This is a genomic window from Micrococcales bacterium (assembly GCA_016703125.1).
In the GTDB taxonomy this organism is placed as follows: Bacteria; Actinomycetota; Actinomycetes; order S36-B12; family UBA10799; genus JADKAV01.
The window spans coordinates 1-114,431 of record JADJCR010000015.1 but is presented as its reverse complement, the minus strand read 5'-3'; the positions used below and the strand labels follow the sequence as shown (position 1 = coordinate 114,431).

Here is a 114,431-nt window from a genome sequence, read left to right as displayed (position 1 = left end):
CTGCCACCTGGGCGGGGATCACCGCCGCCCGGTACATCTCCGCCCCGAAGGAGGCGTCATGAAACTGCAAGGCCCCGCGATGCGGCTGTCGATATACCTCGGCGAGAGCGACCAGTGGCACCACCGACCGGTCTACACCGAGATCGTGCACCGGGCGCACGCTGCCGGCCTCGCCGGCGCCAGTGTGCTGCGCGGAATCGAGGGCTACGGCGCCTCGTCCCGCATCCACACCAACCGCCTGCTGAGCCTCAGTGAGGACCTGCCGGTGGTGATCGTGATCGTGGACAGCCACGACAAGATCGACGCCTTCCTGCCCGAACTGGACGAACTCATCACCGAGGGCCTGGTCATCATGGACCCGGTGGAGGTCATCACCTACGTGGGCCGCCCGTGAGCCTGGTGCTGGTCATGCTGGGGGCGGCGATCGGGGCGCCGAGCCGCTGGGCGCTGGACCGGTTCGTGCAGTCCCGCCACGACAGCGTGTTCCCCTGGGGGACCTTCACGATCAATGTCGCGGGGTCACTGCTGCTGGGCTTCATCCTCGGCGCCCGGGTGCCGTCCGAAGTGGCGCTGCTGGTCGGCACCGGGTTCTGCGGTGGGTTCACCACCTTCAGCACCTTCGGTTTCGAGACCGTGCGCCTGGCCGAGGAGGGGTCCCGCGCGGAGTCCCTGCTCAACGTCGGCGCCAGTCTTGCCGCGGGGATGGCGGCCGCCATCGCCGGCTGGTACCTCGGTGCCGCCGTTGCGCGGTGAGCGTCAGCCCCGCCGGCCGATGATCAGGTCGGCGACCAGTCCGGTCCACCCGGTCTGGTGGCTGGCCCCGAGCCCCGCGCCGTTGTCGCCGTGGAAGTACTCGTAGAAGTACGGCGCGAAGTTCCACCGCGGATCGCTTTGGAACTTGCTGGTATCGCCGAACACCGGCCGCCGGCCGTTCTCGTCGGGCACGAAGATGCTGATCAGCCGCCTGCGCAGTTCGTCGGCCACCTGCCGCATGTCGGCCATGTCGCCGCTGCCTGTGGGGCACTCGACCTGGAACGAGTCCCCGAGGTACATGTAGTACCGCTCGAGGGCCTCGATGACCAGGTGGTTGATGGGGAACCAGACGGGACCGCGCCAGTTGGAGTTCCCCCCGTACATGGAGGTGGTGGACTCTGCGGGCTCGTAGTCCACCTTGAACGACTCGTCGTCGATGGCCACGCTGAACGGAGCGGCCTGGTGGCGCTTGGACAGGCTGCGCAGCCCGTGGGGGGACAGGAAGGAGTCCTCACTGAGGACCTCCAGCATGACCCGGCGCAGGCGTTCGGGGTCCAGCACGGTGAGCAACAACTTGTGCTGCTCCGGGGAGCGGTAGACGAAGCCGGCACGGCCGGAATCGATGCTGTCCAGCCCGCGGCGGCGCAAGAAGTCGGCGAACCGTTCGTAGAGCCGGGTGTTGCGCTGCAGGGCGCGGTCGGTCTCGATCCAGGCGGCGGCCAGGATCGGGATGAGCCCGACGATGCTGCGCACCCGCAGCGGTTGCTGCGTGCCGTCGGGCCGCATCAGTTGGTCGTAGAAGAAACCTTCCTGCCAGTCCCACATCCCGCTGGCGGCCATCCCGTCGGTGATGGCCGCGAAGTGCTCGGCGAACTTCAGCGCCATGGCGTCGTAGACCGCTTCGTGCTCGGCCAGGCGCAACGCGATGCGCAGCATGGACAGGCAGTAGAAGGCCATCCACGCCGTGCCGTCGGCCTGCTCCAGAGCGCAGCCCTCGGGCAGTTGCGAGCGGTTGATCGGGCCTACGTTGTCCAGTCCCAGGAAGCCGCCCTGGAAGACGTTGTTGCCCTCGACGTCGACCCGGTTGACCCACCACGTGAAGTTCATCAGCAGCTTCTGGAAGACCTCCTGGAGGAAGTCGTAGTCCTGGGTGCCGTCGATCTCGAAGACGCGCAGCGCCGCCCAGGCGTGCACCGGTGGGTTGATGTCACCGAAGTTCCACTCGTAGGCGGGCAGGGCGCCGTTGGGATGCATGTACCACTCCCGGCACATGAGCAGCAGTTGGTACTTCGCGTACGACGGGTCGACGTGGGTGAACACCACGGTGTGGAACGCCAGGTCCCACGCGGCGAACCACGGGTACTCCCAGGCGTCCGGCATCGAGATGACGTCGTAGGCGTCGACCTGCTGCCAGTTGTGGTTGCGCCGCTGGTCCGGTGGCGGCGGGGCCGGCTGCCCGGGGTCGCCCGACAGCCAGCGCTGGATGTCGTAGCGGTAGAACTGCTTGCTCCAGATCAGGCCGGCGAAGGCTGCGCGCATGGCCACCAGTTCGGCCTTCGGGCAGTTCTCAGGGGCCAGGTCGCCGTAGAACTCGTCGGCCTCCGACTCCCGGGTGGCGAACAACTCCTCGAAGGCGCGACCGAGGGCCTGCGGGTCGCGCCTGTTGTCCGGCGACTTCCACAACCGCAGGCGCAACTCCCGGGTCTGGCCGGCGGGCACCGTGACCCGGTACCACCAAGCGCCCTTCGTGCCCCGGTGCTCCGGGTTGACGCTGGGGTCGCCGAGACGGACATGGCGGTCGATGCCGTCCTTCGGGTAGGCGGTGATGTTCTCCGCGCCGAACAGCAACTCGTCGTTGGTCTCGTTCGTGCAGAGCACCGGGGTCGGGGATGTCCCGTCCGGCAGGGGCCCCGGGTCGAGGTGGTAGGTCCCGGAGCGCCAGTGGGTGGCGATCAGCGCACCGGAGTCCACCCGGATCTCGGGTACCGGGTGCCCCCGGCCCCAGCCCCAGGTGTTGCGGAACCACAGGGTCGGCAGCACGTCCAGAGTCGCTTCGTCGGGCCCGGCGTTGGTCACGGTGATGCGGATGCTGATGTCGGTGGGGGTGGCTTTGGCGTAGTCCACGTCGATGACCCAGTAGCGGTCGTCGTCGAAGACCCCGGTGTCGATGAGTTCGTACTCCGGCTCGGTCCGGTCGCGCGCTGCGTTGGTGGCCAGCAGGTCGTCGTAGGGGAACGTGGCCTGCGGGTAGTGGTAGCGCCAGCGCAGAAACGCGTGGGAGGGCAGGGCATCGCGGTACCAGTAGTACTCCTTGACGTCCTCGCCGTGGTTGCCCTGCTGTCCGTCGACACCGAAAAGGCGTTCCTTGAGCACCTTGTCCTTGCCGTTCCAGAAGGCCAGGGCGAAGCAGGTGTCCTGTAGCAGGTCGGACAGCCCGGCCATGCCGTCCTCGTTCCAGCGGTAGGCGCGCGCGTGGGCGTGGTCGAACGGGAAGTACTTCCAGGCGTTGCCGTCCGGGGAGTAGTCCTCGCGCACCGTGCCCCAGGCGCGCTCGGAGAGGTACGGCCCCCACTGGTACCACGGTCCAGCCTGTTCGGGGCCGCCTGCCATGCCGCCGGCCTGCTTCATCCGCTCGTACTCGCTCACGCGGCCCAAGGGTAGCCCCGGCAGCCGGGCCGAGGCCGGACGACGAGTCTGCCGAGGCCCCGCGTACGGGCGTCGAATCTGGGTACTGTGAGGTGCAGTGTGACCGAGGGGTGTGATTCGACGTGGCCACCAGGCGGCGTAAGCAACGGATAGCCATGATCTCCACGCACGGGTACGTGGCTGCCGAACCTCCGCTCGGGGCCCCGGACACCGGCGGTCAGGTGGTGTATGTCCTGGAGTTGTCGCGCAAGCTGGCGCAACTGGGCTTCCGGGTCGACATCTGGACGCGGCGCTTCGAGAAACAGCGGCAGATCGAGGTCGTCGACGACGACGTGCGGATCATCCGGATGCCCTGCGGCGGCGCGGACTTCATCCCCAAGGAGTACCTCTACAAGAAGTTGCCCGAATGGGGCGAGAACGCGCTGCGTTTCATCCGCGCCAAGGGCCTGAACTACGAGTTCATCAACAGCCACTATTGGGACGCCGGGCTGGCCGGGCAGCACCTGTCGGAGGTGCTCGATGTCCCGCACGTCCACACCCCGCACTCCCTCGGGATGTGGAAGCGCGAGCAGATGGCCGCGGACAGCGACAAGAGCGCGGCCGAACAGGAGCAGCAGTACAACTTCAGCCGCCGCATCCACCACGAGTCGACGCTGTACCGGGAGTGCGATCTCGTGGTGGCGACGTCCCCGCAGCAGGCCGACCTGCTGCACAACGGCTACGAGGTCCCGACGTCGCAGTTGCGCATGATCCCGCCGGGCTACGACGACAACCGCTTCTACCCGGTCAGCGAGGCCACCCGCGACAGCATCCGGGACCAGCTCGGGTACGAGGGGCTGGTCATCGCCTCCATCGGAAGGCTGGCCAGGAACAAGGGCTTCGACCTGCTGGTCGACGCGTTCAGCGTCGTGGCCGAGCGGGTGCCCGAGGCGCGGCTGCGGATCGCCTGCGGGGTGGAGTCCTCGGACTACGGCGACAACGAGATCCTCACCGAGATCGAGGACAAGATCCACGGGTACGGCCTGGCCGACCGGGTGTTGTTGACCGGGTCCCTCAGCGACGACGAGATGCCCGATTATTACCGCGCCGCCGACGTCTTCGCGCTGTCCAGCCGCTACGAACCGTTCGGGATGACGGCCGTGGAGGCGATGGCCTGCGGGGCACCGACGGTGATGACCATCCACGGGGGGCTGTGGCGGTCGGTGTACTTCGGCAAGCAGGCCCTGTACGCAGACACCACCGACAAGTACGAGTTCGGCATCGCTCTGCTGCAGGCACTGAAGTATCCGCGGCTGCGCGCACGGCTGCACCGCGAGGGTGCCCACCGTGTGCGTTCCCTGTTCACCTGGACCGGGATCGCCCAGCAACTCGTCAGCGCGGTGGAGTCGCGCGGCGCGCCGGGCTTCGACATCGGCGACGGCTTCGACTGAGCCTGCGGTCGGCGGTACTGTTCCCCCACCGGCTCGCTGAGAGAGAGACCCATGTCCGTGCGGATGTTCTGCTCCGACCTCGACGGCACGCTGCTGGGCAAGCCGGATGCCACCGCGCGCTTCGCCCTCGCGTGGCACACAATTCCTGAAGCGGATCGCCCGCTGCTGACCTATGCCACCGGCAGGCTGCTGGACGACACCCTGGAGGTGATCGCCAGCACCGGCCTGCCCGAGCCGGACTTCGCGATGTGCGGCGTGGGCACGATCCTCTACGACGCCGGCCGCCACGAGCTGATGCACGATTTCACGGACGCGCTGGCCGACGGCTGGGACAGCTCGAAGATCGAGCGCATCGTGCAGGCCACCACCGACGCGCGCCGGCAGCCGCAGGAGTTCCAGCACCAGTACAAGTCGAGCTGGTATCTCGAGGGCGCAGAGGACCACACGATCGACGAGCTCGAGTACGTCCTCGATGCGGCCGGCTTGAACGTCAACGTCGTGTACTCCAGCGACCGCGACCTCGACGTGCTGCCGCGGATGGGCAACAAGGGCAAGGCCCTGACGTGGCTCATCGAGCGGCTTGGGATAGCTGCGGACGAGGTGATTGTCGCCGGCGACACGGGCAACGATGCGGCGATGTTCCTGGTCCCCGGTGTCCGCGGGATCATCGTGGAGAACGCACAACCGGAGTTGTCCGCGCGCACGGTAGATGCGGCGACCTATCAGACCCGCGAGTACTTCGCCGACGGCGTGCTGGAGGGGTTGCAGCACTTCGGCGTGCTCGACCGGGTGCCTCGCTACGACGACCAGATGATCGTGCCGAAGGATCCGGCGATCCGGCGGATGATCGACGCCGAGAATGTCGAAGGCCCCAGCGAGGAGGACCTCGCCCTTATCGAGACGGGTTACGAGAAGGCGCTGGACGCGTTGCGGCGCAACATCACCCCGCTGGGGTTCTCGGCGTGCTCGCTGCACGACAACGCCGCCCACGGCACGGATGTGAACTACCGCAGTGTGTGGGCACGCGACGGATCCATCACGGTGATCGGGTCGATGCATGTCGACGACCCCGCCATCCGGGCCTGTGCCAGGGCCACTCTCGAGACCCTGCTGACGCACATGAACCCGGTCGGTCAGATCCCCACGAACGTCAGCATCGACAGCGAGACGCCCGACTACTCGGGAGTCGGTGGGATCAGCGCCATCGACGCCGGGCTGTGGACCGTCATCGCCATGTACGAGTACGTGCGGACCACCGACGACATCGAGTTCCTGCTGGACAAACTCGGCGCCCTGCAGCGGGCGATGGACTGGCTCAGCGCCCACGACAGCAACAACGATGCCCTGCTCGAGATCCCGGAGGCGGGGGACTGGACCGATCTGTTCGGCCGTAGTTCCAACATCCTCGTCGACGAGGTGCTCTGGTATCGGGCCAACGTGACGTACGGGCGCATGCTCGAAATGGCCGGGGAGTCCGCGCGGGCAGCCGATTACCTGCGCTGGTCGCAGAAGATCCGGGGCGTGGTCCTCGACCGGTTCTGGCCGACCACCAAGCCGGAGGGGGACGAGGCCGCGGGGTTGCGGTTCACCGAGCGCCAACTCGGTGTGGGCGACACCCGGTACCTGCTGGCCCAGGTCACGCCGTTCGACTTCAACTGGCGCTGCGACGTCTACGGGAACATCCTGGCCGTGCTGTTCAACCTCCTCGACGTAGCGCGTGCGCACATCGCCTTCCGGTTCATGTGGGGCGTGGGGATCAACGAACCCTGGCCGGTGAAGAACCTCTACCCGGTGGTGCACTCCGGAGACCCGGACTGGCGGCCTTACTACACGGTGAACCTGCTCAACCTGCCGCACCACTATCACAACGGCGGCGTGTGGCCGTTCATCGGCGGGCAGTGGGTGCGGTTCATCCAGCGGCTCGGCTACCGCGGGATGGCCTACCAGGCGCTCGCCCAACACGCCCGCCTCCACCAGACCGGGTCCCACGGGGACTGGGCGATGAACGCGTGGGCCCATGGTGGGACCGGCCGGCCCATGGGCAAGGCGTACCAGGCGTGGTCAGCGTCGTCGTACCTGCGCGCGTGCCACGACCTGCGGGTGGGGTCGGCGCGCGTCTGAGGGCCCGGGGGGTGTGAAGCCGGCCCGGTGCGCGCTTTCTGTACCCGGGAGAGTTGGGGACGTCGGGGAGCGATTCGACGCGGTTGGATCGCTCCCGGGTTGTGGTTTCGCTCCCGCCTTGGGCTGGGGCGGTCGCGCCGTGCGCGCTTTCTGTACCGGGGAGAGTTGGGGACGTCGGGGAGTGATTCTGCGGGGTTGGATCGTCTCTGACGCCGGCCCGGTGCGCGCTTTCTGTACCCGGGAGAGTTGGGGACGTCGGGGAGCGATTCTGCGGGGTTGGATCGTCTCTGACGCCGGCGGTGCGCGCTTTCTGTACCCGGGAGGGTTGGGGACGTCGGGGAGCGATTCGACGCGGGTGGATCGCTCCCGGGTTTCGGTTTCGCTCCCGCCTTGGGCTGGGGTGGTCGCACGTCGCGTTCACCGAGGGCGAAGCCCGGAAGCCCACAAGGCCGCTCGTGGTTGTCGTGGTACGAGGCTAGAGTGAGAAGTCTTCAGGTGATGGGAGTCATCGGATGTTCGAGAGGTTCACCGACCGTGCCCGCAGGGTGGTCGTCCTCGCCCAGGAAGAGGCGCGGATGCTGAACCACAACTACATCGGCACCGAGCACATCCTGCTCGGCCTGATCCACGAGGGGGAGGGCGTAGCGGCCAAGGCACTGGAGAGCCTCAACATCTCGCTGGATGCCGTCCGGCAGCAGGTCGAGGAGATGATCGGCCAGGGCCAGCAGGCCCCCAGCGGCCACATCCCTTTCACCCCGCGTGCCAAGAAGGTGCTCGAGTTGTCCCTGCGCGAGGCGCTGCAACTCGGCCACAACTACATCGGCACCGAGCACATCCTGCTGGGGCTGATCCGTGAGGGCGAGGGGGTGGCCGCCCAGGTGCTGGTCAAACTCGGCGCCGACCTCAACAAGGTCCGCCAGCAGGTCATCCAGTTGCTGTCCGGCTACCAGGGCAAGGAGCCGGCGACCTCGGGCGGCCCGCAGGAGGGCACCCCGTCCAGTTCGCTGGTGCTCGACCAGTTCGGACGCAACCTCACCCAGGCCGCGCGCGAAGCCAAACTCGACCCCGTGATCGGGCGCGAGAAGGAGATCGAGCGGGTCATGCAGGTCCTGTCCCGCCGGACCAAGAACAACCCTGTGCTGATCGGCGAACCCGGCGTCGGCAAGACCGCGGTCGTCGAGGGTCTCGCGCAGATGATCGTGCGCAACGAGGTCCCGGAGACGCTGAAGGACAAGCAGCTCTACACCCTCGACCTCGGTGCGCTCGTGGCCGGCAGCCGCTACCGCGGTGACTTCGAGGAGCGCCTGAAGAAGGTGCTCAAGGAGATCCGCACCCGCGGCGACATCATCCTGTTCATCGATGAGATGCACACGCTGGTCGGCGCCGGTGCCGCCGAGGGCGCGATCGACGCAGCTAGCATTCTCAAGCCCATGCTGGCGCGCGGCGAGTTGCAGACCATCGGCGCCACGACGCTGGACGAGTACCGCAAGTACGTGGAGAAGGATGCCGCACTGGAGCGTCGCTTCCAGCCGATCCAGGTGCAGGAGCCGACGCTGGCCCACCATCGAGATCCTCAAGGGCCTGCGCGACCGGTACGAGAACCACCACCGCGTGACGATCACCGACAGCGCCTGGTCGCCTCGGCGACCCTGGCCGACCGGTACATCAACGACCGGTTCCTGCCGGACAAGGCCATCGACCTGATCGACGAGGCCGGATCCCGGTTGCGCATCCGCCGGATGACCGCACCGCCGGACCTGCGCGAACTCGACGAGCGGATCGCCGGCGTGCGCCGGGAGAAGGAGTCCGCGATCGACGAGCAGGACTTCGAGAAGGCCGCGTCATTGCGCGACTCCGAGAAGAAACTCATGGTCGAGCGCACCGAGCGGGAGCGGCAGTGGAAGGCCGGCGACATGGACGTCGTGGCGCAGGTCGACGAGGAGCTGATCGCCGAGGTGCTGGCCACGGCGACCGGCATCCCGATCTTCAAACTCACTGAGGAGGAGTCGCAGCGGCTGCTCAAGATGGAGGACGAGCTGCACAAGCGCGTCATCGGCCAGGAGCAGGCGATCCACGCGCTGTCCCAGGCCATCCGGCGCACCCGGGCCGGGTTGAAGGACCCGAAGCGCCCGGGCGGGTCGTTCATCTTCGCCGGGCCCTCCGGCGTCGGGAAGACCGAACTGTCCAAGACGCTCGCGGAGTTCCTCTTCGGCGACGAGGACGCGCTCATCTCCCTCGACATGAGCGAGTACTCCGAGAAGCACACGGTGTCCAGGTTGTTCGGTTCGCCCCCCGGCTACGTCGGGTACGACGAGGGCGGGCAGTTGACCGAGAAGGTGCGCCGCAAGCCCTTCTCAGTGGTGCTGTTCGACGAGGTGGAGAAGGCCCACCCGGACATCTTCAACTCGCTGCTGCAGATCCTCGAGGACGGTCGGCTGACCGACTCGCAGGGCCGAGTGGTGGACTTCAAGAACACCGTCATCATCATGACCACGAACCTGGGCACCCGCGACATCGCCCGCGGCATCAATCTCGGGTTCGCCAACGAGGACGACACGAAGACCACCTACGAGCGGATGAAGGCCAAGGTCAACGAGGAGTTGAAGAACCACTTCCGGCCGGAGTTCCTCAACCGCATCGACGACATCATCGTGTTCCACCAGTTGACCCGTGATGAGATCGTGCTGATCGTCGATCTCATGATCGCCAAGCTCGACGAGCGGCTGCGGGACAAGGACATGGGCATCGAACTCACCCAGTCGGCCAAGGACGCCCTCGCGATCCGCGGATACGACCCGGTGCTGGGTGCCCGGCCGCTGCGCCGGACCATCCAACGCGACATCGAGGATGCGCTCAGCGAGAAGATCCTGTTCGGTGAGATCGGCCCAGGGCAGATCGTCCTGGTCGACGCCGAGGGGGAGGGGACCAACGCGGTCTTCACCTTCACCGGCACGGAGGCGGCGACCGCCCCCGACGTGCCGCCGGTCGAGGCTGCCGAAGGCTGAGCCCGGCAGTCCTCACCCGGGCAGTGACCACTGCTGCCCGTGGACGATGAGCCCGTCGGCGAGCAGGCCGGTCAATGCCCGCTCGAGTTGGGCGGGATCGGGCCAGTCGAAGTTGTCCGTCGGCCCCACACGCAGCACGGCCAGCACCGCGCCGCGAGCCTGCCGGTCGGTCCCCTCATACGTCTGGGTGCGTCCGACCCGCTGACCGGGCACCCAGTCGCACTGCGGGGCCAGCGGGCAGGTGCCGCAGCGCGGGGAACGTGCCGTGCAGACCAGTGCGCCGAACTCCATGGAGGCCGCCGCCCAGGTGGGGGAGGGGACCTCGAGTCCTGCGTGCACCTGTTCGGCCAAGGCCCTCTCCGCGGCGGTGAACGACGGTGCCGGTTCGCGGCCGGTCAGCACCCGGGACAGCAAGCGGCGCACGTTGACGTCCACGACGACCGCCTCCCGCTGGTAGGCGAACGCAGCCACGGCGGCCGCGGTGTACTCGCCGACGCCCGGCAGGGCGCGTAGGTCCGCCTCGGTGTCGGGCACCACGCCGCCGAACCGGTCACGCATCAGCACCGCCGCCTCGTGCAGGCGTTTGGCGCGCCGCGGGTAACCGAGGCGCCCCCAGGCGCGGATCGCCTCGCCCACCGAGTCGTCGGCGAGGGCGGTTGGCTCCGGCCACCGCTGCAGCCACGCGTGCCAGGCGGGCAGGACACGGGAGACGGGGGTCTGCTGCAGCATGATCTCGCTGACGTACACACCCCACGGCGTGCTCGAGCGCCACGGTAGGTCCCGGCGATTGCTCGCGAACCACTGCACGACGGTGCGGTCGAGGTGGGCCATCCCCGCCATTGTCACCCGACCCGGTCGTCACCGCCCGTGCGAGGCTTGCATACCGTGGCTGTCATGAGTTCGTTGCTGCATCCGGTCGGACCGGAACCGGCCAGTGTCTACTGGCGGCGCCGGATCGTGGTGATCCTCGGGGTGGTCATAGTCCTCGGACTACTGTGGTGGCTCATCTCGCCGGGTGGCTCGTCAGCCCCGGTGGCGGCCACGGCCAGCCCCACTCCGCTGCCGACGCTGAGCAGCGCCGCACCGACGACCAGTGGGTCGGCGTCGCCGTCGGCGTCGGTTTCCGGGGCGGCCTGCTCGGACACCGACGTCGTCGTCAGCGTCAGCATGACTCAGCAGACGTACACCGTCGGCGGACCCGTGGAGTTCGTCATGAAGATCACCAACACCGCCAGCGTCCCCTGTGTGCGGGATGTGGGACCGGCGGCGAACACGTTCACCGTGACCTCCGGTGGTTTCGACGTCTGGACCTCGGATGCGTGCTCGCCCGCAGGCGACTCCCAGGAGGAGGAGATCCCGGCTGGTGAGGCGTTCGCCGTCAAGGGCACGTGGGACGGGACCGTGACCGCCAACGGCTGCCAGGACGCCACCCCGGCAGCGGCGGGGGCCTACCAGGTGGAGGCGTCCAACAGCACCGTCACCAGCGACCCGGTGACATTCAGCCTCGGCTGATCACTGGTATCTGTCCAGGATCGAGGACTCCGCCAGCCGCGACAGCGCATCGCGCACGCTGCGCGCCCGCGTCTCGCCGACACCGTCGACGGACTGCAGATCGTCGATGGACGCCGCCAACAGTTTCTGCAGGCTCCCGAACTGACCGATGAGCCGTTCCACCACCGCATCCGGCAGGCGTGGCACGCGGCCGAGCAGACGGTAGCCGCGGGGGCTCAGCGGCTGGTCCAGTCCTTCGAGGTCCCCGGCAAGATCCATTATCTGGCCCAACTGCAGGACGTCCACGAGCGCGGTGTCCTCCGCCTGGTCGAGGACCGTGATCGTGTTCTGGTACGCGTCGGCGTCCAGCAGGTAGTCCCGCAGCAGCAGTATCTGATCCGTGCCGACCCCGCTGACGACCTCCCGCAACTGCAGGTCGAGCAGGCGGCCGTCGACGCCGAGTTCCACGACGTACTCATCGATCTCCGCGGACATGCGGCGCACCATCTCCAGGCGCTGGGTGACCAGCAGGACGTCGCGTACTGTGACCAGATCCTCGACCTCGAGGGCCGACAGCGTCGAGCCGACCTCGTCGAGCCGCTGGCGATAGCGCTCGAGGGTGGCCAGAGCCTGATTGGCCTTGCCCAGGATGGCCGTGGAGTCCTCGAGGACCTTGCGGTGCCCGTCGTAGTACAGCGCGATTGTCTCCATGGACTTGCTCACGCTGATCACGGGGAAGCCGGTCTGCACGGCCACGCGCTCGGCTGTGCGGTGGCGGGTCCCCGTCTCCTGGGTGGGGATGGCGGCGTCGGGCAGCAACTGCACCGCGGCTCGCAGGATGCGGGTGGCATTGCGGTCGAGGATCACTGCGCCGTCCATCTTGGCCAGTTCCCGCAGACCAGTGGAGGAGAACTCCACATCCATCCGGAAACCGCCGCCTGAGATCTGATCGACGACGTCGTCGTTGCCCAGGACGATCAGCCCGCCGGTGCGCCCGCGCAGAATCCGTTCCAGGCCTTCCCGCAGGTCGGTGCCCGGGGCGACCTGCGACAGCGCGGTTCGCATGCGCGCCCCTCGGTCCATCGTTCTCCTCGCCTTTGACGCATTATGACCCGCCATCGCCGGTGGCGGCACGCTGAGGCGGCGGGCTCAGAAGGGCGCCTCGACCGCGTGGAGCTCCGGTCGGCCCCGAAGCCGGGGTCCCGGGGCCCGCCGGATGGCTCCGAGCACGTCACTGAGCCGGTTGATCGGCTGCACCTGCAGACCGTCGGTGGCACGTACCACCTCCGGGTGGCGGCGGGCATCGGCGGGGATGATCACCCGGCTGAAACCGAGCCGGGCCGCCTCCGCCACGCGCTTGGCCAGCCCGGGCACCACCCGCAGATCACCGGACAGCGTCACCTCACCGATCGCGACCGTGTCGCTCCACAGGGCGGTGTCCAGGCGGGCGGAGGCCACCGCCAGGCACAGGGCGAGGTCGCTGCCCGGGTCGTTGACCTTTGCGCCCCCGACCGTGGCGACATACACGTCGCGGTTGCCCAGTTGCAGGCCGCCGGCCTTCTCCGTGACTGTCACCAGCATCGTGCTGCGGTTGAGTTCGAGCCCGGTCGCGGCCCGGCGCGGGGTCTGCGCGGCGGTGCCGGCCACCAGCGCCTGGATCTCGGCCAGCAACGGCCGCCGGCCCTCCATGGTGACCGTGAGACAGGACCCGGGAACCGGCTGTTCACGCACCTTGCGGAACAGGAAGGAGGGGTCGGCGACCTCCTGGAGTCCGTCCTCGTCGTGCTCGAAACAGGCAACCTCGTCGGTGGGGCCGAAGCGGTTCTTCACCGAGCGCAACATCCGCAACGATGAGGTGCGGTCGCCCTCGAACGTGACGACGGTGTCCACCAGATGCTCCAGTGCCCGGGGCCCGGCCACGGAGTTCTCGCGGGTCGACTGCCCCACCAGCAGCGTCGGCAGGTGGTGGCCCTTGGCCCACTGCGTGATCACCTGGGTCACCTCGTGCACCTGCGCCACCCCACCGGCCCGGGAGTCGATCGCCGAAGTGGCGATGGTCTGCACCGAGTCCACGATCAGCAGGGCGGGTCTCACATGCGCCGCGTGGGCCAGCACCTGCTCCAGTTCGGTCTCGTCGGCGATGAGCAGACGGGAATGCAGCGCCCCGATCCGCCGGGCCCGCAGCCCGATCTGTTCGGCAGACTCCTCCCCGGAGATGTACAGCACCGGTCCGTTGTGCTCGGCGAAGCGGTGCCCCACGTCCAGCAGCAGTGTCGACTTGCCCACCCCGGGTTCGCCGGCCACCAGCACCACTTGTCCCGGCACCAGCCCCCCGCCGAGCACCCGGTCGAACTCACCGAGCCCGGTACTGCGCCGTTCATGGGTGTGGGACCGCAGATCGATCACGGGGCGCGCGGCGCGACTCGGTGCTGCGGACGGGCCCTTGGTCTTGGAGCCCGCCTTGGGCCGCTGGGTGGGGGCGACTTCGGTGAGGGTGCCGAACTGGGCGCACCCCGGGCACTTGCCCAGCCACTTGGCCGTGCGGCCGCCACATTCGCTGCACTGGTACTCGGTCCTGGTCGCCACGGTCACCAACCTAGGTGCGGGGTGCGACAAGGACCTGCCTGCCGCGCCGGGGTGTGGACAGCGGTGGCTACGCCGGATCGGCCGGGTGCCGGGCGATGTCCGCACCGCGGCGCCGGTGCTGTTCGCGCACGCGGCACGCCTGCGCCAGCACGTCGTACGCCGCGGCGCCCATCATCTCCACCAGGCCGTCGCGCTCGGTGACGTACACCGGCTCGGCGGCCACGTGTGCCTCGGTGTTCGAGGAGCAGTACCAGTTCAGGTCATGCCCGCCCGGGCCCCAGCCGCGCCGGTCGTACTCCCCGATCCCCACGAGCAGCACAGTGGTGCCGTCCGGGCGATCGACGTGCTCGTAGGTCCGGCGGATCGGCAACTGCCAGCAGACGTCCGGCTTTGTCCGGACCGGGGAGACGCCCTCGCGCACGGCCAGGCTGTGCAGCGCACACCCGGTGGGGCCGTTGAAGTCGCCGCGGTTGAGGAACACGCAGGCGCCGTCCACGACCCGGGTCTGCTTGCTGCCCTCCGCGTCCTTCATGACGATGCCCTTGCGCTCGGCGACGTCGTGGTACTGCCAGTCCGCTGCGGTGAGCCTGCTGGCCCAGCCCTCCACGCGTTTGCGGTCGTCCTTGTCGCTGAAGTGGGCGCCCAGGGTGCAGCACCCACCGTCGGGCATGTGCTCGGAGATCCCGCCGCAGCCACGTCCGAAGATGCACGTCCAGCGGCTGGTCAACCAGGTCAGGTCACACCGGTACACCCGATCCGGATCGTCGGGGTCGGTGAACTCCAGCCAATCACGCGGGAAATCCAAGGGAACTTCGGGCACCGGCCCAGACTACGAGGCATACCCTGGAGCCATGCGACTCGGCGTGCTGGACATCGGATCCAACACCGCTCACCTCCTGGTGGTCGATGCCCATCACGGCGCGGCCCCCCTGCCTGCCCTGTCCCACAAGGAGGAGTTGCGGCTGGCCGAGCATCTCACGCCCGAGGGGACCATCGCCCCAGCCGCGTCGAAGGCGCTGGTGCGCTTCGTGACCGACTCCCTGGAGATCGCGGAGGACGCGGGGGTGACCGAGGTCATGGCCTTCGCCACCAGCGCCATCCGGGAGGCCCCCAATGGCGACGATGTGCTGGCCGAGGTCAAGCAGCGCACGGGCGTCGACGTGGACCTGATGAGCGGGGAGCGGGAGTCGCGGGTCACGTTCCTGGCGGTGCGCCGCTGGTTCGGGTGGTCCAGCGGCCGACTGCTCGTGGTGGACATCGGCGGCGGTTCCCTGGAGTTGGCCACGGGCGCTGACGAGGACCCGGACGTGGCGATGTCGCTGCCGCTGGGGGCCGGCCGGCTGACCCGCGATCATCTGCCCGACGACCCACCCAAGCCGTCGCAGTTGAAAGCCTTACGCAAGAAGGTCCGTGCCGAGGTGGCGGCCGATGTCGGCCGGCTGATCCGGTACGGGCCGCCGGAGTTGGCCGTGGCCACCAGCAAGACGCTCAAGCAACTGGCCCGGATCGCCGGCGCTGCGCCCAGTGCCGAGGGCCAGTATGTGCGCCGCACGCTGCGCCGTGACGACCTGCGCACCTGGCTCCCCAAACTGGCGGAGATGCCTGCGGCGAAGCGGGCCGAGTTGCCCGGGGTGTCGGTGGGCCGGGCCCGGCAACTGGTGGCCGGTGCGATGGTCGCCGAGGCTGTGATGGACATCGGTGGGCTCTCAGAACTGGTGATCTGCCCGTGGGCCCTGCGCGAAGGGGTCATCCTGGAGCGCCTCGACCTGTTCATGACGCCGTCGGATTGAGCCCCGCAGCGCACGGCGGTACCTCGGACGGGTGACACTGGTCCCGTGACGGGTGCGGTTTCCGGCGGGGCGGGCAGATCACGGACCAAGGTGGCGCTGTCCAGCGTCTCGGTGTACCCGGAATCCACCGCGGCGGCCTTCGAGATGGCGTCGCGACTGGGCTACGACGGCGTCGAGGTCATGGTGATGAACGACGCGGTCTCGCAGGATCCCGATGCCCTGCGCCGGCTGTCCGACCATTACGCGATCCCGATCCTCGCCATCCACGCGCCCTGCCTGCTCATCACGCAACGGGTGTGGGGCAGCGACCCCTGGGCCAAACTCGTGCGAGCCCGGGCGGCGGCGGAGACCCTGGGCGCGGACACCGTGGTCGTGCACCCGCCCTTCCGCTGGCAGCGCGAGTATGCCCGCGACTTCCTGCGCGGTCTGCGTCGCATGCAGGACGAGACCGACATCCGCTTCGCGGTGGAGAACATGTACCCATGGCGCGCCGGCGGCCGGGAGGTCGCGGCCTACTCCCCGGGGTGGGACATCCGCGACGAGGACTACCCGCACACCACCCTGGACTTGTCGCACACCGCAGTCAGCGGCACCGATCCGCAGCGCATGGCCGCGGACCTGGGTGGCTCGCTGGCGCACATCCACCTCGCCGACGGCAGTGGCAGCAACCGGGACGAGCACCTGATCCCGGGACAGGGCACGCAGCCGTGCGGACTGGTGCTCGACACCCTGGCCGGCAACGGGTTCGACGGGGTGGTGGTCGTGGAGGTGAGCACCCGCAAGGCACCCAACCGCGCGCAGCGAGAGCGTGATCTGGTCGAGGCGCTGGCTTTCGCCCGGCTCCACCTCGACCTGCCGTGAAGCTAGGAACCGGCAACCGAGTATCCCGGCAACACCCCTGACGCGTTCCGGCACCGGCACGCTGCCCATAGGCTGTGACGCATGGGATCTGACGACGTCCGCGATGCCGTGCTCGACGCAGCCCGGGCGGCTTTCCACGCCCGTGGTTACGTGCGCACCTCGATGAAGGGGGTGGCCGCCGCCGCCGGCGTGGCCCCGGAGGTGGTCAACCGCTACTGGAACTCCAAAGAGTCCTTGTTCGCGGCGGCGATGCGCCTGCCGTTCGACCCCGCCAGTGCGATGCCGCAACTCGTAGCCCCCGGCCTCGACGGGATGGGGGAGCGGCTGACCCGGGCCACCCTGGACCTGCTGGCCGACGAGGGCAGCCGCAACGACTTCATCGCTTTGTTCCAGGCCGGTGCCTCCGCGACGAAAGCGGCGCGCGGGATGCAGGACTTCATCGAGCGTTCCATGGTGGACCGCCTCGTCCGGACCCTGGGCGTGCCCGACGCCCGCCTGCGGGTGAACCTGATCATGTCGTACCTCATGGGCATCGGCACCACGCGCTACATCGTGCGACTGGAGCCGGTCGCGTCGATGCCGGAGGACGAGTTGGTGAAGCTCGTCGCCCCCACCATCCAGAACTGGCTGGACCCCACCAAGCCACTGCAGAAGCCGAAGAAGCCGCCGAGCCGTGGCGCCGGGGGCTCGAAGACCACCGTGCCAAGGGACAGTGCCGGCGGCTAGCCTTGACGGGGAACCGTAGCGAGGAGGTCGTCTGTGATCCGGCGTGCGCTGTTGAGCCTGTCGCGGCAGAAGAGAATCCAGGAGATCTCGGCCAGCGCCCCTGTGACCCGTTCGGTCGTGGCCCGGTTCGTGGCAGGGGAGTCCGAGCCGGACGCAGTACGTGCCGCCGGTGAACTCGCCGGTGAGGGGCTGCTCAGCACGATCGACCACCTCGGCGAGGACATCCTGGAGCGAGGTCAGGCCGATGCCACCCGCGACGCCTACGTGCGACTGCTGGCGGGGTTGGACGAGGCCGGCCTCGCCGCCGCCGCCGAGGTGTCCGTCAAGCTCTCCGCTGTCGGGCAGGCGCTGTCCGGGGAAGGCGAGAAGATCGCCCTGGACAACGCGCGGGTGATCTGCGAGGCGGCGAAGGCCGCGGGCACGACCGTGACGCTGGACATGGAGGACCACACCACTACGGACTCCACATTGGCCATCCTGCGGGAGTTGCGCCAGGACTTCCCGGGCACCGGGGCGGTGCTGCAGGCATACCTGTACCGCACCGAGCAGGACTGCCGGGACCTGGCTTACGAGGGCTCGCGCATCCGGTTGTGCAAGGGGGCCTACAAAGAGCCGGAGTCGGTGGCCTTCCAGGCCAAGGTTGACGTCGACAAGGCGTACGTGCGGTGCATGCGCATCCTGTTCGACTCCCCTTCCTACCCGATGATCGCCTCCCACGACCCACGGCTGGTCGAAATCGCCGGTGCCCTGGCCACGCGGGCCGACCGCGCCAAGGGCACCTACGAGCACCAGATGCTTTACGGCGTGCGCCCTGAGGAGCAGCGGCGGCTGGTCAAGGCCGGGGAACGCATGCGTGTCTACATCCCGTACGGCGCCGAGTGGTACGGCTACATGGTGCGCCGCATGGCTGAGAAGCCGGGGAACATGGCGCTGTTCCTGCGGTCGATGACCTCGAAGTCCTAACGGCGCCGCCGCCGCTCACCCGAGATTGGACCCCGCGACCGCGATCCGCGGGTAGTCTCGTCGTGCACCGGCCGACGCGAGGAGTGGCGATCATGGGCAAGAAGCACAAGAAGGCAAAGAGCCCGGCACCAGTCGATGAACAAGGGCGGGCATCGGGTCCACCGCCGAAGATGAAGAACAAGGAATACGAGCAGCACATGCGTGTGCTGCAGGGCGAACTGGTGGCCATGCAGGAGTGGGTCAAGACTTCAGGGGCGAAGATCTGCATCGTGTTCGAGGGCCTGGACTCGGCGGGCAAGGGCGGCACGATCCGCCGCATCACCGAGCGCACCAGCCCGCGGGTGTTCAAGCACATCGCACTGCCCGCCCCGACCGAGCGCGAGCAGTCCCAGATGTACGTCCAGCGCTACATGGCGCACTTCCCGTCGGCCGGCGAGGTCGCGATCTTCGACCGCAGTTGGTACAACCGGGCCGGCGTCGAGCCGGTGATGGGGTACTGCACACAGGAGCAGACAGACAGGTTCCTGGAGATGACCCCCGCGGTCGAGAAGGCCATGGTCGACAACGGGATCATCTTGCTCAAGTACTGGCTCAACGTGAGCGTTGCCGAGCAGACCCGGCGGCTGGGCAACCGGATCGACGACCCCCGCAAGGTGTGGAAGCTGTCCCCGACGGATCTGAAGTCCTACAGCCGCCACTACCAGTACTGCCGGGCGCGGGACGCAATGCTCGCGGCAACCGACACGGCATGGGCGCCGTGGTTCGTGGTCGACAACGACGACAAGAAGCGCGGCCGGCTGAACATCATCTCGCACCTGCTCAGCCAGATCCCTTACGAGCCGCTGCCGCCGTCGCAGACGACGATGCCCAGGAAGCCCACCCCCCGCGGGTACGTCGAGCCCGACATGCCGCTGCACCGCATCCCGACCCCGTTCTGAGCGCCGAAGCCGACCTTCGGATGGTGGTCGGGATTGATGGACCACCCTGCACAAGGGGCTGGTTGTGCTCCGGCTGGCCCTACTGCCCGCTCATCACGCTGCTCCGCGGCGGGCGGCTGCGACCCGGCCGGCCTCAGCCGCCGGCCAGTTCGATCGACCTGTTGCGGGCGGCCTCCAACGCGGCGAGAAACGCCGCGCGCACCTTGTGGTCCTCCAGGATCCGCAATGCCGCCGCCGTGGTGCCGGCCGGCGAGGTGACGTTCTCCCGCAGCACAACCGGGTGTTCGCCGGTCTCCCGCAGCATGGTGGCCGCGCCGAACACAGTCTGCAGCGTCAACTCCGTGGCCAGGCGCCGCGGCAGGCCAAGGCCCACGCCGGCCTCGATCATGGCCTCGACGGTGAAGAAGATGTACGCCGGACCTGACCCGGAGATCGCGGTGACCGCATCCTGCAGTCGTTCGGGCACCTCGACGACCTTGCCCACGCACGCCATGAGCCGTACTGCCATCGCCACGTGATCCTCGGTGCAGTGAGCCCCCGGCGAGACGGCGGACATGCCCTGGTCGACCAGCGCCGGAGTGTTGGGCATGACCCGCACCACGGGGGTGTCCGCGGGCAGGCGCTGCTCCAGGGAAGCGGTCGTCACGCCAGCCGCCAGCGATACCACCAGTGCGTCGGGTTTGAGTTCTCCGGCGATCTCCTGCGCGACGGTGAAGATGTCCTGGGGTTTGACCACCAGCACCACGACATCTGCTTCGCGGGCCGCTTCGACGTTGGTGGCGGTCTCGACGCCGTACCGGTCCCGCAACTCCACCACCCGGTCCAGTCGCTTGTCGGCGACGACGAACGTGTCGCCCATCCGGTCACCGCGCAGCAACCCCGACAGCAGTGCCTCACCCATCACGCCGGCCCCGACGATCGCAACCACACCCATGGCCGACACCGTACTCCCAGCACCGCCGGAGTTGATTCGAACCCGCCGGAGGGAGCAGGGTCGGTAGCGTGTCTGACATGAGCCACCGGGTCGCCTTCGTCTGGGACGATGAACTTCGGCATTACGACTTCGGCCCCGGACACCCGCTGGCGCCGGTGCGGGTGCAGTTGGCCTACCGGCTGTCGCGGGACTTCGGCCTGATCGAGGACCCAAACCTCGCCCTGGTCTCACCGGCCCCGCTGCCCGACGGCCTGTTGCACCGCGTGCACACCCCCGAGTATGTGGCGGCCGTGCAGGCCGAGACTCACGGCAGTCACGGGCTGGGCACCGACGACGTGCCGATCTTCCCCGACATGCACACCTACGCCGAACTCGTGTGCGCAGCCACTCTCTCCGTGACGCAGGCGGTCTATCGGGGAGAGGCCGATCATGGAGTCAACTTCGCCGGTGGCCTGCACCATTCGATGCCCGACCGCGCGTCCGGATTCTGCGTGTACAACGACCTGGCGGTGAGCATCCAGTGGCTGCTGGACCAAGGGGTCGAGCGGGTCGCGTACGTCGACGTCGACGTACACCACGGCGACGGGGTGCAGCAGCACTTCTGGGACGACCCCCGGGTGCTCACCATCTCGATCCACGAGAGTCCGCGCACCCTCTTCCCGGGCACCGGCTGGCCCAACGAGGTCGGTGGCGAGGGCGCGGAGGGCAGCGCCATCAATGTGGCGTTGCCGCCGGGGACCGCGGACAACCACTGGCTGCGCGCGTTCGACGCCATCGTGCCACCGGCACTGCAGGCCTTCCAGCCGCAGTTCCTGGTCTCCCAGCAGGGGTGCGACAGTCACTTCGCCGACCCGCTGGCGCATCTGTCGTTGAGCCTCGAGGGGCAGCGGATGTCCTACCAGGCGCTGCACCGGCTCGCCCACGCGCACTCGCAGGGCCGCTGGATCGCCACCGGCGGGGGTGGTTATGAGTGGGTGGACGTCGTGCCCCTGGCATGGACGCACCTGCTGGCCGAGGCCCTCGACCGTCCCATCGACCCCACCGCCGCGACCCCGGAGGCGTTCCAGGGGCTGGTCCGCAACGTCCTGGACCTCGATCCGCCGACGGTCATGGGCAATGGCCGGGACCCGTGGATGCGCAGCTGGGAAGTGGGCTACAACCCCGATGACCCGGTCGACGCGGCCGTCCTGGCCACGCGGCGGGCGGCCTTCCCGCACCTGGGGATCGACCCGGACCCGGATCCCATGTTCTGAGCCGACTACCCTGGGTTCTGATTCGACGTCCCTAAGAGGAGGCCCAATGGGTTCGGTGGTCAAGAAGCGTCGCAAGCGCATGGCCAAGAAGAAGCACCGCAAGCTGCTGAAGAAGACGCGCGTGCAGCGCCGTAACAAGAAGTAGCGCACATGGGACAGGTCGTCCTGGTCACCGGCGTCTCCCGCCACCTCGGGGGGCGGATGGCTCAGATCCTGACGCAGGATCCCAGCGTCGACCGGGTGATCGGCGTGGATGTCGTTGCCCCCCGGCAGGAGATCGGGGGTGCGGAGTTCGTGCGCGCGGACATCCGCAATCCCATCATCGCCAAGGTGATCGAGGCCGCCCAGGTCGACACGGTCGTGCACATGGGTGTGATCGCCACGCCGATGCAGGCCGGCGGCCGGATGTCGATGAAGGAGATCAACGTCATCGGCACCATGCAGTTGCTCGCCGCGTGCCAGAAGTCCCCGACTGTGCGCAAGTTGGTGATCAAGTCCACGTCGTCGGTGTACGGCGCCGGGCCGCGGGATCCGGCCATGTTCACCGAAGAGATGGAGCCCAAGCACGCCCCCACCTCAGGCTGGGCGAAGGACAGCGTCGAGGTGGAGGCTTACGTGCGCGGCTTCGCGCGACGGCGCCCCGATGTCTCTGTCACCACACTGCGGTTCGCCAACTTCTTCGGCCCGCGCGTGCAGACGCCGATGACCACCTACTTCTCGCTGCCGGTGATCCCGGTAGTGCTCGGGTTCGACGCGCGCATGCAGTTCATCCACGAGGACGACGGTCTCGACGCCCTGCGCCGGGCCACCATCGAGGAGCACCCCGGGACGTACAACGTCGCGGGCGACGGGGTGATCCTGGTGTCGCAGGCGGCGCGACGGGCGGGACGGCCCGTGTTCCCCATCGCCAGTCCCTTCGCATTCGCGGTGGGTGCTACATTCCGGCGCCTGGGGCTGGCCGACTTCTCCCCGGAGCAAGTCCGGTTCCTCACCTATGGTCGGGGCATCGACACCACGCGGATGCGCACCGAGTTCGGCTTCGTGCCCCAGCACACCACCCCGGAGACGTTCGACGCCTTCGTCGAGGGGCGCAACCTCAACCGCCTGCTGCCGCCGGAGCGCGTGGAGAACATCGAGGACCAACTGCTTTCGCTGCTGACCGGGAAGGGCTGAGCCGGTGCCTGACGCACGCGTGATCCCCATCAAGGGCAAGGACGCCAAGAAGAAGAAGCCGGCGGCGAAGAAGGCCGCCCCCGCTCGGGTGCCCGCGCCAGTCGGGCGAGCACCGCGGCAGTGGAGCAGCCCGACGAGGCGAACCCGTTGCCCGGTACGGAGGAGCATGTCGACTGGGACACCCGGGTCGCCGGCGCCCTGGCCTTTCTGCGCCGCCGGCTGACCGGCGAGTACGAGGTCGACGACTTCGGCTTCGACCCGGAACTCACCGACCGCATTCTGCTGGCGCCGTTCCGGCCGTTGTACAAGAAGTGGTTCCGCATCGAGACCCGCGGCCTGGAGAACATCCCCGACACCGGTGGCGCACTGCTGGTGGGCAACCACTCGGGCACCGTGGCGATCGATTCGATGATGACGCAACTGGCCATCTGGGACCACCACCCGGCCCACCGTCACCTGCGCATGCTCGGCGCCGACCTCGTCTTCCAGTTGCCGGTTGTGGCGGAGCTGTCGCGCAAGGCCGGGCACACGCTGGCCTGCGCCCCCGACGCCGAGCGGTTGCTGTCCGGCGGTGAACTGGTCGGTGTCTGGCCGGAAGGGTTCAAGGGGATCGGCAAGCCCTTCAGCGAGCGGTACAAGTTGCAGCGCTTCGGCCGCGGGGGTTTCGTCGCAGCCGCACTGCGGACGAAGACCCCGATCATTCCCTGTTCGATCGTAGGTGCCGAGGAGATCTACCCGATCATCGGCAACGCCAAGTTGCTGGCCCGGATGGTGGGGTCGCCGTATTTCCCGATCACGCCGACCTTCCCGTGGTTGGGACCGCTGGGGATGGTCCCGCTGCCGAGCAAGTGGATCATCGAGTTCGGTGAGCCGATCCGCACCGACGAGTTCCCCGAGGGTGCCGCCGACGACCCGATGTTGGTCTTCGACCTCACCGACCAGGTCCGCGAGACGATCCAGCAGACCCTGTACCGCTTGCTGGTCGCCCGCCGGTCGGTGTTCTTCTAGGTTTCTGCGACGAAGGTGCCGGGCCCACGGGCCGGTTTGTGAATGAGGTGCTGGTTCGGCTGGCGGCCCGCACCTTCGTAATTCCGAAGGCGCGCGTCAGGTGCGCAGTGCGCGGCGGGCCATGACCGTGCCCACCGCGATCCCCGTCGCCAGGCCCGCGACCCCCACCGCCGGCGCAGTGATCTTGATGACCCGGCGGGCGGTGCGGTAGTCCCGCACGGTCCACTCGTTGCGGCGGGCGTGCAAGCGCAAGGCGCGGTCGGGGTTGACCGCCACCGGGGTGCCGACCAGGGACAGCATGGGGATGTCGTTCGCCGAGTCGGAGTAGGCGGCACACCGGCTCAGGTCCAGCCCCTCCCGGGCGGCGAGTTCGGCGATCGCCTCGGCTTTGGCCTCTCCGTGCAACGGCCGCCCGACCAGCCGACCGGTGTAGATCCCGCCCACCTGCTCGGAGACCGTGCCCAGTGCCCCGGACAGCCCGAGGTGCTCGGCGATCAGTTCTGCGAGTTCGACGGGGGCCGCGGACACCAGCCACACCCGCTGCCCAGCGTCGAGGTGTCCCTGCGCCAGCGCCACTGTGCCCGGCCAGAACCGATCGATCATGTACTCGTTGAAGATCTCCCGGGTCAGTTGCACGAGTTCGGCCTGGTTGCGTCCCGCAACCAGACCCAGCGCCTCCTGCGTCACGTCATGCATGTCGTCGGGATCTTCCTTGCCGACCACGATGAACCGCGTCTGTTTCCACACGAAGTCGAGGATCTGGCCCTTGGTCAGGTACTGGTGCTTGGCCAGCCCGCGCGCCCAGTGGAACATCGAGGCCCCGTGGATGAGGGTGTTGTCGATGTCGAAGAAGGCCGCTGCCCGGGGATCGGCGTGTTCAGGCACCGCGTCGGCGATCTCCGTGGCCTTCCATTCCACCTGGTCAGAGTTGGGCTCCACCTGTGCAGGCTAGCCCAGGCCAAGGTGTGTAAGACTGCGGGCGTGGTGGCCAATCTTGCCGATTTCGTCGGGATTGCGGCGCAATCGCGGCCGCGCCACCCGGCCGTGGTCACTGATGCGCGAACGACCACCTGGAGCGAGGTGGACTGGCAGGTCCGGGCCGTGGCCAGCGGTCTGATCGCCCATGGCCTGGAGCCCGGCTCCCGCATCGGCATCCTGCAGCGCAACACCCTGGAATTCATCACCAGTTACTTCGGCATCCTGCGCGCCGGCATGGTGGCGGTCCCGTTCAACACCGGCTACACCGCGGCCGAATTGTCCACGATGCTCTCTGATGTCGACGTGCAACTCGTGCTGGCCGAGCCGGACCTCGGGGCGGTGCTTGACGGGCTCGACGTGGATGTTGTGCGCACCGGCACGGAGGAATGGCGCCGGTTCACCGTCGGCAGTATGCCCCTGCCCACCGAACCCACCGACCCGGAGTCCCTGGCGGTGCTGCTGTTCACCTCCGGGACCAGCGGACGCCCGAAGGCCGCCATGCTGACCCACCGTGCGTTGTCGGCGAATCTGGATCAACTCAGCGCGCTCAGTGACCCACCTGCCACGACCGGCGACGACGTCGTCCTGTGCGTCCTGCCGCTGTTCCACATCTACGCCCTCAACGCCACGCTGGGTCTGGTCGCCCGGCACGCCGCAACCATCGTGCTGACCGAGCGCTTCGACCCGGCGGCCGCCCTGACTGCCCTGCGCAGACACCACGTCACGAACGTGGCGGGGGCGCCGCCGATGTACGTCGCCTGGTCGGTCCAGGAGGGACTGGCCGACATGCTGGCGGGGGTGCGCCTGCTGGTCTCCGGGGCGGCCCCGCTGCCGCTGAACGTCATGCAGCAGTTCGAGACGCTCACGGGCAAGCCGATCTGGGAGGGCTACGGGATGACCGAGTGTTCCCCCGTGATCACCGCCTCCCTGGTGTCGGGCCGGCCCAAACCGGGGTTCGTCGGGCAGCCGCTGCCGGGCATCGAGGTGGAACTGCGCGACGCCGACGGCGATCCCGTGCGGGAGGGTGATCCCGGCGAGATCTTCGTGCGGGGCGACAACGTGTTCAGCGGGTACTGGCCCGACGGCACCGGCGCTCCCGACGACGACGGGTGGTTCGCGACCGGGGATGTCGCGTTCAGCGATGACGAAGGTGACCTGCGGCTGGTCGACCGCCGCAAGGAGCTGATCATCGTCAGCGGATTCAACGTGTACCCCCGCGAGGTGGAGGACGCACTGCTGCAGATGGACGGGGTCGTAGAGGTCGCCGTCATGGGCGTCACGCACCCCTACACCGGCGAGGCGGTGAAGGCATACGTGGTGACGGATCCCGGTTCCGGGATCACCTCCGAGGACGTGTTGGGCTTCGCCACGTCGCGTCTTGCGCGGTTCAAATGCCCGACGATCGTGGACGTGGTCGACGATCTGCCGCACTCGGTGACCGGCAAGGTGAGCAAGGCCCGGCTGCGTGAGGAATGGCCGGTGACCTCGCTCTGAGCGCGCGGGTGATCCTCGTCGGCAAGCCGGGCTGCCACTTGTGCGATGTGGCGCGCGAGGTGGTGGAGGTGGTCTGTGCGCAGACCGACACCGACTTCGTCGAGATCTCGATCCGTGACGACCCGCGGCTTTCGCAGCTGTACGCCGACCAGGTGCCCGTCGTGCTCGTCGACGGGGCAGTGCACGACGTGTACCGGGTCAACCCGCAGCGGCTGGCGGCCGCGTTGGCGCCGTAGAAACGTACCCGGGAGAGGTCCGTACGTCGGGGAGACGTTCAACCGGGTTGGATCGCTCCCGGATGTCCGTTTCGCTCCCGCCTTGAGCCGTGGGCGTACCGCGCGGTGGTTCGCCTCCGCACTCAGCGGTGGCCGCGTAGAAACGTACCCGGGAGAGGTCCGTACATCGGGGAGAGGTTCAGCGGGGTTGGATCGCTCCCCGGTCAGCGGGTTCTCTCCCACCTTGGTCCCATCTCCGGAAAGCGAACACTGGAGTCCGCATTCCAGTTGGGCGGAGCTTGTGAAATCGGTAGCATGAACGTGTCGCGAGTGCCGTGCTCGCTTCAGACAGGTGACAGGTGTCCATTCCGCGACGACGTCGACGCGAACTCCCGGACGCCACCATCGCCAGACTGCCCACATACATCCGGTGTCTGTCGCAATTGGAGAACGCCGGGCTGCAGACCGTGCACAGTGCGGATCTGGCCGCGCAGGTCGGCGTGAGTGGCGCGGTGGTGCGCCGTGACCTCAGTTACGTGGGCAGTTACGGGACCCGTGGCGTTGGCTACCCGGTGGTCGAGTTGCGCGACCAGGTCAACCGGGCGCTCGGCCTGTCCGACGAGCACCGCGTCATCGTGGTCGGGGTCGGGCACATGGGCCGAGCGCTGGCCGGCTACCGCGGTTTCGCCGAACGTGGCCTGCGGGTGGTGGGGATCTTCGACATCGCCCCCGACCTCATCGGGACCATGGCTGGAAACCCGGAACTCGGATTGCTGGAGATCCAGCCGTTGTCCGACCTGCCGGGGTTCGTCGCCCGTCACCACGTGTCCATCGCCGTGATCGCCACCCCCGCCGACGCGGCCCAGTCCGTGGCCGACCTGGTCGTGCGTGCCGGTGTGACCAGCATCCTCAACCTGTCGGCCGTGCACTTGAGTGTGCCCGGGTCCGTGGTCGTGCGCCCTGTGGATCTTGCCACCGAGATCCAGATCCTCGCGGTGCACGCGGGACAGAAAGGCACACGATGAGCCTGCTCGTGCTCGGGGTGAGCCACCACAGTGCCCCGATGGAGGTCCTGGAGAAGGTCGCTGCGATCGATACCGAGCAGACCCTGTCCCTGGTGGGCGCAGGCGAGGCGGTGGGTGAGGCGTTGCTGCTGTCCACGTGCAACCGCATCGAGGTGTACACCGACGTGTCCCGCTTCCACGCCGCGGTCGAGTCGTTGACGGCCGTCCTGGCCAAGCAGTCGGGCATCCCGGCCGAGTCGCTGTCCGGTCACCTCTATGTGCACTACGAGGACGCAGCCGTTCGGCACGCCTTCCGGGTGGTCAGCGGACTGGACTCCATGGTGCTGGGTGACGAGCAGATCCTCGGCCAGTTCCGGGAGGCCTTCAAGGCGGCTGTCGAACAGGGACAGGCTGGGAGCAGCCTGCACCAGTTGGCCCAGAGCGCACTGCGGGTGGGCAAGCGCGTGCACACCGACACCGGGATCGGAAGGCACGGGGCATCGGTGGTCGAGGTAGCGCTGGCCGAGGCCGCCCGGCACGCCGGGTCGCTTGCGGGATGCGAGGTGGTCGTCATCGGCACGGGCTCGATGTCGTCGCTGGCCGCATCGGTCGCCGCAGCGCAGGGTGCGAAGGTCACCGTCGTGGGCCGTACCGCTGCCGCGGTGCACCGTCTCGCACAGGCCGTGCACGGCCGTGGTGCCCAACTGGTAGACCTCGACGCCCACCTGCGCACTGCCGATGTGGTGGTCAGTGCGACCGGGGCCACTGGCCTCTTGGTCACCAAGGACCACCTCGAGCGGGTCATGGCCGGGGCGCCCGCGCACATGTTCGTCTGCGACCTGGCACTGCCCCACGACACCGACCCGCGGATCGTCGAGATCCCCGGCGTCCAGCGCCTGGACCTGGCAGGTATCGCCGTGTTGCCGCAGGCGAAGGTGGCAGCCGACGGCGTGAGCGGCGCGGAGGACATCGTGATGGGGGCCGCGACGGAGTTCGTCCAACGGCAGATGAGCGCGAAGGTGGAGCCGGTCGTGGTCGCGCTGCGGTCACGTGCCGAGGAGGTCGTGGAGGAGGAACTCAGCCGCCTGCGTCTGCGCAATACGCAGATGAGCACCGAGGAGTTCAACGAGATCGCGCGGTCGATGCGCCGGGTGGTCGCCACCCTCCTGCACACCCCCACCGTGCGGATGAAGGAGTTCGCCGTGGAGTCCGGCGGCGACCGCTATGCCGCGGCACTGCACGCGCTGTTCGACCTCGACCCGGCCGCAGTGGCTGCGCTCACGGACACCTCGGGCGGGAGTCCGCGTGCCTGACTTCCGCGTGGCCACCAGGGCCAGTGCGCTGGCCCGTGCGCAAACCGCATGGGTGCGCGACCGTATCAGCGAGGCGATCGGCGGGCCCGCCGGCGAGGTGCTCGTGACCTCGGAAGGGGATGTCTCACGGGCGGCGCTGACGTCATTCGGGGGACAGGGTGTGTTCGTGGCCCGGGTGCGGGAAGCGGTCGTGGACGGCCGCGCCGACGCCGCGGTCCATTCGATGAAGGACCTGCCGACGGCCGATGACCCGCGCACCGTCATCGCAGCGGTGCCCGCGCGTGAGGACACCCGCGACTACCTGGTCAGCACCCACGGGGGACTGGCCGATCTGCCCGAGGGGGCCACCGTCGCCACGGGTTCGCCGCGGCGGGTCGCCTACCTGCGGGTCCGCCGGCCGGACCTGCGGGTCGTGGGCATCCGGGGCAACGTCGGCACCCGGCTGGCCGCAGTCACCGGCGGCCAGGTCGATGCCGTGGTCCTTGCGTGCGCCGGGCTCAACCGGCTGGGCCTGACGCCGCCGGGTACGCCACTGGATCCCGACGAGATGCTCCCGGCCGTCGGCCAGGGGGCGCTGGCTGTCGAGATGCGCAGTGACGATCCACGTGCCGGGCTGATTGGTGCCCTCGACGATGCCGCTGCCCGCACCCAGGTGCTTGCCGAACGCGCGATGCTGGCCGGACTGCGGGCGGGATGCAGCGCGCCGGTGGGGGCCGCCACCACCAGTGCCGGAGGGACCGTCACCCTGCGTGCCGCGGTCCTTTCACTGGACGGCTCACAGATGTACGAATGCACCACGACTGGATCCGCGGACGACGCCCGCGAGGTCGGTCGCCGTGCCGCAGACGACCTGATCGGCCAGGGTGCCGGTCGACTACTCGGGAGAGATGAAAGATGAAGAACCGCAAACCCGTCCCGGCAGTGGCCCTGATCGCCGGCGGTGCCGGGGATCGCGAACTGCTCAGCGTGCGAGCCGCCGGCCTGCTGGATGCCGCCGACGTCGTCGTTGCTGACCCTGAGGTCGCCGATCTGCTGGTCGGCTCCGAGGCGGAGGTGTTGGACATCCCCACCGCACCCACCGATGCCCCCGCGGTCGCCAAGTCGCTCACCGAGCAGGCCCGGGCGGGGCGCTCGGTGGTGCGCATCTTCGCCGGTGATCCCGTCCTGGACGGCCGGGTGCTCGCTGAGGCGAAGGCTCTGCACCGCTTCCGGGTGCCCTTCGAGATCCTGCCCGGTGCCGCCGGGGTGTCCGGGGTCGCGGCCTACGCGGGTATCGGTCTGGTGGGCACCAAGGCCAAGCAGGTGCGGGTGGTGGATCTGCTCGTCACGGAGGTGGACGAGGCCGCACTGGCCGACGTCACCTGCACCTTGGTGGTGCGCAACGGTGCGGATTCCGCCGCCGGGCTGGCCAAGGCCGCACTGGCGGCCGGCCGGACCCCGGGCACCGGCATGGTTGTCGTGCGCGCGGGTACCACCGTGGAACAGCAGACCGTCGTGACCACATTGGGCGACGCCGCGGGGGACCTGAAGGCGGCCAAGCTGAGTGGCCCCGGTGACGTGTACATCGGCGACGGCGTCGGCTCGGCCGGCCCGCTCGGCTGGTTCGAGAGCCGGCCGCTGTTCGGTTGGCGGGTCCTCGTGCCGCGGACCAAGGACCAGGCCGGCGAACTGTCGGCGCGGCTGCGCGTCTACGGCGCGGTTCCGGTCGAGGTGCCGACGATCAGCGTTGAGCCGCCGCGGACCCCGCAGCAGATGGAACGTGCCATCGAGGGGATGGAGTCCGGCCGCTACCAGTGGATCGCCTTCACCAGCGTTAACGCGGTGCGTGCCATTCGCGAGCGCTTCGAGCAGCGCGGGCTGGACGCCCGACACCTGGCCGGGCTGAAGATCGCCGCCATCGGGGAGGCGACGGCGCAGGCCCTGCGCGACTTCGGGGTGCGCGCCGATCTGGTCCCCCCGCCGGAGAGCCAGTCGTCGGCCGGTCTGCTCGCGGTGTGGCCTGATCGCGATCCCGAACTCGACCCGATCGGCCGGGTGTTCCTGCCGCGCGCCGACATCGCCACCGAGAAGCTCGTGGCCGGGCTCGAGGGCCTCGGCTGGGAGGTGGACGACATCACCGCGTACCGCACCGTGCGGGCCGCGCCGCCGGCCGCCGAGATCCGCGAGGCGATCAAGACCGGTGGCTTCGACGCTGTTGTTTTCACCTCGTCCAGCACCGTGCGCAACCTGGTGGGCATCGCGGGCAAGCCGCACGCCACCACGGTGATCGCGGCGATCGGCCCGGAGACGGCGGCGACCGCCGTCGAGCACGGGCTCAAGGTCGCCGTCCAGCCGGCGCAGTCCAAGATCGAGCCGCTGGTGCTGGCACTTGCCGAGCACGGCGAGCAGCTGCGCCAGGCGGCGCTGGAGAACGGCGAACGCACCTGGCGGCCATCCAAGCGGCGGGGTGCCGGGCGCCGGCGGGCGGCGGCCAGGGCATGATCCGGCCGCGACGGCTGCGCACCACTGCCGCGATGCGCCGGCTGGTGCGGGAGGTGCGGGTGCATCCGTCGCAGTTGGTGCTGCCGGTGTTCGTCGCGGAGGGGCTCGAGCGGCCCCGGGCCATCTCCTCGATGCCAGGGGTGTTCCAGCAGACCCTCGGCACCCTGCCCGGAGTCATCGAGCAGGCCGCGGCGGCCGGGCTCGGCGGCGTCATGCTGTTCGGCGTGCCGGTGCACAAGGATGCCATCGGGTCCGGGGCGACCGACCCCGACGGGATTCTGTCGCGCGCCGTGCTGGTCGCGGTCGAGGCTGCTGCCGGGCGACTGGTGATCCAGGCGGATCTGTGCCTGGACGAATTCACCGACCACGGCCACTGCGGGGTGCTGGACGGCGATCGTGTCGACAACGACGCGACCCTGGTGCGCTACCAGGACATGGCAGTCGTGCTCGCCCGGGCCGGCGCCGACATGCTGGGCACCAGCGGGATGATGGACCGCCAGGTCGGTGCGGTACGCGAGGCCCTGGATGCCGAAGGGCTCATCGACACCGCGATCCTCGGGTATGCGGCCAAGTACACCTCGGCGCTGTACGGGCCGTTCCGGGAAGCCGTCGGCAGTTCCCTGTCCGGTGACCGGCGCACCTATCAGCAGGACCCGGCCAACGGCCGGGAGGCGCTGCGGGAGACGGCCTTGGACCTGGCCGAGGGCGCCGACGTGGTGATGGTCAAGCCGGCATTCCTCGACGTGGTTTCCGCGGTGGCGCAGATGTCTGACATCCCCGTGGCCGTCTACCAGGTCTCCGGGGAGTACTCGATGCTCGAGGCGGCCGCAGCAAACGGCTGGATCGACCGGCGATCCGCGATCGTGGAGTCCCTGAACGGATGCGTGCGCGCTGGCGCGGACATCATCCTTACGTACTGGGCCCTCGAGGCGGCGGCCTGGCTGGACTGAACGCATCGTGTCCGGATCGAAATGATGGGGACCTCGCATAGGGGTCCGGAGCGTGGGTAGGCTCGGTCTGTCAAATCTGGAAAGGTGGAATCCATGCGTAAGCCTGTTGCTGTGGTGTTGACCCTCCCGTTGCTGGCTGCGCCCCTGTTGGCCACCGTCCCGGCAGCTGCGGAGTCTGTGGTCAAAGAGGCCAAGCTCGAGCGCAATATCAAGAAGGGCTTCAAGCAGAAGGCCAACATCAGGGTCACTGTGAACTGCCCCTCGAACGTCAACTGGGTGAACGGCAAGCGTTTCTACTGCACCGCACGTTCGACCAGTGGCACCAAGTACCGCGTGCAGGTCCGGCTGCGCAAGGAGTCCACCGGCTACCTGACTTGGAAGGTCGTCTAGTACTCGAAAGCCCGGCCGGTCCGCACACGTGCGCGGACCGGCCGGGCTTTTGTGCGGGCCGGCTGGTCCGCGACCCGCAGCACTAGCGGCGCTTCACGCGGAACTTCGTCTTCGCCGGACTGCCGTCACGCCCCGTGGAGGTCACGGCCCGCACCAGGAACGTGTACTTGCCCTTGCGGAGTCGGACGGTCTTGGGGGAGGTGCACGTGCGCCACTTCACCGATGCCTGCTTCTTCGGCTTGCGGACGACCTTGCACTGGAACGTGGCCCCATCCGTACCGGTGAAGCGCACCTTCACCTTCGCACGCGCCTTCTTGGTGCGCACCACCTTCTTCGGGGCCTTGGTGATCTTGGTGTCGGGGTTGGTGCCTGGCGTTGGCGTCGGTGTCGGGGTGGGTGGGGACCGGCGCGCTCACGCCGGTGATGCGGGCGATCTTGTCAGTGTTGTCGAGAGTGACCCAGACGGTGTCGTTGGGCCCGGCCGCGATCTGGCGCGGTCCGGAGTTGGCCGGCAGGGCGATGGTGGAGGACTGGGCGTCCGCCGTGACTCGCGCGACGTTGTTCGTGGCGAACCGCGCCACCCAGTACGCACCGTCGGCGCCGTAGGTCACCCCGAAGGGGTCCGCCCCCGGCATGAGCGCGGTCTTCTCCGGGCCGGGGGGTGTGAGGACGCCCACGTAGTAGGGCGCCGCGCCCTGCTGGCTGTAGGCGACCTGGCCAGCTGCTCCGCCGGCGATCCCCTGCAGCCCGCCGAGGGCGGGGAACACGGTCCCCGTGCCGTCGGTGGCGATCCGCACGGCCTGGGGTACCCCGAAGTCCGCCACCCACAGGTATCCGTCGGAACTCGCGGTGATCCACCGTGCGCCGGAGAGTCCGGTGGCGGGGTATGGCGTGAATCCGCCGGGGTTTGCCGGCGGGATCTTGAAGGCCTTGTCCGCTGAGGCTGTCCACAGGTTGCCGTCGGGCCCGGTGGTGATCGCGCGCGGATCGGCGATGGCCGCGATCGCGAACGGGGTCGCCGTCGTCGGATCCGCCGGGGCGAAGCGGGCCACGCCCCCGGCCTGCGTCACCCAGAGGTTGCCGTCCGGTCCGGCGGTGATCCCGATGGGATTGCTCATGTTCGCCGATTCGTACTCGGTGACGGTTCCGTCGGGTGTGATCTTCGCGACGTCCTTCGTGACGGACTCAAGGGTGACCCACATGTTCCCATCGGGCCCGACCGCGATCTGGTTGTTGGTCCCCACCCCGCTCACGGTGAACTCCCCGTTGAGAACCGGATCGGCGGATGCCGGGCCGGCGGAGAGGGGAACGGCGACTGCGGTGGCGGACAGAGCAGCGACAATCCGAAAATCCATGTGCGTAGTCAACCGTCTGGGGACCCGTTTGGGAACCCCATCCGCGGATGAGAATTCTGGTCTTTGCCGCACGCCACGCCCGCGATCCTGGCCTCCGGTGTCGTGACGGGAACGTACGATGGGGACTCAGCGTTTGCGGAAGAGGTTCGGTCAGTGTCAGTTGCGGTGGTTCCCCGGCACGAGACCGACGTGCGCCCGGCCGCCCCACCCATGGGCTACCTGCCGGGGCTCGACGGCATCCGCGCCATCGCCGTGCTGGCAGTCCTGCTCTACCACTCGGGGGTGCCCGGGGTCCCCGGCGGATTCCTGGGGGTGGATGTCTTCTTCGTCCTGTCTGGCTTCCTCATCAGCAGCCTGCTGCTCCAGGAGATCGAACGCACCTCGGCGGTGTCGTTCGGTCAGTTCTATCTTCGCCGGGCGCGCCGGCTGCTGCCCGCGATCTTCGGGACGCTGGCGCTGTCCGCGGTCCTGGTCCTGCTCTTCGCCCACGATGCGGCGGCGCAGTTCCGCCACGACGCGCTGGCCTCGATGTTCTACGTCACCAACTGGTGGTACGTGGTGCAGGACCTGTCCTACTTCGAGGCCATGGGACGCCCCCCGATGTTGCAGCACTTCTGGTCGCTGGCCGTCGAGGAGCAGTTCTACGTGCTGTGGCCGTTGTGCCTGGTGTTCCTGTTCAGGTGGCGGGGCCGGCCCGGCGTGGGCAGGGTGGCGCTGAGCGTCGCGCTGATCTCGACCCTGCTCATGGCCACCGGCTCCTTCGTGTGGAACCTGCCGGCCGCCGGCGATGCCAGCCGGCTCTACTTCGGGACCGACACTCACAGCATGGGTCTGCTGCTGGGCGCGGCGCTGGCGACCGTCTGGCGGCCCGGCGCATTGAACCGCAATGTGGCCGCACCCGCGAAGGCCGTGCTGTGGACCGCTGCTCTCGGCAGCGTCGCCGCTCTGTTCGCGATCTTCCACAATGTCGGTGAGGACAGCGCGTGGCTGTACCGCGGCGGGTTCCTCGTCGTCAGTGCCGTCGCTGCCCTGGTCGTGGCGCTGGCCGGCCACCCCGCGATCGGGTTCGGCCGACTGCTGGCGGTGCAGCCCATGCGCTACATCGGTGAGCGCTCTTACGGGCTCTACCTGTACCACTGGCCCATCTTCGTGGTGACCCGTCCCGGGATCGACCTGCCTTTCGACGGGATCCCGGCCTGGGTCGTGCGGATGGGCCTGACGTTCGCAGTTGCGGAGGCCTCCTACCGTTACCTGGAAGTGCCCATCCGGCACGGCGCGCTCTCCACGACGTGGCACCGCTGGCGCGAACAGGGGCTGACCCATGCCGGTGCCCGCACGACCGGGGTGGTGGCGGCCGCTGCCGGGGTGGTGTTCGTGGCCGGCACTGCCCTCGCGGCGATCCCGGCGCCGAACGCCAACGACTACCTCGGTGGGCTGACCGAGACCGGCCAGGACCTCTCGGCCGAACGACCCGCTGCAGCGACCAAGAAGGCGGCCGATCAATCTCCCCCCGCACCGGCTCCAACGGTCACCGGCGCGGACCTGACCGATCAGCCCATGACCGCCATCGGCGATTCGGTGATGCTCGGGGCCACCGGCGCCCTGGAGAAGGCCTTCGACGTGACCGTGGACGCGGCCGTGTCCCGCCAGTTCCCGCAGTTCGTGGAGCGGGTCAACGCCCGCCTTGCAGCGGGGCAACTGCAGAACGTCGTGATCATCCACCCGGGCACCAACGGGACGGCGTACTGGGACATGTTGAAGAACACCCTCGACGGTCTGCGCGACCGGCAGGTGGTCCTCGTCACCGTCAACACCCCGAATTCGTGGATGGACGACTCCAACCGCAACATCAAGGGCATGGTCAACCAGTTCGACAACGTGCGCATCGCTGACTGGGAAGCGGCCTCCGAAGGACACCGGGAGTACTTCGTCTATGACGGCACCCATTTGAGCACTGAGGGGATCAAGGCCTACGTGCAGACGATCCGGGACGCGCTGCGGGGGGATGGCTCGGCACCGAGCCCACCGGCGCAGTGACGGCTCCTATGGCCCGTGACTACGCTCGACACTGATGGTCAAGATCGCCCTGCGCAGCCTTGGTGCGCACAAACTCCGCCTGTTGCTGACTGCCGCTGCGGTGTTCCTGGGCGTGGCGTTCGTCACTGGCATGCTCATGCTGACCAACGCACTGGACCGAACGTTCACCGACATCTTCGAAAGTTCGGCGCAGGACGTACTGGTCACCCGCACCGCGGCCGTGACCGAGGACATCACGCAGAGCACCGGCGACGACCAAGTGCAGTTGATCGGGCAGAAGACGGTCGATGCCATCCGCGGGGTGCAGGGGGTGCGTGCCGCCGACGGCGCGATATTCCAGAACGGCGCATACCTGCTGGACGCCGACGGCGAAGTGGTGGGCGGTAACGGCCCACCGTCGGCCGGGACGAACTGGCAGTCGGATCCGGCTCTTGCGGTGGCACGCATCACGCAAGGCAAGGCACCGGAAGCGACCGACCAGATCGTGGTCGACGAGGTCACCTTCCCGAAACTCGGGATACCCCTCGATGAGACCGTGATCATGGTCGTGCCGAGCGGGCGCATCAAGGTGCAGTTGGTCGGGGTGTTCCGTTACGGCGAGACAGGGGGCCTGGCCGGGGCCACGATCACGGCCTTCACGCCGGAGCGTGCCCAGGAGTTGTTCACCGCCCCCGGTGAGTGGCAATCGGTGGAGGTCGCGGCCGCCGACGGCTTCAGCGATCAACAGGTCGCGGATGCGATCGCCGACGAACTCGGTGAGGGCTGGACGGTGAAGACCCGTGACCAGCAGGTGGAGGAGTCCTCGGCGGCACTGCGGCAGGGCCTGGGCTTCATCACGTACGCTCTGCTCGGCTTCTCCGGCATCTCGTTGTTCGTCGCGGCATTCCTGATCTACAACACATTCGCAATGCTGGTCGCCCAGCGGGGCAAGGAGATGGCGCTGCTACGCGCTGTGGGCGCCTCCCGCCGACAGGTGCTCACCTCCGTGCTATTCGAGGCCCTGCTGCTGGCGCTGGTGGCCGCCGGCATCGGGGTCGGGCTGGGCTATCTGCTCGCCCGGCTCCTCACTGCCGGCCTGCAGCAGGTCGGGCTCTCGCTCACGGCGGGGGTCGCTCTCACGCCGCAGGCGGTGGTGACCGCCGTGGTCCTGGCGATCGTCGTGACGATCCTGTCGGCGCTGCTGCCTGCATTCAGGGCCGCGCGCACGCCGCCGGTGGCTGCGCTGCGGGAGGCAGAGACGCCGGTCGAGACCGTCGGCCGGGCGCGCAGCATCGTCGGTGGCCTGCTCGCGGTGTCGGCGCTGGCCGGCCTGGCGACCTCGTTCGGCGCCGATCCCAACGTGAGCCTCGTCGCGTTGTTCGCACTGCTCCTGCTTGTCGCCACCGTGCTGCTAGCGCCACTGCTGGCCAAGGGTGCCGCGCAATCAGTCACCGGACTGATGAGGGTCGGCGGCGTCTCGGGGCAACTGGCGGGCCGCAACGCGGAACGTGGGCCGCGGCGGGTGGCGGCCACCGCCTCCGCGCTGCTGATCGGTCTGGCGCTGGTCACCACCGTGGCGGTGGTCGTGGCCAGCGCCCGGGAATCCATCAACCAACTCATCGACCGGGCCTTCGGAGCGGACTTCGTCGTGTCCACCCAGACCGGCAATCCGTTCAGCGCCAGCATCGCCACGGAACTGCGCGACGTCTCCGGTGTGGAGTACGTGCTGTCCCAGTCGCTCGGACCGGCGCGGGTGGACGGCGAGGACCAGCTGATCACCGCCATCGGGGGCGGGCCGATCAGCTCGGTCTTCGACCTCGAGGTGACTGGCGGGGACGTGGGCGAACTGACCCAGGGCACCGCGGTCGCCGACGAGGACTGGGCGACCGAGGCCGGCGTCCAGGTGGGCGATCGCGTGACCGCGCTGTTCCCGTCCGGGCAGAGCCGGGCGTTCACGATCACCGGCATTTTCGTGCCCCCGGAGGCCGGGCTGCTGAGTGGGTTGGTCATCCCGAAAGAGGACTACCGGTCCGTCGGCGGCGCCGCCCAGGACACCCTGCTGTACATCGCCCTCGGCCCGGACGCCGACCCCGCCGCCGTGCTGCCGGAGGTCGAGGAGGTGACAGGGGAGAACCCGCTGTTGCAGGTCCTGGACCAGACCGAGATCAAGGAGCAGAACTCCCAGCAGATCAACAACTTGCTGTACCTCATCTACGGCATGCTCGGGCTGTCGATCATCATCGCCGCTCTGGGGGTGGTGAACACGATGGCGCTGTCCGTGCTGGAGCGCACCCGCGAGATCGGTCTGTTGCGGGCGGTCGGCGCATCCCGTCGACAGGTGCGCCGGATGATCCGCTGGGAGGCGGTGCTGGTGTCCTTCACCGGCGCCCTCGTCGGGGTGCTCATCGGGCTGGTCGCCGGGGTCGCGCTGCGTCAGGCCCTGTCCGGCGACGGCGTCGATGTGCTGGTCATCCCGATCGCCACGGTGCTGGTGATCCTCGGACTGGCCGTCGTCCTCGGCATCCTCGCCGCAGCGCTCCCGGCCCGCCGGGCCGCCCGGCTGGACATCCTGCAGGCGATCGCCACGGAGTAGGTGGTCACCGCTGACCGGCGGGCTCCTCGTGGGCCTTGTCCTCGGCCTCGGGCAGCCAGATGGCGCAGGTCATCTCACCGCGCAGCCGGACCATGAGCGCCCAGGCCAGCAGGCCCAGTCCCGCGACCGCCAAGTAGGGCTGGATCGGGGCGAAGAACTGAATGGCTCCGGACGCCCCGAGCGCCACGAGAACGAGCTTGTTGCACACAGGGCATCCGATCGCGAAGTACGACAGCAACGCGCCAGCCGTGGCGGGCCGGTTGAGGTGTTCCTCACCGCCCGCGCGCACATACGTGGCGGTGAGCAGGCCGGTGAGTACCGCAGTCGCGACGAGCACCTCCATGGCCCAGTCGGTGGGCGCGATGCTGCGGCCGAAAACGGGGTTGGGGATCACGGCTGTGCTGAGGCCGAGCACGAGGAAGGCTGCCAGGGCCGTGATCGCGGCGACGAGCCATCGGCGTACCGGCCAGGTGGCGAACGCCGTCATGGGGCACATGCCGCGACTATACCCCATTAGGGTATATCAGGACTGCTCTGTCGCGTGTTCCCTTCGCCGGCTGCCCTCCACGAAGATGAGCCCCGACGTGACCGTCACCGCGATGACGTTGGTGATGATCATCGGCACGTCCGGCCGGGCGAGGCCATAGGACAGCCAGAGCGCCTGGCCGGCCAGGAGCAGGCCGAGCGTTGCCAACGAGACCTCGGAGACCAGGCCGGCGCGGCGACGTGAGATGGACTCGATCAACTGCGGGACAGTGGTGAGGATGCCGCATATGACACCCAGGCTCGACGGCACCCAGGCGGGCAGTCGGGCGAGCAGCGCGATCCCGGCGAGGGTCGCGACCAGCGGCACGACCACGGCCGCGGACACCGGCCAGTTGTGCAGGCGGCGCAGCAGCAACATGACCACCGGCACGGTGGTGGCCACGAACGTGATGTTGCCGATGATGATCGCGGGCGCCTGCAGGATGAGGCCGTAGGCCAGCCAACTGCTGCCGGACAGCGCGAAGATGCACCACGTGACGAGGCTGACCCCGGCGGCGCTGCGGTCGCGCATGATCCGTGCGATCTGCGGCAGGGACATGCTGGTCATCAGCACGGCCCCGGCGTACCCGAACCACTCGGCGTTCACCGCTCCAACGTAGCGGCTGTGGGTCGGGGTTCCGGCGGTTGCGTGCGCGCTTGGTGGATCGGGGAGTGTTGCGGTCATCGGGGAGCGTTCCAACCGGGTTCGATCTCCCCCGTGGCCGGATCTCTCCTGGTCGGGTTCCGGCGGTTGCGTGCGCGCTTGGTGGATCGGGGAGTGTTGCGGTCATCGGGGAGCGTTCCAACCGGGTTCGATCTCTCCCGGGTGGCCGGATCTCTCCCGGGTTGACCTGGGCGGTGGCCCAGGCCGCCCCAGCGGCCGAGGGGTACGCTGGCACCACCAGGGGAGCTCGGGGCAGCCGGGCTGAGAGGGTCACCGTCGTGCGTGGCCGACCCACCGAACCTGATCTGGGTAATGCCAGCGGAGGAACCGTGAAGTACCTGCTCAGTCTGCCCCTCGCGCTCGTGCTGGCCGCCTGTGGCGCCTCGACCGGCCAGCCGCAGCAGTCACCGCCTGCCGAGGTGGTGGTGCTCACGCACGATTCGTTCGCCGTGTCGAACAACGTCCTGGACGAGTTCACGGCCCGCACCGGCCTGACGGTGAAGATCGTTCAGAACGGCGACGCCGGGCAGCTGGTCAACTCGGCGATCCTGTCCGCGGGGGCACCGCAGGGCGACGTCCTGTTCGGGGTGGACAACACGTTCCTCAGCCGCGCGGAGCAGGCCGGGGTGTTCGAGGACTATCAGGCCTCCGGGGCCCCGGCGGACCTCGCAGCCGCAGCCCCCGGGGTCACCCCCGTCGACACCGGCGCCGTGTGCCTGAACTACGACACCGAGTACTTCGCTGACAAGCGCCCCCCGAGCGGTCCCGCCGATCTGGTGGCACCGGAGTACAAGGACCTGACCGTGGTGCAGAACCCTGCCACCTCATCGCCCGGGCTGGCCTTCCTGCTGTCGACCGTGGCGACGTCCGAGGACTGGCAGCAGTACTGGCGGGATCTGAAGGCCAACGGCGTGAAGGTCGTCGACGGCTGGCAGAACGCCTACTACCAGCAGTTCTCCGGTGGCTCGGGGGAGGGAACCCGCCCGATCGTGGTTTCGTACTCCACGAGCCCGGCCGCCGAAGTGATGTTCAGCGAGGACCCCGGAGCACCGGCCCCGACCGCCAACGTCGGCGCGGACTGCTTCCAGCAAGTGGAGTACGCAGGCGTGCTGGCCGGTGCGGCCAACCCACAAGGCGCCCGGGAGTTCGTGGACTTCATGGTCTCCCCGGCCTTCCAGAACGACCTCGGCAAGCAGATGTTCGTCTACCCGGTGCTGCCCGGCGCCAAGGTACCGCCAGCGTTCGACAAGTACGCCCCACAACCGGCCGACCCGGTGATCATGCCCCCGCAGCAGATCGCCGACGGCCGCGACGAATGGATCGACGAGTGGTCGGCCATCATGGGTCGCTGAGCCGGGCGGCCCTGTTGGCCGTACCGGTGATCTTCCTCGGGGTTCTCTTCGTCGTTCCGCTGGCGGCGGTGGTGCGCGCCGGACTGGCCGATGGGCCACAAGCGGGCCTGGACGTACTCGGCAGCCCCCAGACCTGGGCCGTGGTGGGCTTCACCGTCCTGCAGGCCGCGCTGTCCACGCTGGCCACGCTGCTCGTGGCGCTGCCGGCCGCGGTCGTGATCGCGCTGTACCGGTTCCCCGGCCGGGGTCTGCTGCGTGCCCTCGTGCTGGTCCCCTTCGTGATGCCGACGGTGGTCGTCGCGGCAGCGTTCCTCGCGCTGATCGGCCCCACCGGTGTGCTGGGCGTGGACCTGTCGGGCAGCGTCTGGGGCCTGGTGCTCGCCCACCTGTTCCTCAACCTTGCCGTGGTGATCCGGGTACTGGGCGCATCCCTGGCCACCCTCGACCCCGATCTGGTCAGCGCGGCGCGGGTCCTGGGGGCGTCACCATGGCAGGCCTGGCGCAGGGTCACATGGCCCTTGGTGGCCCCCGCGCTGCGGGCCAGTGCGGTGATCGTGTTCCTGTTCTGCTTCACGTCCTTCGGGGTGGTGCAGGTGCTCGGAGACGGCCAACTGCGCACTCTCGAGGTCGAGATCTACCGCAGGACCGCCTACCTGCTGGACATTCCGGCGGCAGCGGCGCTGTCTGTGCTGCAACTGCTGGCAGTGGTGGCGATGTTGCTCGTCGTCGGCCGCGACCGCCGGGTCCGGCGCGCCACGTCCGTGGATGTGGCCCGGCGTCCCCGGGGCTGGCGCGAGGGGGTGATCGTCTCGGGGGTGGCCGTGTTCACCGCGCTTGTCGTGATGGTCCCCCTCGCGGTGATCGCGGCACGATCGTTGCAGGTGGGTGGGGACTGGTCGACCGCCGGCTGGCACCTGCTCTTCTCGCCGTCGGACGTGTCGAATGCCGTGGACCCCTGGCGGGCGGTGCTGGCGTCGTTGCGGACGTCCATCACAGCCACCGTGCTGGCGCTTGCGGTCGGGGCGGCGGCTGCCGTGGGGCTGGCGCTCGGGGGTCGGGGCGGCTGGCTGCGGGGCGTCGACGCGCTGCTGCTGCTGCCGCTGGGGACGTCCGCGGTGACCGTGGGGCTGGGCATGCTGCTGGCATTCGGCCGGCCACCGATCGACCTGCGCAATACCAGCGCCCTGATCGTGCTGGCCCAGGCCCTGGTCGCGATGCCGTTCGTCGTTCGGGTGCTCACCCCGGCGTTGGAAGGATTCGATCGCCGCTACCTGGAGGCGGCCGCCGTGCTCGGTCGTTCGCCCCGGCAAGCCGTGCGATCCGTGGCCGTGCCGTTGCTGCTGCCCGCCGTGACGGTGGCCGCTGGTTTCGCCTTCGCCGTGACGATCGGCGAGTTCGGTGCCACCGTGTTCCTGGCCACCCCCACCGACCCGACGCTGCCGGTGGCAGTCGCCCGACTGCTGGCCCGGCCGGGCGGGCTGACCGTGGCCGCGGCCTATGCGGCCAGCACAATGCTCATGGTCATCACGGCGGCAGTGGTCATCGGGATGGACCGAGTGCGCTTCAGCCGGGCGGTGGCGTTCTGATGCTGCTGCTCCAAGATGTGCAGGTCAGCTACGACCATCCCGTACTCACAGGTATAGACCTCGAGGTGGCCGCCGGTGAGATCGTGTGCATCCTCGGACCCAGCGGGGGCGGGAAGTCCACGCTGCTGCGTGCGGTTGCGGGGTTGGTGCCCGCCAGCGGCAGGATCGATCTGGACGGCACGCCGTTGTCGGCGGTCCCGACCCACCGGCGCGGGATCGGGATGATGTTCCAGGACAGCCTGCTGTTCCCGCACCTCGATGTGGCCGGCAACGTCGGTTTCGGACTGCACCCAGCCGACCCCGATCGGGTGGCCGACGTCCTGGAACTGGTCGGGCTGGCAGGCTTCGGCCCACGCGCCGCCGACACCCTCAGTGGGGGGCAGGCCCAGCGGGTCGCCCTGGCGCGGGCACTGGCGCCGGGCCCGCGGATGTTGCTGCTCGATGAGCCCTTCGGTGCACTGGACGCCGTGCTCAAGGCGGAGTTGGTCCTCGACGTCCAGCAGGTACTGCGCGATCTCGGGATCACCGTCCTGGCGGTCACCCACGACCGCCAGGAGGCCTTCACCCTCGCCGATCGGGTGGCGGTGCTGCGGGCGGGCCGGATCGTGCAGGTGGGCGCCCCTGCCGAACTGTGGAGCCACCCGGTCGACGTGTACGTCGCGCGCCTGGTGGGGCTCTCGGTGCTCGGTGAGGCGGTGTACCGGCCCGAGCAACTGCGTGAGGACCCGGACGGACCGTGGTCAGGTGTCGTCATCGGCCGGACCTTCCGGGAGGGGCACCACCTGGTGACCGCTCGGGTCGCCGACGAGCCCGTGGTGTACGTGGCCGACCGGGTGCCCATGGTCGGCGAGACGGTGCGGCTGAGCGCGCGGGTCAGCTGACCGGGCTGCGCCGGCGCTCGACGAGGGCTGCGATCGCGCGCCACCCCAGCATCGTCACCGCCAGGAAGCCGGTGGCCACCAGGATGAACGTGAAGGCGGTACCGTCGCCGCCCACCCGGCGCAGGAGCATCCCGCCGACCAGGGTCACCAGCCAGATCACGAATCCGGCGCGCAGCGAGGCGGCGGGTTTCAGCGGGATGGCTATGACCCATCCGATGGCCAGGGCAGCCACGAACGGTGCGGCCACGCGCACCAGGGAGTCCGTTTCGCCGTGGGAGCGGATGCCCAGCGCCACGAAGGCGATGACGCACAGCAGGTCGAAGATTGCGGCGGCCCAGGTCTTCACGATCCGACTGTAGGCGCCCGCAATCGCCCACCGACGGCGGCCGCGCCGCTACCGTTCATCCGTGGACGCCATCCGCCGGACCGAGACCTGGTTCTCTCACAACGGGCTGCCGCAGTTCGTCGACGGCTACAACTCCAGCGAGCACATCTGGACCCGGGCGCTGCCCGCCATGATCGTTGTGGCCAGCGTGCAACTGGTCTCCGCACTGGGTTCCGCACTGACCCGCAGCGAAACCGTCCTGCCCGTCGTGGCCGTGGTGGTGGCCGGGCTGGCGCTGGTGGCCTCCGGCTGGTGGTCGAAAGCACGTCGGGGGTACTGGTTCGCGCCGGCGGACCGCGTCGGCTGGCCGGTCCTGGCGGGCTTCCTGGCCGCCGGAGTGGTGGCGGAGCTGGTCGACGTCGGCCAGCAGGTGGACGGCCAGGTGGTCGGCTGGGGTTCGGTCCTGGGCGCTCTGTTCGTGCAGGCCTTGCTGCTCGCTGTGATCTACCTGTTCACGCGGTTCGCCGTGCTGGCCATGATCGCCTGGGCGGTGCGGCAGACGGTGCGCAGCGCCAGTGACCTGTATGTGGTCGCGACGAAGGCACTGCCGCTTCTGCTCATCGTGCTGATCGTGCTCTTCATCAATACCGAGGTCTGGCAGGTGGCTGGGAGCCTGAACGGACTGTTGTTGTGGGCCAGCAGTGGCCTGTTGCTGGTGTTCGGCGTCCTGGTCACCATGGAGCGCACGCACGACCAGATCGAGACGCTGCAACAGGATGCTCCCGCTGAGCAGGTTCGCCAGGCGTGCACCGGGACGCCCCTGTCCCACGCCGCGGCCGGTGTCAGTAGTTTCGGCGACCCGCGATTGGACCGCCCGCAGCGCCGGAACCTGCTCATCGCCGCCCTGGCCACGCAGGCGATCCAGGCGGCCCTGATCGGACTGCTGGTGTGGTTGTTCTTCATCATCTTCGGCATGGTGGCGATCACCGCCCCGGTACAACAGGTATGGCTCGGCGACCTCGGCAGTGCGGATGTCTTCTGGACCGTGGGCGAGGACCATGTGCTGTCGCGGGCGCTGATCCGGGTGTCGACGTTCCTCGGCGCTTTCGCTGCCTTCTACACGACGATCTACGCGTCCAGCGACCCTGTGTACCGGGCTTCGTTCTCCGACGACATCGGCGCGTCCCTGCAGCAGGCTGTCGACGTGCGGCGGGCCTACTTGACGGTCAAATCCGATGCGTGACCGGGATGCCGCCGGGCGTGCTCGCAACGCCCGGCCCCGCGACGCTCTCGGCAGGCCATTGCCCCACGGCCGGCCCGGCGTCGACCCGGTGCCCGAGGACATCGACGCGTCCCCGCCGGCCGTCGTGGAACTGGCCAGTCGACTGCTGGACGAGGGGCGGCCGTTCCAGGCCCACGAGGTGCTGGAGGCCGCGTGGAAAGCCGCGTCGCCTCCGCAGCGGGCCGCGTGGCAGGGGATGGCCCAACTGGCGGTGGCGCTGACCCACGCCCGGCGCGGCAATGCGGTGGGGGCGCGGCGTCTGCGGGAGCGCGCGGAGGTCAATCTGGCGGATGGTGACCTGCCGCAGGCGGCGCTGGCACTGAGGCAGCGGCTGCGCCAACTGTGTGACGAGGCCGGGGCCGGCTGAGGCCCGCCCCCGAAGGCGGTAGGGACACGGAAAGCGGGGAGAGGTGCGGGCGTCGGGGAGTGATGTAACCGGTCGCTTTGGCTCCCGGTCGGTGGACTTGGGGTGCGCCTTTCTGCAGAGGGGGCGGGGCGGGGAGGGATGTAACCTGTTTCCCCCGGGTGTCCGTTTCGCTCCCGGGTTCGGGTGGACTGGGGTGGGGGTGCGCGCTTTCTGCAGTGGGGAGAGGTGCGGGTGTCGGGGAGTGATGTAACCGGTCGTTTTCGCTCCCGGGTGTCCGTTTCGTTCCCGGGTTCGGGTGGACTGGGGTGGGGGTGCGCGCTTTCTGCAGAGGGGAGAGATGCGAACCGTCCGTTGCGCCAACGCCTTGCCGACGGGACGGCGTTGCCGGGCCTCAGCCGTTCATCCGGCGGTAGAAGCCCTTGACCGTCCCGTAGAGCTTCTTGTACTCGCGCATGTGGTGGGCGTAGACGTCGCGGTCGGCGGGATCCGGGTGGAACGTCTGCGCGATCGGGATCCGGGCCGCGGCCTCGTCGAGACTCAGGTCGCCCTTGCACACCAGTGCCCAGAGCGCCACACCGCGAAGCTGGGCGTTCAGCGGATCGGCGACCTGCTCGATGCGGCGGTCCAGGGTCGAGGCGATGATCGAGCACCATAGATCGGACTGCGCACCCCCGCCCATGATCCGGATGCTGGGAACGCGGCGTTTCAGGAACTTCTCGTAGTAGCCGAACAGCCAGTTGATGTTCAGCGCCACGCCCTCCATGACGGCCCGGACCATCATGGCCCGGTCGGTGCGAAGGGAGAGGTTGAGGAACATGGCACGCAGGTGCTTGTCCTCCACGGGGCTGCGCTCCCCGGCCAGCCAGGGGGTGAAGATGAGGCCCTCGCAGCCGGCCGGTGTGGTGGCGGCGAGGTCGGTGAGAGCGGTGTAGGTGGGCTGCTCGGTCACCGGCGCAGCGCCGGCGGCACCGATGCCGCTGCCGCCCCCGAGCAGGCCGTCGCTGGGCGCGATGATCTGCTCGCGCAGCCATGACAGGGCAGCGCCGCCGGTCTCGATGTTGTTCCCGACGATGTTCATGTCCGGGGTCAGGCCCGGCAGCGTCGCGATCGAGTGCAGGATGTCGGTGCGCTTGAAGGGCACCGGTGCGGACAGCCACGCCGTGGTGGACACCGCCATGTGGGTGTCGTACGGGCCGACCGCCCCACTGCCCACGATGGCGGCATGGATGTCCGGGATCCCGCATGCCACCGGAACCCCCGGCTTGAGCCCGAGTCGTGCGGCCGGTTCGGTCAGCAGGGGGCCCTGGATCGATCCTGTGGGGATCATCCGCGGCAACAGTTCCGGCTTGCGCCCGGAGCGCCGGACGAGGTCGGGGACGTACTCGGGCTTGCTGCCGATGTGGTTGTCGGTGAGCCAGGAGGCGGTCATCGACACCGGTGTGGCGACCGCGCGGCCGGTGAGCAGGAAGGCCAGGTAGTCCACGGGTTCCAGCAGGACGCGGCAGCGCTGCCCGATGTCGGACAGTTCGTTCTGCAGCAACAGCGCGTGACCAGTGGGGTCAGCCCCTGCGGGGTTCGGCGCGCCACCGGTGATCCGCAGCCACGGCAGCACCTTGTGTGGCGCGTATCCGGCGACACTGATCGGGCCGCCCAGGATCCGGGATACGTTGCCGCGCGACCGGGTGTCCTGCCACAGCAGGACGGGCCCGGCCGGGGCGTCGTCCGGGCCCACCGGCACCGTGGATCCCCACTGTCCGGTGATGCCGATCGCGGTCAGTGCGTCGTGGTCGACTTCGCCGATGACCCGGGCCACGGCGCTGCGCAGGGCGACCTCCCATTCGATCGCGTCCTGGGTGGCGGCGCCGTCGCGGCCCACGTGCACGGAGACCGGGGTGAAGGCCGTCGCCAGGATCTGGCCGCTGACGTCCACCGCGGCGACCTTCGGGCCACCGTTGCCGAGGTCGATGGCCAGGACCCAGCTCACTGAGGTGCCACCTCGTGCATGGCGTCGAGCACCCCCGACATGAGCGTGTTGAGGGTCTGGTTGGCCTGGGGAGTGTGGCCGAAGCCGTACATCGCGCCGCTGGCCGCCGGCGTGCCGGCGTTGTCCCGCGCGTACTGCACGGCCCCGCGCAGGTCGGCCAGGAAGGCCTCCGCGATCCCGGGACGGGTGTTCGGCCGGGTCACGCAGAAGTGCAGGGCCGCGGGCAGCTGCAGCGCGTTCATGCGCCAGCCGGCGTTCTTCAGCGCGTCGTTGACCAAGTAGACGTCGATGTCGGGGTCGTCGGACATGAAGGCGATCAGGAAGAGCGGGTCGCCGATCACCTGCAGGCCGTCGATCGCCTCGACCCCCGCCCGGATCGTGGCTGCGGTCTCGAGGATGCCCTGCGCCGCCTGCAGGTAGCCCGAGCGGCCCGTCGTGACCATGCCCGCCCAGGTCGCGGCGATCAGCCCGCCGGACCGGGACCCGGCGAGCCCGGGGGACAGGTACAGGCCACCCGGCCAATCGGGGTAGGTGAAGTACTGGTGGCGGCGCAGGTCCTTGGACCGGTACAGCAGGGTGGACGTCCCCTTGAGCGCGTAACCGTACTTGTGGGTGTCGGCCGAGATGCTCGTGACGCCGGGCACGCGGAAGTCCCACGCCGGGATGTCGTAGCCGAGCTTCTCCGCCCACGGCAGCAGCCAACCGCCGAGGCAGCCGTCGACGTGCATGCCGATGCCGTGCTCCTGCGCCAGAGCCGCGATGTCCTCGATGGGGTCGATGAGGCCGTGGCCGTAGTCGCCGGCCGAACCGACCAGCGCGATCGTCTGGTCGTCGATGAGTTCGGCCATCGCAGCCACGTCGGCGGTGTACTTGTCCGTGAGCGGCGCGTGGCGCACCTCGATGTCCATCCAGTAGGCGCCCTTGTCGAGTGCGACGTGAGCCGTGACCGGTATGACCACGTTGGGTTTGGTGACTCCCCGCTCGCGAGCCGCCTCCCGGTAGGTGAACAGGGCCGTGATGAGACTCTCGGACCCCCCGCTGGTCACTACGCCGCACGCGTTGGCGTCGCCGTGCAGCAGGTCGAGCACCATCGCCACGATCTCGCCCTCGAACTTCGTGGCCGACGGGTACATATCGCGCTGCAGGACGTTGGCGTGGGAGAACTGCGAGAACACCTCGCCGAGGTAGGCGTAATGCTCGTGGTCGCCGCTGTAGAGGCTGCCGGAGACCTTGCCCTCGTCGCCGGTGGCGTCCTCGCTGCGGGCCATCGCGGTGATCGCCTCGAGCACCTCGGTCCGGTCGCGGGGCTCATCCGGGATCGACCGGTAATTGGCGCCCTGCTTGCGGTACGGATAGAAGCCGTCAATGAAGTCGTCGAAGTCGCTCACAGGCCCGAGGGTAGTCGCGCGGACGGGGGGAACACAGTCGTCCGGAAGAATCTCGTGGCCGCGGGACTGTCCTTCGAAGCCCCTGCGATGGCAGGCTGTTGCCATGCGCAAGGTCGTCCCCATCGTGCTGATCCTCGCCGGCGTCGTGATGTTCGGCGTCGGCCTCGCCTTCGCGATCAACAGCGTGGGTTCTACCGTGGGATCGATCACGTCGACGACCATGATCGGTTCGCCGTTCACCGCCCCGGGTTCGGATGCCTCGGACCTGCAGCCAGGCACCTACACGGTGTACGAGAACATCGGCTTCGCCGGTTCCCAGCCGGGCAACCTCACGGTGGACCCGGACTCGATCACGGTCACCGGTCCGGACGGCTCGGACGTGACCACCACGTGCATCTCCTGCGGGACCTCCACCTCCACGCTGACTCTGGGCGCCACGACCTACATCGGGATCGTGTCTTTCACCGCTACCGAGGCCGGCTCCTACACGATCGCCTCCGACGACGACACCGGCGCGAACCTGGTGCTGGGGCCGTCGCTGGCCGAGGCCATCGGAGGCATCGTCAACGATCTCGGCGGCATGTTCGGGTGGGTCGGACTGGCAGTACTCGGAGGCATCGTCGGTGTCATCGGGCTCATCTGGTTGATCGTGGGGGCCGTCACCGGCCGCTCGAAGCCGCAACCGGTGCCCGGCATCCCGTACTACGGCGCCACCGGTATGGCCACCGGCCCGGCCCCAGTGGTCACGCAGGCACCCACGGCGCAGGGCTCCTGGTACCCGGATCCCGAGGATCCCTCCCAGATGCGCTGGTGGGACGGCAGGCAGTGGACCGACCAGCGCCGTCCCCGCTGAGCCGCGCCGGTTCTGGTGCCGGGGCGGTCATTGTCGGTAGAGTCCGCACAACCGGACTGGGAGGACCACATGAAGAAGATCATCGGGCTTGTTGTCGTTGCGCCGCTGCTGTTCGGCGGACTGGCTGCTTGTGGCGGCAGCGACAGCACCACGACCACCGAAACCACCGCCGCCGCCACACCGGCGCAGACCACACAGGCCCCGCCGGAGACCATGGAGGCCACCGAAGGCTCCACCGAAACCACCTCTGCTGTCGACGCGTACTGTCAGGCGGTCGACGAATACGCCGTGGAGGCAAAGCAACTGCTGGAGGACCCGACCTCGGGCAACGCCAGTGATCTGCAGGCGAAGGCGCAGGAGCTGCAGGACACCGCGTCCGAGTTGACGCAGGAACTCATCGACGACCCGTCGAAGGCCGAGCAGGTGCAGGAATGCACCCAGAAGTTGCAGGAGGCCCTGGCCAGCTGACGCACCCACAAGAACCGCGGGGATCCGGAACTCCACCGGGTCCCCGCGGTTTTGTGTGCCAAGGGGGTGGCTGACCTTATTACCTGCCAGTAACATAGGCGGCACCTCGCTCCAGCGCGGAGCGACAGGTCCATTCCAGGAGGTCCCATTTGACCAGCGAAGCGTTCATCTACGAGGCGATCCGCACCCCGCGCGGGCGCGGCAAGGCCAACGGGTCCCTGCACGGGGTCAAGCCCGTGAGCCTGGTGACCGGCCTGATCGACGAATTGCGCGTCCGACACCCCGACCTCGACACCAACGCCATCGACGACATCGTGCTCGGCTGCGTCACCCCCGTGGGCGACCAGGGCGCGGACATCGCGAAGACCGCGGCGATCTTCGCCGGTCTGCCCGACACGGTGGCGGGCACGCAGATCAACCGATTCTGCGCCTCGGCGCTGGAGGCCGTGAACATCGCTGCGCAGAAGGTGCGCGCCGGCTGGGACCAGCTGATCATCGCCGGCGGTGTGGAGTGCCTGAGCCGGGTGCCGATGGGCTCCGACGGCGGCGCCTGGGCGATGGACCCCGAGACCGCCTACGACACCTACTTCGTGCCGCAGGGCATCAGCGCCGACCTGATCGCCACCATCGAGGGCTTCTCCCGCGAGGACGTCGACGCCTACGCCGTGCTGTCGCAGCAGCGCTCGGCCGCCGCGTGGAGCGCCGGCAACTTCGCCAAGTCCGTGGTGCCGGTCAAGGACCGCAACGGGGTCACGCTGCTCGACCACGACGAGCACATGCGTCCCGACACCACCATGGACACCCTGGCCGCGCTCAGACCGTCGTTCGCCGGCATCGGTGAGATGGGCGGGTTCGATGCGGTGGCGCTGCAGAAGTACCACTGGGTCGAGAAGATCAACCACGTCCACACCCCGGGCAACTCCTCGGGCATCGTGGACGGTGCCGCGCTGGTGCTGGTCGGCAGCGAGCAGGTCGGCAAGGACTTCGGGCTGGTCCCGCGGGCGCGCATCGTCGCCACCGCGGTCTCCGGCGCCGACCCCACGATCATGCTGACCGGGCCGACCCCCGCCACGGAGAAGGCCCTGCGCCTTGCCGGCCTGACCAAGGACGACATCGACGTGTGGGAGCTCAACGAGGCGTTCGCCGCCGTCGTGCTCAAGTGGGTCAAGGACCTCGACCTGCCGATGGAGAAGGTCAACATCAACGGCGGTGCGATCTCGATGGGTCATCCGCTCGGGGCGACTGGGGCCATGATCATGGGCACCGTCGTCGACGAGTTGGAGCGCTCCGGCGGCCGGTACGGGTTGGTCACGTTGTGCATCGGTGGCGGCATGGGCCTGGCCACGATCGTCGAGCGGGTCTGAGGGAGAAGAGATGACGAACATGATCGCTTGGGAGACCGACGCCGACGGCATCGTCACTCTGACGATGGACGACCCCGACCAGGGTGCCAACACCATGAACGAGACGTTCCAGACCTCGTTCGCGCAGACCGTGCAGCGGCTCGTCGCGGAGAAGGACGACATCACCGGTGTCGTGCTGACCTCGGGCAAGAAGACCTTCTTCGCCGGTGGCGACCTGACGCTGCTGAGCAAGGCCACCCCGGCCGACGCGCAGGCGCTGACCGGAACAGTGCAGGGCTTCAAGGCACTGACCCGGCAGTTGGAGACGCTGGGCAAGCCGGTCGTCGCGGCCATCAACGGCGCGGCGCTCGGCGGCGGGCTCGAGATCGCGCTCTCGTGTCACCACCGCGTGGCGCTGGACGTCAAAGGCAGCGAGATCGGGCTGCCCGAGGTCACCCTCGGCCTGCTGCCCGGCGGCGGCGGGGTCGCCCGCACGGTGCGGATGTTCGGCCTGCAGAAGGCGCTCATGGAGATCCTGCTGCAGGGCCAGCGGCGCAAGCCGGCGGCGGCTCTGGAGGTGGGGCTGGTCGACGAACTCGTCACCGACCCGGCGGACCTGATCCCCGCGGCCAAGGCCTGGATCAAGGCGAACCCCGGCGCCCAGCAGCCGTGGGACGTCAAGGGCTACAAGATTCCCGGTGGGACGCCGTCCAACCCGAAGTTCGCGGCGATGCTGCCGGCTTACCCGGCGAACCTGCGCAAGCAGACCAAGGGTGCGCCGATGCCCGGGCCGGGGTCGATCATGGCGGCGGCCGTGGAGGGCGCGCAGGTGGACATCGGCAACGCCCTGCTCATCGAGACGCAGTACTTCGTGGAGCTGGCCACCGGCCAGGTCAGCAAGAACATGATCAAGGCGTTCTTCTTCGACCTGCAGGGAATCATGAAGGGCGGCAGCCGGCCTGCGGGCCACGACACCTACCGCGCACAGAAGATCGTGATCCTCGGTGCCGGGATGATGGGTGCCGGGATCGCGTACGTCTGCGCCCGTTCGGGCATGGAGGTCATCCTCAAGGACGTCTCGGCGGAGTCCGCGCAGAAGGGCAAGGCCTACAGCGAGAAGTTGCTGGCCAAGGCCGTCAGCCGCGGCCGGATGACCCAGGAGGCCGCCGACGAGGTGCTCGCCCGGATCACCGCGACCGACAACCCCGCCGACGCCAAGGGTGCCGACCTGCTCATCGAAGCGGTGTTCGAGGACCCGTCGCTGAAGCACAAGGTCTACGCCGAGATCGAGCCGTTCATGGCGGAGGGGTCACTGCTGGCTTCGAACACTTCGACCCTGCCGGTCACCGGGCTCGCTGAGGGGATCAGCCGTCCCGCGGACTTCATCGGCATGCACTTCTTCTCGCCGGTGGACAAGATGCCGCTGCTCGAGATCGTGGTGGGGGAGCAGACCTCGGACGCCGCGATCGCCAAGGCCGTGGATGTCGCGCTGCAGATCAAGAAGACCCCGATCGTGGTCAACGACAGCCGCGGGTTCTTCACCAGCCGGGTCATCGGCACGTTCATGGGTGAGGCGGCCGCGATGCTCGGTGAGGGGATCCCAGCGGCCACCATCGAGCAGGCAGCGCTGCAGGCCGGGTACCCGACCGGGCCGCTGGCACTGTTCGACGAGGTGAGCCTGACCCTGGGCCGCCGGATCCGGGAGGCCTCTCGCGAGGCGGCGGCCGCAGAGGGCTGGGAGTTCCAGGAGCACCCGTCCTTCCCGGTGATCGACAAGATGGTCCAGGAGTTCGACCGTGGTGGCCGGGCCGCCGGGGCGGGCTTCTACGACTACGCCGACGGCAAACGGGTCGGGCTGTGGAGCGGCCTGGTGGTGCAGTGGGGCATGGACCTTGACCCTTCCAGCGTCGACCTGACCGAACTGCAGGAACGGATGCTGTTCGTGGAGGCCATCGACTCGGTGCGGTGCCTCGACGAGGGTGTGCTGCGCAGCGTCCCGGACGCCAACATCGGGTCGATCTTCGGCATCGGGTTCCCCCCGTGGACCGGTGGTGTGCTCCAGTACATCAACGGCTACGGCCTGGCCGAGTTCGTGGCCCGGGCGCAGGAACTCGCCGCTAAGCACGGGGAGCGCTTCGAGCCCCCGGCGTCGCTGGTGGCACGTGCGGAGAACGGCGAGCAGTACGTCTGAGCGCGAAGGGGTCGGGCCGGTCGGTCCGGCCCCTTCCGCGATCGCAGCCCACTAGGGTGCGGGCATGGCCTCGGCGTGGACCCGGACGTTCTTCCCGCGCGGTGATGGCGTGGCGTTCGACCGCGTCGTGTTCTTCTCAGACGCTGTTTTCGCCATTGCGCTGACCCTGGCGGCCGTCGAGATCGGGATGCCCGACCTGACCGGCGACACGAACTCGGTGGCGGGACTGTGGGATGCGGTGCTCGACAAAGGCGCCGCGCTGATCGGCTTCCTCGTGGCGTTCATCTGGGTGGCCATCTACTGGCGCGCCAACCACCGCTTCGTGATGACCCTGCGCGGGATGAACGACCGCTACGTCCTGGCGACCATCGTGTATCTGGCCCTCATCGCTCTGCTGCCCGTCCCCGCGCAGATGCTCGGCGAGTACTGGGGCAACCCACTGGCCGTGTCCCTGTTCGCGGTGTACGCCAGCGCGGTCAGCGGTATGGAGGTGGTGCTGATCCTTGTGGCTCTGCGCGGCAACCTCTTCCTCGCCGCGCCGAGCCGGCCGTTCGCCCGGCAGGCGATACTCGGGTCCCTGTCTCCGCTGGTGGTGTTCCTCACGTCCATCCCCCTGGCTTTCATCTCCACCTCGCTAGCGCTGGGGTGGTGGCTGGTCGGCTCGGTGCTGGGCGGCTGGTTGTTGAGCCGTCGGCCGGCCGCGCCACCGGAGGACCCCGCCTGAGGTGTGCTCTCCAGGGCAAGGCGTTAGTCGAACGGATGACCGGGAGCGATCCAACCGAGCAGAATCACTCCCCGATGTCGGGTTCTCTCCCGGCTTCGACTGGCAGGCCCTCGTCCACAGCCGGCGGTCCTATCCACAGGCCCCCTCGTGTGGAGCGCCGCATGTGGCCAATCTTGACGGGTGATCTTCACCCGCGACCTCCTCAGCCAGGGCGCTTCCGAGCCGGAGCTGCGCCGCGTTCGTAAGACAACCAGCAAAGTGCGCCACGGCGTCTACGCCGCAGAGGTCGAGGACGACTGGCACCTGTTCGACCTGAAGTGCGCGGCGACGCTTCGACTGCTGAAACCCGGCGCTGCCCTGGCCGGTCCGGCGGCCGCGCGCCACTGGGGCCTGCCACTGGTCGGCGAGCCTCCCGGCCAGGTGCACGTGCGGGGGATCACCCGTGGCGGGTACGGCCGCGGTGTGAAGGTCGTCAACGGTGGCCGGCCGGCGCTGATCGAACACCACGGGCTCCAGGTCACGTCGGTCGCCTGGACGGTGGTCGATTGCGCCCGACTGCTGCCGCGCCGGGACGCGCTCATGGTGGCGGATGCCGCGCTGCACCTGCGGATGTGCACCCACGAGGACTTGGTGCAGGCCGCCGCGAGTCTGGGCAAGGCCAAAGGCGTGGGGCGCGTGCGCTGGATCATCGCCAACGCCGACCCTGCGTCCGAATCCGCCGGCGAGACCTGGATGCGCATGATCGTCAAGGACCTGGGGTACGCGGTGACGAGCCAGCATCGGGTCAACGCCGACGGGCACCGGCACCGCATCGACCTGCTGCTGGACGGCACCCTGGTCGGGCTGGAGTTCGACGGCCTCATCAAGTACGACCGCAATGAGACCGAGGATGAGGTGGCCGCGGTCGTCAGGCAGGAGAAGCGCCGGCAGGGGCGGATCGAGGCGATCGGGTACCGGCTGCTGCGGGTCATCTGGGAGCAGTTGTTCGACGTGAACGAGTTGGACCGGCGGATTCGCTACGCACGCGGCGTTCCGCTGACCCGCCGGATCCGGTCGGCGGCTCCGCCGGGCTGGTAGGGCCCAGGGCGGGAGAGGTTCGGTCAGCGGGGAGCGATCCAACCGCGCAGTTTCGCTCCCGGGTTGAGGTAACTCTCCCGCCTTGTGCTGGAGCGCGCGGCCCGGGAGCGCGCGGCCCGGGGGTCAGCCGGCGGGCGCCGGCACTGCCCGGGACCCCCGAACCCACTGGCCGCCGCAAATCGCGTCCCGTGCGAGTATCGATCCATGCAGCGCAGCACGTCGCAGCGGTGGCTCGAGCGCGCCCAGCAAGTCACCCCCGGCGGAGTGAATTCCCCGGTCCGCGCGTTCCGTGCGGTGGGCGGCCATCCCGTCTTCTTCGTCAGCGGCCAGGGTCCGTACGTCACCGACGTGGACGGCAACACCTACGTGGATCTGGTCGGGCAGTGGGGCCCGGCGTTGCTGGGTCATGCACACCCGGCGGTGGTCCAGGCGGTCCAGGCGGCCGCGGCCAGCGGTCTGGGATTCGGGGCGCCGCACCCCAACGAGGTCGAACTCGCCGAACTCATCGTGCAGCGCGTGGACCCCGTCGAGCAGGTGCGGTTGGTCAGCTCGGGGACCGAGGCCACCATGAGCGCGATCCGCGTAGCGAGGGGCTTCACCGGCCGTGATGTGATCATCAAGTTCGCCGGCTGCTACCACGGGCATTCCGACTCCCTGCTGGCCTCGGCGGGCAGCGGCGTGGCCACTCTCGGCCTGCCCGACAGCGCCGGGGTGACCAAGGGCCAGACCGCAACCACCGTCGTCCTGCCCTACAACGACCTCGAAGCAGTCGAGGCTGCGCTACGCCAGCACGACGTCGCCGCCGTCATCACCGAGGCTGTGCCGGCGAACATGGGGGTGGTGCCCCCGGGACCCGGCTTCACGCAAGGCCTGTCCGACCTGTGCGCCAGCGACGGGGCACTGCTGATCAGCGACGAGGTCATGACCGGCTTCCGGGTCTCGCCGAGTGGGTGGTACGGGCTGGAAGGCGTGCCCGCGGACCTGTTCACCTACGGCAAGGTGATCGGCGGGGGGCTGCCGGTGGCGGCCTTCGGCGGCCGTGCCGACGTCATGCAGATGCTCGCCCCGCAAGGCCCCGTGTACCAGGCTGGAACCCTGTCGGGCAATCCCGTGGCCACGGCGGCTGGCCTGGCCATGCTGCGCAACGCCGACTACGCGGCGGTGGATGCGGCCGCCGACGCCGTGGTCGCCATGACCGGCGAGGCGTTGGCCAACGCCGGGGTGACGCACCGCATCCAGCGGGCCGGCAACCTGTTCAGCGTGTTCTTCCGGGAGGACCCGGTGGCCGACTACGAACAGGCCCAAGATCAGCACACCGCGGCGTTCGCGGCCTTCCACGCGACCATGTTGGACGGCGGGGTGAGCCTGCCGCCGTCGGCGTTCGAGGCCTGGTTCGTCAGCAGTGCCCACGACGAGGCCGCACTGGAACAGGTCCGCGGGGCGCTGCCGGCCGCGGCGGAAGCGGCGGCCCGCGTGCAGGAGGAGAGCCCATGAGCCAGCGCACCACCGTTCACCTGCTGCGCCACGGCGAGGTGCACAACCCCGGCAAGATCCTCTACGGGCGGCTCCCGGACTTCCACCTCTCCGACCTCGGACGGCAGATGGCCGACCTCGCAGCCCAGGCGCTGGCCACCCGGGACGTGGCGCAGGTGTGGTCCTCGCCGCTGGACCGGGCCCAGGAGACCGCCGCGCCCCTGGGCGAGCAATTCGGTGTGACCCCGATCCTCGATGAGCGCATCATCGAGGCGGACAACGTCTTCGAGGGGCAGCGAGTGTCCGTGGGCGACGGCGTGCTGCGCCAACCACGGGCGTGGCGCCACCTCTACAACCCCTTCCGACCGTCGTGGGGGGAGCCGTACAAGGACGTCGCCGCACGCATGCGTTCAGCGGTGACCTCAGCCCGGCGCGCCGTACCCGGGCGCGAAGTCGTCATGGTGAGCCACCAGTTGCCCGTGTGGATCGCCCGGCTCGATGCCGAGGGCAGGTCGTTCCTGCACGACCCCCGCAAGCGCCAGTGCAACCTCGCCTCGGTCACGTCCCTGACGTTCGAGGACGACCGGCTGGTGTCGATCGTGTACACCGAACCGGCGGCGTCGCTCTATCCGATATCGACCAAGGGGGTCGGGGCCTAAGTGCGTACGCGGTCTGTGCTCCTCGGTGTGCTGCTGGTGCTGGGCGTTGCGGCCGGCTGCTCGCAGGAGACCGGTGAAGTGGGTCAGACCCAGGGGTTCGTCGCCGGCGACGGCTCGTCGGTGATCCTGCCGGTCGAGCAGCGCCAGCCCGCGCCGGTGCTCACCGGGACCGACCTCAACGGCGACCCGGTGGACACCGCCACGTGGAAGGGGCAGCCGGGCGTCATCAACGTGTGGGCCTCGTGGTGCGCCCCGTGCCGCGCGGAGGCGCCCGAGTTGGTGGCAGTGGCGCAGAAGCACCCGGATGTGAACTTCCTGGGCCTTGACACCCGCGACTCCGACGCCCCCGCCCGGGCGTTCGTGGAGAAGTTCGGGATCACCTACCCCAACCTGCCCGATCCGAACGGCCAGCTCGTCCTGCAGTTCTCCGACAGCCTGCCACCGCAGGCGATCCCGTCCACGCTGCTGATCGACAGTGAAGGTCGCGTCGCCGGACGGTTCCTGGGGGCGGTGCAGGCCGGTGCGCTCGATGCCGCGCTGCAGGACCTCACGGCTGAATCCGCCACCCCCGGTGGCACGTCGTGAGCGTCGCCGAGACGGTCACCGGCGGTTCGCTGCTCCTGGCGATCCCCTTGGCGCTGCTGGCCGGCTTCGTGTCGTTCGCCAGTCCCTGTGTGCTGCCGCTGGTGCCCGGCTACGTCGGTGTGGTCACTGGCATGACCGGCGCCGAACTGGAGGCCCCGGCCGAACCCAAGCACACGAAGATCCTCACCGGGGTGGGGTTGTTCATCCTGGGCTTCTCGGTGGTCTTCATCTCCTATGGCGCGCTGCTCGGCTACGCCGGGGAGGTGCTGCTGCAGTACCAGGATCCGATCCAGCGGGTGCTGGGGGTCGTGATCATCATCCTGGGCGTGGCGTTCATGGGCGCGATGCCGTGGCTGCAGCGAGACGTGCGCTGGCATGTGTCCCCGAACCTCGGGATGTGGACCGCACCCGTGCTCGGCGTGCTGTTCGGGCTGGGCTGGACGCCGTGCATCGGTCCGACGCTGGCCGCGGTGCAGGCGCTGGTCTTCTCGAGGGGTCCGCGTTGCGCGGGGCGCTGCTCTCCTTGGCCTATTGCATCGGCCTGGGGCTGCCGTTCCTGGTGATCGCCCTGGCCTTCCGGAGGATGGCCGGGACGGTGCTCTGGCTGCGCACCCATTCGGTGTGGGTGCTGCGCTTCGGGGGCGCGACGCTCATCGTGATCGGCCTGCTGCTGGTCACCGGGCTGTGGAACGAGATCTCGGTGTGGCTGCGGGTGTGGGCCGGAAGTTTCCAGGTGACGCTGTGACCGTGACCGCTGAACGCACGCGTAGCGGTGGGCCCCGCCTGGGCCTGCGCGGCTGGCTGCGCTGGGGCTGGCGGTCGCTGACCAGCATGCGCACGGCGCTCATCCTGCTGCTGCTGCTGGCGCTGGCCAGCATCCCCGGGTCGGTCTTCCCGCAGCGCGGCACCGACGCGGCCAAGGTCGAGGACTGGATCGCGGCCAACCCCGTCTCCGGTCAGTGGCTGGACCGGCTCGGCATGTTCGACGTGTTCGCAGCTCCCTGGTTCGCCGCGATCTACCTCTTGCTGTGCATCTCTCTGATCGGCTGCATCGTGCCGCGCACCACGGAGTTCATCGCCTCGGTGCGCAAGCCGCCGCCCCCGGCGCCGTCGCGGCTGTCCCGGATGCCCGCTTACGCGCGGGTGCCAGCCGGGCAGGACGCCCTCGACGTCGCCGAGCAGTTCCTGCGCGAACACCGGTGGCGGGTGCGCCGCGACGCCGATGCGCTCGCCGCGGAGAAGGGCTACCTGCACGAGGTGGGCAACCTGCTGTTCCACCTGTGCTTCATCTTCCTGCTGCTGGCGGTGGCCGTCGGTGGGATGTTCGGCTGGTCGGCCAGAGTGATCGTGGTGGAGGGCCGCGGGTTCACCGGGTCGCTGACGCAGTTCGACTCCTTCCGCAGCGGCCGGCTCGTGGACCCCGACCGGATCGCACCATTCTCGGTCATCCTGGAGGACTTCACCGCGACGTTCCAGGAGAGCGGGCAGCAGCGCGGCGCGCCCCGGCAATTCGAGGCCAAGGCGCTGGTCAGCCAGCGCCCCGGCGCCCCCGAGCTGCAGCAGGAGTTCAGCGTGAACTCCCCGCTGGTGCTGCCCGGGGTCAAGGTGTTCCTCACCGGCCACGGCTACGCCCCGGAGATCAAGATCACCCGTCCGGATGGCACGGTGGTGTTCGACGACGCAGTGGTCTTCCTGCCGCGGGACGGCAACCAGACCTCGGCGGGGGTGGTGAAACTGCCGGACGAGGACCCGGGGTTCGCGCTGACCGGCCTGTTCCTGCCGACCGCGACCATCGACCCGGTCCTCGGGCCAGTCTCCACGTTCCCCGCCGCCCGAGACCCGCAGTTGTTCCTCGGCGCCTTCACCGGCGACGTCCCCACCGGCGGCAGCGTGTACCGCCTGGACACCAGCGGTCTGGAGCGTATCGGCACCAAGGCGCTGCGACCCGGTCAGACGTGGGAACTGCCCGACGGCACCCAGGTGCAGTTCACCGGCTTCCGGGACTTCGCCAACCTGTCCCTGGCGCACGACCCCGGCCGCTGGCTGGCCCTGATCGCCTCCGTGCTGGTGATCCTGGGGGTCAGCATGTCGCTGCTGCTGCAACGCCGCCGGGTGTGGGTCCGCCGGTCGGGCTCGCGGGATACAGTGGCCGAAGTTGCCGGGCTGAGCAGGTCCGGTGGTGGGCGTGTCCACGACGACGTCCGCGAGATCAGTGCCGTGGTGAACAGGCAGCTCGAGAAGGAGTGACATGGCCCAACTGAGCAACGCCGCCGTCTACGCATCGATGCTGGTGTACACGCTGGCCCTCTTCGCGTTCGCCGCGTCGCTGGCCGCCCGCCGGGTGCCCCTGGCCGCCAAGCAGAAGGTGCTGGTCGGCCCGGACGGTGCCCCCGCTGAGCCCACCGGACCTGTCGAGGCGGCCGAGCCGGGACGTAGGTCCGGCAACATCGCCCTGTCGCTGACCTGGTTGGCCACGGTCCTGCTGATCGCCGGGTTCGTCTTCCGCGGTCTGGCGGCCGAGCGGTTCCCGCTGGGGAACATGTACGAGTTCTCCCTCGGTGCTGCGATAGCGGTCGCCCTGGTCTACCTCGTGGCGGCTTCCCGTACCGACCTGCGCTGGCTCGGGGTGTGGGTGGTCGGCGCGGTCCTGCTCACCCTGGGCATCGCGGTGACACTGCTGTACACCGAGTCCGCGCAACTCGTCCCGGCGCTGAAGTCGTGGTGGCTGGTCATCCACGTCAGCGCCGCGGCCATCTCCGGAGGTGCCTTCACCCTCAGCGCGGGGCTCATCGTGGCGTACCTGATCCGGCAACGGGCGGAGGACAAAGGCACGGCCGGGCGGGGTGTCGCCAGCCGGCTGCCGACCGCCGAGCGTCTCGATGCGCTGGCCTACCGCACCATCGCGTTCGTCTTCCCGGTGTGGACCTTCGCGGTGATCGCGGGAGCCATCTGGGCGGAGAACGCCTGGGGCCGCTACTGGGGCTGGGACCCCAAGGAGACCTGGGCGTTCATCACCTGGGTCGTCTACGCCGGTTACCTGCACGCCCGCTCGACGGCCGGCTGGAAGGGCCGCAAGGCCGCCGTCGTCGGGCTGATCGGGTTCGCCGCGTTCCTGGTCAACTACTTCGGCGTGAACTTCTTCGCCTCCGGCCTGCACTCCTACGCCGGCGTCGGCTGAGTCAGGGCTGGATCCCCCGCAGGAAGTCGGGATCGTCGTCGGGGCCGAAGTGCCGGGGTTCGTCGTCGCGGGCGCGGCCGAGGAACAGCCAGAGCACCGCACCCACCGCCGGCAGCAGGATGATCGCCACCAGCCACAAGAACCGGCTGCCTCCGCGCACGTCGGATGACTTCACCTGTGCCAGGTCGATGAGGGCGAAGATCACAAGCCCGACAGCCACGATCGCCATGACCACCTTGAGCATGCTCCGATGGTACGCCCGCGGAGCGCCGTCAGCAGCCTGTCGGCTCAGGGCGCCCCGGCGGGGTCCGTGCAGGCACCTGTGGCCCAGCGACGTGACATGCGCAACGTCGCTGATGGGCGCGCCTCAGGGCGTGTCTACGCTGGAGGGGTGACTGCTGGTCGAGCCTTCTTCGTGTACACGGGTCTGCGCCTGCTGCTCCTGCTGGCCGTGGGCGGCCTGCTCTACCTCACAGGGGCGCGTGGACTACTGCTGCTGGTGCTCGCGTTCCTGGTCAGCGGCGCGTTGAGCCTGGTCTGGCTGGACCGTCCGCGGTCCTCGATGAGCCAGGGCTTCGGCCGGGTCGTGGGCAAGGTGAACGACCGCATCGACGCCGCTGCGGCCGCCGAGGACGACGTCGCGCAGACCACCGCCGAGGAGGACTCAGAGCAGCAAGCCGAGTCCGACGCCGAGCCCCGCCAGCAGCAGGGCAAGTGACTGCGCCTGTAGCACGGGGATGAGCCCGCGCCCGTAGGCGTGCTCGAGGACGTCCTGTGAGGCTTTGACCGCGGGCACCGCTCCGGCCATCCCGATCAGCACCCATGGGGTGCTCAGCAGCGCCAGCCAGGCCACCAGCACGAAGGCCACGATGTTGCACGTGGCGAAGAGCCGCCGCGTTCCGGTGTCACCGAGCCGCACCGCCAGCGTGTGTTTTCCTGCGTCCTCGTCGAGGTGGAGGTCGCGCAGGTTGTTGGCCACCAGGATGCCGACGGTCAGCAGGCCGATGGCCACCGACGTGATCACCGACACCGGCCACAGCCCCCCGCCGGTGACCAGAGTCGTCCCGCACACCGCGACCGGACCGAAGAAGACGAACACGAACAGCTCACCGAGCCCGAGGTAGCCGTACGGTCTCGCGCCGCCGGTGTAGGCGTAGGCGGAGAGTATCGCCGCCGCACCGACCGGCAGCAGGATCCACTGCTGGCTCAGCAGGACCAACAGGAACCCGGCGGCGCCGGCCACTCCGAGGCTCAGCAGCGCGGCGCGTTTCACCTGCTCCGGTGCGGCCAGGCCTTGGCCGACCAGCCGCACCGGGCCGACCCGTACCTCGTCGGTGCCGCGCACGCCGTCGCTGTAGTCGTTGAAGTAGTTGACACCGATCTGCAGCGCCAGGGCGACGACCAGCGCCAGCAGCCCGTTGCGCCACACCGCCGCGGTGCTCAGCGTCGTCCCGGTGAAGCCGGTCACGCCGGCCCCGGCGACCACAGGTGCGATCGCCGCCGGCAGTGTGCGCGGCCGTGCACCTTCGATCCACTCAGCGACGCTGGCCACTGGCCCTCCTGCGAAGTTCCTGCCGGTCCGGTTTACCGTTCTCCAGTCGCGGCAGCCGATGCCCGGCGTCCTCGACGAAGACCTCCACACGGTAGCCATCGGCGGGATCGGGAACCGCGACTGCCACCGCCTCCAGCACGCCCGGGCGTGTCATGGCCTCGGCCTCGACGTCGCGCAGCCGCCGGTTGACGCCCTTGACGGGGACCTGGTCGTCGGCGCGACCGAGGACCTGCAGGCGGCCGTCGCGCCACCGTCCGAGGTCGCCGGTGGGCCATGGACGGGGGATGGCCGGTCCGGGGACGTACCCGGGGGACAGATTGGGGCCGTCGAGGTGGATCTGGCCGTCGACCAGCCTCACCTCGACGCCCGGCCAGGGCCTGCCGTCGTAGACACATCCGCCGAGCGTCTCGGTGGCGCCGTACGTGGCCACTACGTGGATACCGTGTTGAGCGCAGCGCTCGCGCAGGGCTGCGGGCAGTGGCCCGCCCCCCACGAGCACCACCTCGAGGCTTGCCAGGAAGCGCACCCCGGCGGGCACCGCGAGCAGGCGGGCCAGGTGGGTGCTGACCACTGCCGTGGCGCTGGCCCCGCCGGGGTACCACTGCGTGAAGGCCGCGGCGTCGAAGGGTCCACCCAGTCCCGGCCAGACCAGCGGCTCCGGCCGGCTGCGGGCCAGCGTCATGAAGCCGCCGGTGGCGAACGGGGAGAGCAACAGCAACCAGCGCCAGTTGTCATCACCCAGCACCGCGCGCGAACTGCTCGCGGCCCAGGAAACGGCCTCGAACGTGTGGCCCACGGCTTTGGCGGCCGTGGTGCTGCCGGAGGTCCGCAGCACCACGTCGGCACTGGCGGTGGTGGGTGTCCCCGGCATGGCGAAGGGCACCCGGTCGGCCAGCAGTCGGCGGATGCCGTGGGCGACCTCGGCGGGGGGCTGATCGTAGGAGAGCCGCTGCACCCGTCCATTGTGGCCCGGGCGCGCGACGGCACCCCTTCGCCGTGGCCGTAGCCTTGTCGGCATGGACAGTCGCACACGTTACGTGCTGCCTCCGGTGGTCGCCGAGGACAGCCCCGCCTTCACCGATCCGGCCCACTCCAGCATCGAGCCGGGCGCGCAGTGGACGGCCCACGGGGACTTCGGGGACATCCGCTACGAGACCGCCGACGGCATCGCGAAGATCACGATCGACCGCCCGCACAAGCGCAACGCCTTCCGCCCCCAGACGCTGTTCGAACTCGAGCGGGCGTTCACCATGGCCCGCGACGACGACAGCGTCGGGGTGATCATCCTCACCGGCCAGGGTGACTGGGCCTTCTGCTCCGGCGGTGACCAGCAGATCCGCGGGAACGACGGGTACATCGGTAACGACGACGTCGCCCAGAAGGGCATCGGCCGGCTCAACGTGCTCGACCTGCAGATCCAGATCCGCCGGCTGCCCAAGCCCGTCGTCGCCATGGTTGCCGGCTACGCCGTCGGTGGTGGACACGTCCTGCACATCGTGTGCGACCTGACCATCGCTGCCGACAATGCCCGCTTCGGCCAGACCGGGCCGAAGGTCGGCTCCTTCGACGGCGGCTACGGCAGCGGCCTGCTGGCCCGCCACATCGGGCAGAAGCGCTCACGCGAGGTCTGGTACCTGTGCCGGCAGTACGGCGCCGAGCAGGCCTACGACTGGGGACTGGTGAACTCTGTGGTGCCACTGGCCGATCTGGAGCAGGAGACCGTGGCCTGGGCCCGCGAGATGCTCGACCTGTCACCATTGGCCCTGCGCATGCTGAAGGCCTCGCACAACGCCGCGGACGACGGTCTGGCCGGTGTGCAGCAGTTGGCCGGCGACGCGACGCTGCTGTTCTACATGACCGAGGAGGCCCAGGAGGGCCGCGACGCCTACAAGGAGGGCCGGCGACCGGCCTTCGACAAGTTCCCGAAGCGCCCGTGACCGACCGCCGGCTGTGGCCCTACCGGCTGCGGTTGCGGGTACCCTTCCGGGGTCTCACCGAACGGCGCGGCTGTCTCATCGAGGGCAGCAAGGGCTGGGGGGAGTTCGCGCCGTTCGACGACTACGACCCTGCCGCCGATGCGCGGTGGTTGGCCTGCGCCCTGGAACAGGCGGATGGCCGGTGGCCGGCGCCGGTGCGCCAGCGGGTCGAGGTCAACGCGATCATCCCGGCGGTCGCCCCCGCGCAGGCGGCCGCGATGGCCGTGGCGTCCGGGTGCCGCACCATCAAGATCAAGGTGGGTGACCCGGGGGGAACCGCCCGGGTGGCAGCAGTGCGCGCCGCTGCGCCCGCCGCCGCCCTGCGCGTGGACGGCAACGGCGCCTGGTCGGTCGCCGAGGCCGCCCGCGCGCTGTCCGAACTCGCAACCTTCGACCTGGAGTACGCCGAACAGCCGGTCCGCACGCTCGAGCAGATGCGCCGGCTGCGAGACCTGGTCGATGTGCCCCTCGCCGCCGACGAGGTGCTGCGCATCGACCGGCGGTTCGACGAGGTCGCCGGCGTGGCGGACGTCGCGATCCTGAAGGTCGCACCGCTCGGTGGCGTCCGGGCGACGCTGGCGGCTGCGCAAAGGGTCGGCCTGCCCGTGGTCATCAGCAGCGCGCTGGACTCGTCGCTGGGGCTGGCTGCCGGGCTGGCCGCGGCGTGCGCGCTGCCGGAACCGCCGTTGGCGTGTGGTCTGGGCACCGGAGCGCTTTACGCGCAGGACACCGGCGATCCGCTGCTCCCGCGGGCGGGCATCATGGGCCCGGCCGACTATCCGCACCCGGACCCCGGGCTGCCCGCGGCAGAGACCGACCGGGAGTTCTGGCGCACCCGCGTCCGGGCGGCCAGCACCCGGCTCGAGGTCTGAGCCGGCACCGGCCATGACACAGTTGAGGTCGTGAATCCGTCCACTGCCGCCGCGCGCGTGATCATCGACGAGCTCGTGCGTTCCGGAGTCAACGACGTCGTCCTGGCACCCGGTTCGCGTAGCGCCCCCCTGGCCATAGAGGCGGCCCGCGCCCACGAGCGCGGCGACCTCACCCTGCATGTGCGCATCGACGAACGCAGCGCCGGTTTCCTGGCTCTGGGGCTGGCCAAGCGCGGCGGCTTCCCGGTGCCCGTGATCACTACGTCCGGCACGGCGGTGGCCAACCTTCGCCCGGCCATCGAGGAGGCGTGGTTCAGCGCCCTGCCGCTGGTGGTGCTCACCGCCGACCGGCCGGCGGAACTGCGCCAGACCGGCGCCAATCAGACCATCGACCAGGTCCGGAGTTTCGACGGCGTCGTGCGCTGGAGCGTGGACATCGAGGCACCCTCCCACGGCCGCGGCCGCGTGGCCCTACTGGCGCAGTACGGTCTCGCGGGCCTGCGCCATCGCCACCCATCCGTGGCAGCGCGGCCCGGTCCACCTGAACCTGGCCCTGCGCGAGCCCCTCATCCCCGACGATGACGAGCAGTGGACCGAACCGCTGACCGGGCATGACGGGGACACCGTGGTCGACGAGGACGGCGACGAGTTGCAGGTCGTGCGCACGTGGACCGTCGACCGCCGCCTGATGCTCAGCGTGCAGGAACCCATCGACGAGGTGCTCGAGGACCTCGTGGCCGGGGACCTTCCGCGCAAGGGGCTCGTCGTGGTCGGTGACATCGACGACCCCGAGGACGCCGCCGCGGCGGTGGAACTGGCCGAGTCGTGCGCCTGGCCGCTGCACAGCGAGCCGACCGGGCAGGCCCGTGCCGGATCCAACGCGCTGGCCCACGCCAGTCTGCTCACCGCCGTCCCGGCCTTCCGGGAGACGCACATGCCGGACTTGGTCGTCACCGTCGGGAAGGTCGGGCTGAGCCGCGGGATCATGGCGATGATCCGCGGCGCCGGGCTGCACATCCACGCCGAGCCCCAGCGTACGACCGACTGGCCGGACCCCACCCGTACTGCGGCTGCGGTCCTCGCCTCCGTGCCGGGGCCGCCGGCACAGGCGCAGGTGCCCGAGTCCAGCGAGTGGCTGGACAGCTGGCTCATAGCCGATGCCGCGGCCCAGCGCGAGATCGAGAAGGTGCTGGGCGCCAGTGAACAGGCCACGGGACTGCATGCCGCGCAGGCGTTGTGGACCGCGGCCGGCGCCGACGATCTGGTGTTCGTGGCCTCCTCGCGGTCGATCCGCGACCTGGAGGCGGTCGCCGGGGTGCGTTCAGACCAGCCCCGGGTGCTGGCCAATCGGGGCACGAACGGTATCGACGGCTTGGTGTCGACCGCGATCGGCGCAGCCCTGGCGCATCAGGGCAACGGGGGCGGTGCGGCCATCGCCATGCTCGGGGATCTGGCCTCCTGCATGACCAGAACGGACTGATCATCGGCCCTGACGAACCACTGCCGGACCTGTGTCTGGTCGTCATCGACAACAACGGCGGCGGCATCTTCGGCTCGCTCGAGCAGGCCGACGACTCGCTGTCGGACGTGTACGAAAGGGTGTTCGGGACCCCCGTCGGGGTCGACGTGCGCGCCCTGCTGGCAGCGCACGGCGTGACTGTCCATGACGCGGAGGACCTCGTCGGCGCGATCGCGGCCGCGGCCGCCGCCCCGGGCCTCAACGCCGTCGTGGTCGTCCCGGTCAGCCGCGACGCCGAGGCGAAGCTGCACCAGCGGTTGCAGCAGGTGCTGGCATGAGGATCGCGCGGCACCTCAACGGACCGCCGGACTCCGGACAGGGCGGGTACGTGGCCGGATCGCTGGCGGTGCGCCTGCCGGGCCCCGGGGCAGACGTGTGGCTGCGGGCACCGGCGCCACTGGAGACCGACCTCGAAGAGCGTGTCACGGACGCTCACATCCAGTTGTGGGACGGCGACCGGCTGATCGCGGAAGCCGACGCCCTCGATCAGGTCGTCGCCGATCCGGTCCCGTTCGTGCGCCTCGAGCGGGCCGAAACGGCCTCCCGGAGGTACCCGGGCCAGGTGGCCACCGACGAGTACGGGACCTGCTTCAGTTGCGGATGGTTGCGCGACGACGGACTGGGGATCCATCCCGGTCCGGTGGGTGAGGGCCTGGTCGCGTGCGTGTGGAACCCTCGCGGTCGGGTGGCGCAGGAGTGGATCTGGTCGGCCCTGGACTGCGTCACGGGCTGGGCCTGGCCACTGGCTGAGACGCTGTTGGTCACCGGCCGGCTGACCGGGGGACTGCTCACCGACGAGGCGCTGGACCCGGTGGGCCCGTACATCGCGGTGGGTGCGCAATTGCAGCAGGAGGGCCGCAAACACGTCTCCGCCGCGGCACTGTTCACCGCCGGTGGGATACAGGTCGCGGCCATCAGGGGCACCTGGCTGAAGTTAGGCTGACCTTGCATTCTTTGGTGCGCGCATGGTGAGGTGAGGACCATGATGCGCACTCTGCTCAGCGCCGGCCTGGTCGCCGGGATGCTGGTCGCGGCTCCTGTGGGAGCCCACGCCGACACCAACAACTTCGACACGGCGGTGGCCCAATTGCCCGGCATCGTCGAGCAGACCATGGCGCGCACCGGGGTGCCGGGAGTCGCGGTGGCGGTCGTGCACAACGATCAGGTCATCTACAGCCAGGGTTTCGGTGTGCGCAGCACCGCCACCAACGACCCGGTCACCACCGACACCGTCTTCCAGCTCGCATCAGTGTCCAAGCCGCTGGGTGCGACGGTGGTGGCCGCCGCCGTGGGCAAGAAGATGCTGCGGTGGGAGGACCCGATCCGCAAGTTCCTGCCCGGCTTCGAGGTCTCCGGCAAGTACGTGACGCGCAACGTCACGGTGGCGGACATGTACTCCCACCGGTCCGGGCTGCCGGGCAGCGTGGGTAACGATCTGGAGGCGTACGGCTTCCGCCGTCCGGCGATCGTGAAGCGGATGCGTTATGCGCCGCTGGACCCCTTCCGCATCACGTACTCCTACAGCAACTTCGGGCTGACGGTGGGGGCTGACGCGGCGGCGTCGGCCGCCGACAGTTCGTGGCCCAAGCTTGCCCGGTCGATGCTGTTCAAGCCCCTGGGCATGAACCACACCAGCTACCGCTACCAGGACTTCCTCAAGGAGTCGAACCGCGCGTCTCTGCACCAGGAGATCGACGGCCAGTTCGTGCCGGAGGCCACGCGCGACGCTGACGCGCAGGCGCCGGCCGGCGGCGCCAGCAGCACGGTGGTCGACATGGCGAAGTGGCTGCGGCTGCACCTGGCCAACGGCACCTTCGACGGTCAGCGGGTGGTGGCCGAGGGCCCCCTGCGGGAGGCCCGCTCCACCCAGATCCGCAATCTGCCCGCCTCCGACGACGCCACGGTGCTCGGCGGCTACGCGCTGGGCCTGGACACCCGCAGTAGCGCCAACGGATATGTGCACTGGACCCACTCCGGCGCATTCACGTCGGGGCGGCCACCACGATCCTCATGATCCCGGCGCTGAACACCGGCATCGTGGTGCTCACGAACACCTGGCCCATCGGGGTGCCGGAGACGATCGCCGCTTCCTACGCGGACATCGTGGAGACCGGCGCTGTGACCAAGGACTGGCTCAGCGTGATCCAGCCCGCTTTCGCCGGTTTCACGACGCCGAACAACACGGTGGAGGGCAAGCCGAAGCCGGCCGACCCGAAGCCCGCGGCCAAGGCGTCCACGTACACCGGCACCTACACCAACGACTACGTCGGCGATGTGAAGATCGTGAAGTCCGGCAAGAGCCTGAAGATGCGGATCGGGCCGGGGCTGAAGACGACCGTGCCGCTGTTCCACTGGACCGGCAACACCTACGCCTACACCGGCATCGACATGCCCAAGGGGTTCACCACGGGTGCGCAGTTCAAGAAGATCAGGTCGGGTAAGGCGCAGCGCCTCGTTCTCGAGGAGGTCGGCCCGGACCTGGGGGTGCTCACGCGCAGTTGAGGTGCGCCCGGCCTGCGCCGGCGGTGGTTGGATCGCGAGGTTGGAGAACTTTCGCGAGGTTGGAGGACGCACGCGTGGTTCCTCCAACGCGGTGCACGGACGCCAACGCGGTCGACGGCCTGAGGGTCGCCCGCGCCTCAGCCGTCGCCGAGCGCCCAGCGCATCGCGGCCAACTTCGACTCAGACTCGGCGAACTCCGAGGCCGGGTCTGACCCGGCGACGATGCCGCACCCGGCGAACAGGTCGATGCTGCGCTGATCCGCGGCCACTTGCCCGCAGCGCAGGGCGATGCCGAACTCGCCGTCGCCGTTGGCGTCGAACCATCCCACCGGCCCGGCGTACCGGGCGCGATCGAGCCCCTCGTGGCTGAGGATGTACTGCAGGGCGCGCTCGGTGGGTGTCCCGCAGACCGCCGCCGTCGGGTGCAGCGCGGCCGCAATGGCCACCACCGAGGTCTCGTCCACGAGCATCGCGTGCACGTCGGTGGCCAGATGCTGCACGTTGGCCAGGCGCAGCACGCGCGGCTGTGCGGGCACGTCGAGGTCGGTGCAGTGGGTGCCCAGGGCCTGCGCGACGGACATGACCGCGTAGGCGTGCTCCTCACGCGCCTTCTGGGAGGCCACCATGCCGTCGGCCAGTTGCCCGCTCTCGCGATCGTCGTGGCTGCGCGCCACCGTCCCGGCGAGGACCCGCGACATCACCTGCTCGCCGGTGCGGCGCACCAGCAGTTCCGGGGTGGCGCCGATCAGGCCGTGCACGCTGAAGGTCCAGCAGTCCGCGTACCGGTCGGCCAGGCGCTGCAGCGTCTGCTGGACGTCGATGTCCCCGGTCACGCGCACCCCGCGGGCCAGGACGACCTTGTCGAAGACGCCTGCGGAGATCTCGTCGAGGGCGGCGGCGACCAGGCGGCGGTAGTGCTCTCCGTCAGGATCCGGTTCCCGGACACCTGCCCCGCTGCTCGTCGTCAGGGGCCCGGGCCGGCTGGGGCTGATGGTGGTGATCCACGCCTTGCCGTCGCGCCGGCCCACGATTGTGCCGGGTACCGTGACCACGGAATCAGCGGCTGCGTCGAACGCGAAGGAGGCGAACGCCACGGGTCCGGTGCCGGGAGCCATCACCTCGTCGTCGACGGTTGCGGACTCGCAGAAGCGCGCCCACCAACGCTGCGCGCGGGCGAACCGTTCCGGGCCGCGCACCGTGGTGGTGGCCGCTACGTCCCAGGCGACCAGGCCGTCCCCCTCGTGCACCCAGCTCAGCGGGGCCGCACCGTCCGGGATGAGCGACAACAGATCCGACGGCTCCACCAGGCGCGTGCGCACCGTCACGGGCAGATCTGTCACCACACCAGGGTAGGGCCGCAGGCCGGGTCGCGCGACGGCGGCGCCACCAGCGTCTCCTCATGCGGTGCTGGTGAGAGACTGTGCCGGTGAGCAGAGCCGACCTCGACAAGCAACCCTCGGCGGTCGCCGCGATGTTCGACCGGGTCGCCGTGCGCTATGACGTCACCAACGACGTGCTCGCGGTCGGGCAGACGCGGCGCTGGCGGCGTCTCGTGGCCGACGCCCTCGAGGCCTGCCCCGGACAGCGTGTGCTCGATCTGGCCGCCGGCACCGGCACCAGCAGCGATGCGATAGCTGCCCGGGGTGCTGACGTGGTCAGCTGTGACTTCTCCCTGGGCATGCTCCAGGTCGGCAGGCGACGGCTGCCCCACCTGCGATTCGTCGCCGGCGACGCCATGGCCCTGCCGTTCGCCGACGACAGCTTCGACGCGGTGACGATCTCTTTCGGGTTGCGCAACATCCACGACCCGCGCACGGGACTGGCGGAGATGCGCCGGGTGACCCGCCCGGGTGGCCGGTTGGTGGTGTGTGAGTTCTCGACCCCCACGCTGCCGGTGTTCCGGACGGTGTACCAGGAGTACTTGATGAAGGCGCTGCCAGCGATCGCGCAGCGGGTGTCCAGCAACTCGGCGGCCTACCAGTACCTGGCCGAGTCGATCGCCGCCTGGCCCGACCAGCAGGGCCTGGCCGACCTGCTCATGGACACGGGTTGGTCACAGGTCGCGTGGCGCAACGTCTCCGGGGGGGTCGTGGCGCTGCACCGGGGGGTAGCGTGAGGGCCTGTCCTGCAGGCGATCGGAACGGATAAAACCTCATGCGAATCTCAGTAGTCGTGGCCGGTGTCGTGCTGGCGACGGGACTGGCCGGATGTTCCAGCAGTGCCGAGGTGAGCGTCGGTGAATCCTCCACGGCCCCCGCGGCCAGCCCGACGGCCGAAGCGTCGGTGGCGGCTGACACCCAGACCTACACCAGTGAGAAGTACGGCTTCAGCTTCCAGTACGCCCCGCCGTTCGAACAGAAGGGCGACACCTCCTGGGAGGCGGAGAGCGGAGCCAGCAGCGCGGACTCGGTGGCCGTGTTCGACACCGACGGCACCCAGGTGGGCGGGCAATACCGCGACGCCTTCGTGGTGAACGTCTACCAGCTCAACCAGGCGATCACCGAGGCCGACCTCGAGGCGGTGAAGACCGAGCTCGAGAGCAACGTGATCCCGCAGCTCGAGCAGTCCAGCGAGGACATGACCATTTCCGCTCTGAGCCCGGTGACGGTGTCCGGCATCAACGGTTACCAGGCCGATGCGACCTTCTCGGTCGATGGCACGCCGATGACCTCACAGTTGTACTTCCTCTTCGACGGTGACCTCGAGTACCAGTTGCTGACGCAGTCGGCCACCGACCGCTGGGAGGAGCTGAAGCCCACCTTCGAGCAGATGGTGAACTCCTTCACCGTCAGTGCCGTTGCGGCCTCGGAGTCGCCGACGTCCTGATCCGTTTCCACAGCGAAGGTGCGCGGTTCGGATTCTCGAGCCGCGCACCTTCGTCGTGTGGATCGGGGGTGCGGGATCGGACCAACCGCTGACTGCGGTCCCCGGGCCGCGGGCATAGACTCTGAGCCGGGGCTCGTGCACGCGTTCACAAGGAGCATGGATGGATCACCACGCAGACGTGGTCGGGGCCGGATCGACCACCGTGCACCGTCTCGCTCAACACGGCCTCGCCACCTGGAGGTCATGCGACTTGCCACGCTGTGCGGACTGCCGCGGCGGCGCCTGATGGCCTTCACCGTGAAACTGCTGGCCGATCTCACCGACCCGCGGGGCCGGGACGCCAGCGACGGAGTCATCAACGGGCTGTCCGGATTGGCCCCGGCCGCATGACGTGGATCTGGTTCGACTCGCTGGGCACCATGACGAGGGAGCCCCCTAGGATTGAGCCGATCGGAAGGAGTCGATAGCGATGGGCAACGTGTACCTTCCCATCCTGATCCTCGGGCTGCTCGCCGCCGCCTTCGCGGTGTTCAGCGTGGGTGTGGCCAGCATCACCGGTCCGAAGCGCTACAACCGGGCGAAGGTGGATGCCTACGAATGCGGCATCGAGCCGACGCCGCAGCCCATCGGCCGCGGCAAGTTCCCGGTGAAGTACTACCTGACGGCGATGCTGTTCATCATCTTCGACATCGAGATCGTGTTCCTCTACCCGTGGGCGGTCGCGTTCGACCAGCTCGCACTGTTCGGCCTCATCGAGATGCTGCTGTTCATCGTCACGCTGCTCGTCGTGTACGCCTACGTCTGGCGCCGTCGCGGTCTGGAATGGGAGTGACATGGGTCTTGAGGAGAAACTCCCCAGCGGCGTCCTGCTGACGACGGTCGAGGCCGTCGCCGGCTACGCACGCAAGGGGTCGATGTGGCCGGCCACATTCGGGTTGGCCTGCTGCGCCATCGAGATGATGGCCACCGGCGCCCCGCGCTACGACCTGGCCAGGTTCGGGATGGAAGTCTTCCGCGCCTCGCCCCGGCAGGCCGATCTCATGATCGTCGCGGGGCGGGTCAGCCAGAAGATGGCACCCGTGCTGCGGCAGATCTACGACCAGATGCCCAACCCCAAGTGGGTGCTGGCCATGGGCGTGTGCGCCTCCAGTGGCGGCATGTTCAACAACTACGCGATCGTGCAGGGCGTCGACCACGTCGTACCCGTGGACATGTACCTGCCGGGGTGCCCGCCGCGCCCGGAGATGCTCATCGACGCGATCCTCAAGATCCACGACCAGGTCCAGCACACCAAACTCGGCGCGCACCGCGAGGCCGAGGTCGTCGAGTTGGAGGCGCAGGCCCTGCAGTCGCTGCCCACCGAGCAGATGAAAGGCCTGGTCCGGTGACTGAGAACCCCGAATCGGCCGAGGTTGTCCCCACCGGCACCGAGACCCTGGAGGTCGTCTCGACCGGTCAAGGGGCCTTCGGCGTGGACGGCACCCCCGACGTCAGCGGCTACGGCGGACTGGTCCGCCGGGTCTACGCGCCGCCGGCCGCCATCCGTCCCTACGGCGGCTGGTTCGACGAGGCGGTGGACACCCTCGCCGGTGCCCTGCCCCACGCTTCTGCCATCTCGAAGGTGCTCGTGGCTTACGACCAGCTCACGCTGGAGGTCGAGCGCGACGACCTGCTGGACGTGATGCGCACGCTGCGCGACCACCCGGGCCTGCGCTTCGAGGTCTGTCTGGGCGCCAGCGGCGTGCACTGGCCGGAGGACACTGGCCGGGAACTGCGCGTGCACTACCCGATGCTGTCGATGACCCACAACCGGCGGCTGTCGGTCGAGGTCACGTGTCCGGACTCCGACCCGCACATCCCGTCCGTGGTCGAGATCTACCCCGGCAACAACTGGCACGAGCGCGAGACCTACGACTTCTTCGGCGTCATCTTCGACGGCCACCCGGCTCTGACCCGCATCGAGATGCCCGATGACTGGGTGGGTCATCCACAGCGCAAGGACTACCCGTTGGGCGGCATCCCGGTGGAGTACAAGGGCGCCACCGTGCCGCCGCCGGACAACCGCCGGGAGTACAAGTGAGCGAAGACGTCATCTACGAGACCGCCGCCGGTTCCTACGACACCACCGAGGGCAAGGTCTTCACCGTCAGCGGCGGGGACTGGGACCAGGTGCGTGGCGACGAGGGCGTCGAGCAGCGCGTGGTCGTCAACATGGGCCCGCAGCACCCGTCGACCCACGGGGTGCTCCGGCTGATCCTGGAGATCGACGGCGAGACCGTCACGGAAGCCCGGTCCGGGATCGGCTACCTGCACACCGGCATCGAGAAGAACATGGAGTTCCGCACCTGGACCCAGGGCGTGACCTATGTGACGCGAATGGACTACCTGGCACCGCTGTTCAACGAGACCGCCTACTGCTTGGGCGTGGAGAAGTTGCTGGGGATCACCGACCAGATCCCCGATCGGGCCACCGTCATCCGGGTGATGCTCATGGAGCTCAACCGCATCTCCTCACATCTGGTGTGCCTGGCCACGGGCGGCATGGAACTCGGTGCGCTGACGGCCATGACCTTCGGGTTCCGCGAGCGCGAGTACATCCTGGACGTGATGGAAGCGGTCACCGGACTGCGTATGAACCATGCGTACGTGCGGCCGGGCGGCGTGGCCCAGGACCTGCCTGACGATGGCGAGAAGATGATCGCCGACGTGGTGGCCTACTTGCGCAAGCGGCTGCCCGACACCGCGAACCTGCTGGTCGACAACTCCATCTGGACCTCGCGCACCGAGAACGTCGGATACCTCGATCTGACAGGGTGCGTGGCGCTGGGGATGACCGGCCCCGTGCTGCGGGCGACCGGCTACCCGTGGGACCTGCGCAAGATGCAGCCCTATTGCGGCTACGAGACCTACGAGTTCGAGGTGGCCACCCAGACCACGTGCGACGCGTACGGGCGATTCCTCATCCGCCTCGAGGAGATGCAGCAGAGCCTGAACATCGTCGAGCAGTGCCTGGACCGGCTGCGGCCCGGCCCGGTCATGGTCGAGGACAAGAAGATCGCCTGGCCGGCCCAACTGGCGCTCGGCTCTGACGGCATGGGCAACTCCCTGGAGCACATCCGCCACATCATGGGGCAGTCCATGGAGGCGCTCATCCACCACTTCAAGCTCGTCACCGAGGGTTTCCGGGTGCCGGCCGGGTCCGCCTACGTCGCCATCGAGGCCCCGCGCGGGGAACTCGGGGTGCACGTGGTGTCCGATGGCGGCACGCGGCCGTACCGGGTCCACTTTCGCGACCCGTCCTTCAACAATCTGCAGGCCGTCCCGCCGATGAGCGAGGGCGGTCAGGTCGCCGATGTTGTGGCGGCCGTGGCAAGCATCGACCCCGTCATGGGTGGAGTGGATCGCTGATGGCACTGACCGAGAAGACGCGCGCCGAGATGATGGACCTGGCCGCCCGCTACCCGCAGGCACGCAGTGCCCTGCTGCCGATGCTGCATCTGGTGCAGGCGGAGGAAGGCTACGTCACCGGCGAGGGCATCGAGATGTGCGCACAGGTGCTGGGCCTGACGAACGCCGAGGTCAAAGCGGTGGCCAGCTTCTACACGATGTTCAAGGACTCACCGGTCGGGGAGTACCACATCGGGGTGTGCATCAACCCCGGCTGCGGGATCCTCGGCGGGGACCCGCCCTGGGAGGCCCTGTCCGGCGACCTGGGAGTCGGCCACGACGAGGTGACCGAGGACGGCAGGATCTCGCTGGAGCGCATCGAGTGTCAGGCGGCCTGCACCCACGCCCCGGTCATGACGGCCAACTGGGAGTTCCTGGACAACATGACGCCGGCGTCCGCGCGCCAACTGGTGGAGGACCTGCGCGCCGGGCGCGAGGTGACGGCCACGCGCGGGCCGGTCATCCGCGACTTCAAAGCCTGTGAACGCACACTGGCGGGGATCGATGACGACGGTCTCGGCGAGTTGCCTGCCACCGACGACCTGATGCTGGCCGGCCTGCGGTACGCCCGCGAGCACGACATGTCGGCCCCGGACGGGGAGGTCATCTGATGCCGCTGACCCCGGTCATCACCGCACACTGGGACGAGCCGGACTCGTTCACCCTCGACGGATACCGCCGCAACGGCGGTTATCGCGGACTGACCAAGGCTTTCGAGATGGGCCAGGACGCGGTGATCGCCGCGGTGAAGGACTCCGGCCTGCGCGGCCGCGGGGGTGCGGGTTTCCCGACCGGCCTCAAGTCGAGTTTCGTCCCGCAGAACGACGGCAAGCCGCACTACCTGGTCGTCAACGCCGACGAGTCCGAGCCGGGTGCGTGCAAGGACATCCCGATGATGCTGGCGAACCCGCACGCCCTCATCGAGGGCATCATCATCGCCTCGTACGCCATCCGGGCCGACCACGCGTTCATCTACATCCGCGGGGAGGTCCCGCACGTCTTCCGGCGGGTCCGGGCGGCGGTGGCGCAGGCGCGGGAGGCCGGGTATCTCGGCGACAACATCCTGGGTAGCGGGTTCAACCTCAACCTCGTGGTCCACGCGGGCGCCGGCGCCTACATCTGTGGCGAGGAGACCGCGCTGCTGGACTCCCTGGAGGGCCGGCGCGGACAACCCCGGCTCAAGCCACCGTTCCCCGCGGTCGCCGGGCTGTACGCCTGCCCGACGGTGGTCAACAACGTCGAGACCATCACCAACGTGCCGTACATCATCAACAACGGAGCTGACTGGTTCCGGTCGTTCGGGACCGAGAAGTCGCCGGGGTTCAAGGTCTTCGCGATCTCCGGTCACGTGCGCCGGCCAGGCATCTACGAGGCGCCGCTGGGCACGCCGATGTCCGAACTGCTGGAGTACGCCGGCGGCATCCGGGAGGGCCACGAGCTGAAGTTCTGGTTGCCGGGGGGTTCGTCGGTGCCGATGCTGACCAAGGACCACATCGACCTGCCGATGACCTACGAGGCGATCGCGGAGGCCGGCTCGATGCTGGGCACGGGCACGCCGATGGTGTTCGACGAGACGACTTCGGTGGTGCGGGCGATCACCGGCTGGCAGGACTTCTACAAGCACGAGTCGTGCGGCAAGTGCACGCCCTGCCGGGAGGGCAACTGGTTCATCCACGACTTGGTGCACCGCTTCGACCAGGGCCGGGGACGCACGGACCAGTTGCAGGTCCTCGACAACGTGTGCGGGCAGATCCTGGGCCGCTCGTTCTGTGCGCTCGGCGACGCCGCTGCCACCCCGTTCCCGGCAGCGATGAAGTACTTCGCCGAGGAGTTCGAGGCGGGCACCACCACTGCGAGCAGCGCGGCCTTCGACCCCGCTGCCAGCACCGTCTTCAGCGAGGTGAAGGCATGACCGTCACAGAACCGGGCAGCAACGAGATGACCGTGCCCGAGGGGCACGTGGCGTTCACCATCGACGGGGTCTCCATGACCGCGGAGAAGGGCACGCTGATCATCCGCGCGGCCGAGCAATTGGGCATCGAGGTACCGCGATTCTGTGACCACCCGCTGCTGGCCCCCGTGGCGGCGTGCCGCATGTGCCTGGTGGAGATCGAGGGCCAGCCGAAGCCGCAACCCGCGTGCGCGATCCCGGTGGGCGACAACATGGTCGTCCGGACCCAGCGGACGTCAAGGATGGCTGACGACGCCCAGCAGGGGGTCATGGAGTTCCTCCTGCTCAACCACCCGCTGGACTGCCCGATCTGCGACAAGGGCGGCGAGTGCCCGCTGCAGAACCAGGCGATGAGTGCCGGGCGCCCGGAGACCCGGTTCGAAGGCGCGAAGCGCACCTTCCCCAAGCCGATCAACGTCAGCGCCCAGATCCTGCTGGACCGCGAGCGGTGCGTGTCGTGCGCGCGCTGCACCCGGTTCGCCGACGAGATCGCCGGCGACGCTTTCATCGACCTGCTCGAGCGCGGTGCGCAGCAGCAGGTGGGGATCAGCGAGGACACCCCCTTCGACTCGTACTTCTCCGGCAACACCGTGCAGATCTGCCCGGTGGGTGCCCTGACCAACGCCCGGTACCGCTTCCGGGCGCGGCCGTTCGACCTGGTGTCGGTGCCGACCATCTGCGAGCACTGTGCCAGCGGGTGCGCGCTGCGCACCGACATCCGCCGCGGCGAGGTCCAGCGCCGGCTGGCCGGAGACGACCCCCAGGTCAACGAGGAATGGAACTGCGACAAGGGCCGGTTCGCCTTCCCCTACCTCACCGAGGACCGCATCACCCACCCGTTGGTGCGCGATGAGGGCGGGCAGTTGCGCACGGCCTCATGGCCGGAGGCGTTGGGCATGGCCGCGGACGCCCTGAGCGCGGCGGTCGGTAGCGCGGCGGTCCTGACCGGCGGCCGCCTGAGTGCCGAGGACGCCTTCGCCTACTCCAAGTTCGCCCGGACGATCCTCAAGACCGACGACGTGGACTTCCGTGCACGCCCGGCCAGTGACGAGGAGGCAGCTTTCCTCGGCTCAGTGGTGCTGGGGTCCGACGGGCCGACGTACGCGAACCTGGAGATCGCCCCGGCGGTCGTGCTGGTGGCCTTCGAGCCGGAGGACGAGTCCCCGATCGTGTTCCTGCGCCTGCGCAAGGCCGTGGCCAAGGGCACCACGAAGGTTCATGCGGTGGCGCCCTGGGCCAGCCCCGGATTGACCAAACTTGCCGCCACGGTGCTGGCAGCCGGGCCGGGCCAGGAGATCCAGGCGCTGTCCGGTTCCCCGGAGGTCATGGCCGCGCTGTCCGAGCCGGGTGCGGTGCTCATGGTGGGGGAGCGGGCGGCGGGGGTTCCCGGCCTGCTGAGTTGGGTGGCGCAGACCGCCCAGAGCACGGGAGCCCGGTTGGCCTGGGTGCCACGGCGCGCCGGCGAGCGCGGCGCGCTGGAGGCGGGGCTGCTGCCCGGACTGGCGCCTGCCACGTGGGGCGAGTTCGCCGGTGGCTCCGGCTTCCGCGGGGTCATAGAGCGGCTCGTGGCCGCCGATCAGCCCGAAGCCGCGCTGGAACCGGTGACCGACGCCGAACCCGATGCTGGGACCGACGTGGTCCTCGCCGAAGAGCCGGAAGAGCCCGAGCCGCCCTACCGGGCCCTGGTGCTTGCCGGCTTCGACCCGCGCGACGTACCCGACGGTGCGGCCCTCGTGGCGGGCTTCGCACACGTGCCGACCGTCGTCGCGCTGGCGACCCACCACAATGACGCGACCCGCGCCGCTGACATCGTCTTCCCGGTGGCCGCGGTGACCGAGAAGGCGGGCTCCTTCATCAACTGGGAGGGTCGCCGCCGCGCTTTCCCGCAGGTCTTCCGGGAGTCGCTGATCCTCTCGGACGCCCGGGTGCTGGCTGCCATCGCCGACGAGATGCTCGAGGACTTCGGAGCGGCGGACCCGGTGGCGTTGCGGGCGGAATCCGAGCGCGCGGTGCCGGCAGCGCGGCCCGATGCCCCACAGGTTCCGGCGGCGGGACCCCGGGACACCGCCGCCGGCGAGGCCATCCTGGCCACGTGGCGGCAGTTGGTCGACGACGGGTCCATGCAGGCCGGGGAGCCGTACATGGCAGCCACGGCTCGACCCGCGGTGGTCCGCATCGGTCCGGCCAATGCCGCCGACCTCGGGGTCGACAACGGCGACCTGATCACGGTGACCGGCCAGATCGGTTCGATGACGCTGCCGGCACTGGTCACCGACATGCCCGCCGGCATCGTCTGGGTCCCGGGCAACTCGGGCACCAACGTGGTCTGCGAACTCGGAGTGACCGGTGGCGATACCGTGCGGGTGAGTGTCGGGAGGGCGTCATGAACGTCGAGGGGTTCGGCGGCGACCCGTTCTGGCTGATCTGCGTGAAGGTGCTCGGCGTCTTCGTCCTGCTCGTGGTCATCGTCCTGCTCACCATCTGGGGTGAGCGGCGCGTGGTGGCGCGCATGCAGAGCCGCGTCGGCCCCAACCGGGTCGGCCCGTTCGGCCTGCTGCAGTCCCTCATGGACGGCGTGAAGTTGGCACTGAAGGAGGAGATCATCCCCCGCAAGGTCGAACTCGGGGTGTACGTCCTCGCGCCGATCCTGTCGGCGGTCCCGGCCTTCCTCGCCTGGGCGGTCGTCCCGCTGGGACCGGAGGTGTCGATCTTCGGCCAGCAGACCCGCCTGCAACTCACCGACTTCCCCGTCAGCGTGCTGTACGTGCTGGCCATCGCCTCGATCGGCATCTACGGCATCGTGCTGGCCGGGTGGGCTTCCGGATCGACGTACCCGCTGCTGGGCGGCCTGCGCTCGACCGCCCAGATGATCTCCTACGAGATCGCCATGGGGCTGTCGTTCGTGGCGGTGTTCCTGTACGCCGGCAGCATGTCGACCTCCGAGATCGTCGACGCGCAGACGAAGTTGTGGTACATCCTGCTGCTGCTGCCCTCCTTCATGATCTACACCACGGCGATGGTGGGGGAGACCAACCGTGCGCCGTTCGACCTGCCGGAGGCCGAGGGCGAGCTCGTCGGCGGTTTCCACACCGAGTACTCGTCGCTGAAGTTCGCGATGTTCTTCCTGGCCGAGTACATCAACATGGTCACCGTGTCGGCGCTGGCCACCACGCTGTTCCTCGGCGGCTGGCGTGCTCCGTGGCCGCTGTCCATATGGTCGGGGGCCAACGAGGGCTGGTGGCCGCTGCTGTGGTTCCTCATGAAGGTCGTCGCCTTCATCTTCGTGTTCATCTGGCTGCGCGGGACCCTGCCGCGGCTGCGCTACGACCAGTTCATGCGTTTCGGCTGGAAGGTGCTCATCCCCGTCTCGCTGGCGTGGATCATCGTGGTGTCAGTGGCCCGGTACACGCTCGGGAGCGAGGGCTCGGACGTGCTGGCGGTGCTCGTCGCCTTCGGCTTCGCCGCACTTCTGCTGATCGTGGCCTCCTACTTCGCCCAACTGCGCCGTGACCGTCGGGCGGAGGCCGAGGAGCAGGCCCAGGCCGGGTTCGCCGAGCCCGTCGACCCGTTCGCCGGCGGACACCCCGTGCCGCCGATGCCCGGTCAGCAGTTACTGGAGCCGAGCACCGTCCCTGCCGTGGAACAGGAGCCGCACAATGCCTGATGTCGTTTTTGTGGTCAAGGGATTCGCGACCACCTTCGTCACCCAGTTCCGCAAGGTGGTCACCGAGCAGTACCCGGAGGAGAAGGACGAGTTCCCGCCGAAGCCGCGCTACCACGGCCGGCACCAGTTGAACCGCCACCCAGACGGGCTGGAGAAGTGCGTCGGCTGTGAGTTGTGCGCGTGGGCCTGCCCGGCCGACGCCATCTTCGTGCAGGGCGGCGACAACGCCGAGGACGCACGCTACTCGCCGGGGGAGCGCTACGGCCGGGTGTACCAGATCAACTACCTTCGCTGCATCGGTTGCGGGCTGTGCGTCGAGGCCTGCCCCACCCGGGCGCTGACGATGATCCACGAGTTCGAACTGGCCGACAACAACCGGCAGAAGTTGATCTACGAGAAGCAGGACCTGCTCGCCCCCCTGCTGCCGGGCATGGAGTCGCCCCCGCACGCGATGGTGCCCGGGGCCACCGAGCAGGACTACTACGAGGGGCGGGTCACCGGTGCCGATGAGCCGCTGAAGGACGCGGTCGAAGGGAGCACCACGTGACCGCGACGCTGGCCGTACAGAACACCGGGGAGGCGGCGGTGTTCTGGATCTGCGGCGCATTGGCCGTGCTCGGCGCGCTGGGGATGCTCTTCTCCCGCAAGGCCGTCCACAGCGCGTTGTTCCTGGCCATGACCATGATCAACCTGGCCATCATCTACGTCAGCCTGTCCGCACCGTTCCTGGGCATGGTGCAGGTCATCGTGTACACCGGCGCGATCATGATGCTCTTCCTGTTCGTGCTGATGGTGGTCGGCGTCGACTCCTCGGACTCCCTGGTCGAGACCGTCAGGGGCCAGCGTCCGGCAGCCATCCTGTCCGGGCTCGGCTTCGCGATCCTGCTGCTCGGCCTGCTCGGATCGGGGACCTCCGAGATGCCCGCCGGCTCCCTGGCAGAGGCCAACGCGGCGGCGGGCGGCAACGTGCAGGGCATCGCGCAACTGATCTTCACCAAGTACGTCTTCGCCTTCGAGGTGACCTCGGCGCTGCTCATCACCGCGGCGCTCGGCGCGATGATCCTGACCCACCGGGAACACGTGGTCCCGAAGCCGACGCAGCGCGAGCTGTCCGAGGCGCGCTTCCGCAGCGGGCACCCGAGCCCGCTGCCGCCACCGGGCAACTATGCCCGGCACAACGCGGTCGACACCCCGGCACTGCTGCCGGACGGATCGGCTGCCGAGATCTCCGTGCCCCGGCCGATGGCCCTGCGGCACTCCGAGGTCGACCGTGTGGACGTCGAGGAGGTGGACGAGGTCGCGCACCAGCACGACGTCGTCGTCGACGAGCTGCCGCACGGGCAGGCCGATGATGGGGAGGAAAGGTGAGCACCGATCACTACATCGCTCTGGCAGCGGTGCTTTTCAGCCTCGGTGCGTTCGGCATGCTCTTCCGCCGCAACGCCATCGTGGTGTTCATGTGCGTGGAGCTGATGCTCAACGCCTCGAACCTGGCGTTCGTGGCCTTCGCGAGGATGCACGGGAACCTGGAGGGGCAGGTCTTCGCGTTCTTCACGATGGTCGTGGCCGCTGCTGAGGTGGTCGTCGGGCTGGCGATCATCGTGATGATCTTCCGGACACGCCGCAGCGCGTCGGTGGACGAGCCCAGTCTGCTGAGGTTCTGATGGGGTCGAACCTGCTGGCGTCCGCTGCGCCAACCATCACGTATGCCCCACCGGATGGGATCTTCTCCTACCTCTGGGTGATTCTCGCCCTGCCGGCGCTCGGGGCGTTCCTGCTGCTGGTCCTCGGCAACCGCACCAACGCGTGGGGCCACTACCTGGCCACTGTGCTTCCCATCGGTTCGTTCGTCCTGGCAGCGATGATGTGGCTGGCCATGCTGCAGAAGCCGTCGGAGGAGCGCGGGGTCATCCAGCACCTCTGGGACTGGGTGATCGTCGGTAACTTCACGGCGAACGTGGGGCTGCAGATGGACCAGTTGTCCATGACGTTCGTGCTGCTGATCACCGGTGTGGGCTCCCTGATCCACGTCTACTCCATCGGGTACATGCACGACGACCCCAAGCGGCGGTTGTTCTTCGCCTACCTGAACCTGTTCGTGACGGCGATGTTGCTGCTGGTGATGGCTGACAACTACCTGCTGCTGTACGTCGGCTGGGAGGGTGTCGGTCTGGCCTCGTACCTGCTGATCGGATTCTGGCAGTACAAGCCGACCGCAGCGGTCGCCGCGAAGAAGGCCTTCGTGGTGAACCGCGTCGGCGACTTCGGGCTGTCGGTCGCGATCATGCTCATCTTCGTCACCTTCGGCACGGTCACCTTCCCGGAGGTGTTCAGCCAGGTCGGTGAGGCCGGACAGTCCGACCTCACGTGGATCGGCATCCTGCTGCTGCTGGCAGCGTGCGGCAAGTCCGCACAGGTGCCGCTGCAGTCCTGGTTGCTCGACGCGATGGAGGGCCCGACGCCGGTCTCCGCGCTGCTCCACGCCGCAACCATGGTGACCGCAGGCGTCTACCTGATCGTGCGGTCCAACGTGATCTTCGATGCCGCCCCGACCGCGCAGACGCTGGTCATCATCGTGGGTACGGTCACGCTGATCTTCGGGGCGATCATCGGTACCGCCAAGGACGAGATCAAGAAGGTGCTTGCCGGTTCCACCATGTCCCAGATCGGCTACATGATGCTGGGCGCCGGCCTGGGGCCGATCGGCTACGTGTTCGCCATCTTCCACCTGGTGAACCACGGCTTCTTCAAGGCCAACATGTTCCTCGGCGCCGGCTCGGTCATGCACTCGTTCAACAACCAGGAGAACATGCGCCGGTTCGGTGCCATCCGGACCGTCATGGTGATCACGTTCGTCACATTCGCCGCCGGCTGGCTGGCCATCATGGGCGTGCCGCCGTTCTCGGGCTTCTACTCCAAGGACAAGATCATCGAGGCCGCGTTCCAGCAGAGCTGGATCGCCGGTCTGGCCGCCGCCCTCGGCGCAGCCATCACCGCGTTCTACATGACCCGGCTGTTCACCATGACGTTCCTGGGGAACAAGCGCTGGACCGACGACGTCCACCCGCACGAGTCGCCGTCGGTGATGACGATCCCGCTGATCATCCTGGGTCTGCTCTCGGCCGTCAGCGGTTTCGTCCTGGCCTGGAACGGCGCCTTCGAGAAGTGGCTGGAGCCGGTCACCGGGTTCGAGCACCCGGAACCGCCCCTGCCGGTCTGGGTGATCAGCGGTGGGACCCTGCTGCTGGTCATCGTCGGTGCGCTGCTGGCCTACCAGCAATACCGCCGCGAGGTGCCGCTGACCGCACCGACGTCGGTGTCGCCGCTGACGGCGGCCGCGCGCCGCGACCTCTACGGCGACGCGCTCAACGAGACCGTCTTCATGCGCCCCGGGCAGTACTTGACCCGGGCCATGGTCTGGTTCGACAACCGCAGCATCGACGGTTCCCTGTTGGCGCTCGGCTCGGCCACCGCGGGGTTGTCCAGCAGGCTGCGTAAGTGGCAGACCGGGTTCTCACGGTCGTACGCCCTGTCCATGTTGGCTGGAGCGTTCGCGCTCTTCGCCGTGATGCTGGTGGTGAGGCTCTAGATGAACTGGCTAATCATCCTCCTGCTGGTCCCGGCGATCGGGTCGGTGGTGGTGGCCCTGCTGCCCAAGGACAAGCCCGACCTGGCCAAACAGGCTGCGCTGGGCTTCAGCGTGGCCACCGCCGTGCTGGTCGTCGCGATGGCCCTGCAGTTCGACCCGGACTCCACCGCGCCGTTCCAGTTCGCGACCTCCACGCCGTGGATCGAGTCCTTCGGGATCTCCTTCGCGCTCGGCGTGGACGGCATCGCCTTGGTCCTCATCGCGATGGCTGCGGTGCTCGTGCCCGTAGTGATCCTGGCCGGCTGGAACGAGGCCGACTACTCCGACGCCCCGACCAAGGGCTACTACTCACTGATGCTGGCCCTCGAGGTCTGCATGATCGGCGTCTTCGCGGCGACCGACCTGTTCTTGTTCTACGTGTTCTTCGAGGTCATGCTCATCCCGATGTACTTCATGATCGGCCGGTACGGCGGTGCGCGCCGGTCCTACGCGGCAGTGAAGTTCCTCATCGTGAGCCTGTTCGGTGGGCTGTTCATGTTGGCCAGCGTGATCGGCCTGTACGTGGTCAGCCAGCGGGAGTTCGGTGCCGGCACGTTCGACTTCACGGCGCTCACGCAACTCAACATGGATCCCAGTACCCAGCGCATGCTGTTCCTCGGCTTCTTCTTCGCGTTCGCGGTCAAGGCGCCGCTGTGGCCGTTCCACACGTGGCTGCCGGACGCGGCCACAGAGGCCCAGCCCGGCAGTGCGGTCCTGCTGGTGGGCGTGCTCGACAAGGTCGGCACGTTCGGGATGCTGCGGTACTGCCTGCCGATCTTCCCGGAGGCCTCGCAGTTCTACACGCCGATCATCATCGTGCTGGCCGTCATCAGCATCATCTACGGTGCCCTGCTCGCGATCGGGCAGACCGACATCAAGCGCCTCATCGCGTACACCTCGGTGAGCCACTTCGGCTTCATCGTGCTGGGCATCTTCGCGATGACCGCGCAGGGTCAGAGCGGGTCGACGCTGTACATGGTCAACCACGGCTTCTCGACGGCCGCGTTGTTCATCGTGGCCGGCTTCCTCATGAGCAGGCGGGGTTCGAAACTCATCGAGGACTACGGCGGTGTCTACCGGGTGGCGCCGCTGCTCGCCGGGTTCTTCCTGATCGCCGGACTGAGTTCGCTGGCGCTGCCCGGCATGAGCAGTTTCGTCTCGGAGTTCCTCGTCCTGCTGGGCACGTTCGTCCGCTACCCGGTCGCCGCGGTCATCGCGACCACCGGCATCGTGCTGGCGTCGCTGTACGTGCTCTGGCTGTACCAGCGCACCATGACCGGGCCGGTCAAGCCGGGCTGCGAGGACGTCAAGGACCTGACCGGCCGCGAGGTGCTCGCAGTGGCGCCACTGGTCGCAGTCATCATCGCGCTGGGGGTGTTCCCGGCGCCGGCACTCGACGTGATCAACCCCGCGGTCGACCAGACCATGGTGGCGGTGGGGGTCCAGGATCCCACGGTGGGGCCGGGCGGCGACTGTGACCTCGCCGACGGGTGCCGTGCGGAAGGGGAGGGACAGTGAACGGCGTGCTGGAGACATTCTCGTCCCCGGAGATCAAGTACTGGCTGGTCAGCCCGCTGCTGATCGTGCTCGCCGGTGGTGTGCTGAGCGTGCTGGTGGAGGCGTTCATATCCCCCCCGCACCGGCGTATCGTGCAGCTGTGGCTGGTCGCGGTCGTGCTGCTGTCGTCGTTCGTGCTGGTGGTGCGCCTGGCCGGGACGAACGAACTGGCCGCTGAGGGCACCATCGCCGTGGACGGCCCGGGGTTGTTCATGATGGGCTCGATCCTGCTCATCGCGATGGTCTCGGCGCTGCTGATCGCCGAGCGCAATGCCGATCCGGCCGGTGATGCCTTCGCGCCCTCCTCGGCAGCATTGCCCGGCAGTGAGGACGAGCGGTCCTTCACCCAGCGCGGGTGGATGCAGACGGAGGTGTGGCCGCTGTTCCTGTTCAGCGTCGGCGGAATGATGGTGTTCTGCACGGCCAACGACCTGCTGACGATGTTCGTCGCGCTCGAGGTCATGTCGCTGCCGCTGTACCTGATGGCTGGCATGGCGCGGCGACGCCGGTTGCTCAGCCAGGAAGCGGCCATGAAGTACTTCCTGCTGGGTTCCTACTCCTCGGGGTTCTTCGTCTTCGGCGCAGCGATGCTGTACGGGTTCTCCGGCACGATCTCCTTCAACGGGATCATCGAGAGCCTGGCCGCGGACCCGGGCAACAACGGCCTGCTCATCGCGGCCACCGTCCTGCTGTTCGTCGGCCTGCTGTTCAAGATCGGCGCTGTGCCGTTCCACCAGTGGACGCCCGACGTCTACCAGGGCGCCCCGACGCCGGCCACCGCGTTCATGGCCGCGGGAGTGAAGATCGCCGCGGTGGGTGGCCTGCTGCGCCTGTGCTACGTCGCCCTCGGGGGGCTGCGCTGGGACTGGCGACCCGCTATGTGGGCGGTAGCCATCGTGACGATGCTGATCGGGGCGGTGCTGGCCCTGACGCAGACCGACATCAAGCGCATGCTGGCGTACTCGGCGGTCGCCAACGCGGGCTTCATGCTCATCGGCGTGATCGCGACGAACCCCTCCGGTCTGTCCGGGACGATGTTCTACCTGCTGGCCTACGGCTTCAGCACGTTGGGCGCGTTCGCGATCGTGAGCCTGGTGCGTGATCCCGCGGGGGAGGCCACCAAGTTGTCGCAATGGGCAGGCTTGGGCAAGACCTCGCCGATGATCGCCGGCGCCATGGCCATCATGCTGCTGGCGTTCGCGGGGATCCCGCTGACATCGGGGTTCACGAGCAAGTTCGCGGTCTTCCAGGCCGGCATCGCAGGGGGTGCCACCCCGGTGGTGATCGTCGGTGTGTTCGCCTCCGCGATCGCCGCGTTCTTCTACGTCCGCGTCATCGTTCTGATGTTCTTCACCGACCGCTCGGAGGACGCTGCGTCGGTCGTCGTGCCCAGTAGCCTGACCGCGGTGGCGATCGGCGTGGCGGTGGCGGTTACCGTGATTCTTGGCGTGCTACCGCAATCCGTGTTGGACTTGGCAGACAAGGCCTCCACGTTCATCAGATAGGGGTGATCGGTGCCGAATCTGGCGTTCCTCACCGATCCGACCCTGCGCGACGGGTTGGGCACCCGGTTGCAGCGTGTGGAGACCCGGCTGAACGAGGCGGTCAAGAGCGACTACCCGTTCGTCACGGAGACCTCGGCGCACCTCGTCGAGGCCGGGGGCAAGCGCTTCCGCCCGTTGATGGCACTGCTGTGTGCGGCGTTCGGCGACCCCGACCGGGAAGAGGTGTACGACGCCGCGACCGTTGTGGAGTTGACCCACCTGGCCACGCTCTACCACGACGACGTCATGGACGAGGCGCCGATGCGTCGCGGCCGGCCGTCGGCGAACAACCGCTGGGACAACTCCGTGGCCATCCTGACCGGCGACTTCCTGTTCTCTCGCGCCTCGGACATTCTCGCCGACCTCGGTCCGGACGCCGTGCGCATCCAGGCGCGCACCTTCGAGCGCCTGGTCACAGGCCAGATCCGGGAGACCGTGGGACCTGCCGACGGTGAGGACCCGGTGGCCCATCACCTACAGGTGCTCGCGGACAAGACCGGATCGCTGATCGCGACTTCGGCCCAGTTCGGTGCGATGTTCGCCGGCTGCGACCAGCCCACCGTCGACACGCTCACCCGGTTCGGCGAGCGGATCGGCGTGGCGTTCCAGCTCGCCGACGACCTCGTGGACCTGACCAGCGAGTCCGCCGACTCGGGTAAGACCCCCGGGACCGACCTCAAGGAGGGGGTGCCGACCCTCACCGGCCTGATGGTCCTGCGTGACGGAGCCGACATCCGGCTCGCCGACCTGCTCAGCCGGCCGCTCGGGGATGTGGAAGTGGCCGAGGCGCTGTCCTTGCTGCGCGAGAACCCGGCCATGGACCAGGCCCGCATGGTCGCTCGGCAGTGGGCCGACGACGCGCGGGCCTGCTTGGCCACGCTGCCCGCGGGAGCACCCCGCGATGCGCTGGCCGCCGTGTGCGACTACGTGGTGGACCGCACGGGCTGAGGTCCGTCGCACGTGTCCATGGGGCCGCTGGGGCCCTGCCCCGGGTCTTTGTGACGAAGGTGGGGGTCTTCGGGGCTGGTTTGTGGTGATGGTGCGGGGTGTCGGGCGGCGGACCGGGCACCTTCGTCGCATTCCGGTCCGGGGCGGCCGCACCTTCGTGACAATCGCGCCGCTGGGGCCCCGCGCCGGGTCTTTGTGACGAAGGTGGGGGTCTTCGGGGCTGGTTTGTGGTGATGGTGCGGGGTGTCGGGCGGCGGACCGGGCACCTTCGTCGCATTCCGGTCCGGGGCGGCCGCACCTTCGTGACAATCGCGCCGGGCTACAACCCGAGCAGCCTCGCCGCCAGGTCCGCCATCACCTCGTCGGCGCCGCCCCCGATCCCCAGGATCCTGGCGTCGCGGTAGTGCCGCTCGACCTCCCCGCGGGCGTAGCCCATGCCGCCGAGCAGTTGTACCGCGCGGTCGGTGACGAAGGCGGCGCAGTTCACCCCGGTCTGCTTGGCGTAGATGGCGTCCAGCACGCCCACCTCCGGCGCCTCGGCCAGCGCATGGACGTAGGAACGAGCCACATCGGTGCGCCGGTTCATGTCCACGAAGGTGTGCCGGACGACCTGGCGCGTGCTCAGCGGACGGCCGAAGGTCTCCCGCTCAGTGATCCATGCGCGGGTCAGATCCAGGCACCGGGCCGCCGTGGCGTAACCGGTCACGCCCAAGGACAGTCGCTCGGTGGCGAAGTGCCGCGCCAACGATGCGAACCCCTGATCGGTGATCAACTCCGCCCGCGCGTCCACCAGTCCGAGTTCGGCGGTGTCAGAGCAGTGCCACCCCATCTTCTCCAGCCTGCTGGTCACGTGGAAGCCTTGCTGATCCGTCGGCACGGCGAACAGGCCGATGCCGGCGGCGCCGGACTCCCCGCGCACGCGGGCCGCGACCACGGCCACGTCGGCCCGGGCGCCGGAGGTGATGAACGTCTTCGAGCCGTTGAGCACCCACCCGTCGCCGGACTCGTCGGCCCGGGTCCGCAGGTTCGCCACATCGGAGCCGCCACCGGGTTCGGTCACGCCGAGGCAGGCGATCTTCTCGCCGGCCAGCACGGGCCGGACCCACCGGTCGATCAGGTCGGGGTTCCCGGAGTCGATGATGTGCGGAATGGCAATTCCGTGCGTGAACAACCCCGCGATCACACCGCCTGAGCCGCCGCCGGAAAGGACCGACTCGGTGACCACGATGACGTCCCCGAGGTCTCCGCCCGAGCCCCCCACGTCCTCGGGGTACCCCACGCCGAGCAGCCCGAGCCCGGCGGCCTGCTTGTGCAACTCCCGCGGCAGTTCCCCCTCCCGCTCCCAGGTGTCCATGTGCGGCGCGATGTGTTCGGCGGTGAAGGCGCGCACGGTCTGGGCGAGCGCGGCGCGTTCCTCGGTCATGAAGGCCATGGCGTCAGACTACGGCGGCGCGGTCGGGGCACCGCCGACACCGGACGTCCTCGGCGGGCATACTGGTGCGATGCGCAAACACTGGGGCTGGGGCCGCGCCGAGCAGGCACTCACCGCCGAGCAGTTGCAGGAGGCCGCACCGGGCGTCGTGGAGTACCTGGGATTCGGGCGCACGGATGTGGAGATTCCCGTGGCGCTCGAGGCGGCGTCCCTGCCCGTACCCCGGCTGACCCCGGGGGACCTGTCCGACATCGCCGACACCGGCCGGCACGCCCGCGCGACGCATGCCCTGGGCAAGGCCTACCGCGACATCCTCCGCGGCTTCCGGGGGGACTTCAGCAGCGCGCCGGACTTCGTGGTGCTCCCGCGCAGCGAGACGGATGTGGAGCGGGCACTGCACTGGTGCGAACAGCGCAACGTGGCGGCGATCCCGTTCGGTGGCGGGACCAGTGTGGTCGGCGGCGTCGAACCGCGCGGCCTCGACGACTTCGACGGTGTGATCAGCCTGGATCTGCGCCTCCTCGACGCAGTGCTCGAGGTGGATCCGGTGGCACGCGCGGCGCTCGTGAGCGCCGGGGCGGCCGGGCCCCGGGTGGAGGAGCAACTGCGACCACACGGGTTCACCACCCGCTTCTTCCCCCAGTCCTTCGAGTTCGCGACGGTGGGCGGCTGGATCGCCACCCGGGCCGGTGGGCACTACGCCTCCGGCCCCACCCACATCGACGATGTCGTGGAGTCTGTGCGCGCCATCACCCCGGTCGGTGTGTGGGAGTCCCGCCGGCTGCCGGCCAGCGGCGCCGGCCCCAGCCCCGACCGGTTGCTGCTCGGCAGCGAAGGGACACTCGGGGTCATCACACAGGCCTGGCTGCGGATCGTGCCGCGCCCCGAGCACAAGTTCTCCGCCACCGTCCGGTTCCCGGACTTCCGCACCGGGTGCGACGCCATCCGGTTGGTACTCCAGAGCGGGCTGCGGCCTGACAACTGCAGGTTGATCGACGGTGTGGAGGCACCGGGTGCCGATCATCGGCCGATGCTGGTGCTCGGTTTCGAAGGCAGTGCCGCGATGGGGTCACTGCAGGACGCCGCCCTCGCCATCTGTGTCGGCGCCGGCGGGCAGCTTCAGCCGACCCGCGATGCCCAGGAGTGGCGCGGCGCCTTCCTGCAGGCACCGTACCTGCGTGACACGCTGGTGAGCCTCGGGGTGCTCGCTGAGACCTTCGAGACGGCTGTGACGTGGGATCGTCTGGACGCACTCGTGGAGTCGGTGCGCAACGTCGCAGAGCAGGCCGTGCTGGCGGTGTGCGGGCATCCGGGCCGGGTCACGTGCCGGCTGACGCACGTGTACCCCGACGGTGCCGCGCCCTACTTCACTGTGCTGGCCCCGGTGGCCCGCGGCGAGGAGATCGCCGCCTGGGACGAGATCAAGGCCCGGGTCGGCGAGGCGCTGCTGACCGGCGGCGGCACGATCACCCACCATCACGCCGTGGGGCGTGACCACGTCCCGTGGTACCGCCGCCAGCGCCCGGACGTGTTCGCCGCGGCCCTGGCCGCCAGCAAGGCGGCCGTCGATCCCGCCTGGATCCTCAACCCGGGGGTGCTCGGCCTCGAACGCCCGCCCGCCGGGTAACGCGCCGCAGCGACGGGGTATCTTGCGGCACATGCGCATCCCAGTCATCTGTGCCGCCCTTGTGATGTCCGGTGCGGCCGCCATCGGTCCCGCCGCCGCCGACGGCTCCGTCCAGGCCGGCTCGAACAACGCCAAGGGCTGCTACATCCCCGAACGCGTGGCACACCGGCTCGGCGGCGGGGAGGGCGCGACCCCTTACTACTGGGAGAACTCCTGGCGGGCGTACGAACGCTCGCTGGCCGCCGGGGTGAAGGTGTTCGAAACGGACGTCCGGTGGACCGCCGACGGGGTGCCGATCCTGATGCACGACGCGACCGTGGACCGCACCACCAACGGCACCGGCGCGGTCAAGGATCTCACCATCGCGCAGATCGACGCGCTCGAACTCGACAACGGCGGTGGCAAGGTGCCCCACTTCCAGGAGTTCCTGCAGCGCACCAAGGCCGACAACGTGCAGGTGTGGCCGGAGTACAAGCCGGAGGACTTCAACCAGGCGTGGATCGACGACTACGTCCGCCTCATCACCGAGTCCGGCGCCGACGCGGTCGTCCCCTCGTTCAAGGAGGACGAGCTCGCCCAGTTCAAGGTGAAGTTGCCCAACAACAAGCAGATCTGGTTCCAGGACATCCTCAAGGACGGCATCGGGCTTTCCCCTGGCGACGTGCCGTCCGGGGCCTGGGCCGGATTGATCAACGTGTCCGTGGAGTTCGAGGGGAACATGGCCGGCCTGAACAAGGCGGGCATCGAGGTGTACGCCTGGTACAACGAGAAGCTGCCCGATGAGAACCCGGACGGCTGGGCGGAGGTCGCCCGCTTCTCCCCGCTCGGAGTCATCACCGACTATCCGGAGGCGTACGCGTCCTGGGGCAACGCCTCGACCTACTGCGTCAAGCCCAAGGCCAAGTGCGCGAAACTGCCGAAGAAGCTCAAAGCCGACAGCAAGGTCGCGCTGTTCAGGACCACCTGCCAGACCAGCGCAGGCACCAAGGTCAAGGCCAAGGTTGCGGGCAAAGGCAAGCTGAAGAAGAGCAAGGGGAAGTTCTGGGTCGTCACCGGCAAGAAGGGCAAAGTGACGATCACCCTGACAGCCGAGGCCAGCAACAAGGCCGCCGCGCTGGACACGAAGAAGACCTACCGGCTCAAGTAGTCGCCGGTGGCGCCCCGGGGCCGGCTCACAACGGGGGCTCGGGCGGGGTCCTCCGGGTGTGCCGGACGACGTCGACGGTGAACACCACCAGCGCGAGCCAGACCAGTGCGAAGCCCGCCCACCGGGATGTCGGCATGTCCTCGCCGAAGTACGTCACGCCGATGAGGAACTGGATCACCGGGGCGAGGTACTGGAGTAGTCCCAGGACCACCAGGGGCAGGCGGATCGCTGCGGCGCCGAACAGCAGCAGCGGGATGGTGGTCGCGATGCCGGCAGTCATCAGCATCACGGAGTTGGCCGGGTCGTCGCCGAAGACCAGCTGGCCGGATGTCGCGAGCACGCCCAGGTAGACCAGGGCGAACGGTACCTGGAAGCCGGTCTCGACCGTCAGTGCCGGGATGGGCTGCACGCCCGCCTGTTTGCGTGCCAGACCGTACAGGCCGAAGGAGAACGCCAGGATCAACGCGATCCACGGCGGCCGACCGTAGGACAGCGTGAGCCCGGCCACCGCAACACAGGCGATGCCCACGGCGACCCATTGCACCCGCCGTAGCGTCTCGCCGAGCACCACCACTCCCAGCGCCACCGACACCAGCGGGTTGATGAAGTAGCCCAAGGAGGCCTCGACGACGTAGCCCTCGTTCACCGCCCAGATGTAGGTGCCCCAGTTGACCGACACCAGCCCCGCGGCCGCCAGCAGCAGCCAGCGGGTGCGCGGCGACGCCAGGGCGGCGCCGATCTGCCGCCACGACCGGGCGAACAGGCCGATCACCAGCAGGAAGGCGAAGCTCCACACCATCCGGTGGGCGAGGATCTCCCATGCGGAGGCCGGGGCCAGCAGCGGCCAGTACAGCGGGAAGAGTCCCCACAGCGAGTAGGCGCCGATCCCGAAGGCAAGCCCGGCGCGGTCTGACCTCAGGTCACTGCCCAAGGATCGGGTCCTGTGAGCAGGGACTGCAGATCGGCGGCTGAGGCGGTGTCGTGCACCTGTGCGCGCACCGCGTCGTCGTAGACCGGGGCCGCCACCTGCCGGAAGATGCCGATCGGGGTGTGGTCGAGTTCGGCCCCGGACAGTCGCGACAACGCGAAGGCCAGTTCGAGGTCGGCCGGGTCGTGGATCACCGGCTCACCCTCGGCGCTGACCTGAAGGCGACCGGCGGCGTCGCGCACCACGCGGCGGTCCCCGAACACGATGGGCTGCCCGGGCAGCAGGCGGATCAGGGCCTCGTCGCGGGTCTTCGGGTTCTTCAGCAGGTCGAAGGCGCCGTCGTTGAAGATGTTGCAGTTCTGGTAGATCTCCACCAGCGCGGTGCCCCGGTGTTGCGCGGCGGCGCGCAGGACCTCCACGAGGTGACCGCGATCGGAGTCGATGGTGCGGGCCACGAAGGTGGCTTCGGCGCCCAGCGCCAGGGACACCGGATTGAACGGCCGGTCCACCGAACCCAGCGGTGTCGACTTCGTGACCTTGCCTGGCTCGAGGTCGGGGAGTACTGGCCCTTGGTGAGCCCGTAGATCCGGTTGTTGAACAGCAGGATCGTCACGTTGACGTTACGCCGCAGGGCGTGGATCAGGTGGTTGCCGCCGATGGACAACGCATCCCCGTCCCCGGTCACGACCCAGACGTCGAGGTCCGGACGGGTGACCGCCAGGCCGGTGGCGATGGCCGGGGCCCGGCCGTGGATCGAGTGCAGGCCGTAGGTCGACAAGTAGTAGGGGAAGCGCGAGGAGCACCCGATTCCCGAGACGAACACCATGTCGTCGGGGGTGCGGCCGAGTTCGGGCAGGAACGACTGCACCGCGGCGAGGATCGCGTAGTCCCCACAGCCGGGGCACCAGCGGACCTCCTGGTCGGACTTGAAGTCCTTGGCTTTCAAAGTCACCTCGGACATCACAGGTCCTCCAGCATGCGGTTGATCACGTCCTGCATCTGCGGGGCGTTGAACGGCAGCCCGCGCACCTGGTTGTAGCCGACCGCGTCCACGAGGTAGCGCCCGCGCAGCAGCAGAGCCAGTTGTCCCAGGTTCATCTCCGGCACCAACACCTTGGAGTAGGCGCGCAGGACGTCCCCGGTGTTGGCGGGCATCGGATTGAGGTGCCGCAGATGAGCCTGTGCGACCTTCTTGCCCTCGTTGCGCACCCGGCGGACGCCGGCGGTGATCGGGCCGTACGTGGACCCCCAGCCGATCACCAGCAGGTCCGCGTCCCCGGTGGGGTCGTCGACCTCGAGGTCCGGCACCTCGATCCCGTCGATCTTGGCCTGCCGCAGGCGCACCATGCGGTCGTGGTTGTCGGGGTCGTAGGAGATGTTGCCGGTGAGGTCGGCCTTCTCGATGCCGCCGATGCGGTGGGCCAGCCCCGGCGTCCCGGGCGGCGCCCAGGGCCGGGCCAGCGTCTGCGGATCGCGCAGGAACGGCAGGAACTGCCCGTCCGCGCCGTTGGCCTGGGTCGCGAACGCGGGATCGATCGCGGGTAGCGAGTCGATTTGCGGGATGCGCCACGGCTCCTGCCCGTTGGCCAGGTAGCCGTCGGAGAGCAGCATCACGGGGGTGCGGTAGGTGATCGCGATGCGGGCGGCCTCGATGGCGGCGTCGAAGCAGTCCGCGGGGGATTGTGGGGCGATGACGGCCACCGGCGATTCCCCGTTGCGGCCGAACAGGGCCTGCAGCAGGTCGGCCTGCTCGGTCTTGGTCGGTAGACCGGTGGAGGGGCCGCCACGCTGCACGTCCACGATCAGCAACGGCAGCTCCAGGGCCACCCCCAGGCCGATCGTCTCGCTCTTCAGGGCGATCCCCGGCCCGGAGGTCGTGGTCACGCCCAGCGCCCCGCCGTAGGCGGCGCCGAGGGCCGCGCCGATGCCGGCGATCTCGTCCTCAGCCTGGAACGTCGTCACGCCCAACTGCTTGTGCCTGCTCAGTTCGTGCAGGATGTCACTGGCCGGAGTGATCGGGTAGGAGCCCAGGAACAACTCGAGTCCCGCGAGGTGCGCTGCGGTGACCAGGCCATAGGACAGGGCGAGGTTGCCGCTGATGTTGCGGTAGGTGCCGACGGGCATCGGGGCGGCTGCGACCTCGTAGCGCACCACGAAGTCCTCTGTGGTGTCCCCGTAGTTGTAGCCGGCGTGCAGGGCCGCGATGTTCGCCTTCAGGATCTCCGGAGCGCGGGCGAACTTCTCGCTCAGGAAGTTCTCGGTCGCCTCGAGGTCCCGGTGGTACAACCAGGACAGCAGCCCGAGCGCGAACATGTTCTTGGCCCGCTCCGCGTCCTTCTTGCCGAGGTCGGAGCCGGACAGCGCCTCGACGGTCAGGGACGTCAGGGCGACCGGATGCACCGAGAAATTGGCCAGTGTTCCGTCCTCGAGAGGGTTGACCGTCAGCCCGATCTTGGTCAGGTTGCGCTTGGTGAACTCGTCGGTGTTCACGATGATCTCCGCGCCGGGCTTGAGCAGCGGCAGGCTGGCCATGAGCGCGGCTGGGTTCATGGCCACCAGCACGTCGGGGGAGTCGCCGGGGGTGAGGATGTCGTGGTCGGCGAAGTGGATCTGGAACGCGCTGACGCCGGGCAGCGTGCCCTGGGGGGCACGGATCTCGGCCGGGAAGTCGGGCAGCGTCGACAGGTCGTTGCCGTGCGCTGCCGACTCCCACGTGAACCTGTCACCGGTCAACTGCATGCCGTCGCCGGAGTCGCCGGCGAAGCGGACGATCACACGGTCCAGGCGTACGGTCTTGGTCTCTGCCACGGGGTCCCTCGCTGTTGCTGATTGGTACCAGTATCCCGTCATCGGGTCCGCGCTGGCCAACGCAGGTGGGCGTGGGGCACCTGCGTGCCTACAGTGTGGCTGTGGACGTCCGGTACCTGAACCTCGCCTGCTGCGCGGTGGAGGCCGGCAGCGCGGCGGCACAGGCCGCCACGGCGGGCCTGACCGATGTTCCCGGGCCGACGGTCGTGGTGGTGGCGGGCACCGTCACCCGCGCTGCCGCCGACGAGGTGGCGGCCCGGATCGCCGCGATCCCGCCGCCGCGGATGGTCGTGGCCTACGGGGTGTGCACCATCGCCGGCGGGCCGTACTGGGACTCCTACGCCGTAGCCCCCGGGATCGTCGCCGATGTGGTGGTGCCCGGCTGTCCGCCGCGGCCGGAGGCACTGCGGGAGGCCGTGCTGGGGGCCCTGTCATGAGTTGGCGGGAGGACGTGTCGGCACTACGGGCGGAAGGCTACGACGTGCTGGACTGGCTCAGTGCCGCCGAGGACACCGGAGGGCTGGTCACCATCACGGCCTGCTTGCTGCGGTCCGACGACCCGTCGCAGGTGCGGCTGGTGCACGCGCAGGCGCCGGTGCCATCGGTGACCGACCTGTTCGCCAGCGCCGCGTGGCACGAGCGCGAGACAGCCGAGATGTTCGCCGTGACGTTCGAGGGGCACCCTGATCCGCGGCCACTGCTGCTGGCCGCCGGCCAGGCCCCCGCGCTGCGCAAGGCGACTGCGTTGCCTGCCCGGCTGGACCCCTGGCCCGGGGCCGTCGACCCGGCCAAGCCGCTGCGGCCGCAGGCTCCGCCGGGGACACCATGGTGAGCCCGCGGGTGTCGCTGGAACTGGTGCCGGAGAACTGCACCAGTTGCATGCTGTGCGTGCGCGCGTGTCCGGTCTGGTGCCTGGGCCTCGACGCCCACTTGGAGGTCACGCAGGAAGGGGGCCGGCGCCGGTCGGCGCTGCACCTCGACCGTTTCGGCATCGACTACCGCACATGCATGATGTGCGGGCTGTGTGTCGACGCGTGCCCGTTCGAAGCCCTCTTGTGGTCCCCGGAGGCGCCCCCGGTCACCTTCGAGTGGTCCGATCAGCGGTAGTTCACGAACTGCAGGGCCACGTCGAGATCCTGCTCCTTGAGCAGCGCGATCACCTGTTGCAGGTCGTCGCGGGACTTGCTGGACACCCGCAACTCGTCGCCCTGGACCTGGGCCTTCACGCCCCGGGGGCCCTCATCGCGGATGATCTTCGCGATCTTCTTCGCGTTCTCGCCGGTGAGCCCGGACTGGAACTCCCCGGCGATCTTGTACTCCTTGCCGGACAGCCGCGGGTCGCTGGCGGTCAGTGCCTTCAGCGAGATGTGGCGCTTGACGACCTTGTCCCGGAACACGTCGAGGGCGGCCATTGCCCGCTCCTCGGTGCTTGCGACGATCTCCACGGTCAACTCGCCGGTCCAGCGGATGGTCGCCCCGGTGTTCTTGAAGTCGAACCGCTGCGACAGTTCCTTGGCGGCCTGGTTGAGGGCGTTGTCGACCTCCTGCCGGTCCACTTTGCTCACGACGTCGAAGCTGCTGTCTGCCATGCGAGCACCATACTTCGACCGTGTATTCTGCAAGCGCACCTTGGCGGGTTGCCCGAGTGGCCAAAGGGAACGGTCTGTAAAACCGTCGGCGTACGCCTACGCTGGTTCGAACCCAGCACCCGCCACCATGCCCCTTGGCCCAGCCGGCAGGGGGTCGGTAGTGTTCGTGGGGTACCTAGTACCCTGGAACGGTTGCCCCTTTAGCTCAGTCGGCAGAGCGTCTCCATGGTAAGGAGAAGGTCTACGGTTCGATTCCGTAAAGGGGCTCGACCGGGGCTTTACGCCTCGCGAGGCGGAGTAGCTCAGCCTGGCAGAGCAAGCGGCTCATAATCGCTGTGTCGCCGGTTCAAGTCCGGCCTCCGCTACCACACCACTAGGAAAGGCACATCGTGGCGAAATCCGACGTCCGTCCCAAGATCACCTTGGCGTGCGTGGAGTGCAAGAACCGCAACTACATCACGCGCAAGAACCGGCGTAACGACCCGGACCGCATCGAGTTGAAGAAGTTCTGCCCGACCTGCAAGAAGCACACCGAGCACAAAGAGACTCGCTGACCGACCCGCCTCGTTAGGGTGGTGGCATGACCTGTTGCCGCTACTGGCGGGAGGCCCGCCGATGCCGTTGAACCCTGACTTCGTGGGCAAGCAGTACCCGGACACCGAGCCGTACCTGATCGGCCGAGAGAAGGTGCGCGAGTTCGCGACTGCCATCGGTGACCACAGTCCGGTCTTCCACGACCTTGCTGCTGCGGCGGCACTCGGCTACCGCGACCTTCCGGCCCCGGCCACGTTCGCGTTCGTCGTGACCCAGCGGGCCATGGCTGCGGCCATGTTCGACCCCGAGCTCGGTTTGGACTATGCGCGGGTCGTGCACGGCGAGCAGGGGTTCGACTACCATCGCCCCCTGCAGGCCGGGGACGAGGTCCTCGTGCGGGCGCACATCGCCGACATCCACACGCGTGGCCGCAACGAGTTCCTGGTCACCCAGGCCGACGTCATCACAGTCCAGGGTGAACTCGTTGTCAGAACCCGCAGCGTGGTCGCGAGCCGGGGGACAGCCGCATGAAGACCGGAGACGTCCTGACCCGCACGGCGCACATCCAGCGCGTGAACCTCGTCATGTACGCCGGTGCCAGCGGGGACTTCAACCCCATCCACTGGAGCGAGTCGTTCGCCAAGGCGGTGGGGCTGCCCGACGTGATCGCCCACGGCATGTACACCCAGGCCCAGCTCAGCCGCCTGCTCGTGGAGTGGGCCGGGGACCCGGGGCGCATTCTGAGTTTCTCGGTCCGGTTCTCCGCGCCGGTCGTGGTGCCCGACGCCGGCGGAGCCATCCTGCAGCTGCGGGCCGAGGTCACCGGCGTCGAGAACGGGGTGGCGACGATCCAGCTGGCCGCGGTGTGCGAGGGCCAGGACGTGGTGAAGGACGCGGTGGCCACCATCCGGGTGGCCTGAGTGCGCCTGTCGGAGCTGACAGCCATCCAGCTCGGAGGTCCCGCGGAGGTCGTGTCCGTGGACACCCAGGCCGGCTTGGTGCAGGCCCTGACCGACCTGCCCGGGGCGCGCGTGCTCGGCGGCGGCAGCAACGTTGTGGTGGCCGACGCCGGGGTGCCCGAGCCGGTCATCCGCATCGCGACGTCGGGGTGGCAGCGCCACGGCGATCAGTTCATCGTCGCGGCAGGGACGGTGTGGGACGACTTCGTGGCAGCCATGATCGCCGAGGGCCGTTACGGCGTGGAGGCACTGTCCGGCGTCCCGGGCAGCGTGGGCGCCACCCCGATCCAGAACGTGGGGGCCTACGGTCAGGAGGTCGCCGGCACGATCGCCGGCCTGCGGGTCGTGGATCGCGCCACCGGCGAGATCACGACCTGGCCGGCCGCGCGGGCGGGCTTCGGCTACCGCGACAGCATCTTCAAGCGCGAGCCCGGAATGCGGGTCGTGCTCGCGGTCGCCTTCGACCTGCCGGTCGGTGACAGTTCCCCCGTGCGTTATGCCGAACTCGCGCGTTCCCTGGGCGTGCCAGTCGGTGCCCGCGTCCCGGTGGCGCGGGTGCGGGAGGCGGTGCTGGAGCTGCGGCGCGGCAAGGGGATGGTCCTCGACGACGGGGACCCTGACACTTGCAGCGTCGGGTCGTTCTTCACCAACCCGCTGGTCGAGGTGCCGCCCTCCGGTGCGCCGGGATGGCCGCAGCCCGACGGTCGGGTCAAGGTCAGTGCCGCGTGGTTGATCGAGAACGCGGGTGTGCACAAAGGTTTCCACCTGCCCGGCTCCCGGGTCGCCGTCTCGTCGAAGCACACCCTGGCCCTGACCAACCGGGGCGGCGGCACGACCGAGGAACTGCTGGGCCTGGCCCGCGAGATCCGGCGGCGGGTGGCTGAGCGCTTCGGAGTGCGGTTGGAGGCGGAACCGGTGCTGTGGGGGTGCGCCCTCTGAACAACCGCGCCGGGGTCTTTGTGACGAAGGTGGGGTGTCCTGGACCCGGTTTGTGACGATGGTGCGGGCTGTGGCGCGGCTGATCGCTCACCGTCGTCGCAAACGGCGGCGGTGCCCCCGCACCTTCGTGACAATCGCCGTTGTGGGGGTGCGCCCTCTGAACAACCGCGCCGGGGTCTTTGTGACGAAGGTGGGGTGTCCTGGACCCGGTTTGTGACGATGGTGCGGGCTGTGGCGCGGCTGATCGCTCACCGTCGTCGCAAACCGCGGCGGTGCCCCGCACCTTCGTGACAATCGCCGTTGTGGGGTGCGCCCTCTGAACAACCGCGCCGGGGTCTTTGTGACGAAGGTGGGGTGTCCTGGACCCGGTTTGTGACGATGGTGCGGGGTGTGGCGCGGCTGATCGCTCACCGTCGTCGCAAACCGCGGCGGTGCCCCCGCACCTTCGTGACAATCGCCGCCTCGCCGCCCACTACTCGCTGAGCAGAGTCGCGATCCGCTGCACGCCCTCGACCAGGTCGTCGTCGCCCAGCGCGTAGGACAGACGCAAGTACGCGGGCGTGCCGAACGCCTCACCGGGCACCACGGCGACCTCCGCCTCCTCGAGGATCACCTCGGCGAGTTCGGTCGACGTCTGCGGCACGTGGCCACGGATGTCGCGGCCGAGGACGCCCCGCACGCTCGGGTAGGCGTAGAAGGCCCCCTCCGGGACCGGGCAGGTGACCCCGGGGATGCCGTTGAGCATCTCGACGATGGTCAACCGGCGGCGGTCGAAGGCCTCCCGCATCATCTGCACCGCAGACAGGTCCCCGGTGACCGCTGCCAGCGCGGCCTTCTGAGAGACGTTGGCCACGTTCGAGGTGGCGTGCGACTGCAGATTCGTGGCGGCTTTGATCACGTCCTGGGGACCGATCATCCAGCCCACACGCCACCCGGTCATCGCGTAGGTCTTGGCCACCCCGTTGACGACCACGCAGGTGTCGGCGATCTCGGGCACCTCCACCGGCATCGACGAGAATCGGGCGTTGCCGTACACGAGGTGCTCGTAGATCTCGTCGGTCACCACCCAGATCCCCTTGTCCGCGGCCCAGCGACCAATGGCGGCCACCTCGGTGGGGGAGTACACGGCGCCGGTGGGATTCGAGGGAGAGACGAAGACCAGCAGTTTGGTGTTGGGGTCACGGCCTGGTCGAGGTCCGCGATCGACACCCGGTAGCCGGTGTCCTCGGTGGTCGGGATGACCACCGGCACTCCACCCGCCAGGCGGATGGACTCGGGGTAGGTGGTCCAGTACGGCGCCGGCAGAAGCGCTTCGTCGCCGGGGTTGAGCAGTGCCGCAAATGTGTTGTACAGCGCCTGCTTGCCGCCATTGGTCACGAGCACTTGGTTGGCGTCCACCGCGAAGCCGGAGTCGCGCGCGGTCTTCGCAGCGATCGCCTCGCGCAGTGCGGGCAGGCCACCCGCGGGGGTGTACCGGTGCATGGCGGGGTCGGTGCAGGCCTGCCGGGCAGCCTCGACGATGTAGTCGGGGGTGGGGAAGTCCGGTTCGCCAGCACCGAAACCGATCACGGGACGGCCCGCGGCCTTCAGCGCCTTGGCCTTGGCGTCCACGGCCAGCGTGGCCGATTCGGAGATGCTGGCGATCCGGCGGGAGATGCGGGGCTGAGCCATGTCTGTATCTTGGCCGAACGCGGTGGGCGGGGTCGACCCCTGGGAGGGGTTCGCGTATCGTGGTCGGTGGTGACCGCGTCACTGTGCGGCAGCCTGCCCACTTCCTTCCGAAGCCGGTCCACGGACCACGGATGGGTGTGGGTCGGAGGTCACCATAGGGTCGTAGCTCAATTGGTAGAGTCCCGGTCTCCAAAACCGGTGGTTGGGGGTTCGAGTCCCTCCGGCCCTGCAAGGCAAGGAAAGGAATGTCCTCGTGAGCGAGCCGACCACTGACGGCGCTGGTGCCCCGACCCCGAAACGGGGCTCGAAGCAGCAGCGCAAGGGTCTGTTCGCGCGCATGGCACTTTTCCTGCGGCAGATGGTTGCCGAGCTGCGCAAGGTCATCTGGCCCACGCGCAAGGAACTGCTCACCTACACCTGGGTGGTGCTGGTGTTCGTCGTGTTCATGGCCGGGCTGATCGCCCTGTTCGACCTGGCGCTGGCGCGCGTGGTGTTCGCCATCTTCGGCGAGTGAGAAGAGCGAGGATATGTCGATGCAGACCCCGGACGAGTGGCCGGCTGACGAGCAGGCGCCCGTGGCCGACGTCGTGGAGACCGAGGCCTTCGAGGCCGTCGAGATGCCCGACGGCACCACCGTTGTCGGACAGGTCGACGTGCAGCGCGCCGACGACGGCTCGGTGGTGACCACGCGGACCGAGGCGATCGGTGAGCCCGACGGCACCGTGACCGTCGACGAGACCGTGACCACCGAGGTGCCCGACGGCAGCGTCGTGCGCGAGGAGGTGCACGTCCACGCCGACCCTGAGGGTGATGTGCACGTCGACGAGATCGCCATCCTGGAGGACGCCCACGGTCGCACCACGGTCAGCGAGCACTCCGAGGAGATCAGCGGCGAGATCGTCGTGGATCCGGAGACGGGCGAGATCGTGGAGGTCGTCGAGGAGGAGGAGATCGACCCGGTCCAGGCCTTCCGCGAGGAGCAGCTGAGCCTGCCTGGCGACTGGTACGTCGTGCACTCCTACGCCGGTTTCGAGAAGCGCGTCAAGACGAACCTGGAGACCCGGATCAACACCCTCAACATGGAGGACTACATCTTCCAGGTGGAGGTCCCCACCGAAGAGGTCGTGGAGATCAAGCAGGGACAGAAGAAGACGGTCAAGCGCAACAAGTTCCCGGGCTACGTGCTGGTGCGCATGGACTACACCGACGACAGTTGGGGCGCCGTGCGGCACACACCTGGGGTCACCGGTTTCGTCGGCAGCACCCACGAGCCGGTGCCACTGACCCTCGACGAGGTCGTACACATCCTGGCGCCCAAGCCTGAGCCGAAGAAGGCTCAGACGGAGGCTGCGGGACCCGCCGCGCTGGGTCAGACGGCCCAGAAGGTGACCGAGGTGGACTTCGGTGTCGGCGACTCGGTTACAGTTATTGACGGACCGTTCGCGACGTTGCACGCAACAGTCAGCGAGATCAACCTCGACGCCCAGAAAGTCACGGGCCTGGTGGAGATCTTCGGCCGTGAGACGCCAGTGGAACTCAGTTTCAGCCAGATCGAGAAGAACTAGACGAGCAGGAACGAAGGAACCGTAATGCCTCCCAAGAAGAAGGTCGCCGGTCTGATCAAGTTGCAGATCCAGGCAGGTCAGGCCAACCCCGCGCCGCCGGTGGGCCCAGCCCTGGGCCAGCACGGCGTGAACATCATGGAGTTCTGCAAGGCCTACAACGCCGCCACAGAAACCCAGCGCGGACAGGTGATCCCTGTCGAGATCACCGTCTACGAGGACCGCTCGTTCACGTTCGTGACGAAGACGCCGCCAGCGGCCAAACTCATCCTCAAGGCCGCGGGTCTGCAGAAGGGCTCCGGCAACCCGCTGCAGCCGGTCGGCAAGATCAGCAAGGCGCAGGTCAAGGAGATCGCCGAGACGAAGATGGACGACCTGAACGCCAACGACATCGACGCTGCGATGAGCATCATCGCCGGGACCGCCCGTTCCATGGGCGTGACCGTCACCGACTGACGCACCACCACCGTGGGAGGGGCCGCATCGCCCCGCTGACCACACGACGTAAGGAGATGACGATGCGACACGGAAAGAAGTACAACGAGGCGGCCGCCACCATCGACCGCGAGCAGGTCTACCCGCCCGCGGAGGCCGTCGTGCTGGCCAAGTCCACCGCCAAGGGCGGCTTCGATGCGACCGTCGAGGTCGCGATGCGGCTGGGCGTGGACCCCCGCAAGGCCGACCAGATGGTCCGCGGGACGGTGAACCTGCCGCACGGCACCGGCAAGACCGCCCGTGTGCTGGTCTTTGCGCAGGGCGCCAAGGCCGAGGAGGCGCAGGGCGCCGGTGCCGACTACGTGGGCTCCGACGAACTGATCGACAAGGTGGCCGGCGGCTGGATCGACTTCGACGCGGTCGTGGCCACGCCCGACCTCATGGGCAAGGTCGGCAAGCTCGGCCGGGTGCTCGGTCCGCGCGGTCTGATGCCCAACCCCAAGACGGGTACGGTCACCATGGACGTGGCCAAGGCCGTCTCCGACATCAAGGGCGGCAAGATCGAGTTCCGCGTCGACAAGCACTCGAACCTGCATTTCATCATCGGCAAGGTGAGTTTCACCGACGACCAACTGTCGGAGAACTACGCCGCAGCCGTGGACGAGATCACGCGGCTCAAGCCGTCAGCGGCCAAGGGCCGGTACATCAAGAAGATCGTGATGTCGACCACCATGGGTCCTGGCATCCAGGTGGACCCGGGTCGCAGCCGCGAGTCCTGATCAGCAAAGGGACCCCCGGCCTGAAGCGCCGGGGGTTCTCCTCTGCCCGGCGCTCTGACAACCGACTTGGCCCACCCGCGCCCCCCGCCCGGCACCCGCCTATGTAGACTGAACGAGAACCATAGACCGCCGGTCGCCGTAGTTCAGGCACAAATCCAGCGCAGGTGAAGCTCCTCCCGAGCCCAGGCCTGTGTGCCTGGGCTTTCGTCGTCCGGGAGGAAGGAAACCCATGGCACGGCCCGACAAGCAAGCCGCCGTCAGCGAGTTGACCGAGTTGTTCCGCAACTCCACCGCGACGGTGCTCACGGAGTACCGCGGGCTCACGGTGGCCCAGCTCAAGCAACTGCGCGGCAGCCTGGGACAGAGCACCACCTACGCCGTCGTCAAGAACACCCTGACCCGGATCGCGGCGAAGGACGCCGGACTCGAAGGCGTCGAGGATCTGCTCGTCGGCCCGAGTGCGATCGCCTTCGTCGACGGCGACCCGGTGGAAGCGGCCAAGAGCCTGCGCGCGTTCTCCAAGGAGCACCCGGCCCTCGTGATCAAGGGCGGCGTGATGGAGGGCAAACTGCTCTCCGCCGACGAGGTCAACCGGCTGGCCGACCTCGAATCCCGCGAGGTGCTGCTGTCCAAACTGGCCGGTGCGATGAACGCCTCCCTGCAGACCGCCGTCTCCCTCTTCGCCGCGCCGCTGTCGCAGACTGCGCGCGTCGTGGAGGCCCTGCGCGCGAAGGTCGAAGCGGAGGGCCCGGCAACCGAGGAACCCGCCGCCGAAGAGCCGGCTGCAGAGGCGACCGCCGAAGAGCCAACTGCTGAGGCAGAGGCGACCGAAGAAACCCCGTCCGAATAACCCTCCCACCCCGATCTTCCGGCCCGAGCCGGAGAAGTAGAAAGGAACGCCGACCATGGCGAAGCTGTCCACCGAAGAGATGCTGGACGCATTCAAGGAAATGACCCTGCTCGAGCTCAGCGAGTTCGTGAAGGAGTTCGAGGAGACCTTCGGCGTGACGGCCGCTGCTCCGGTCGCCGTGGCCGCCGCGCCGGCCGCCGGTGGTGCCGGTGCCGAAGCCGCCGCCGTGGAGGAGAAGGACGAGTTCGACGTCGTCCTCGAGGCCGCCGGCGACAAGAAGATCCAGGTCATCAAGGAGGTCCGGGCGCTGACCAGCCTCGGGCTGAAGGAGGCCAAGGACCTCGTCGAGGGTGCCCCGAAGGCGGTCCTCGAGAAGGTCAACAAAGAGGCTGCGGACAAGGCCAAGGAAGCCCTCGAGGGCGCCGGCGCCACCGTCTCGGTCAAGTAGCACCTGCGTCGCGCAGCCGCTGCCCGGTACCCACGCGGGCGGCGGCTGCGCGCGTTCCTTGACGTTTGCGCGCTCAGGGGTCATCATTGTGTGTTGGCCCCCCGTGTTGTACTCGAAACCACCTCAGTTATTCTGGTGTTCTGCGCATGCCATGGACAGTCCGCTTGACCCTGTCCGGAGACCCCATGTCTTCCGGGCCGGCTTTCTCGGCATGTCCTGACCTGTGCGACCACCACACCGCGAGCCTCGGAAGGATCTCACTTGGCTGCCCGCGTTAACACCTCCGTCCCGCACCGCGTTTCGTTCGGCAAGATCCGCGAACCCATCCCCGTCCCCGACATGCTCGACCTGCAGACCCAGTCCTTCGACTGGCTGCTGGGCAACGAGGCATGGCAACAGCGAGTCCAGGCAGCTGTGGACGCCGGCCGCACCGACATCCCCACGACCAGTGGTCTCGAGGAGATCTTCGAGGAGATCAGCCCCATCGAGGACTTCAGCGGTCAGATGTCGCTGTCGTTCCGCGAGCACCGCTTCGAGGAGCCCAAGTACACCGAGGCGCAGTGCCGAGAGAAGGACCTGACCTACTCGCAGCCGCTGTTCGTCACCGCGGAGTTCTTCAACTCCGAGACCGGTGAGATCAAGTCGCAGACGGTCTTCATGGGCGACTTCCCGCTCATGACCGACAAGGGCACGTTCATCGTCAACGGCACCGAGCGCGTCGTGGTCTCGCAGTTGGTGCGCTCGCCCGGCGTCTACTTCGAGAAGACCTCCGGCAAGGCGCTGGACAAGGACATCTTCTCGGCCAAGATCATCCCCAGCCGCGGCTCGTGGCTCGAGTTCGAGATCGACAAGAAGGACATCGTCAACGTCAAGATCGACCGTAAGCGCAAGCAGCCGGTGACGGTTCTGCTGAAGGCGCTGGGTCTGACCCCCGAGGAGATCGCGCAGCGGTTCGGGCAGTACGAGTCGATGCAGTTGACGATGGAGAAGGACGCGATCGGCAGCCAGGACGAGGCCTTCGTCGACATCTACCGCAAACTGCGCCCGGGGAGCCGGCATCCATCGAGGCTGGCCGCAACCTGCTGGAGAACTTCTACTTCAACCCCAAGCGCTACGACCTGGCCAAGGTCGGAAGGTACAAGGTCAACAAGAAACTCGGCACCGGCGAGGAGCCGCGCAAGACGACGCTGTCCACTGAGGACATCGTGCGCACCGTGGAGTACATGGTGCGCTTGCACGCCGGTGAGACGACCATGCCCGACAGCGAACTGCGCGTCGAGGTTGACGACATCGACCACTTCGGCAACCGCCGACTGCGGACGGTGGGGGAGCTCATCCAGGGCCAGATCCGCATGGGTCTGTCGCGCATGGAGCGGGTGGTCCGCGAGCGGATGACCACGCAGGACATCGAGGCGATCACGCCGCAGACGCTGATCAACATCCGTCCGGTCTCAGCCGCGCTGAAGGAGTTCTTCGGAACCTCGCAGTTGTCGCAGTTCATGGACCAGACCAATCCGCTGGCCGAACTGACGCACAAGCGGCGACTCTCCGCGCTTGGGCCCGGGCGGGCTGAGCCGGGAGCGGGCGGGCTTCGAGGTTCGCGACGTGCACGCCTCCCACTACGGCCGGATGTGCCCGATCGAGACCCCGGAAGGCCCGAACATCGGCCTGATCGGATCCCTGTCGACGTTCGCCCAGGTGAACGCGTTCGGCTTCGTCGAGACGCCGTACCGCAAGGTCATCAACGGCAAGGTCACCGACGAGATCGAGTACCTCACGGCCGACGAGGAAGACCTGTTCGTCATCGCGCAGGCGAACGCCAAGATCGACGAGTCCGGGAACCTGGCGGAGGACCGCGTCCTCGTGCGCGTCGAGCCGGGAGAGGTCGACTACGTGCCGCCCACCGAGGTGGACTACATGGACGTGTCGCCCCGACAGATGGTGTCAGTGGCCACCGCCATGATCCCCTTCCTCGAGCACGACGACGCGAATCGCGCGCTGATGGGGCGAACATGCAGCGCCAGTCCGTCCCGCTGCTGCGCAGCGAGGCGCCGCTGGTGGGTACGGGCACCGAGTACCGCGCCGCCAAGGACGCTGGGGACGTCGTCGTCGCGCACACCGGCGGCCAGGTCACCGCGGTCAGCGCCGACGCGATCGAGGTCACGCAGGACGATGGGCAGGTCTACACCTACCGGGTCCTGAAGTTCCGCCGTTCCAACCAGGGGACCTCGTACAACCAGGCCCCGATCGTCACTCTGGGACAGCGGGTCGAGGCCGGCCAGGTCATCGCAGACGGACCGTGCACCGACCTCGGTGAACTGGCCCTGGGGCGCAACCTGCTCGTTGCGTTCATGCCGTGGGAGGGCCACAACTACGAGGACGCGATCATCTTGTCCCAGCGCCTCGTGCAGGACGACGTGCTGACTTCGATCCACATCGAGGAGCACGAGGTTGACGCCCGCGACACCAAACTGGGCGCCGAGGAGATCACGTGGGACATCCCGAACATCCCCGAAGAGGTCCTCGCAGACCTCGACGAGCGCGGGATCGTGCGCATCGGTGCCGAGGTCGGCCCCGGTGACATCCTGGTCGGCAAGGTCACGCCCAAGGGTGAGACCGAGCTGACCCCGGAGGAGCGCCTGGTGCGGGCCATCTTCGGTGAGAAGGCCCGCGAGGTGCGCGACACCTCGATGAAGGTGCCCCACGGCGAGAGCGGCGTGGTCATCGACGTACGGGTCTTCGACCGTGAAGAGGATGACGAACTGCCCGGCGGTGTGAACCAGCTGGTGCGGGTCTACGTTGCGCAGAAGCGCAAGATCACCCAGGGCGACAAAATGGCCGGTCGCCACGGCAACAAGGGCGTGATCGCCAAGATCCTGCCGGTCGAGGACATGCCGTTCCTGGAGGACGGCACCCCGGTCGACATCGTGCTGAACCCGCTCGGCGTGCCAGGGCGTATGAACGTCGGGCAGATCATGGAGACGCACCTCGGGTGGGTCGCCCATCAGGGCTGGAACGTCGTCGACGACTCCCGAGTGGGCCAAGAACCTGCCGGCGGAAGCCCGCCGGCCCCGCCGAGGACGCGGGTCGCCTCGCCGGTCTTCGACGGGGTCGAGAAGATGAGATCAGCGGCCTGCTGGAGTCGACCCTGGTCTCGAGGATGGCGAGCGGCTGGTGAACAACGAGTCCAAGGCATGGCTGTTCGACGGCCGTTCCGGGGAGCCGTTCCCGGACCCGGTCGCGGTCGGATACGTCTACATCCTGAAACTGCTGCACCTGGTGGACGACAAGATCCACGCCCGCTCCACGGGGCCGTACTCGATGATCACCCAGCAGCCGCTGGGTGGTAAGGCGCAGTTCGGTCGGCCATCGACATGAAGGACACCGACGACGAGTACTTCCGGGCAGCCGAGGAGTTGGGTATCGACCTGTCGAGGCGTGAGCCGAGCAGCGTCGAAGAGGTCTGAGGACCAGCGGCGGGCGACTGCCAGACAAGGCCAACAATCAGTCCACAAACGAGACAGCAAAGGACCACCACGTGCTGGACGTGAACTTCTTCGACGAACTGCGCATCGGCCTGGCCACCGGCGATGACATCCGGGCCTGGTCGCATGGCGAGGTGAAGAAACCCGAAACCATCAACTACCGCACGCTCAAGCCGGAGCGCGACGGCCTGTTCTGCGAGAAGATCTTCGGACCGACTCGCGACTGGGAATGTTACTGCGGCAAGTACAAGCGCGTGCGCTACAAGGGCATCATCTGTGAGCGCTGTGGCGTCGAGGTCACCCGTTCCAAGGTGCGCCGCGAGCGGATGGGCCACATCGAACTGGCCGCACCGGTGGCGCACATCTGGTACTTCAAGGGTGTGCCCAGCCGGCTGAGCCTGCTGCTGGACATCGCTCCGAAGGACCTCGACAAGGTCGTCTACTTCGCGGCCTACATGGTCACGAGCGTCGACGAGGATGCGCGTCACCGCGACCTGCCGTCGCTGGAGACCAAGATCGGCATGTCCAAGAAGCAGTTGGAGAACCGCCGCGACGACGAGATCAACAAGCGCCAGGAGAAGCTCGAGGAGGACCTGGCCAAGCTGAGAGGCCGAGGCGAAGGCCGACGTCAAGAAGAAGACGCGTGACTCCGCCGAGCGCGAGATGAACCAGATCCGCAAGCGCTTCGACAAGGAGATCGACCGTCTCGACGCCGTCTTCGACCGCTTCCGCACCCTGAAGGTCCAAGACCTCGAGGGTGACGAGCAGTTGTACCGCGAGATGCGCGACCGGTTCGGCAAGTACTTCGAGGGCTACATGGGCGCCCAGGCGATCCAGGAGCGGCTCAAGACGTTCGACCTGCAGGCCGAGGCCGAGACCCTGCGCGAGATCGTGCGCACGGGCCGCAGCGCCAAGAAGGTGCGTGCCGTCAAGCGCCTCAAGGTCGTGGCAGCTTTCCTGAACACGACCAACTCGCCGCTGGGTATGGTGCTCGACGCGGTGCCGGTGATTCCGCCGGACCTGCGCCCGATGGTGCAGCTGGACGGTGGCCGGTTCGCGACCTCCGACCTCAACGACCTGTACCGGCGTGTGATCAACCGCAACAACCGGTTGAAGCGACTGCTGGACCTCGGTGCCCCCGAGATCATCGTGAACAACGAGAAGCGGATGCTGCAGGAGGCCGTCGACGCACTGTTCGACAACGGCCGCCGTGGCCGGCCGGTGACCGGACCGGGCAACCGGGCGCTGAAGTCGCTGTCCGACATGCTCAAGGGCAAGCAGGGGCGGTTCCGCCAGAACCTGCTGGGCAAGCGCGTGGACTACTCGGGCCGCTCGGTCATCGTGGTCGGTCCGCAGCTGCAACTGCACCAGTGTGGTCTGCCCAAGCAGATGGCGCTGGAATTGTTCAAGCCGTTCGTGATGAAGCGACTCGTGGACCTCAACCACGCGCAGAACATCAAGAGCGCCAAGCGGATGGTGGAGCGCCAGCAGCGACACGAGGTGTGGGACGTCCTCGAAGAGGTCATCACCGAACACCCCGTGCTGCTCAACCGGGCACCCACGCTGCACCGACTGGGCATCCAGGCCTTCGAGCCACAACTGATCGAGGGCAAGGCCATCCAGATCCACCCGTTGGTGTGTACCGCGTTCAACGCGGACTTCGACGGTGACCAGATGGCCGTGCACCTGCCGCTGAGCGCTGAGGCGCAGGCGGAGGCCCGGATCCTGATGCTGTCGAGCAACAACATCCTGTCCCCGGCGAACGGCAAGCCGATCACCACGCCGACGCAGGACACGGGTGCTGGGGCATCACTTCCTCACCTCCCAGCTCGCTGGCGCCGCCGGTGAGGGCAGGGCCTACGGTTCCATCGCCGAGCCCTCATCGGCCCGCGAGCCACGCTGACCTGCACCTGCAGGCACCGGATCCTGTTGCGCATCGAAGGTCCCAACGAGGGCCGGGCGGTCGGAGACGACGCTGGGCCGCGCGCTGTTCAACGAGTGCGCTGCCGGAGGATCATCCCCTTCGCCAGCGAGCAGGTGGACGCGGGCTGGCTCAGTGCCCAATGCTCAACGATCTGTCGGAGCGCTACAGCAAGGCAGTCGTCGCCCAGACCCTGACGAACTGAAGGGCTCGTTTCCACTGGGCCACCTGCCCGGTGGTCACTGTCCATCTCCGACTTCCATGCCGGAATCCATGCCGTAGCTGCTCGCTGCGCCGAGGCGTGAAGGCCGAGAAGGTGGAGACGCAATTCCACCGTGGCCAGCTCGACGACCTCGATGGGCGCCGCGACCTGGAGAACATCTGGCGGGGGGAGACCAAGCGACGAGGTCGCGTCAGCGGGGGCTGAGAACTTCCCCGAGCGCAACCCGGTGTGGATGATGGTGAAGTCCGGTGCGGGCGTGGAACATGAACCAGATCAGCCAGATCGTTGGTATGCGCGGCCAGGTGGCTGACACCAGGGTGATGACGACCGTCCGGGCTTGATCAAGAGCAACTTCCGCGAGGGTCTGAGCGTGCTCGGGCGGGCTTGGCATCCCACCGGGACGGTGCGCGTAAGTGGTTCGGCTGACACCGCGCTGCGCACCGCAGACTCCGGGTACCTCACCCGGCGCCTGGTGGATGTGTTTCTGCAGGACGGGATCATCCGTGAGCGCGACTGTGGCACTGAGCGCAGCATCGAGGTCGAGATGGCGCGGGACGGCATCGTCGGGGAGCATGGACACCGGGCCTCGGTGGCCACGCGCACCCCAAGCTCCAGGACGTCGAGTGGATTGGGGCAAGGTCGTCGCCGAGGCCGGCCCGGAACCGGCCACCCCGATGATCACGGCGCGCGCTCGCCGAGCAGGGGGTCGAGAGGATCCGCGTGCGCAGCGCGTCAGCGATTCCGCGAGAGAGCAAGGTCGCGTGTGCGCTCTGCTGGCGGCCGGTCGCTGGCCACGGGCAACTTCGTGGACGTCGGCGAGGCCGGTCGGCATCGTGGCGGCGCAGTCGATCGGTGAGCCGTGGGAACGCAGTTGACGATGCGTACCTTCCACACCGGTGGTGTGGCCGGTGAGGACATCACTCACGGTTTGCCGCGTGTGACCGGAGTTGTTCGAGGCTCGACCCCGAAGGGTCTGGCCCCGATCAGCGAGGCGACCGGAACCGTGACCATCGAGGAGACTGAGAAGACCCGCAAGATCGTGGTGACGCGCCTGACGACGGAGCGGACCCGATCGAGCAACCCAGGGTCCTGCAGAAGGCTGCAGCGCGAGGTCGAGGACGGCGCACCACATCGGGGTGGTGCACCAAGTCGACCGCCGGTAGCAAACAGGGATCCTGCGGATCCTGACCCCTGCGTCAAAGTAGCAGCACCTGGTTGACCAGGTACAGGCGGTACCGACCGCAGGGGTGTCCATCCAAAGCGAGCACATCGAGGTCATCGTCCGGCAGATGCTCAAGCGCGTCACCATCATCGAGCCGGGGAACTCCCGTTCGTGACCGGTGACGGGTCGTGGAGATGTCCTCGTTCCGCGAGGGGAACCGGACGGTCGTCATGGAAGGCGGGGGACCCCGGCCTCCGGTCGTCCTGAGCTCCATGGGTATCACCATAGCCCTCGCTGGCCACGGAATCGTGGTTGTCCGCGGCCTCCTTCCAGGAGACCACCCGCGTGCTCGCTCGAGGCCGCCATCCAGGCCAAGAGCGACCCGCCGCGGGCCTGAAGGAGAACGTGATCCTCGGCGGGGTTCATCCGCCGGGGACGGCCTGTCGGAGTACCGGCAACCCCCAGGTCCAGCCGACCCAGGAGGCGATGCCGTCTCGCGCAGTACCGGGCGTACGACGACTTCTCCTACGGGCACTTCGACGACGTGACTGCGCCAGCGTGCCGCTGGACGACA

At 68.7% G+C, this 114,431-nt stretch carries 106 protein-coding genes, 4 tRNA genes, 6 pseudogenes and 1 riboswitch (1 of these 117 running past the window's edge); of the genes and pseudogenes, 93 read left to right on the top strand and 23 right to left on the bottom strand.

Annotation, left to right across the window (positions count from 1 at the left end):
• The 3 genes in view from IPG68_15695 to crcB are tightly spaced (each overlapping or abutting the next) and all read left to right on the top strand, a layout consistent with a single transcriptional unit that may run on beyond the window.
• Window positions 1–62: the 3' end of a CrcB family protein gene (locus IPG68_15695; GenBank protein MBK6764609.1), read on the top strand. The gene continues 400 nt to the left of window position 1, outside the view; 62 of the gene's 462 nt are visible here — the last part of the coding sequence; the start codon falls outside the window, past its left edge; its stop codon occupies window positions 60–62.
• Entirely contained in the window at window positions 59–394 is a 336-nt protein-coding gene (locus IPG68_15690) for a DUF190 domain-containing protein (protein MBK6764608.1), read from the top strand. Before IPG68_15695 ends, IPG68_15690 begins: the two co-directional genes overlap by 4 nt.
• On the top strand, window positions 391–753 hold the full coding sequence (gene crcB, locus IPG68_15685; protein MBK6764607.1) for a fluoride efflux transporter CrcB: 363 nt from the start codon (window positions 391–393) through the stop codon (window positions 751–753). Before IPG68_15690 ends, crcB begins: the two co-directional genes overlap by 4 nt.
• A 3-nt stretch (window positions 754–756) precedes the next feature.
• On the opposite strand, the gene IPG68_15680 is transcribed toward crcB, so the two are convergent.
• The gene (locus tag IPG68_15680; GenBank protein MBK6764606.1) at window positions 757–3,381 is read right to left on the bottom strand and encodes a glucosidase; all 2,625 of its coding nucleotides are present in this window, start codon (window positions 3,379–3,381) and stop codon (window positions 757–759) included.
• Window positions 3,382–3,554: 173 nt separating this feature from the next.
• Between IPG68_15680 and IPG68_15675 the strand changes: the two genes are divergently transcribed.
• The 3 genes and pseudogenes from IPG68_15675 (at window position 3,555) to IPG68_15665 (ending at window position 9,955) form a co-directional block, all read left to right on the top strand.
• On the top strand, window positions 3,555–4,829 hold the full coding sequence (locus IPG68_15675; protein MBK6764605.1) for a glycosyltransferase: 1,275 nt from the start codon (window positions 3,555–3,557) through the stop codon (window positions 4,827–4,829).
• 51 nt (window positions 4,830–4,880) lie between these two features.
• Window positions 4,881–6,950 (top strand): HAD-IIB family hydrolase, encoded by a 2,070-nt coding sequence (locus tag IPG68_15670; GenBank protein MBK6764604.1) that lies wholly within the window; start codon window positions 4,881–4,883, stop codon window positions 6,948–6,950.
• Between the two features lie 512 nt (window positions 6,951–7,462).
• A pseudogene (locus tag IPG68_15665) lies at window positions 7,463–9,955 on the top strand (ATP-dependent Clp protease ATP-binding subunit).
• Window positions 9,956–9,967: 12 nt separating this feature from the next.
• On the opposite strand, the gene IPG68_15660 reads toward IPG68_15665, so the two are convergent.
• Window positions 9,968–10,786, bottom strand: a complete 819-nt coding sequence (locus tag IPG68_15660; protein ID MBK6764603.1) for an A/G-specific adenine glycosylase — start codon at window positions 10,784–10,786, stop codon at window positions 9,968–9,970.
• A 63-nt stretch (window positions 10,787–10,849) separates the two neighbouring features.
• Between IPG68_15660 and IPG68_15655 the strand changes: the two genes are divergently transcribed.
• Window positions 10,850–11,467: a hypothetical protein gene (locus IPG68_15655; protein MBK6764602.1), complete on the top strand. Its 618-nt coding sequence runs from the start codon at window positions 10,850–10,852 to the stop codon at window positions 11,465–11,467.
• On the opposite strand, the gene disA is transcribed toward IPG68_15655, so the two are convergent.
• The 3 genes from disA to IPG68_15640 form a co-directional block, all read right to left on the bottom strand.
• Window positions 11,468–12,565, bottom strand: a complete 1,098-nt coding sequence (gene disA, locus IPG68_15650; GenBank protein ID MBK6764601.1) for a DNA integrity scanning protein DisA — start codon at window positions 12,563–12,565, stop codon at window positions 11,468–11,470. It lies immediately after the preceding gene.
• Window positions 12,566–12,595: 30 nt separating this feature from the next.
• Window positions 12,596–14,032, bottom strand: a complete 1,437-nt coding sequence (radA, locus tag IPG68_15645; GenBank protein ID MBK6764600.1) for a DNA repair protein RadA — start codon at window positions 14,030–14,032, stop codon at window positions 12,596–12,598.
• 67 nt (window positions 14,033–14,099) lie between these two features.
• Window positions 14,100–14,852 (bottom strand): hypothetical protein, encoded by a 753-nt coding sequence (locus IPG68_15640; protein ID MBK6764599.1) that lies wholly within the window; start codon window positions 14,850–14,852, stop codon window positions 14,100–14,102.
• A 31-nt stretch (window positions 14,853–14,883) separates the two neighbouring features.
• On the opposite strand from IPG68_15640, the gene IPG68_15635 reads away from it, so the two are divergent.
• The 5 genes from IPG68_15635 (at window position 14,884) to ppk2 (ending at window position 19,310) form a co-directional block, all read left to right on the top strand.
• Window positions 14,884–15,822 (top strand): Ppx/GppA family phosphatase, encoded by a 939-nt coding sequence (locus IPG68_15635; GenBank protein ID MBK6764598.1) that lies wholly within the window; start codon window positions 14,884–14,886, stop codon window positions 15,820–15,822.
• Window positions 15,823–15,966: 144 nt separating this feature from the next.
• Entirely contained in the window at window positions 15,967–16,683 is a 717-nt protein-coding gene (locus tag IPG68_15630) for a sugar phosphate isomerase/epimerase (protein MBK6764597.1), read from the top strand.
• 81 nt (window positions 16,684–16,764) lie between these two features.
• Window positions 16,765–17,409: a TetR family transcriptional regulator gene (locus IPG68_15625; protein MBK6764596.1), complete on the top strand. Its 645-nt coding sequence runs from the start codon at window positions 16,765–16,767 to the stop codon at window positions 17,407–17,409.
• A 33-nt stretch (window positions 17,410–17,442) separates the two neighbouring features.
• Window positions 17,443–18,372 carry a proline dehydrogenase family protein gene (locus tag IPG68_15620; GenBank protein MBK6764595.1) on the top strand — a complete coding sequence of 310 codons (930 nt, stop codon included), beginning with the start codon at window positions 17,443–17,445 and terminating at the stop codon, window positions 18,370–18,372.
• Window positions 18,373–18,464: 92 nt separating this feature from the next.
• Window positions 18,465–19,310, top strand: coding sequence for a polyphosphate kinase 2 (gene ppk2, locus IPG68_15615; GenBank protein ID MBK6764594.1), 846 nt, complete (start codon window positions 18,465–18,467; stop codon window positions 19,308–19,310).
• A 133-nt stretch (window positions 19,311–19,443) separates the two neighbouring features.
• On the opposite strand, the gene proC is transcribed toward ppk2, so the two are convergent.
• Window positions 19,444–20,244 carry a pyrroline-5-carboxylate reductase gene (gene proC, locus IPG68_15610; GenBank protein ID MBK6764593.1) on the bottom strand — a complete coding sequence of 267 codons (801 nt, stop codon included), beginning with the start codon at window positions 20,242–20,244 and terminating at the stop codon, window positions 19,444–19,446.
• A gap of 77 nt (window positions 20,245–20,321) precedes the next feature.
• Here proC and IPG68_15605 point away from each other — a divergent pair, with 77 nt between their 5' ends.
• The 4 genes from IPG68_15605 to IPG68_15590 all read left to right on the top strand — a co-directional run bounded on the left by IPG68_15605 (window position 20,322) and on the right by IPG68_15590 (window position 23,678).
• Entirely contained in the window at window positions 20,322–21,497 is a 1,176-nt protein-coding gene (locus IPG68_15605; protein ID MBK6764592.1) for an acetoin utilization protein AcuC, read from the top strand.
• 46 nt (window positions 21,498–21,543) lie between these two features.
• The gene (locus IPG68_15600; protein ID MBK6764591.1) at window positions 21,544–21,642 is read left to right on the top strand and encodes an AURKAIP1/COX24 domain-containing protein; all 99 of its coding nucleotides are present in this window, start codon (window positions 21,544–21,546) and stop codon (window positions 21,640–21,642) included.
• A 5-nt stretch (window positions 21,643–21,647) separates the two neighbouring features.
• On the top strand, window positions 21,648–22,670 hold the full coding sequence (locus IPG68_15595; protein MBK6764590.1) for an SDR family oxidoreductase: 1,023 nt from the start codon (window positions 21,648–21,650) through the stop codon (window positions 22,668–22,670).
• Between the two features lie 120 nt (window positions 22,671–22,790).
• The gene (locus IPG68_15590) at window positions 22,791–23,678 is read left to right on the top strand and encodes an acyltransferase family protein (GenBank protein ID MBK6764589.1); all 888 of its coding nucleotides are present in this window, start codon (window positions 22,791–22,793) and stop codon (window positions 23,676–23,678) included.
• 96 nt (window positions 23,679–23,774) lie between these two features.
• On the opposite strand, the gene IPG68_15585 is transcribed toward IPG68_15590, so the two are convergent.
• Window positions 23,775–24,491, bottom strand: a complete 717-nt coding sequence (locus IPG68_15585; GenBank protein ID MBK6764588.1) for an HAD-IB family hydrolase — start codon at window positions 24,489–24,491, stop codon at window positions 23,775–23,777.
• Window positions 24,492–24,641: 150 nt separating this feature from the next.
• Here IPG68_15585 and IPG68_15580 point away from each other — a divergent pair, with 150 nt between their 5' ends.
• The 8 genes from IPG68_15580 (at window position 24,642) to IPG68_15545 (ending at window position 32,503) form a co-directional block, all read left to right on the top strand.
• Window positions 24,642–26,150 (top strand): AMP-binding protein, encoded by a 1,509-nt coding sequence (locus tag IPG68_15580; protein MBK6764587.1) that lies wholly within the window; start codon window positions 24,642–24,644, stop codon window positions 26,148–26,150.
• Entirely contained in the window at window positions 26,129–26,386 is a 258-nt protein-coding gene (locus IPG68_15575; GenBank protein ID MBK6764586.1) for a glutaredoxin family protein, read from the top strand. The genes IPG68_15580 and IPG68_15575 overlap by 22 nt, the downstream gene beginning before the upstream one ends.
• A gap of 338 nt (window positions 26,387–26,724) precedes the next feature.
• Window positions 26,725–27,390 carry a redox-sensing transcriptional repressor Rex gene (locus IPG68_15570; GenBank protein MBK6764585.1) on the top strand — a complete coding sequence of 222 codons (666 nt, stop codon included), beginning with the start codon at window positions 26,725–26,727 and terminating at the stop codon, window positions 27,388–27,390.
• Window positions 27,387–28,682 carry a glutamyl-tRNA reductase gene (locus tag IPG68_15565; GenBank protein ID MBK6764584.1) on the top strand — a complete coding sequence of 432 codons (1,296 nt, stop codon included), beginning with the start codon at window positions 27,387–27,389 and terminating at the stop codon, window positions 28,680–28,682. Before IPG68_15570 ends, IPG68_15565 begins: the two co-directional genes overlap by 4 nt.
• On the top strand, window positions 28,594–29,580 hold the full coding sequence (gene hemC, locus IPG68_15560; GenBank protein ID MBK6764583.1) for a hydroxymethylbilane synthase: 987 nt from the start codon (window positions 28,594–28,596) through the stop codon (window positions 29,578–29,580). The genes IPG68_15565 and hemC overlap by 89 nt, the downstream gene beginning before the upstream one ends.
• The gene (locus IPG68_15555) at window positions 29,577–31,163 is read left to right on the top strand and encodes a bifunctional uroporphyrinogen-III C-methyltransferase/uroporphyrinogen-III synthase (GenBank protein MBK6764582.1); all 1,587 of its coding nucleotides are present in this window, start codon (window positions 29,577–29,579) and stop codon (window positions 31,161–31,163) included. The genes hemC and IPG68_15555 overlap by 4 nt, the downstream gene beginning before the upstream one ends.
• Window positions 31,160–32,113, top strand: coding sequence for a porphobilinogen synthase (hemB, locus tag IPG68_15550; GenBank protein ID MBK6764581.1), 954 nt, complete (start codon window positions 31,160–31,162; stop codon window positions 32,111–32,113). The genes IPG68_15555 and hemB overlap by 4 nt, the downstream gene beginning before the upstream one ends.
• A 93-nt stretch (window positions 32,114–32,206) precedes the next feature.
• On the top strand, window positions 32,207–32,503 hold the full coding sequence (locus tag IPG68_15545) for a DUF4333 domain-containing protein (GenBank protein ID MBK6764580.1): 297 nt from the start codon (window positions 32,207–32,209) through the stop codon (window positions 32,501–32,503).
• A 125-nt stretch (window positions 32,504–32,628) separates the two neighbouring features.
• Here the strand turns inward: IPG68_15545 and IPG68_15540 are convergent, their stop codons facing one another.
• A complete protein-coding gene (locus IPG68_15540) occupies window positions 32,629–33,858 on the bottom strand; it encodes a hypothetical protein (protein MBK6764579.1) in 1,230 nt (409 codons plus the stop codon).
• A 153-nt stretch (window positions 33,859–34,011) separates the two neighbouring features.
• Between IPG68_15540 and IPG68_15535 the strand changes: the two genes are divergently transcribed.
• On the top strand, window positions 34,012–35,895 hold the full coding sequence (locus tag IPG68_15535) for an acyltransferase (GenBank protein MBK6764578.1): 1,884 nt from the start codon (window positions 34,012–34,014) through the stop codon (window positions 35,893–35,895).
• A 34-nt stretch (window positions 35,896–35,929) separates the two neighbouring features.
• Window positions 35,930–38,467: an FtsX-like permease family protein gene (locus tag IPG68_15530; protein ID MBK6764577.1), complete on the top strand. Its 2,538-nt coding sequence runs from the start codon at window positions 35,930–35,932 to the stop codon at window positions 38,465–38,467.
• A gap of 4 nt (window positions 38,468–38,471) precedes the next feature.
• On the opposite strand, the gene IPG68_15525 is transcribed toward IPG68_15530, so the two are convergent.
• Window positions 38,472–38,954: a hypothetical protein gene (locus IPG68_15525; GenBank protein MBK6764576.1), complete on the bottom strand. Its 483-nt coding sequence runs from the start codon at window positions 38,952–38,954 to the stop codon at window positions 38,472–38,474.
• A gap of 36 nt (window positions 38,955–38,990) precedes the next feature.
• Window positions 38,991–39,599 carry a hypothetical protein gene (locus tag IPG68_15520; GenBank protein MBK6764575.1) on the bottom strand — a complete coding sequence of 203 codons (609 nt, stop codon included), beginning with the start codon at window positions 39,597–39,599 and terminating at the stop codon, window positions 38,991–38,993.
• Window positions 39,600–39,885: 286 nt separating this feature from the next.
• Window positions 39,886–40,001, top strand: a riboswitch (TPP riboswitch).
• On the opposite strand from IPG68_15520, the gene IPG68_15515 reads away from it, so the two are divergent.
• The 3 genes from IPG68_15515 to IPG68_15505 all read left to right on the top strand — a co-directional run bounded on the left by IPG68_15515 (window position 39,986) and on the right by IPG68_15505 (window position 43,475).
• A complete protein-coding gene (locus IPG68_15515) occupies window positions 39,986–41,008 on the top strand; it encodes a thiamine ABC transporter substrate-binding protein (protein MBK6764574.1) in 1,023 nt (340 codons plus the stop codon). It overlaps the preceding riboswitch by 16 nt.
• Window positions 40,972–42,594, top strand: coding sequence for an iron ABC transporter permease (locus tag IPG68_15510; protein MBK6764573.1), 1,623 nt, complete (start codon window positions 40,972–40,974; stop codon window positions 42,592–42,594). Before IPG68_15515 ends, IPG68_15510 begins: the two co-directional genes overlap by 37 nt.
• Window positions 42,594–43,475 carry an ABC transporter ATP-binding protein gene (locus IPG68_15505; GenBank protein ID MBK6764572.1) on the top strand — a complete coding sequence of 294 codons (882 nt, stop codon included), beginning with the start codon at window positions 42,594–42,596 and terminating at the stop codon, window positions 43,473–43,475. The genes IPG68_15510 and IPG68_15505 overlap by 1 nt, the downstream gene beginning before the upstream one ends.
• Here the strand turns inward: IPG68_15505 and IPG68_15500 are convergent.
• Window positions 43,468–43,824 (bottom strand): DUF3054 domain-containing protein, encoded by a 357-nt coding sequence (locus IPG68_15500; protein ID MBK6764571.1) that lies wholly within the window; start codon window positions 43,822–43,824, stop codon window positions 43,468–43,470. The genes IPG68_15505 and IPG68_15500 overlap by 8 nt on opposite strands.
• A 58-nt stretch (window positions 43,825–43,882) precedes the next feature.
• On the opposite strand from IPG68_15500, the gene IPG68_15495 reads away from it, so the two are divergent.
• Together IPG68_15495 and IPG68_15490 are read left to right on the top strand one after the other, a co-directional pair.
• Window positions 43,883–45,043, top strand: coding sequence for a hypothetical protein (locus tag IPG68_15495; protein MBK6764570.1), 1,161 nt, complete (start codon window positions 43,883–43,885; stop codon window positions 45,041–45,043).
• Window positions 45,036–45,449: a DUF309 domain-containing protein gene (locus IPG68_15490; protein MBK6764569.1), complete on the top strand. Its 414-nt coding sequence runs from the start codon at window positions 45,036–45,038 to the stop codon at window positions 45,447–45,449. The genes IPG68_15495 and IPG68_15490 overlap by 8 nt, the downstream gene beginning before the upstream one ends.
• 391 nt (window positions 45,450–45,840) lie before the next feature.
• Here the strand turns inward: IPG68_15490 and IPG68_15485 are convergent, their stop codons facing one another.
• A complete protein-coding gene (locus IPG68_15485; protein MBK6764568.1) occupies window positions 45,841–47,433 on the bottom strand; it encodes an FGGY-family carbohydrate kinase in 1,593 nt (530 codons plus the stop codon).
• Window positions 47,430–48,926, bottom strand: coding sequence for an aspartate aminotransferase family protein (locus IPG68_15480; GenBank protein MBK6764567.1), 1,497 nt, complete (start codon window positions 48,924–48,926; stop codon window positions 47,430–47,432). Before IPG68_15480 ends, IPG68_15485 begins: the two co-directional genes overlap by 4 nt.
• Here IPG68_15480 and IPG68_15475 point away from each other — a divergent pair.
• The 12 genes and pseudogenes from IPG68_15475 to ccsB all read left to right on the top strand — a co-directional run bounded on the left by IPG68_15475 (window position 48,925) and on the right by ccsB (window position 61,372).
• Window positions 48,925–49,674, top strand: a complete 750-nt coding sequence (locus tag IPG68_15475) for a DUF2510 domain-containing protein (protein MBK6764566.1) — start codon at window positions 48,925–48,927, stop codon at window positions 49,672–49,674. The genes IPG68_15480 and IPG68_15475 overlap by 2 nt on opposite strands.
• A gap of 69 nt (window positions 49,675–49,743) precedes the next feature.
• Window positions 49,744–50,142 (top strand): hypothetical protein, encoded by a 399-nt coding sequence (locus tag IPG68_15470; GenBank protein ID MBK6764565.1) that lies wholly within the window; start codon window positions 49,744–49,746, stop codon window positions 50,140–50,142.
• A gap of 149 nt (window positions 50,143–50,291) precedes the next feature.
• A complete protein-coding gene (locus IPG68_15465; protein MBK6764564.1) occupies window positions 50,292–51,506 on the top strand; it encodes an acetyl-CoA C-acetyltransferase in 1,215 nt (404 codons plus the stop codon).
• A gap of 10 nt (window positions 51,507–51,516) precedes the next feature.
• Entirely contained in the window at window positions 51,517–53,676 is a 2,160-nt protein-coding gene (locus IPG68_15460) for an enoyl-CoA hydratase/isomerase family protein (protein MBK6764563.1), read from the top strand.
• Between the two features lie 64 nt (window positions 53,677–53,740).
• Window positions 53,741–54,400: a DUF1211 domain-containing protein gene (locus tag IPG68_15455; protein MBK6764562.1), complete on the top strand. Its 660-nt coding sequence runs from the start codon at window positions 53,741–53,743 to the stop codon at window positions 54,398–54,400.
• Between the two features lie 180 nt (window positions 54,401–54,580).
• The gene (locus IPG68_15450; protein ID MBK6764561.1) at window positions 54,581–55,477 is read left to right on the top strand and encodes a hypothetical protein; all 897 of its coding nucleotides are present in this window, start codon (window positions 54,581–54,583) and stop codon (window positions 55,475–55,477) included.
• 204 nt (window positions 55,478–55,681) lie between these two features.
• Window positions 55,682–56,971: a glutamate-1-semialdehyde 2,1-aminomutase gene (gene hemL, locus IPG68_15445; GenBank protein ID MBK6764560.1), complete on the top strand. Its 1,290-nt coding sequence runs from the start codon at window positions 55,682–55,684 to the stop codon at window positions 56,969–56,971.
• Window positions 56,968–57,609 carry a histidine phosphatase family protein gene (locus tag IPG68_15440; protein ID MBK6764559.1) on the top strand — a complete coding sequence of 214 codons (642 nt, stop codon included), beginning with the start codon at window positions 56,968–56,970 and terminating at the stop codon, window positions 57,607–57,609. The genes hemL and IPG68_15440 overlap by 4 nt, the downstream gene beginning before the upstream one ends.
• The gene (locus tag IPG68_15435) at window positions 57,610–58,194 is read left to right on the top strand and encodes a TlpA family protein disulfide reductase (GenBank protein MBK6764558.1); all 585 of its coding nucleotides are present in this window, start codon (window positions 57,610–57,612) and stop codon (window positions 58,192–58,194) included.
• Window positions 58,191–58,939: pseudogene (locus IPG68_15430) on the top strand (sulfite exporter TauE/SafE family protein). Before IPG68_15435 ends, IPG68_15430 begins: the two are co-directional and overlap by 4 nt.
• 2 nt (window positions 58,940–58,941) lie before the next feature.
• Entirely contained in the window at window positions 58,942–60,441 is a 1,500-nt protein-coding gene (locus IPG68_15425; GenBank protein ID MBK6764557.1) for a cytochrome c biogenesis protein ResB, read from the top strand.
• A 1-nt stretch (window position 60,442) separates the two neighbouring features.
• On the top strand, window positions 60,443–61,372 hold the full coding sequence (gene ccsB, locus IPG68_15420) for a c-type cytochrome biogenesis protein CcsB (GenBank protein MBK6764556.1): 930 nt from the start codon (window positions 60,443–60,445) through the stop codon (window positions 61,370–61,372).
• Window position 61,373: 1 nt separating this feature from the next.
• Here the strand turns inward: ccsB and IPG68_15415 are convergent, their stop codons facing one another.
• Window positions 61,374–61,616 carry a PLDc_N domain-containing protein gene (locus tag IPG68_15415; protein ID MBK6764555.1) on the bottom strand — a complete coding sequence of 81 codons (243 nt, stop codon included), beginning with the start codon at window positions 61,614–61,616 and terminating at the stop codon, window positions 61,374–61,376.
• A gap of 96 nt (window positions 61,617–61,712) precedes the next feature.
• Here IPG68_15415 and IPG68_15410 point away from each other — a divergent pair, with 96 nt between their 5' ends.
• A complete protein-coding gene (locus tag IPG68_15410; GenBank protein MBK6764554.1) occupies window positions 61,713–62,090 on the top strand; it encodes a DUF4229 domain-containing protein in 378 nt (125 codons plus the stop codon).
• On the opposite strand, the gene IPG68_15405 is transcribed toward IPG68_15410, so the two are convergent.
• Both IPG68_15405 and IPG68_15400 read right to left on the bottom strand, forming a co-directional pair.
• Complete coding sequence (locus tag IPG68_15405) at window positions 62,037–62,924, bottom strand: 1,4-dihydroxy-2-naphthoate polyprenyltransferase (protein ID MBK6764553.1); 888 nt, start codon at window positions 62,922–62,924, stop codon at window positions 62,037–62,039. The genes IPG68_15410 and IPG68_15405 overlap by 54 nt on opposite strands.
• Window positions 62,908–63,879 (bottom strand): AMP-binding protein, encoded by a 972-nt coding sequence (locus IPG68_15400; protein ID MBK6764552.1) that lies wholly within the window; start codon window positions 63,877–63,879, stop codon window positions 62,908–62,910. The genes IPG68_15405 and IPG68_15400 overlap by 17 nt, the downstream gene beginning before the upstream one ends.
• A 61-nt stretch (window positions 63,880–63,940) precedes the next feature.
• Between IPG68_15400 and menB the strand changes: the two genes are divergently transcribed.
• The 8 genes from menB (at window position 63,941) to IPG68_15360 (ending at window position 69,793) form a co-directional block, all read left to right on the top strand.
• On the top strand, window positions 63,941–64,861 hold the full coding sequence (menB, locus tag IPG68_15395; protein MBK6764551.1) for a 1,4-dihydroxy-2-naphthoyl-CoA synthase: 921 nt from the start codon (window positions 63,941–63,943) through the stop codon (window positions 64,859–64,861).
• Entirely contained in the window at window positions 64,858–65,772 is a 915-nt protein-coding gene (locus IPG68_15390; GenBank protein ID MBK6764550.1) for an o-succinylbenzoate synthase, read from the top strand. The genes menB and IPG68_15390 overlap by 4 nt, the downstream gene beginning before the upstream one ends.
• Before the next feature lie 30 nt (window positions 65,773–65,802).
• Window positions 65,803–66,354 (top strand): hypothetical protein, encoded by a 552-nt coding sequence (locus IPG68_15385; protein MBK6764549.1) that lies wholly within the window; start codon window positions 65,803–65,805, stop codon window positions 66,352–66,354.
• 43 nt (window positions 66,355–66,397) lie between these two features.
• A complete protein-coding gene (locus tag IPG68_15380) occupies window positions 66,398–67,252 on the top strand; it encodes a hypothetical protein (protein ID MBK6764548.1) in 855 nt (284 codons plus the stop codon).
• Window positions 67,253–67,359: 107 nt separating this feature from the next.
• Complete coding sequence (locus IPG68_15375) at window positions 67,360–67,569, top strand: hypothetical protein (protein ID MBK6764547.1); 210 nt, start codon at window positions 67,360–67,362, stop codon at window positions 67,567–67,569.
• A complete protein-coding gene (locus IPG68_15370; protein ID MBK6764546.1) occupies window positions 67,566–68,234 on the top strand; it encodes a hypothetical protein in 669 nt (222 codons plus the stop codon). Before IPG68_15375 ends, IPG68_15370 begins: the two co-directional genes overlap by 4 nt.
• A 39-nt stretch (window positions 68,235–68,273) precedes the next feature.
• Window positions 68,274–69,305 (top strand): beta-lactamase family protein, encoded by a 1,032-nt coding sequence (locus IPG68_15365; GenBank protein MBK6764545.1) that lies wholly within the window; start codon window positions 68,274–68,276, stop codon window positions 69,303–69,305.
• On the top strand, window positions 69,302–69,793 hold the full coding sequence (locus tag IPG68_15360; protein ID MBK6764544.1) for a DUF3471 domain-containing protein: 492 nt from the start codon (window positions 69,302–69,304) through the stop codon (window positions 69,791–69,793). Before IPG68_15365 ends, IPG68_15360 begins: the two co-directional genes overlap by 4 nt.
• A 137-nt stretch (window positions 69,794–69,930) precedes the next feature.
• Here the strand turns inward: IPG68_15360 and IPG68_15355 are convergent, their stop codons facing one another.
• The gene (locus tag IPG68_15355; protein ID MBK6764543.1) at window positions 69,931–71,154 is read right to left on the bottom strand and encodes an isochorismate synthase; all 1,224 of its coding nucleotides are present in this window, start codon (window positions 71,152–71,154) and stop codon (window positions 69,931–69,933) included.
• A 65-nt stretch (window positions 71,155–71,219) separates the two neighbouring features.
• Between IPG68_15355 and IPG68_15350 the strand changes: the two genes are divergently transcribed.
• From IPG68_15350 to IPG68_15265, 18 genes are all read left to right on the top strand, one after another.
• Window positions 71,220–71,909, top strand: a complete 690-nt coding sequence (locus tag IPG68_15350; protein MBK6764542.1) for a demethylmenaquinone methyltransferase — start codon at window positions 71,220–71,222, stop codon at window positions 71,907–71,909.
• A 38-nt stretch (window positions 71,910–71,947) separates the two neighbouring features.
• Entirely contained in the window at window positions 71,948–72,619 is a 672-nt protein-coding gene (locus IPG68_15345; GenBank protein MBK6764541.1) for a hypothetical protein, read from the top strand.
• A gap of 243 nt (window positions 72,620–72,862) precedes the next feature.
• Complete coding sequence (locus IPG68_15340; protein MBK6764540.1) at window positions 72,863–73,009, top strand: hypothetical protein; 147 nt, start codon at window positions 72,863–72,865, stop codon at window positions 73,007–73,009.
• A gap of 79 nt (window positions 73,010–73,088) precedes the next feature.
• Entirely contained in the window at window positions 73,089–73,451 is a 363-nt protein-coding gene (locus tag IPG68_15335) for an NADH-quinone oxidoreductase subunit A (GenBank protein MBK6764539.1), read from the top strand.
• 1 nt (window position 73,452) lies between these two features.
• The gene (locus IPG68_15330) at window positions 73,453–74,007 is read left to right on the top strand and encodes an NADH-quinone oxidoreductase subunit B (GenBank protein MBK6764538.1); all 555 of its coding nucleotides are present in this window, start codon (window positions 73,453–73,455) and stop codon (window positions 74,005–74,007) included.
• Window positions 74,004–74,699 (top strand): NADH-quinone oxidoreductase subunit C, encoded by a 696-nt coding sequence (locus IPG68_15325; protein ID MBK6764537.1) that lies wholly within the window; start codon window positions 74,004–74,006, stop codon window positions 74,697–74,699. Before IPG68_15330 ends, IPG68_15325 begins: the two co-directional genes overlap by 4 nt.
• The gene (locus tag IPG68_15320) at window positions 74,696–76,027 is read left to right on the top strand and encodes an NADH-quinone oxidoreductase subunit D (protein MBK6764536.1); all 1,332 of its coding nucleotides are present in this window, start codon (window positions 74,696–74,698) and stop codon (window positions 76,025–76,027) included. Before IPG68_15325 ends, IPG68_15320 begins: the two co-directional genes overlap by 4 nt.
• Window positions 76,027–76,677: an NAD(P)H-dependent oxidoreductase subunit E gene (locus IPG68_15315; protein MBK6764535.1), complete on the top strand. Its 651-nt coding sequence runs from the start codon at window positions 76,027–76,029 to the stop codon at window positions 76,675–76,677. Before IPG68_15320 ends, IPG68_15315 begins: the two co-directional genes overlap by 1 nt.
• Window positions 76,677–77,978, top strand: coding sequence for an NADH-quinone oxidoreductase subunit NuoF (gene nuoF / locus IPG68_15310; protein ID MBK6764534.1), 1,302 nt, complete (start codon window positions 76,677–76,679; stop codon window positions 77,976–77,978). Before IPG68_15315 ends, nuoF begins: the two co-directional genes overlap by 1 nt.
• Entirely contained in the window at window positions 77,975–80,404 is a 2,430-nt protein-coding gene (locus IPG68_15305) for an NADH-quinone oxidoreductase subunit G (protein MBK6764533.1), read from the top strand. Before nuoF ends, IPG68_15305 begins: the two co-directional genes overlap by 4 nt.
• Window positions 80,401–81,681, top strand: a complete 1,281-nt coding sequence (gene nuoH, locus IPG68_15300; GenBank protein MBK6764532.1) for an NADH-quinone oxidoreductase subunit NuoH — start codon at window positions 80,401–80,403, stop codon at window positions 81,679–81,681. Before IPG68_15305 ends, nuoH begins: the two co-directional genes overlap by 4 nt.
• On the top strand, window positions 81,674–82,228 hold the full coding sequence (nuoI, locus tag IPG68_15295; GenBank protein MBK6764531.1) for an NADH-quinone oxidoreductase subunit NuoI: 555 nt from the start codon (window positions 81,674–81,676) through the stop codon (window positions 82,226–82,228). The genes nuoH and nuoI overlap by 8 nt, the downstream gene beginning before the upstream one ends.
• Window positions 82,229–82,236: 8 nt before the next feature.
• On the top strand, window positions 82,237–83,049 hold the full coding sequence (locus IPG68_15290) for an NADH-quinone oxidoreductase subunit J (protein MBK6764530.1): 813 nt from the start codon (window positions 82,237–82,239) through the stop codon (window positions 83,047–83,049).
• Window positions 83,046–83,345: an NADH-quinone oxidoreductase subunit NuoK gene (gene nuoK, locus IPG68_15285; protein ID MBK6764529.1), complete on the top strand. Its 300-nt coding sequence runs from the start codon at window positions 83,046–83,048 to the stop codon at window positions 83,343–83,345. The genes IPG68_15290 and nuoK overlap by 4 nt, the downstream gene beginning before the upstream one ends.
• Window positions 83,345–85,270 carry an NADH-quinone oxidoreductase subunit L gene (gene nuoL, locus IPG68_15280; GenBank protein MBK6764528.1) on the top strand — a complete coding sequence of 642 codons (1,926 nt, stop codon included), beginning with the start codon at window positions 83,345–83,347 and terminating at the stop codon, window positions 85,268–85,270. The genes nuoK and nuoL overlap by 1 nt, the downstream gene beginning before the upstream one ends.
• A complete protein-coding gene (locus IPG68_15275; protein MBK6764527.1) occupies window positions 85,271–86,827 on the top strand; it encodes an NADH-quinone oxidoreductase subunit M in 1,557 nt (518 codons plus the stop codon).
• Complete coding sequence (gene nuoN, locus IPG68_15270; protein MBK6764526.1) at window positions 86,824–88,371, top strand: NADH-quinone oxidoreductase subunit NuoN; 1,548 nt, start codon at window positions 86,824–86,826, stop codon at window positions 88,369–88,371. The genes IPG68_15275 and nuoN overlap by 4 nt, the downstream gene beginning before the upstream one ends.
• A gap of 9 nt (window positions 88,372–88,380) precedes the next feature.
• Window positions 88,381–89,358 (top strand): polyprenyl synthetase family protein, encoded by a 978-nt coding sequence (locus IPG68_15265; GenBank protein ID MBK6764525.1) that lies wholly within the window; start codon window positions 88,381–88,383, stop codon window positions 89,356–89,358.
• 319 nt (window positions 89,359–89,677) lie between these two features.
• On the opposite strand, the gene IPG68_15260 is transcribed toward IPG68_15265, so the two are convergent.
• Window positions 89,678–90,790, bottom strand: coding sequence for an acyl-CoA dehydrogenase family protein (locus tag IPG68_15260; protein ID MBK6764524.1), 1,113 nt, complete (start codon window positions 90,788–90,790; stop codon window positions 89,678–89,680).
• 70 nt (window positions 90,791–90,860) lie between these two features.
• Here IPG68_15260 and IPG68_15255 point away from each other — a divergent pair, with 70 nt between their 5' ends.
• Complete coding sequence (locus tag IPG68_15255) at window positions 90,861–92,417, top strand: FAD-binding oxidoreductase (protein ID MBK6764523.1); 1,557 nt, start codon at window positions 90,861–90,863, stop codon at window positions 92,415–92,417.
• 31 nt (window positions 92,418–92,448) lie between these two features.
• Window positions 92,449–93,564, top strand: a complete 1,116-nt coding sequence (locus IPG68_15250) for a glycerophosphodiester phosphodiesterase family protein (protein ID MBK6764522.1) — start codon at window positions 92,449–92,451, stop codon at window positions 93,562–93,564.
• Between the two features lie 25 nt (window positions 93,565–93,589).
• Here the strand turns inward: IPG68_15250 and rarD are convergent, their stop codons facing one another.
• From rarD to IPG68_15235, 3 genes and pseudogenes are all read right to left on the bottom strand, one after another.
• Window positions 93,590–94,495, bottom strand: a complete 906-nt coding sequence (gene rarD, locus IPG68_15245) for an EamA family transporter RarD (GenBank protein MBK6764521.1) — start codon at window positions 94,493–94,495, stop codon at window positions 93,590–93,592.
• Window positions 94,480–95,453: pseudogene (locus tag IPG68_15240) on the bottom strand (2-oxoacid:ferredoxin oxidoreductase subunit beta). The gene rarD and the pseudogene IPG68_15240 overlap by 16 nt, the downstream one beginning before the upstream one ends.
• Entirely contained in the window at window positions 95,453–97,342 is a 1,890-nt protein-coding gene (locus IPG68_15235) for a 2-oxoacid:acceptor oxidoreductase subunit alpha (GenBank protein MBK6764520.1), read from the bottom strand. The pseudogene IPG68_15240 and the gene IPG68_15235 overlap by 1 nt, the downstream one beginning before the upstream one ends.
• A 29-nt stretch (window positions 97,343–97,371) precedes the next feature.
• Here IPG68_15235 and IPG68_15230 point away from each other — a divergent pair, with 29 nt between their 5' ends.
• Genes IPG68_15230 through IPG68_15220 form a run of 3 tightly spaced genes read left to right on the top strand, consistent with a single transcriptional unit; the run spans window position 97,372 to window position 98,407 of the window.
• The gene (locus tag IPG68_15230; GenBank protein MBK6764519.1) at window positions 97,372–97,737 is read left to right on the top strand and encodes a hypothetical protein; all 366 of its coding nucleotides are present in this window, start codon (window positions 97,372–97,374) and stop codon (window positions 97,735–97,737) included.
• Window positions 97,734–98,132, top strand: a complete 399-nt coding sequence (locus IPG68_15225) for an NADH-quinone oxidoreductase subunit C (GenBank protein ID MBK6764518.1) — start codon at window positions 97,734–97,736, stop codon at window positions 98,130–98,132. Before IPG68_15230 ends, IPG68_15225 begins: the two co-directional genes overlap by 4 nt.
• Window positions 98,126–98,407 (top strand): 4Fe-4S binding protein, encoded by a 282-nt coding sequence (locus tag IPG68_15220; protein MBK6764517.1) that lies wholly within the window; start codon window positions 98,126–98,128, stop codon window positions 98,405–98,407. Before IPG68_15225 ends, IPG68_15220 begins: the two co-directional genes overlap by 7 nt.
• On the opposite strand, the gene IPG68_15215 is transcribed toward IPG68_15220, so the two are convergent.
• Complete coding sequence (locus IPG68_15215; GenBank protein MBK6764516.1) at window positions 98,398–98,889, bottom strand: YajQ family cyclic di-GMP-binding protein; 492 nt, start codon at window positions 98,887–98,889, stop codon at window positions 98,398–98,400. The two genes, IPG68_15220 and IPG68_15215, sit on opposite strands and share 10 nt — an antisense overlap.
• A 42-nt stretch (window positions 98,890–98,931) precedes the next feature.
• Between IPG68_15215 and IPG68_15210 the strand changes: the two genes are divergently transcribed.
• The 7 genes from IPG68_15210 (at window position 98,932) to IPG68_15180 (ending at window position 101,321) form a co-directional block, all read left to right on the top strand.
• Window positions 98,932–99,017, top strand: a tRNA-Tyr gene (locus tag IPG68_15210).
• A 66-nt stretch (window positions 99,018–99,083) separates the two neighbouring features.
• Window positions 99,084–99,156: transfer RNA gene (locus IPG68_15205), tRNA-Thr, on the top strand.
• A gap of 24 nt (window positions 99,157–99,180) precedes the next feature.
• A tRNA-Met gene (locus tag IPG68_15200) sits at window positions 99,181–99,257 on the top strand.
• Window positions 99,258–99,275: 18 nt separating this feature from the next.
• The gene (rpmG, locus tag IPG68_15195; protein MBK6764515.1) at window positions 99,276–99,443 is read left to right on the top strand and encodes a 50S ribosomal protein L33; all 168 of its coding nucleotides are present in this window, start codon (window positions 99,276–99,278) and stop codon (window positions 99,441–99,443) included.
• A gap of 61 nt (window positions 99,444–99,504) precedes the next feature.
• Window positions 99,505–99,954: a MaoC family dehydratase N-terminal domain-containing protein gene (locus IPG68_15190; GenBank protein ID MBK6764514.1), complete on the top strand. Its 450-nt coding sequence runs from the start codon at window positions 99,505–99,507 to the stop codon at window positions 99,952–99,954.
• A complete protein-coding gene (locus IPG68_15185; GenBank protein MBK6764513.1) occupies window positions 99,951–100,343 on the top strand; it encodes a dehydratase in 393 nt (130 codons plus the stop codon). The genes IPG68_15190 and IPG68_15185 overlap by 4 nt, the downstream gene beginning before the upstream one ends.
• The gene (locus IPG68_15180; GenBank protein ID MBK6764512.1) at window positions 100,344–101,321 is read left to right on the top strand and encodes a UDP-N-acetylmuramate dehydrogenase; all 978 of its coding nucleotides are present in this window, start codon (window positions 100,344–100,346) and stop codon (window positions 101,319–101,321) included.
• A gap of 472 nt (window positions 101,322–101,793) precedes the next feature.
• Here IPG68_15180 and IPG68_15175 read toward each other — a convergent pair.
• Window positions 101,794–102,992, bottom strand: a pseudogene (locus tag IPG68_15175) (pyridoxal phosphate-dependent aminotransferase).
• Window positions 102,993–103,148: 156 nt separating this feature from the next.
• Between IPG68_15175 and IPG68_15170 the strand changes: the two are divergent.
• The 11 genes and pseudogenes from IPG68_15170 (at window position 103,149) to IPG68_15120 (ending at window position 113,914) form a co-directional block, all read left to right on the top strand.
• A tRNA-Trp gene (locus IPG68_15170) sits at window positions 103,149–103,221 on the top strand.
• 108 nt (window positions 103,222–103,329) lie between these two features.
• A complete protein-coding gene (gene secE, locus IPG68_15165) occupies window positions 103,330–103,506 on the top strand; it encodes a preprotein translocase subunit SecE (protein MBK6764511.1) in 177 nt (58 codons plus the stop codon).
• 103 nt (window positions 103,507–103,609) lie between these two features.
• Window positions 103,610–104,557, top strand: a complete 948-nt coding sequence (gene nusG / locus IPG68_15160; GenBank protein ID MBK6764510.1) for a transcription termination/antitermination protein NusG — start codon at window positions 103,610–103,612, stop codon at window positions 104,555–104,557.
• Between the two features lie 24 nt (window positions 104,558–104,581).
• Entirely contained in the window at window positions 104,582–105,010 is a 429-nt protein-coding gene (rplK, locus tag IPG68_15155) for a 50S ribosomal protein L11 (protein MBK6764509.1), read from the top strand.
• A gap of 62 nt (window positions 105,011–105,072) precedes the next feature.
• Window positions 105,073–105,768 (top strand): 50S ribosomal protein L1, encoded by a 696-nt coding sequence (gene rplA / locus IPG68_15150; GenBank protein ID MBK6764508.1) that lies wholly within the window; start codon window positions 105,073–105,075, stop codon window positions 105,766–105,768.
• Window positions 105,769–105,997: 229 nt separating this feature from the next.
• A complete protein-coding gene (gene rplJ / locus IPG68_15145) occupies window positions 105,998–106,618 on the top strand; it encodes a 50S ribosomal protein L10 (protein MBK6764507.1) in 621 nt (206 codons plus the stop codon).
• 55 nt (window positions 106,619–106,673) lie between these two features.
• Window positions 106,674–107,066 (top strand): 50S ribosomal protein L7/L12, encoded by a 393-nt coding sequence (rplL, locus tag IPG68_15140; protein MBK6764506.1) that lies wholly within the window; start codon window positions 106,674–106,676, stop codon window positions 107,064–107,066.
• A gap of 339 nt (window positions 107,067–107,405) precedes the next feature.
• Window positions 107,406–110,444, top strand: a pseudogene (gene rpoB, locus IPG68_15135) (DNA-directed RNA polymerase subunit beta).
• Window positions 110,445–110,604: 160 nt separating this feature from the next.
• Window positions 110,605–112,427, top strand: a pseudogene (locus IPG68_15130) (DNA-directed RNA polymerase subunit beta').
• Window positions 112,428–113,032: 605 nt separating this feature from the next.
• The gene (locus IPG68_15125) at window positions 113,033–113,551 is read left to right on the top strand and encodes a hypothetical protein (protein ID MBK6764505.1); all 519 of its coding nucleotides are present in this window, start codon (window positions 113,033–113,035) and stop codon (window positions 113,549–113,551) included.
• Between the two features lie 21 nt (window positions 113,552–113,572).
• Window positions 113,573–113,914: a hypothetical protein gene (locus tag IPG68_15120; protein MBK6764504.1), complete on the top strand. Its 342-nt coding sequence runs from the start codon at window positions 113,573–113,575 to the stop codon at window positions 113,912–113,914.
• The last annotated feature ends 517 nt before the right edge of the window (window positions 113,915–114,431 follow it).

Excerpts from the sequence above, each read along its gene's own strand:
- nuoF (MBK6764534.1), top strand. The coding sequence starts at position 76,677 with ATGCCGCTGACCCCGGTCATCACCGCACACTGGGACGAGCCGGACTCG.
- IPG68_15360 (MBK6764544.1), top strand. The coding sequence starts at position 69,302 with ATGATCCCGGCGCTGAACACCGGCATCGTGGTGCTCACGAACACCTGG.
- IPG68_15625 (MBK6764596.1), top strand. The coding sequence starts at position 16,765 with ATGGGATCTGACGACGTCCGCGATGCCGTGCTCGACGCAGCCCGGGCG.
- rplA (MBK6764508.1), top strand. The coding sequence starts at position 105,073 with ATGCGACACGGAAAGAAGTACAACGAGGCGGCCGCCACCATCGACCGC.
- IPG68_15635 (MBK6764598.1), top strand. The coding sequence starts at position 14,884 with ATGCGACTCGGCGTGCTGGACATCGGATCCAACACCGCTCACCTCCTG.
- IPG68_15490 (MBK6764569.1), top strand. The coding sequence starts at position 45,036 with ATGCGTGACCGGGATGCCGCCGGGCGTGCTCGCAACGCCCGGCCCCGC.
- IPG68_15680 (MBK6764606.1), bottom strand. The coding sequence starts at position 3,381 with ATGAAGCAGGCCGGCGGCATGGCAGGCGGCCCCGAACAGGCTGGACCG.
- IPG68_15365 (MBK6764545.1), top strand. The coding sequence starts at position 68,274 with ATGATGCGCACTCTGCTCAGCGCCGGCCTGGTCGCCGGGATGCTGGTC.
- rplK (MBK6764509.1), top strand. The coding sequence starts at position 104,582 with ATGCCTCCCAAGAAGAAGGTCGCCGGTCTGATCAAGTTGCAGATCCAG.
- IPG68_15575 (MBK6764586.1), top strand. The coding sequence starts at position 26,129 with ATGGCCGGTGACCTCGCTCTGAGCGCGCGGGTGATCCTCGTCGGCAAG.
- IPG68_15415 (MBK6764555.1), bottom strand. The coding sequence starts at position 61,616 with ATGCTCAAGGTGGTCATGGCGATCGTGGCTGTCGGGCTTGTGATCTTC.
- IPG68_15345 (MBK6764541.1), top strand. The coding sequence starts at position 71,948 with ATGCGAATCTCAGTAGTCGTGGCCGGTGTCGTGCTGGCGACGGGACTG.
- IPG68_15330 (MBK6764538.1), top strand. The coding sequence starts at position 73,453 with ATGGGTCTTGAGGAGAAACTCCCCAGCGGCGTCCTGCTGACGACGGTC.
- IPG68_15250 (MBK6764522.1), top strand. The coding sequence starts at position 92,449 with ATGCGCATCCCAGTCATCTGTGCCGCCCTTGTGATGTCCGGTGCGGCC.
- IPG68_15605 (MBK6764592.1), top strand. The coding sequence starts at position 20,322 with ATGAGCCACCGGGTCGCCTTCGTCTGGGACGATGAACTTCGGCATTAC.
- IPG68_15455 (MBK6764562.1), top strand. The coding sequence starts at position 53,741 with ATGGCCTCGGCGTGGACCCGGACGTTCTTCCCGCGCGGTGATGGCGTG.
- IPG68_15480 (MBK6764567.1), bottom strand. The coding sequence starts at position 48,926 with ATGGCAACAGCCTGCCATCGCAGGGGCTTCGAAGGACAGTCCCGCGGC.
- hemC (MBK6764583.1), top strand. The coding sequence starts at position 28,594 with ATGCCGCGGCACTGCACGCGCTGTTCGACCTCGACCCGGCCGCAGTGG.
- IPG68_15235 (MBK6764520.1), bottom strand. The coding sequence starts at position 97,342 with ATGACGGGATACTGGTACCAATCAGCAACAGCGAGGGACCCCGTGGCA.
- rplJ (MBK6764507.1), top strand. The coding sequence starts at position 105,998 with ATGGCACGGCCCGACAAGCAAGCCGCCGTCAGCGAGTTGACCGAGTTG.
- IPG68_15260 (MBK6764524.1), bottom strand. The coding sequence starts at position 90,790 with ATGGCCTTCATGACCGAGGAACGCGCCGCGCTCGCCCAGACCGTGCGC.
- IPG68_15525 (MBK6764576.1), bottom strand. The coding sequence starts at position 38,954 with ATGACGGCGTTCGCCACCTGGCCGGTACGCCGATGGCTCGTCGCCGCG.
- IPG68_15225 (MBK6764518.1), top strand. The coding sequence starts at position 97,734 with ATGAGTTGGCGGGAGGACGTGTCGGCACTACGGGCGGAAGGCTACGAC.
- IPG68_15305 (MBK6764533.1), top strand. The coding sequence starts at position 77,975 with ATGACCGTCACAGAACCGGGCAGCAACGAGATGACCGTGCCCGAGGGG.
- IPG68_15120 (MBK6764504.1), top strand. The coding sequence starts at position 113,573 with ATGCGTACCTTCCACACCGGTGGTGTGGCCGGTGAGGACATCACTCAC.
- IPG68_15690 (MBK6764608.1), top strand. The coding sequence starts at position 59 with ATGAAACTGCAAGGCCCCGCGATGCGGCTGTCGATATACCTCGGCGAG.
- IPG68_15510 (MBK6764573.1), top strand. The coding sequence starts at position 40,972 with ATGGATCGACGAGTGGTCGGCCATCATGGGTCGCTGAGCCGGGCGGCC.
- IPG68_15475 (MBK6764566.1), top strand. The coding sequence starts at position 48,925 with ATGCGCAAGGTCGTCCCCATCGTGCTGATCCTCGCCGGCGTCGTGATG.
- IPG68_15565 (MBK6764584.1), top strand. The coding sequence starts at position 27,387 with ATGAGCCTGCTCGTGCTCGGGGTGAGCCACCACAGTGCCCCGATGGAG.
- IPG68_15670 (MBK6764604.1), top strand. The coding sequence starts at position 4,881 with ATGTCCGTGCGGATGTTCTGCTCCGACCTCGACGGCACGCTGCTGGGC.
- ccsB (MBK6764556.1), top strand. The coding sequence starts at position 60,443 with ATGGCCCAACTGAGCAACGCCGCCGTCTACGCATCGATGCTGGTGTAC.
- nuoH (MBK6764532.1), top strand. The coding sequence starts at position 80,401 with ATGAACGTCGAGGGGTTCGGCGGCGACCCGTTCTGGCTGATCTGCGTG.
- IPG68_15505 (MBK6764572.1), top strand. The coding sequence starts at position 42,594 with ATGCTGCTGCTCCAAGATGTGCAGGTCAGCTACGACCATCCCGTACTC.
- IPG68_15470 (MBK6764565.1), top strand. The coding sequence starts at position 49,744 with ATGAAGAAGATCATCGGGCTTGTTGTCGTTGCGCCGCTGCTGTTCGGC.
- IPG68_15410 (MBK6764554.1), top strand. The coding sequence starts at position 61,713 with ATGCGCAACGTCGCTGATGGGCGCGCCTCAGGGCGTGTCTACGCTGGA.
- IPG68_15655 (MBK6764602.1), top strand. The coding sequence starts at position 10,850 with ATGAGTTCGTTGCTGCATCCGGTCGGACCGGAACCGGCCAGTGTCTAC.
- IPG68_15600 (MBK6764591.1), top strand. The coding sequence starts at position 21,544 with ATGGGTTCGGTGGTCAAGAAGCGTCGCAAGCGCATGGCCAAGAAGAAG.
- IPG68_15275 (MBK6764527.1), top strand. The coding sequence starts at position 85,271 with ATGAACTGGCTAATCATCCTCCTGCTGGTCCCGGCGATCGGGTCGGTG.
- IPG68_15190 (MBK6764514.1), top strand. The coding sequence starts at position 99,505 with ATGCCGTTGAACCCTGACTTCGTGGGCAAGCAGTACCCGGACACCGAG.
- IPG68_15215 (MBK6764516.1), bottom strand. The coding sequence starts at position 98,889 with ATGGCAGACAGCAGCTTCGACGTCGTGAGCAAAGTGGACCGGCAGGAG.
- IPG68_15540 (MBK6764579.1), bottom strand. The coding sequence starts at position 33,858 with ATGGATTTTCGGATTGTCGCTGCTCTGTCCGCCACCGCAGTCGCCGTT.
- disA (MBK6764601.1), bottom strand. The coding sequence starts at position 12,565 with ATGGCGGGTCATAATGCGTCAAAGGCGAGGAGAACGATGGACCGAGGG.
- hemL (MBK6764560.1), top strand. The coding sequence starts at position 55,682 with ATGCAGCGCAGCACGTCGCAGCGGTGGCTCGAGCGCGCCCAGCAAGTC.
- IPG68_15595 (MBK6764590.1), top strand. The coding sequence starts at position 21,648 with ATGGGACAGGTCGTCCTGGTCACCGGCGTCTCCCGCCACCTCGGGGGG.
- IPG68_15185 (MBK6764513.1), top strand. The coding sequence starts at position 99,951 with ATGAAGACCGGAGACGTCCTGACCCGCACGGCGCACATCCAGCGCGTG.
- nuoL (MBK6764528.1), top strand. The coding sequence starts at position 83,345 with ATGGGGTCGAACCTGCTGGCGTCCGCTGCGCCAACCATCACGTATGCC.
- IPG68_15660 (MBK6764603.1), bottom strand. The coding sequence starts at position 10,786 with ATGGCCCACCTCGACCGCACCGTCGTGCAGTGGTTCGCGAGCAATCGC.
- IPG68_15675 (MBK6764605.1), top strand. The coding sequence starts at position 3,555 with ATGATCTCCACGCACGGGTACGTGGCTGCCGAACCTCCGCTCGGGGCC.
- IPG68_15530 (MBK6764577.1), top strand. The coding sequence starts at position 35,930 with ATGGTCAAGATCGCCCTGCGCAGCCTTGGTGCGCACAAACTCCGCCTG.
- IPG68_15315 (MBK6764535.1), top strand. The coding sequence starts at position 76,027 with ATGGCACTGACCGAGAAGACGCGCGCCGAGATGATGGACCTGGCCGCC.
- IPG68_15630 (MBK6764597.1), top strand. The coding sequence starts at position 15,967 with ATGGCGTCGCGACTGGGCTACGACGGCGTCGAGGTCATGGTGATGAAC.
- secE (MBK6764511.1), top strand. The coding sequence starts at position 103,330 with ATGGCACTTTTCCTGCGGCAGATGGTTGCCGAGCTGCGCAAGGTCATC.
- menB (MBK6764551.1), top strand. The coding sequence starts at position 63,941 with ATGGACAGTCGCACACGTTACGTGCTGCCTCCGGTGGTCGCCGAGGAC.
- IPG68_15440 (MBK6764559.1), top strand. The coding sequence starts at position 56,968 with ATGAGCCAGCGCACCACCGTTCACCTGCTGCGCCACGGCGAGGTGCAC.
- IPG68_15335 (MBK6764539.1), top strand. The coding sequence starts at position 73,089 with ATGGGCAACGTGTACCTTCCCATCCTGATCCTCGGGCTGCTCGCCGCC.
- IPG68_15555 (MBK6764582.1), top strand. The coding sequence starts at position 29,577 with ATGAAGAACCGCAAACCCGTCCCGGCAGTGGCCCTGATCGCCGGCGGT.
- IPG68_15255 (MBK6764523.1), top strand. The coding sequence starts at position 90,861 with ATGCGCAAACACTGGGGCTGGGGCCGCGCCGAGCAGGCACTCACCGCC.
- IPG68_15585 (MBK6764588.1), bottom strand. The coding sequence starts at position 24,491 with ATGTTCCACTGGGCGCGCGGGCTGGCCAAGCACCAGTACCTGACCAAG.
- proC (MBK6764593.1), bottom strand. The coding sequence starts at position 20,244 with ATGGGTGTGGTTGCGATCGTCGGGGCCGGCGTGATGGGTGAGGCACTG.
- IPG68_15340 (MBK6764540.1), top strand. The coding sequence starts at position 72,863 with ATGCGACTTGCCACGCTGTGCGGACTGCCGCGGCGGCGCCTGATGGCC.
- nuoI (MBK6764531.1), top strand. The coding sequence starts at position 81,674 with ATGCCTGATGTCGTTTTTGTGGTCAAGGGATTCGCGACCACCTTCGTC.
- ppk2 (MBK6764594.1), top strand. The coding sequence starts at position 18,465 with ATGGGCAAGAAGCACAAGAAGGCAAAGAGCCCGGCACCAGTCGATGAA.
- IPG68_15460 (MBK6764563.1), top strand. The coding sequence starts at position 51,517 with ATGACGAACATGATCGCTTGGGAGACCGACGCCGACGGCATCGTCACT.
- IPG68_15370 (MBK6764546.1), top strand. The coding sequence starts at position 67,566 with ATGAGGATCGCGCGGCACCTCAACGGACCGCCGGACTCCGGACAGGGC.
- nusG (MBK6764510.1), top strand. The coding sequence starts at position 103,610 with ATGCCCGACGGCACCACCGTTGTCGGACAGGTCGACGTGCAGCGCGCC.
- IPG68_15545 (MBK6764580.1), top strand. The coding sequence starts at position 32,207 with ATGCGTAAGCCTGTTGCTGTGGTGTTGACCCTCCCGTTGCTGGCTGCG.
- IPG68_15220 (MBK6764517.1), top strand. The coding sequence starts at position 98,126 with ATGGTGAGCCCGCGGGTGTCGCTGGAACTGGTGCCGGAGAACTGCACC.
- hemB (MBK6764581.1), top strand. The coding sequence starts at position 31,160 with ATGATCCGGCCGCGACGGCTGCGCACCACTGCCGCGATGCGCCGGCTG.
- rplL (MBK6764506.1), top strand. The coding sequence starts at position 106,674 with ATGGCGAAGCTGTCCACCGAAGAGATGCTGGACGCATTCAAGGAAATG.